We start from the raw sequence: 115,343 nt of genomic DNA, 5'->3' as shown, positions 1-115,343 counted from the left end.
GCTGCGATCTTTTGCTTGTGCGTGCAAATACACATCTGAACACAAAAGGTTGAACGCTCGTCGCGACCAAAGGTCAAGTGAACAGGCAGCCCGTTAAGGCTCATTGCGCCGGCTGCCTCGTTTCCCCTGGTCATGAGAGGGCATTCTTTGTCTACATCCAACGAGTTCATCAGCGTTAAAGCCGCCACCGGTATCGAAGGTCTCGACGACATTCTTGACGGTGGACTGTCCCGTGGCCATGTGTTCCTGCTGGAGGGCGAGCCAGGAACCGGCAAGACCACCGTTGCACTGCACTTTCTGTTGGCTGGCGCCCGTGCGGGCGAACGCTTGTTGTACATCACCCTGTCCGAAACCGAGCGCGAACTGCGTCAAGGCGCCCGTTCCCACGGCTGGGAGCTTCCTGAGAACGTCTACATCTTCGAGCTGACCCCGCCGGAAAGCCTGCTCAATGCCGAGCAACAGCAGACGCTGCTGTACTCCTCCGACCTGGAGTTAGGCGAAGCCACCAAGCAGATTTTTGAAGTGGTCGAGCGGGTCAAGCCTACCCGCGTGGTCCTCGACAGCCTGTCGGAGATCCGTTTGCTGGCCCAGAGCTCCCTGCGTTATCGCCGACAGATCCTGGCGATCAAGCACTATTTCGTGCGTTACGACGCCACGGTGCTGCTGCTGGACGACCTGACCACCGAATCCCTCGACAAAACCGTACACAGCGTGGCCCACGGGGTGATTCGCCTGGAGGAGCTGACGCCCAATTACGGCGCCGAACGCCGGCGTATCCGCGTGGTGAAGTACCGGGGACAGAAGTACCGCGGCGGCTTTCATGACTTCACCATCATGGCCGATGGCGTGCACGTGTTCCCCCGGCTGGTCGCCGCCGAACACCGCGGTGCCTACCTGCGGCAGCAGTTGACCAGCGGCATCCGGGAAATGGACGCGCTGCTCGGCGGCGGCATCGAGACCGGGTCCAGCACCTTGATCCTCGGCCCGGCCGGCACCGGCAAATCCCTGATATCGATGGTCTTCGCCGCCGCCGCCGTGGCCCGGGGCGAAAAAGCCGCGCTGTTCATTTTCGACGAAGAGCTGGGCTTGCTCTTCGAACGCATGAAAAACCTGGGCATCGACCTGCAGGCGCTGCAAGACACCGGCAACCTGATGATCGAACAGGTCGATGCGGCCGAACTGTCCCCCGGCGAGTTTTCCCACCGGGTACGGCGCTGCGTGGACCAGGCCGATATCAAGACCGTGGTGATCGACAGTATCAACGGCTATCAGGCGGCCATGCCTGAAGAAAATGCCCTGGTGCTGCACATGCACGAGTTGCTGCTGTACCTCAATCGCAAAGGCGCCGCGACCTTCATGACCGTGGCCCAGCATGGACTGGTCGGCGATATGCAGGCGCCAGTGGACATTACCTACCTGGCCGACACGGTCATCCTGCTGCGCTACTTCGAAGCGCTGGGCAAGGTGCGCCGGGCCATTTCGATCATCAAGAAACGTACCGGCAGCCATGAGTCGACCATCCGTGAATACCGCATCAGCTCGCAGGGCATGACCATCGGCGAACCGCTGGAAGCTTTCCAGGGCGTACTGCGCGGGGTGCCGACCTATCACGGTGCGAGCATGCCCCTGCTCGCGGATGAACACCCGTGATGCTGCAAAAGGCGACATCGGAGCGTGCGATCATCCTCGCGCCGCTGGGTCGCGACAGCCAGATCGCGCTGATGATGCTCAATGAGGCAGGGTTCGACGGCGTCATCAGTCGAAGCCTGCCCGAGCTTTGCAGCGAACTGGAGCAAGGCGCCGGCCTGTTGCTGGTGTCTTCCGAAGCCCTGCTGGGCCATGACCTTGAGCCATTGCTCGGATTGATTGAGCAGCAGCCGGCGTGGTCCGACTTGCCGATCGTCCTGCTCACGCACCATGGCGGCCCGGAACACAACCCGGCCTCGCGTTTCGGCCCGCAACTGGGCAACGTCACTTTTCTCGAGCGGCCCTTTCATCCGGTCACCCTGATCAGCCTGGTGACCACCGCCCTGCGCGGACGCCGACGACAGTACGAAGCCAGGGACCGGCTGATCGATTTGAGTGAAAGCGAACAGCGCCTGCAAACCACCCTGGAAACCCTGGAACAACAGGTTGAAGAGCGCACCGCGCAGTTGCGCCACAACGAGGAAGTGCTGCGCCAGTCGCAGAAAATGGAAGCGGTCGGCCAGCTGACCGGGGGCATCGCCCACGACTTCAACAATATGCTGACCGGCATCATCGGCAGCCTGGAGTTGCTGCGCCGGCGTCTGGCCCGGGGGCGTCTTGAAGACCTGGACAGTCTGATCGACCTCGGCGTGACGTCCGCCAACCGCGCGGCGGGCCTGACGCACCGCCTGCTGGCGTTTTCCCGCCGCCAGTCGCTGGACTCCAAACCCGTGGAGATGAACGCGCTGGTGGTGTCCATGGGCGAACTGTTGCAACGCAGCATCGACGAAAGCATTCGCCTGGACATGCAATTATGCGAGCAATTGTGGGTGGCCGAGGCCGATCCCAACCAACTGGAAAGCGCCCTGCTCAACCTGGTGATCAATGCCCGCGACGCCATGCCCGATGGCGGCCGCCTGGTGGTGAGCACCTCCAACCGGCATCTGGACGCCGACTTCACCGACCTGCAAAGCAATCTCGATCCGGGCGATTACGTGGTGCTCAGCGTGACCGACAGCGGTTGTGGCATGCCGCAAACCACCATCAACCGCGCGTTCGACCCGTTCTTTACCACCAAGCCCATCGGCCAGGGCACGGGGCTGGGGTTGTCGATGATCTATGGCTTCACCAAGCAATCGGGCGGCCATGTCGCCATCGAGAGCGAAGTTGGCAAAGGCACCACCGTGAGCCTGTACCTGCCGCGTTTCGGCGGCGATGTGCCGCAGGACCTGCCGGTGGACAACCCGCACCCGCTGTTCGCCCGCAACGGCGAAACGGTGCTGATCGTCGAGGATGATCCGGCGGTGCGGGTGCTGGTCAGTTCGGTACTGAGCGAGCTGGGCTACGCCTTTGTCGAGGCCGGCGATGCGGACGGCGCGATGCCGATTCTCGATTCGGGGCAACGCATCGACCTGATGATCAGCGACGTGGGCCTGCCCGGCATGAATGGCCGGCAACTGGCGGAAATCGGCCGGCAATACCGGCCCGGGCTCAAGGTGCTGTTCATCACCGGCTACGCCGAGCACGCGGCGGTGCGCGGTGGCTTCCTGGATTCGGGCATGCAGATGATCACCAAGCCGTTCACCTTCGACCTGTTGACGGCGAAGGTGCGGGAGATGATCCGGATCTGAATGCCCACCAGGAGCGTGGCAACACCCTGTGTAGGAGCTGCCGAGTGCAACGAGGCTGCGATCTATTGATTGTTGAGCAAGATCAAAGGATCGCAGCCTCGTTGCACTCGACAGCGCCTACAGTGCTTGCAACGGTTGTTACGAAAGCAGGTCCTGCATGATGTCCTGCAACACATCCAGGTCGAACGGTTTTTCCAGGATCGGCGCCTTCAGCGTGATCGGGCTGCCGGTCTCGCGGATTTCCTTCGCATAGCCGCTGATGAAAATCACCTTGAGGTCCGGGCGCAGCTTGACCGCGGGTTCGGCGATCTGCACCCCGGAGATACCGCCCGGCAGGCGATAATCGGTAATCAACATATCCAGATGGGGCTTGCTGGCGAGAATCTCGAAGGCCTGTTCGCCGTTTTCCGCCTGTAGCACACGATACCCCTGGCCCGACAGGTAATCGGTCAGCACCATCAGGATCACTGGCTCGTCCTCGACGACGAGGACTACATCTTGTGCATCTTCACTCATGGGAAGCCTTTGTTCGGTCAATAGCTGCTGATACGACCGTGGGGTCGTTCAGAGGTTGCGTTTTTCTGGCTGTTTTCCTACAGCGGCAGACAAACGCGAAACAGGGCGCCTTCGCCAATCCGGCTTTCGACGGTAATGGTGCCGCCATGGGCGGTCACTATCTGTTCGGAAATAAATAACCCCAGGCCCAGTCCGGCGACGGCATGCTTGGCCGACACCCGCTCGAACTGCTGGAAAATCCGTTGCTGGTTTTCTTCGCTGATGCCAATCCCGAAATCGCGCACTTCCACCCGCGCCTCAGCGTTCTCACTGTACACCTTCACCTGAATCGGACTCTTGGCACCGTAGCGCAAGGCGTTGGTCAACAGATTGGAAATTACCTGTTCAATACGGAATTCGTCCCAATTGCCGACTACCGGCTGCTCGGCGTCCAGGGAAACAGAGGCTTCGGCGGCATCGATCTGTGGGGCGAAATTTTGTAACAAGGCACGAACGAGCACCGTCAGGTCGAAGCACGATGGCCGGATCGACAGTTTGCCGGTGCGAATGCGCGACACATCGAGCATGTCTTCGATCAGGCGGATCAGGCTTTTGATCTGCCGTTCGTCGCGGTCGACCATGGCGTGCATTTTGTCGAGGGTAAACGCGGCGGCGTTATCGCGCGCCAGGTGCATCTTGCGCAGCTGGGTTTCGAGAATCAGGCCATTGAGTGGCGTGCGCACCTCGTGGGCGACAATGGACATGAAGTCATCGCGCATGCGCACCGCCTGTTCCAGTTCCCGCTGCGTACTCTGCAACTGCGCCAGCAACGCTTCCTGTTCGCGACGGCTCTGCTCCAGCGCTTCCACCTGCTGTTTCATGGCCTTGCTCTGGCGGTACAGCTCGACGAACACATTGACCTTGCTCTTGACCGCATGGATATCCAGCGGTTTGTGCAGGAAGTCCACGGCGCCACTTTCATAGCCCTTGAACGCATAGTTCAGCTCACGGCCGGCGGCGCTGACGAACACAATGGGAATGTTCTTGGTCTTTTCCGTGCCACGCATCAGCTCGGCCAGTTCAAAGCCATTCATGCCGGGCATCTGCACATCGAGAATGGCCATGGCGAATTCGTGTTGCAGCAGCAGCGACAAGGCTTCGTCGGCCGATTGCGCCTTGAACACGGTACGGTCTTCGCGCTTGATCAGCGCTTCGAGTGCCAACAGATTCTCCGGCAGATCGTCGACGATCAGCAGTTTGGCCTGGATATTACTTAGCATGCGATTCGTTCCAGCTCGACAAGCAAGCGGCCGATGCCGCGGACAGTGAGAATGTGGTCGGGTTGATGAATGTCCAGCGCCGCCTGGGGCATGGTCGCGACCTGGGCCTCGTCCGGGTCCTGCACGACCGTCAATCCGCCATGGCGCTTGACCTGCGCCAGGCCATGGGCGCCATCGCGATTGGCGCCGGTCAGCAGCACCGCGGCCAGTTTCGGGCCATAGGCATCGGCCGCCGATTCGAACAGGTAGTCAATGGCCGGTCGCGAGTAATGCACGCGGTCTTCCAGGCTCAGGGAAAAGCTGCGGTCCAGCTCCACCGACAGGTGATAACCGGGCGCGGCGAAATACAGGGTGCCGGCTTCGATCGGGGTCTTGTCAGTGGCCTCCAGCACCGGCAGGGCTACCCGCCTGCTGAACACTTCAGTCAACTGGCTGCGGCGCTCGTTCGGCAGGTGCAGGACCACGATGATCGGCAACCCGAAGCCTTCGCGCAGCGGCCCGAGAATGCTCAGCAGCGCCTCGACGCCCCCGGCCGAGGCACCGATCACGATCGCTTCTATGGCAGGCAAACCTGTTGCACCGTTCATGATTTGCGGTAGATCCGTTCTTGTTTGACCAACGGTTCGAACTGATTGCCGAAGGACGAAAAATCCGGGGTTTCCTTGCTGCCCAGGACCAGGAAGCCCCGGTGGCACAATGACTCGTGAAACAGTCCGAACGCGCGATCCTGCAAGCTTTTATTAAAGTAAATCAATACGTTACGACACGAAATTAATTGAGTTTCTGAAAATACACTGTCCGTGGCCAGGCTATGGTCGGCGAAGGTCACGTTTTCACACAGTGACTTGTCGAAAATCGCGTAGCCGTAGGCCGCGGTGTAATAGTCGGAAAACGCTCGCTGGCCACCCGCCTGCTGGTAATTAGCAGTGTAGGCGCGCACGTTCTCCATCGAGAAAATCCCTTGCTTGGCCTTTTCCAGCGAGCGCGGATTGATGTCGGTGGCGTAAATGATGGTGCGATCGAGCAGGCCTTCCTCACGCAGCAGGATGGCCATGGAATAGACCTCTTCACCGGTGCTGCAACCGGCAATCCAGATCTTGATCGACGGGTAGGTCTTGAGCAGCGGCACCACTTCCTGGCGAATCGCCAGGAAGTGCGAAGGGTCGCGGAACATCTCGCTGACCGGAATCGTCAGCAATTGCAGCAGCTGCATGAACGCGGTCGGGTCGTGCAGGACCTTTTCCTGCAGCGCCGAAATGGTGTTGCACTCGAACTGGCTCAACGCGTGGCTGACCCGGCGCTTGATGGACGCGCCGGAGTAATCGCGAAAATCGTAGCTGTACTTGAGGTAGATCGCCTCGATCAGCAACCGCAGTTCGATTTCGGTGTTCTTTTCCACTAAAGGCTTTCCACTAGATACGTTCCATTTTCGGTAGCCACACGCGGATCAGCGAAAACAGCCGGTCCAGGTCGATGGGCTTGGCCAGGTAATCGTTGGCGCCCGCTTGCAGGCAGCGCTCCTGATCGTCCTTCATGGCCTTGGCCGTCACCGCAATGATCGGCAGCTTGCGCCAGCGCGGGTCCTTGCGGATTTCCAGGGTGGCTTCGAAGCCGTCCATTTCCGGCATCATCACGTCCATCAACACCAGATCGATGTCTTCGACTTCGTTCAAGCGATCAATCGCCTCACGCCCGTTGCGGCCAATGACCACGACGGCGCCTTTTTGCTCCAGCGCGCTGGTGAGGGCAAAGATATTGCGCACGTCGTCATCCACCAGCAGCACCTTGCGCCCCTCGAACACCTTGTCGCGGCTGCGGGCGGTCTTGAGCATGGTCTGCCGGTCATGGGACAGCCGGGATTCGACTTTGTGCAGAAAAAGTGTGACCTCGTCGAGCAAGCGCTCGGGCGAGCGCGCGCCCTTGATGATGATCGAGCGGGAGTACTTGCGCAGTTCCGCCTCTTCGTCCCGGGTCAGGTTGCGTCCGGTGTAGACGATGACCGGCGGGAACGAGCAGATTTCCTCGGTGGACATGCGCTTGAGCAAGTCACCGCCGAGCATGTCCGGCAGCTTGAGGTCGATGATCATGCAGTCGAAAATCGTCGTGCGCAGCAGGTCTAGGGCTTCCTGGGCGAAGCCGACGGCAGTGATTTCGATGTCATCGTCGCCGATCAACCGGGAAATGCTGTCGCGCTGCAAATCGTCGTCTTCCACCAGCAGCACGCGCTTGACCTTCTGGGTCAGCTTGGCTTCCAGGCGGGCGAACACGTCCTTGAGCTCTTCACGGGTAGTCGGCTTGACCGCATACCCCACGGCCCCCATGTGCATCGCCGCTTCCACCCGGTCCTCGACCGAAATCACATGCACCGGGATGTGCCGGGTCTCGGCGTGTTCCTTCAGGCGTTGCAGCACGGTCAGGCCGGAATGGTCCGGCAGGCGCATGTCCAGCAAAATGGCATCGGGCAGGAATTGCCGGGCCAGGTCGTAGCCTTCGTCGGCACCGTGGGCCACCAGGCACTGATAACCCAGCTCATGGGCCAGGTCGAAGAGGATGTGCGCAAAGTTCGCCTCGTCTTCCACCACCAGGATGCAGCGGGTGGTAAAGGGCGCCTTGGCGCGGTCATCGTTGAAACGCGGAATATCGACGTCGGCGATCAATGGCTTCAATTGGGTAGTCACGACGCTCGGCGCTGGCACTGCTGGCGGCGCCCGCAGCGGTTCAACGCGCACTTCATCCGACTCGACGTACTCTTGCGGCAACACCAGGGTAAACACACTGCCCTGCCCCGGTGTGCTTGTCACATTGATGGAACCGCCGAGCAGCGCCGCCAGGTCGCGGGAAATCGACAGGCCCAGCCCGGTGCCGCCGTAACGGCGATTGGTGGTGCCGTCGGCCTGGCGGAAGGCTTCGAAAATGCTGTCCTGCTGGTCTTCGGCAATGCCGATCCCGGAATCGCGGACGATGAAGGCAATGCCGTCGTTTGGCGCCGTGGCCACGCTGAGGCTGACCGTGCCTTTTTCGGTGAATTTCACCGCGTTGGACAGCAGGTTCTTGATCACCTGCTCCAGGCGCTGGCGGTCGGTGAACAGCATGGCCGGCGAGCCGTCCTGCAAATCGACATGGAACTGCAACTGTTTATCCGCCGCCAGCGGCTCGAACATCCCGCGCAGGCCGTCCACCAGCCGCGCCACGCTGGTGTTTTCCGGGCGGATTTCCAGCTTGCCGGCCTCGACCTTGGAAATGTCGAGGATGTCGTTGATCAGGTTGAGCAGGTCGTTGCCGGCGGAATAGATCGACTCGGCAAACTTGACCTGTTCGGCGCTGAGGTTTTCCTGGGGGTTTTCCGCGAGCAACTTGGCCAGGATCAGCGAACTGTTCAACGGCGTGCGCAGTTCGTGGGACATGTTGGCGAGGAATTCCGACTTGTACTTGCTTGAGCGCTGCAACTCATCGGCGCGCTCTTCGAGCTGGGCCTGGGCCTGATTGAGTTCAGTGTTCTTGAGGTCCATGGCGTCGCGCTGCTCGGCGAGGATCTCGGCCTGTTCGGCCAGTTGCTCGTTGGTCTGCTCAAGCTCCACCTGCTGGGTTTCCAGGTGGGCCTGGGATTCCTTGAGAATCCGCGACTGCTCTTCGAGCTCTTCGTTGGCGGTCTTGAGTTCTTCCTGCTGCACCTGCAGCTCTTCATTGAGTTGCTGGGTTTCCGCCAGCACTTCCTGCAAGCGCTGGCGATAACGCGCAGCCTCGATGGAGGTGCCGATGTTGCCGGCGATCAGTTCGAGCAACTCGATGTCACGCTCGTCCAGCGGGCGCAGGAAGCCCAGCTCGATAACGCCGTTGACCCGGTCGTCGTCGCTGGTCGGCACCACCAGCACGCTGCACGGCAACCCTTCGCCGAGCCCGGAGCTGACCTTGAAGTAGTCGCCCGGCACGCTGTCCAGGCGAATCAGCCGCGCCTGCTGCGCGACCTGGCCGACGATACCCTCTTCGTTATAGATCTGTTGATCCAGCGCTTCCTGTTCACGGGAGAAGCCGTAAGACGCCACGCGGCGCAGGCCACCGTGTTCCTCGCGGACATAAATGGCCGCCACTGCGCTGCCCAGGTACTGCGCACAGAATTGCAAAATATTGCGGCCCAGCAGATTCAGCGACAGCTGCCCCAGCACTTGCTCGGCCAGCTCGGTCTGGCCGTTGCGCAGCCAGGCCTGGCGCTCAAGCCGGGTGGCACTGGCCTGTTGCGCGGCCAGGTTGCTGGCGTAGTTTTGCGACAGATTCAGCAGGTCGCGGCGCCCGATGTAAGCGAGCAACCCGCTGATCGCGGCGATGAACACCAGATAAAGGGCGATGCTCCAGACAGTGGTGCGACGCACTTCTTCGTTGCGCGTGGCGCGCAACTGCTGCTCCATGTCGATCACGTCTTCGAATTGCCGGCGGATCTCGTCCGTCAGGCGCTTGCCCTTGCCGGCCCGCACCGCGCCGCGGTAGTCACCGCTGGCTCGCTGCAAATCGATCATGGTTTGCGCGTAGCTGGCCCACTCGCCCTGCAAGGCCTGCAACCGGTGCAAGCGATCAGTCTGCACCGGGTTGTCGGCGGTCAGTTCGAGCAGCGTGTTGAGCACGACTTCGATGCGCGGCTTGGCCGTTTCGTAGGGTTCGAGGAACTTGTCGTCGCCACTGAGCAGGAAACCGCGCATGCCGGTTTCCAGGTCGACCGTCAGCTTGACCGCTTCATTGGTGTTATTGATCACCCGGTCCGTGTGCTCGACCCACTGGATCGTCGACAGCAGATACAGGATCAGCGAAACGAAAAAAACCGCACTGATGGCGCCAACGCCCAACGGCAGGCTGATGTTGCGGCTCAGGAGTTTACGGAATCGTTGCTCATCAACCGAAGACACGGAGGTCATAATCAAGCCTTGTTGAACGGGTGAAAAACAAGGAGTTTGCCCCAAAACCGACGCATTGATCCAATTTTCTCACGCGTTTCGGCTCTTAGTCCTACATTCGCCTGCTCTGAAGCCTACGGAGCGGTTATCCTTTCCTTATTCTTTTTATAGCGCACCGGGAACTTGTCGGGATCCGCCACTTACTCATGCAGTAGGGTCGGCGATATCGATCGACCGACCACCGCTCATCCATTGTCGAGAAACCCACTATGCCTGCCACCGCCTCCATCATCCTCGTCGTCGAAGACGATTCCATTGTGCGCATGCTGATTGTCGATGTGCTGGAGGAACTGGAGTTCAACGTACTGGAAGCCGATGGCAGCGAGCAGGCACTGGAATTCCTCAAGGACGAGAACCAGCTCATCGACCTGATGATGACCGATGTCGGCCTGCCGATCATGGACGGACGCGAACTGGCCACCCTGGCGCGCTCACTGCGCCCCCAACTGCCGATCCTGTTCGCCAGCGGCTATGCCGAAAGCATTGAGGTGCCCGAGGGCATGCATGTGATTGGAAAACCGTTTTCCATTGATCAATTGCGGGACAAGGTCAAAAGCATCCTCGAGTGAGAAGCTCCGCAGCGTCAGTCACCTGAACGCTCGACAGTAAACCCATGATATTCAGTGCCAGGTCGCCTGCCGGTACCCCGCGACACTGGCCTGATTATATTGACCTGTTCAGGCATGTTTACTGCTCACGTCTCGATAGGCTCCTGCAAGCCAGTATTGAACATTGTCCCGGTCAATTCGCTCGCTTTTTGCAAACATCCCTCTCAATGTTTCTATTTTCGGCGGTTAATTGCCAAATCGCAGCAACGCCTGACCACGTAATAAAAAGCACAACATATCATCTCGCCAATTGAACATTATTACACCTAGTCTTCTTTTCGCACTTATTCGCCTTGAGCTTACTTGTCAAATCATCAGAAAAGGACTTACAGATGAACACCAGCCAATACGACCACCGCAAACCATCGACCATTGAAACCTTGCAAGCCGATATACAAAGCCTACTGGACAACAATAAATCAGAAAAACTATTAGTTATCGCAGGACTCCAAAGATACTTGGCCGACCCACCCGACACCAATGCAGAATTTGTACTGTCCAACCTGATCGTTTCAAGCACCCACGAAAGTTCGCTACAGATGGCTCATCGAGCAGGCCAATCCAGACTGAATGCACTGTTGCAAAGTACCGAATTCCTGAGCCTGAATGAGCTTTCTCATCTACCCGACACCGCTGAATATGTCTGTGACTCAAAGAAGAACATGCATGTATGGGTGGAGGACACCCCCATGCAAATTGACGATCTTCTTACGGAAAACGAAATTCTCAACCAACACCTGGATGAACTCAGCGGTTATGCAGACGAGGCTGGCGGATATATTTCCAGCGCTGGCGACATCAATGTCGAGCAGTGGCTACGATTCTATGGACACCCCTTACCCTCTACGGTCCAGCATCTACAAAACTTCCTTGACCTTATCAAACTCGACCACCTGGCGTTATCTGTAACGGAGAACAGGTTCGAACTGCTCAAAGACCCGGGCCTCTACCCCACAGAACTTTCCCCAGCACAGCGCCAGCAAATACAGGCCCTAACCCATTCATTTGGCTCACGCAATACCGGTCATCTACTTGATCGTTTGGTCGAAGAAGTCATTGGCACAGCGATTGATTCACTGAGATTCTCCCCCCTACAACACATCAATACTCTGCTGAACAGTGTTAATGGGAACATCTGGGCGAAGGGCTACCTTGAAGCCCTGGGATGGTACGGCACTCGGTCGGGAGAAACGCCATCCCCCGACGATCTCCAACTGCTGCTCATGACAGCTATCCTGCTAAACCTTGATCCTGAAACCAGTGTGCTCGAAAGCAAGAGCGATGTATTAGGCTATGAACTTTACAAGCCTGAAAGATTGGAGTTAACCCCCGCTCGAATTTTATTAGAACTGGAACAGCACCTTATTGCCAAACAAGTCATCAGCGTAAATTCAGCGCCCTTGGCCGCCTACATCCTGATCGCCAACGTAGCGCCGGAATTCCTGGTTCAAAAAATCCCGGAAGAACTGACTATAGGTTCGCCCCTATGGGTAGTTCACAGTCTGGCGGTTGCCAAAATCGAGTCTATCGCACCAGGTTCGTCGGGCAACATGACCTACGAACAGGTTCAGTCATATGCCGGCATCGGGGCCTTTGACGAGCACACCGAGCAATTATTCGGTTTGACTGTGATTACCCCAATACTGAATTGGGCCGCCTTGAATGGCCTTATCCCCTACAGCGCGACAGGCGAATACTCGGGCGAGCAATTTACATCGGCCCAGGCCTATTACATCGAGTACACCGAGGCGTTGGAGCAATGCAGCAATGCAATGAATTCCCAACTACCCATCCGGGAAGAAACGGCGCTAAACGAGCTTAAAAGAGTCATTCCAGATGAGCAGTACCTGACCCGGAAAGTGTTCGTCCACTATCACCATCGCGACCCAATATCAATTCATGAAATATTCATGTCTGGAGATCTTATCGAGGAAGGATTGACAGGAAACACGTTATCAACGGCTGTGACCACAAACCATGACCTGAGCATGCTTGACCTGATCAAGCGTCACTTGCATGAACTTCAGAACATCGAAAACTTGTATAAATCGGAATTTGACGACTACTTCAAAAATCTGCGGGCAGGTACTGGCACATTATTGAAGCTTGCCATATCGAAAATGCCTGCACGTGACCGAATCCGTATCGAGTACGGCCAACTCAGTTTCTATACCGTACGAAAAAAATTCTCCGACGCGGCAACCCACGAAACGCAACGGCTCAGAGATAAACACAGGGGGCGTTATGGCATCATCCTCTGTGCCAAATACAAATCGGAGCTTTATTACTACGAACTGTTTACATTGCAAGCCGAATGCTACAGTCGCCCAGACTTGCGTTCCGTTTTCGGTGCAACTGCAATCGAATATTTTGAACCCACAGAGTCCGCTGAGAAGGACGAAAAACAGTGGCAAACACAGGCCCTTGACTGGCCGCTCGATATCAATGCGTACCTCAACGGAACCAAACCGGTTAAAAATGTAACCCATAAAGTAGTGGTCGAGAAACTATGGGAGTCCTATGAGGCCGAGCGCCTCGCACCCGCCACCAGAAGCGCACTGGAAATTTTCTTTTCGCAGACCATCCAAACCTTAGTAGACAACCTCATTAAATATTCGCCCCCCGCGACCTATGACGAACTCTACAATGCAGGCTATGGCGTTGCGCCCATTGAAGCGGCAAAAAAGAACAGTCAGGAAAATGTGGACCTTATTCTCAATCTGGTCATTCCATTCAGAAGTTGCATTGCAGATCTGACTTCGGGTGACCCTTCCCGTAGAAACTCAGGGATAGTGGGCTGCACACTGGACGCATTGGCAGTGGTTGGATCGGTAGCGGGGGTTGCAACAAAGTTCGCCAGCATTGCCCTGAAATCCGGCAGCCTTCTGACCAAATCCCTGAAACTGGCCAGAGTGACGGCTAGTTTTGCCTTGAGCCTGGTCAATCCACTGGATGGTGTTCCAGACCTCCTGAAAAAAGGTGGGTCTCTGACCAAAAAATGCGCATTACTCATCACGGGACGAGGCTTGAAAACCTCTGGCAAAGCCACACGACAACTGCGCAACGCCGGCGGAACACTCGATGCCTTTAATGCGGCGAAGTCATTGAGCTGTACGGACGTTAAAATTGCGGATCTGGTCGTTGCGGGTGAACTCTCCGATGCAACTCAAGTACTCATCATGAAGCGAGGGGTCGACTGGTATCAGCTGTCGCTGAATAACCACAAGGCACGAGGGGCGAAAATAACCCACTTCCAGCCAATTGTGTAAAACGGGAGTCCTTGACAGGCATAGCCTCAAACTGTCGAAGATTTCTCCGGGCGGCGCGCTGGAACAGTTCGCCGCTCGTTGGCCCGACGGCCAAACGCCCGCCCCCCGCCTGTGATTTAATGCGCCCGTTTTTCCCAGCCTTCCGTCCGCTCCAAGGAATTTGCGTCATGAATCAACCCCACTCCACCAAAGTCCTGGTCATAGGCTACGTCTGGCCAGAACCGCGATCCTCGGCGGCCAGTGGGCATGTGATGCAAATCCTCGAGGCGTTCCTGCAACAAGGCTGGGACATCACCTTCAGCAGCCCGGCCGGCTTCGGCGAGCAGCGTGCCGACCTGACGGCCCTGGGCATTCGCGAAGTGCCGATCGAGCTGAACAACAGCAGTTTCGACAGGTTCATCACGGAACTGGCCCCTGACATCGTGTTGTTCGATCAATTCATGATGGAAGAACAGTTCGGCTGGCGGGTCGAGAAGCATTGCCCCGAAGCGTTGCGTGTGCTCGAAAGTTGCGACCTGCAAAGCCTGCGACAGGAACGGCACCAACGCCTCAAGGAGCGCTTGAAGGCCAGTGATGACAACAATGACTTTGCCGGGCTGTTCGCACCGGCAATGCGCGAAGAATTTGAACACATGGCCGATTCCGACCTGGCCAAACGGGAAATCGCCGCGTTTTATCGTTGCGACTTGACGCTGATGGTTTCCGACGTGGAAATCGAGTTGCTGGTCGAGCAGTTCAAAATGCCGCGCGACCTGCTGCACTGGTGTCCGCTGATGGTCGATCTGCCTACGACGGCTCCCGTGCCGTTCGAAGACCGCGCTCACTTTCTGCATATCGGCAACTTTCGCCATGCGCCGAACTGGGACGCGGTGCTCTGGTTGAAAACCACGATCTGGCCGCTGATCCGCGCGCAACTGCCGGGTGCGCAACTGCACATCTATGGCGCTTACACACCGCCCAAGGCGACAGCCCTGCATAACCCGGCGCAGGGTTTTCATGTGATGAACTGGGCGGAGGACGCCTTGCAGGTGATGTCCGCCGCACGGGTGTGCATGGCGCCCCTGCGTTTCGGCGCGGGGGTCAAAGGCAAGATTGTCGATGCGATGCGCTGTGGCACGCCCAATGTCACCACACCGGTTGGCGCGGAAGCGATGCATGGCGAGGAGCCCTGGCCGGGGGCGATCACCCAGACCGCCCGTGCGTTCGCCGACAACGCGGTGCAACTGCATCAAGACAAGAATCGATGGCTGAATGCCCAGGCCCAGGGGCTACAACTGTTGGCCAAGCGTTACCAGCAAGCCATACATGGCCCGGCCTTGATCGCCCGGATCGAACAGTGCCTGCAACATCTGCCAGCGATCAGAAGGGATAACTTCACCGGCAGCATGTTGCGCCATCACCACCACAAGAGCACGCAATACATGTCGCAATGGATCGAGGCGAAAAACCGCCCGTAGGAGCGGGATCACTCGGCTGGCGTTGATGGGGCGGAACGAGGCATGATCAGGCGGCGATAACAACAAAAGCGCCCTGACATGAACCGTACCGCCAGAGTCACCGACCCTTCCTACGAATTGATGGACGACCACAACGGGTTATCCATCATCTATCGCCAGCATGGCTTCCCCTGCCCCCTGGTGCGCTGGCACTTCCACAAGGAATACGAACTGCACCTGATCGTCGCCAGCTCCGGCAAGGTATTTATCGGCGACTACATCGGTAACTTCTACCCCGAAACCCTGTTCCTCACCGGCCCCAACCTGCCCCACAACTGGATCAGCCAGGTGGCTGAAGACGAGGTGGTGGCCAAGCGCGACATGCTGGTCAACTTCACCGACGAGTTGTTCGACAGTGGCTACCAGGTGTTCACCGAACTCAAGACCCTGGCGCCGTTGCTGGAGCGTGCGCAATACGGCATCGAGTTTCGCAGCAAGCACACCATTCGCAAGGCGATGGAATTGATGCAGCGCATCGCCGACACCCAGGGCGTGACCCGGCTCGGGCACTTTTTCATCCTGCTGGAGTTGTTGGCGGCCTGCGACGATTACCAGTTGCTCTCCGGCGCAACGACCTCGCAACTGGCGGACGAGCACAACATCGACCGCACCAACCGGGCGGTGGATTACATTTTCGCCCACTACGCCCGGGACCTGACGCTGGAGGAAGTCGCCGAGCACCTGGGCATGAAGGCGACCTACTTCAGCCGGGTGTTCAAGCAGGCCACGGGGCGCACCTTCATCGAATTCGTCAATCGCCTGCGTATCAGCAAGTCCTGCGAGTTGCTGGCCGATGGCGACAAACCGGTGACCGATGTGTGCTTCGAGTCGGGCTTCAACAACATTTCCAACTTCAACCGACGCTTCCAGCAGCTCAAGGGCATGACGCCGTCGCATTATCGGCGGTTGGTGGTGCAGCGGCTGACCGAGCAGAACCTGGGTTAAACACCATCAAATGTGGGAGCGGGCTTGCTCGCGAACAGGCCGTGTCAGTCAATACAGGTATCAACTGACACACCGTCTTCGCGAGCAAGCCCTCTCCCACCCGTGCTGCATTTGCAGCCTGAAACCTGTACGGATTCGAAGTCGCACCATCGCTGAAAACCCCTTCCCTGCGTTTCCCCTTACAAACTCCAGTGCAAAAAAGTATCAATCCAAGTGTGATGGATGATTTGTCTCGTCCTCGATTGAAGGCTGTAATCAGCGCAGATTCTTCCTGCATGCGGAAGACACAAAAACAATAACTGTCCTTCTGTATCCCTGCGGGTGCAGAAAAGGAGTGCACGATGCAACCTTCTGTAAAAGCTCTGCTTGCCCTCACCTGCATGACCCTCAGCAGCGTCAGCCTTGGCGCCCAGACCCTGACCATCGCCACCGTCAACAACAGCGACATGATCCGCATGCAAAAGCTCTCGAAAACCTTCGAGGCCGAGCATCCCGAGATCAAGCTCAACTGGGTGGTCCTGGAAGAGAACGTGCTGCGCCAGCGCCTGACCACCGACATTGCCACCCAGGGCGGGCAGTTCGATGTGTTGACCATCGGCATGTACGAAGCCGCACTGTGGGGTGCCAAGGGTTGGCTGGAGCCGATGAAGGATTTGCCGGCCAGCTATGCCCTCGACGATGTGTTCCCGTCGGTGCGTGAAGGCCTGTCGGTCAAGGGTTCGCTGTACGCCCTGCCGTTCTACGCCGAAAGCTCGATCACCTACTACCGCACCGACCTGTTCAAGGACGCCGGCCTGACCATGCCCGAGCGCCCGACCTGGACCCAGATCGGCGAATTCGCCAGCAAACTCACGAACAAGGATAAAGAACAGTACGGCATCTGCCTGCGGGGCAAGGCCGGCTGGGGCGAGAACATGGCATTGATCACCACCGTCGCCAATGCCTATGGCGCGCGCTGGTTCGATGAGAAATGGCAACCGGAATTCAACGGCCCCGAATGGAAAAACACGCTGAATTTCTATGTCGACACCATGAAAAAATCCGGTCCTCCGGGGGCGTCGAGCAACGGTTTCAACGAAAACCTGGCGCTGTTCAACAGCGGCAAATGCGCGATCTGGGTCGATGCCAGCGTCGCCGGCTCGTTCGTCACCGACAAGACCCAGAGCAAGGTCAGCGATCACGTCGGCTTCACCTACGCGCCCCATGAAACCACCGACAAAGGCTCCGCCTGGTTGTACTCCTGGGCATTGGCGATTCCGACCAGCTCCAAGGCCAAGGACGCGGCAAAAACCTTCAGCGCCTGGGCGACCTCCAGGGAGTACGGCGAACTGGTCGCCAAGACCGACGGCATCGCCAACGTGCCGCCAGGCACCCGGGCCTCGACCTACAGCGAGGCGTACATGAGCGCGGCGCCGTTCGCCAGGGTCACGCTGGAGTCGCTCAAGGCGGCGGACCCGAGCAAGCCAGGCGCGCGTCCGGTGCCGTACATCGGCATCCAGCTGGTGACCATTCCCGAGTTCCAGGCGGTGGGCACCCAGGTCGGCAAACTGTTCTCGGCGGCCCTGATCGGCCAGACCACGGTCGACCAGGCCCTGGCCGCGGCCCAGCAAACCACCGAGCGCGAAATGAAGCGTGCGGGTTATCCCAAGTAACCCTTAGCCTCACCGCTCTCGCCTTATGTGGGAGCGGGCTTGCTCGCGAAAACGGTTAATCAGTGACCCATGCATTGGCTGACACGACGCCTTCGCGAGCAAGCCCGCTCCCACATGGGATCTTCTCAGGTCTGTATGACTCGGTTCTGAATGCCATGACTACTTCAACTGCCAAAGCTCACATGGACATCCCCCAACCGCAGCGTAAAAGCCGGTTGGCCAATCCTGGTTGGTTCCTGGTCAGCCCATCGGTGGCGCTGCTGCTGTTGTGGATGATCGTGCCGCTGGGCATGACCCTGTACTTTTCGATGATCCGCTACAACCTGCTCTACCCCGGCGAAAACGAGTTCGTGGGGCTGGAGAACTTCAGCTACTTCCTGACCGACTCCGGTTTCATGCCCGGGGCCACCAACACCCTGTTGCTGGTGGGCAGCGTGCTGTTGATCAGTGTGGTGCTGGGGGTATTGATCAGCGCGCTGCTGGAGGCCAGTGAGTTTTTCGGTCGCGGCATCGTGCGGGTCATGCTGATCTCGCCGTTCTTCATCATGCCCACCGTCGGCGCGCTGATCTGGAAGAACCTGATTTTCCATCCGGTGTCGGGGATCCTCGCCTACGTCTGGAAACTGTTCGGCGCGCAGCCGGTGGACTGGCTGGCGCACTACCCGTTGCTGTCGATCATCATCATTGTTTCCTGGCAATGGCTGCCCTTCGCGATCCTGATCCTGATGACCGCCATGCAGTCCCTCGACCAGGAACAGAAAGAAGCCGCGCGCCTGGACGGTGCCGGGCCCATCGCGATCTTCTGGCACCTGACGCTGCCGCACCTGGCGCGTCCGATTGCGGTGGTGGTGATGATCGAAACCATCTTCCTGCTCTCGGTGTTCGCCGAAATCTTCACCACCACCAATGGCGGCCCCGGCTACGCCTCGACCAACCTCGCCTACCTGATCTACAACCAGGCGCTGGTGCAGTTCGATGTCGGCATGGCTTCCGCGGGCGGCTTGATTGCGGTGGTGATTGCCAACATCGCGGCCATCGTCCTGGTGCGGATGATCGGCAAAAACCTGACTGACAAAGCCTGAGGCCCGCGCCATGACCCTTCAACAATCCCGTCGCCTGCAAAGCCTGCTGCTGGGCACCCTGGCCTGGGCCATCGCGATCCTGATCTTCTTCCCGATCTTCTGGATGGTGCTGACCAGCTTCAAGACCGAAATCGACGCGTTCGCCACGCCGCCGCAGTTCATATTCACCCCGACCCTGGAGAACTACCTGCACATCAACGAGCGCAGTGACTACTTCAGTTTTGCCTGGAACTCGGTGGTCATCTCGTTCAGCGCCACCGCCCTGTGCCTGCTGATCGCGGTGCCGGCGGCCTACTCCATGGCCTTCTACGAAACCCAGCGCACCAAGGGCACGCTGCTGTGGATGCTCTCGACCAAGATGCTGCCGCCGGTGGGCGTGCTGATGCCGATCTACCTGCTGGCCAAGAGTTTCGGCCTGCTCGACACACGCATCGCGCTGATCGTCATCTACACGCTGATCAACCTGCCGATCGTGGTCTGGATGATTTACACCTACTTCAAGGACATCCCCAAGGACATCCTCGAAGCCGCCCGCCTGGACGGCGCCACCCTGGCGCAGGAGATGCTCCGGGTGCTGCTGCCGATCGCCAAGGGTGGCCTGGCGTCCACCGTGCTGCTGTCGCTGATCCTGTGCTGGAACGAAGCGTTCTGGTCGCTGAACCTGACCTCGTCCAAAGCCGCGCCGCTGACCGCCTTGATCGCCTCGTATTCGAGTCCCGAAGGATTGTTCTGGGCCAAATTGTCGGCGGTCTCGACCCTGGCCTGCGCGCCGATCCTGATCTTTGGCTGGATCAGCCAGAAGCAACTGGTGCGTGGCCTTTCGTTTGGTGCCGTGAAATGAATAGCGTTTTATTTCCCTGTGGGAGCGGGCTTGCTCGCGAAAGCGGTGTGCCAGTCAATGTTGATGTCGACTGACACACCGCATTCGCGAGCAAGCCCGCTCCCAGAGGGTGCAGCACCGTTTCCGGCAGCCCGGTTCAATTGAATAAAAACAAGTGGAGGCCCATCACCATGGCCAACCTGAAAATCAAGAATCTGCAAAAAGGCTTCGAAGGCTTTTCCATCATCAAGGGCATCGACCTTGAGGTGAACGACAAGGAATTCGTGGTCTTCGTCGGCCCGTCGGGCTGCGGCAAGTCCACCCTGCTGCGCCTGATCGCCGGCCTGGAAGAAGTCAGTGGCGGCACCATCGAGCTCGATGGCCGCGACATCACCGAAGTCAGTCCGGCCAAGCGCGACCTGGCGATGGTGTTCCAGACCTACGCCCTGTACCCGCACATGAGCGTGCGCAAGAACATGTCGTTTGCCCTCGACCTGGCGGGCGTATCCAAGGCCGAAGTCGAGAAGAAAGTCGGTGAAGCGGCACGCATCCTCGAACTGGGGCCGATGCTGGAGCGCAAACCCAAACAGCTGTCCGGTGGCCAGCGCCAGCGGGTGGCGATCGGCCGGGCCATCGTGCGCAATCCGAAGATTTTCCTGTTCGACGAACCGCTGTCCAACCTCGACGCCGCGCTGCGGGTGCAGATGCGCCTGGAACTGCTGCGCCTGCACAAGGAGCTGAAGGCGACGATGATCTACGTGACCCACGATCAGGTCGAAGCCATGACCATGGCCGACAAGGTGGTGGTGCTCAATGGCGGCAAAATCGAGCAGGTCGGCTCGCCACTGGACCTGTATCACCAACCGGCCAATCTGTTCGTCGCGGGTTTTCTCGGCACGCCGAAGATGGGCTTCCTCAAGGGCACCGTCACTCGGCTCGACAGCCAGGGTTGTGAAGTGCAACTGGACGCCGGTACGCGCATCAGCCTGCCGCTCAGCGGCGCCAGCCTGAGTGTCGGCGGTGCCGTCACCCTGGGCATTCGCCCGGAACACCTGGAACTGGCCAAGCCGGGCGACTGCACCTTGCAGGTCACCGCCGATGTCAGCGAGCGCCTGGGCAGCGACACCTTCTGCCACGTGCGCACCGCTTCCGGTGAAGCCCTGACCATGCGTGTGCGCGGCGACCTCGCCAGCCGTTACGGCGAAACCCTGAGCCTGCACCTGGATGCCGAACACTGCCATTTATTCGATGCCGACGGCGTGGCGCTGACCCGCCCGTTGCGCGCTGCCGCCTGACCTTTCGAGTGCTTGTGATGAAACTGAACAAACAAAACCTCAACCGCCTCGCCCCCGAGGTGGTCCTGCCCGCCTACGCCCTGAGCGACACCCGCCAGGGCATCGCCCACATCGGCGTCGGCGGGTTCCATCGCGCCCACCAGGCGTATTACACCGACGCGTTGATGAACCTGGGCGAAGGCCTCGACTGGGCCATCTGCGGCGTGGGCCTGCGTGCCGAAGACCGTCGCGCCCATGACGACCTCAAAGGCCAGGACTGCCTGTTCACCCTGTTCGAACTGGGCGACAGCGACGACACCGAAGTGCGGGTCATCGGCGCGATCCGCGACATGCTGCTCGCCGAAGACGGTGCGCAAGCGCTGATCGACAAACTCGCCGACCCGCAGATCCGCATTGTCTCGCTGACCATCACCGAAGGTGGCTACTGCATCGATGACAGCAATGGCGAGTTCATGGCCCACCTGCCACAGATCCAGCACGACCTGGCCAACCCGGATGCGCCGAAAACCGTGTTCGGCTTTCTCTGCGCCGCGCTGGCCAAACGCCGCGCGGCGGGGACGCCCGCCTTCACCTTGATGTCCTGCGATAACCTGCCGCACAACGGCGCCGTCACCCGCAAGGCGTTGCTGGCCTTCGCCGCGCTGCTCGATGGCGATCTGCGGGACTGGATCGCGCGCCACGTCAGCTTCCCCAATGCCATGGTCGACCGCATCACGCCGATGACCAGCACCGAACATCGCCTGCAACTGGCCGACCAGCATGGCGTGGATGATGCCTGGCCGGTGGTGTGCGAACCGTTCGTGCAATGGGTCCTGGAAGACAAGTTCGTCAATGGGCGCCCGGCCTGGGAAAAGGTCGGTGTGCAATTCACCGACGACGTCACGCCTTACGAAGAGATGAAGATCAAGTTGCTCAACGGCAGCCACCTGGCCCTGACGTACCTGGGTTTTCTGAAGGGCTATCGCTTCGTCCACGAAACCATGAACGACCCGCTGTTCGTGCGCTACATGCGTGCCTACATGGACCTGGACGTGACCCCGCAACTGTCGCCGGTGCCGGGCATCGACCTGAGCGACTACAAAGACACCCTGGTCGCGCGCTTCTCCAACCAGGCGATAGCCGATCAACTGGAGCGGGTGTGTTCGGACGGCTCGTCGAAGTTTCCCAAGTTCACCGTTCCCACGATCAACCGCTTGATTGCCGATGGCCGGGAAACCAAGCGTGCGGCGCTGGTCGTGGCCGCGTGGGCCTTGTATCTGAAGGGCGTGGATGAAAATGGCGATACCTACTCGATCCCCGACCCGCGTGCGGCGTTCTGTCAGGCGCTGGTGGCGGAAGATGGATTGATCAGCCAGCGGTTGCTGGGTGTCGAGGAGATTTTTGGCACGGCGATACCGCGCTCGGCGGAGTTTGTGGCGGCGTTCGAGTGGTGCTGCAACAGTTTGCGCGAAGTCGGCGTGACGCGGACGCTGGAGCGGGTGCTGGCCTGAGCTCAGCAATGAATGCACTTGCGTCTTCGCGAGCAAGCCCGCTCCCACTTTTGAACGCATTCCAATGTGGGGGCGGCAGTGCGACGATTCGACTTGCTCGCGAATGGCTTCACCGAGATTGATCCGAGATACCAAGGACTTACCATGGCAACCCAACAACTCTTCCTCGGCATCGACTGTGGCACCCAGGGCACCAAAGCCCTTGTCCTCGATGCCCTGAGCGGCCAGGTCCTGGGCCAGGGTGCCGCGACCCACAAGATGATCAGCGGCGCCAATGGCCGTCGTGAACAAGACACCGCGCAATGGCGGGACGCGTTCACCCTCGCCACCCGCCGCGCCTTGCTGGCGGCCGGCGTCGATGGCCAGGACATTCTCGGCATTGGCGTCTCAGGCCAACAGCATGGCCTGGTGTTGCTCGACGATCAGGGCCAGGTCTTGCGCCCGGCCAAGCTCTGGTGCGACACCGAAACCACCGCGCAAAACGATCGACTGCTGCAACACCTGGGCGGCGAGCACGGTTCGCTGGAACGCCTCGGCGTGGTCATCGCACCGGGCTACACGGTATCCAAGCTGTTGTGGACGAAAGAGCAGCACCCGGAGATCTTTTCCCGAATCGCCCGCATCCTGCTGCCCCACGACTACCTCAACTTCTGGCTCACCGGCCGCAGTTGCAGCGAGTACGGCGATGCATCGGGCACCGGTTATTTCAATGTGCGCAGCCGTCAGTGGGATGTGCAGTTGCTACGCCACATCGACTCCACCGGCCGCCTGCAAGCGGCGCTGCCGCAACTGATCGACGCCCACGCGGTGGTCGGCACCGTGCTGCCGGACATCGCCGAACGCTTGGGCATCAACCCGCAAGCGTGGGTTGCCAGCGGCGGTGGCGACAACATGATGGGCGCCATCGGCACCGGCAACATCCAGCCCGGCGCGATCACCATGAGCCTCGGTTCGTCCGGCACGGTGTGCGCCTATGCCGACTCGCCGGCAGTCAGCGCCGATGCCGCCGTCGCCACCTTCTGTTCGTCCACCGGCGGCTGGCTGCCGCTGATCTGCACCATGAACCTGACCAATGCCACGGGAGCGATCCGGGAGCTGTTCGAGCTGGACATCGAGTGTTTCAACGCGCTCGTGGCCCAGGCCCCTATCGGTGCCGAAGGCGTGTCCATGCTGCCGTTCCTCAATGGCGAGCGCGTCCCCGCCCTGCCCCACGCCACCGGCAGCCTGCACGGCTTGACCCTGACCAACCTGACCCGGGCCAACCTGTGCCGCGCGGTGGTCGAGGGGACGACCTTCGGTTTGCGCCATGGGCTGGACCTGCTACGCCACAATGGCTTACAAAGCCTGCGCATCTGCCTGATTGGCGGCGGTTCGAAAAGCCAGGTGTGGCGGCAGATCGTCGCCGACATCATGGACGCGCCGGTGATTTGCCCCGAACAAAGCGAAGCCGCCGCCCTTGGCGCAGCGATTCAGGCGGCGTGGTGCACGTCCCGGGCAAACGGGCAGGAAGACTCCCTGGCCAGCCTGTGCGAGCGTTGCGTGAAACTCGACATGGCCAGCCAAACCTTGCCGATCGCAGAGCATGTGGCGGCCTCGCAACAGGCCTATGAACGCTATCGACAGCATGTCGCAACCCTTTGAAGAGTGAACAACTATGTACCTGGTGTGTGGCGAAGCGCTGTTCGATTTTTTCAGTGAAAACGACCCCAGCGGTCTGGCTTCAAAAGTGAATTTCAAGGCCATTGCCGGTGGCTCGCCGTTCAATGTCGCCGTGGGCCTGCGACGTTTGGGCGTGGACGCGGCGCTGTTCGCCGGGTTGTCCACCGACCACCTGGGCCGGCGCCTGCTGCAAGTGCTGCAGGACGAGGGCGTGCGCACCGACTATCTGCTGGAGGTCGCCGCGCCCACGACCCTGGCGATGGTCGCGGTCGGCGCCAATGGCTCGCCGCAGTACAGTTTCCGTGGCGAAGGCTGCGCCGACCGGCAGTTGACGCTGGAGCACCTGCCGACGCTCGGGCCACAAGTACGCGGTCTGCACATCGGCTCGTACTCGCTGGTGGTGCAACCGATTGCCGACACCTTGCTGGCGTTGGTCCGCCGGGAAAGCGGCCAGCGCCTGATCAGCCTCGATCCGAATGTGCGGCTCAATCCTCAACCGGACATCGAGTTGTGGCGTTCGCGGATTGCCACGCTGGTCGAGCATGCGGACCTGATCAAGGTCAGCGATGAGGATTTGAGCCTGCTGTATCCCGGGCAGGATCCTGCGCGAGTGATTGGTGGCTGGCTGGAGCAGCGTTGTCAGCTGGTGTTGCTGACCCGTGGCGGTGAAGGCGCGACGGTGTTCAGTCGGGCTCATGGTTCGTGGTCGGTGCCGGCGTGTGCGGTGCAGATTGCCGATACCGTGGGGGCCGGGGATACGTTTCAGGCGGCGCTGATTGCCTGGTTGACCGAGCAGCAGATGGATTCGGTCGAGGGGTTGCAGCGCCTGGAGCGTGAGCAGATTGATGCGATGGTGCGGTTTGCGGTTCGGGCAGCGGCGTTGACCTGCGGCAAGACCGGGCCGGATTTGCCGTATCGGCAGCAGTTGAATCTTCGCTGAATGTCAGGACTTCTTCGCGAGCAAGCCCGCTCCCACATTTGAAATGCATTCCAGTGTGGGAGCGGGCTTGCTCGCGAAGGCGGCGTGTCTGCCACCACGAATCCAATGCTTACAGCACCGAGAAGTTGTAGCTGATGATCAACCGGGTCTCATCCACGTCCCGGGCATATTTCTCGTAGTTGGTGCGGTAGGTCGCGTTGCGCAGCCGCAGGCTGACATCCTTGAACGTTCCACTCTGCACCACGTACTTGAGTTCGCTGTCGCGTTCCCATTCCTTGCCTTCCTGATCGCTGCCCGGCACCTTGATGTGATCGCCGTTCACATAGCGGGTCAGGAATGTCAGGCCGTTGAGGCCGATGGCCTTGAAGTCATAGTCGTAACGCAACTGCCAGGAGCGCTCTTGCGCGGCGGCGAAGTCGTTGACCTGCACGTAGTTGACCAGATACGGGTTGGTGCCATCCAGGTACGGCATCGAGTTGTCGCCGTTCATGCGCTGCCAGCCGGCGCTGAAGGTATGACCGCTGATGGCGTAGGCGAGCATCCCGCTCAGGGCACGGTTGTCGATGGACCCGGCACGGGCGTCGCCGCTGTCGGCACTCTTGAGCAAGCGCAGATCGGCCTTGAGCACGCCGCCGCCCAGTGGCTGGTTGGCCAGCAAACCAAGGAAGTGCTGGCGGTAGATGTCTTCCAGTTCGGCGTAGTGATACTGCCCGGTCAGCCGTTCATTGATCTTGTAGTCAAAGCCGTACATATCGAAGTGATCGGCGGTGATGTTGCAGGCATAGCGCTTGTTCTTGCAGTGCACGCGGATGTCCTGGGCATCGGTGGAATCCCGGGCGGTGTACTTGTCCAGGCGCGCGGCCATGAACGACAAGTCCTTGATCTCCCTGGAGATGAGCATGGCGCCGTTGAACATTGTCGGCAGCAGGCGACCGTCGTTGTATTTGAGCAGCGGCACATCCGGTAACAGCGCGCCGTACTTCAACACGCTTTGCGAGACCCGGACCTTGGCCGTCAGCCCCAGCTTGGCGTATTGGTCTGCCGAACCCCGGGGGTTTTCCCCACTGGATGGCAGCAACCCGCTGTTGCTGCTGTCGGGGCTTGAGTCCAGCTTGAAACCGAGCATGCCCAAAGCATCGACGCCGAAGCCGACCGTGCCCTCGGTGTAGCCCGATTGCAGGTTGAGAATGAAGCCCTGGGCCGATTCCTCACGCTTGGAAGCGCCCTGTTCGGTGGCCGTGTGCCCGTCACGAAAATCGCGATTGAAATACACCGTGCGCGACTCGACAGTCGCCCGGGTGTCATCGATAAAACCGCTCGCCTGGACCGGCCCGATAAAACCGGCGCACAGGACTAAAGCGCCGAAGCCCAATGACTGGCGCGCGGTGATCAAGGTAAAGGGGGGACGCATGAAAAACTCCAACAGTGCTGCGCTTGCACTTGGGCGAACGCAGCCAAAAATAGCCTTCACCCGGAACCGTGACCGGCCGGGGAAGTGAACACGCGGGGGTGAGTGACAATGATGGCAGAAGGCTGGTTTGCGCTGCAGACGACTTTAGTCTGAACCACATCGCGCCTGCAGCGGGCCGCCGGACGGTAGTGGCAAAGCGACAGGTGGCGTCAACCAATCCTTGATTGCGCAGTCCAACGCGTACTGGACCGCACGCCCTCAGAGTCCTCTGACGCCCAGTGCGGCTGGTTCGACGACACGTCGAGCTAACTTTTGCCTGCACTGGAGAACGCCCCATGAACTCGCGCGCCCTGCTCGTTTCCGCTGTCTTCGTCTGTGCCCCGTTTGCCGTGATGGCACAGACCACTGACAACACCGCCACTGACGCCATCCCCTCCTACCACTACGGCATGCCCTTGCATGTAGGCAAGATCATCGCCTTGTCCGAACCCGATACCCTGGACTGCAAAGTGGTCACGGCGAAGATGCAATACATCGATGAGCAGTCGGGCCAACCGGCGGAACTCGCCTATCGGAAACTGTCAGACGCCTGCACGTATCAAAACTGACGGAAAAGTCTGAAATAACACCTTGCGGTATTCGGGTGAGGGTTCTGACGCTATGCTCTAGCGCCTTCCCTCACTGCCGCAAGGATTAGCCATGCAGTTATCGTTCAGGACGCTGTCAACGTTCACCGCCGCATTGTGTTTTCTATTGGCCTTGGCCTGGGGCCTGGCCCCTGAATGGATGCTGGCCACCTGGGATATCGAATACTCCCTGGCATCGGGCCTGCTTGCACGCCGCATGGCGGTGTTGTTCCTCGCACTGGGGGTGATGTTCTATCTGGTTCGCCATCAAGCGCCCTGCGTGGCCCGCAGTGCATTGAGCAACGGCTTCATGATCGGTTGTTGGGGTTTGGCGATGCTTGGCTTCGGCGAATGGCTCAACGGCCATGCCGGCCCGGGCATCCTGCTGGCGGTGGGAGTGGAACTGGCGCTGGGCCTGGCGTTTTTCCAGACCCGGCGCGTGTCGGTGGAACTCGAGACCGCAGGTTAAAGCGCTTTGCGGATCCCTTGGGTATGAGCAGGTTCTACGTAGTGTTGCTCAAGATCGGTACGCAATTCGGCGATCAGGTCGTTGATTTCCCGACAACCATTGAGTCGTTGGGCATTGATCCCCGTCTTCAGTAGCTCAAGCTGATCGGTTTCCCCATCGGCGTACACTTTTACGGTCATGGACATGTCAGGCGACAGCGTGCATTGGCAGCGTTTCGGCAGGAAACTGCTTTCAATGATATTGCGAAGTTCCAGGGCAGAAAGAAACATGGCGAACCTCTCCTTTTATGAGACTGCCAATCAACCATCGACACTGACTCATTTGAAATCCCGGCCAGCTCAAGAACAGCTACAGCATAAAACATGCCTGTAATCTCGCTGTGCAGTTCATCGGTAAATCAAGGGTTTGTTCGAATGGACAGTGAAAACTGTCGTGCACTTTGCAAAAAACGCCCCCGGCAGCCCTGCGAATTGCACGCCGCGACAACGCATTTGCGTTTGCCGCTGCCGGCGTCAAAAATAGATTGCAGCCGATCCAGTATCCGCTGACCCCTCACATTCGCAAGGAGGCATCATGGGTTCTCTGACCTGTAGCACCACCGTCGGGCTGATTGTTGCCGCACTGTCGGGCGTCGCGCACGCGGCAACACTCGAAGACGTCGCGCCGTTCCCGAAAGCCGACAGCGGCTTCACCCGTCAGGTCATACACCTGGCCCCGCAAACCCGGGAAGACGACTTCCAGGTCGAGATCCTCGCGGGCAAAACCTTGAGCGTCGACTGCAACCGTCAGCGCCTGGGTGGCATCCTTGAAGAGAAAAACCTCGAAGGCTGGGGTTATCCCTTCTACCGCCTGGAAAAAGTCATCGGCCCGATGAGCACGCAAATGGCCTGCCCTGACGGCAAGCGCCGACAGGATTTCGTACCGGTGGTGGGTGACGGCTTCATGCTGCGCTACAACAGCAAGCTGCCGATCGTGCTCTACGCGCCCGAAGACGTCGAAGTGCGCTACCGGATCTGGTCGGCGTCGAGCAAGGTCGACAAAGCCGTTTCCGAGTAATCGCTTCACCCAGGCGCAGCGGACGTTCACAGGTCCGCCGCCTTCAAGCCGGTGCGTCGCTCAACGCGGCGCGCTCGGCCACATGCCGCAAGCTGTCGAAATTGATGTTGGCGCCGGAGTCGATGGCCACGAACGTCTGCCCGCGAACACCGGCTCGCGCCACGTACTTCTTGATCCCGGCCACCGCCAAAGCACCGGAAGGCTCGGTGATCGAGCGGGTATCGTCGTAGATGTTCCTGATTGCGCTGCACAATTGATCGTTGCTGACGGTCAGCACCTCATCGACGCAAAACCGGCACACGTCGAAGCCGTGGGCGCCGATCTGGGCGACCGCCACGCCATCGGCAAAGGTGCCCACCGCTGGCAGTACCACGCGCTCGTCGGCATCCAGCGCTGCCTGCAAACAGGCGGAATGTTCAGACTCGACACCGATGATGCGCACCTCGGGGCGCAGGTATTTGACGTACGCCGCAATACCGGCGATCAAGCCGCCACCGCCCACCGGGACGAAGATCGCGTCCAGCGCCCCCTGATGCTGGCGCAGGATCTCCATGGCGACAGTGCCCTGCCCGGCGATCACATCCGGATCGTCAAAAGGCGAAACAAAGGTCTTGCCGGTTTGCTGTGCCAGGTCCAGCGCATGGGCCAGGGCGAACGGAAAGCTCTCGCCATGCAGCAGTGCCTCGGCGCCACGCGTGCGCACGCCCTCTACCTTCAACGCCGGTGTGGTGGCGGGCATGACAATCGTCGCGTCGATGCCCAGTTCCCGCGCGGCCAGCGCCACGCCCTGGGCATGGTTGCCGGCCGACGCGGTGATCACGCCCCGGGCTTTTTGCGCAGCGCCAAGGTTCACCAGTTTGTTGTAGGCGCCACGGATCTTGAAGGAAAACGTCGGCTGCAGGTCTTCGCGCTTGAGCAGGATCCGGTTACCCAGCGCTTCGGACAACGCAGGCGCCGGTTGCAGCGGTGTCCGCACCGCCAGTTCGTAGACCGGCGCGGCGAGGATTTTCTTGACGTAATGCTCAAGCAGGGCGTGTTGGGCGGTAGTACTGCTCATGGTCGTCTCCGGTGGTACAGCGTCCGTGCAGGCACTGTGAGGGTCAAAACCCGAGAGACAGAAAATGAAAACCCGCCTCTAGGGCGGGTTGGGTGCTGCAGTCGTGAGCTAGCCCGCCAAATGAGGAATGGCGGTAATAATGCTTGGCTGGCAGCGCAATACGGTGGAAGTCATGCCTGGAAATTAGCCGGGTGCCGAAGGCAAGTCAATGGCCAATTGATACTGGTCGCGGTACGCTGGCCATCCTGCTCATTGTCCCAAGGAAGGAAACATGAAGTCTGTCGCCCTGCCCCTCATTGCCCTGATTGCCTTCGCCGGCTACACCCTTTCGGTGATGCTCCAGGCCGAACAGTCGCTGATCGATTTCGGCATCAGCCTGATGTCCCGCCCGGATACCGCGCAAGTGGTGATCGACCTGTACTTGCTGGCGACGCTGGCGGGTATCTGGATGTACCGGGATGCGCGCCAGCGTGGCGGCTCGGCCTGGTCTGTGGTGCCTTACTGGCTGCTGACGGCGGTTTTTGTGTCGGTTGGGCCGTTGTTGTACCTGGTGGTACGCGGACTGCAGGATCGGAAGAGGTCGGGGGCTGAGACTCAACAGATCTGATCCGCAAATTGTGTTGAGTTTGAAATCGCTTTCGCGAGCAAGCCCGCTCCCACATTTGACCGTGTTCTCAGGAGCTACCCGGTCTAATGTGGGAGCGGGCTTGCTCGCGAAAGCGGCAGGACAGCCATCCGATTCATTTCGCCAGGCGCTTGAGCCCAAGCACCATCACCCCTGCCCCCAGCATCATCGCGGTCAAGAACAGTGGATACGACACCCACCACGGCGTGCCCGCCGTCATCATGCTGAATTCCGACATGCCGCCAATGCTCGCAATCAGGTTCAACGGCAAGAACACCACGTTGATCAGCGTCAACTTGCGCAGCAGGTTGTTCATGCTGTTGTTCATCAGGTTGCCCCGCGCGTCGATCAGCCCGGAAAACACCGTCGAGTAGATTTCCGCCTGCTTGTAGCACTGGTTGTTCTCGATGATCAGGTCGTCGATCTGGCCGATGGCATGGGCGTCGAAGTGTTCCTTTTGCGCATGATTGCGCAGTCGGGTCAGGACCGCGCCGTTGCTGTGGATCGCGTTGATGTAATAGATCAGGCTTTCGCTGAGGTTGAACATCTGGATCAGGTGCTGGTTCTGCATCGAGGCATTGAATTTCTGCTGCAACTCCCGCGCGACCAGCTTGATGACCTTCAGGTGGCCCAGGTAGTGATGGATGTTGTTGAACAACAGGTCGAGCAATACATCCTGCGGCGAGTTCAGCGCCTTGCCCCTGCCCAGGCCACTGAGCGGGGCGTCGTCGGTCGCAATCACCAGCAGGCGATCCGGGCAAAACAGCAGGCCACAGGACGACACTTCGAACGACAGGCTGCCCGCGCCCGAGTAGTTTTCCGGGCGTTTCCAGATCAGGAACAGGTTGTCGGGATGGAACTCGATACGTGACACCTCGTCGGGGTCCAGTGCCGAAGCGAGGGCATGTTCATCGAGTTTGAAGTGACTGTGCAGCAAATCCCGCTCGGCGGCATCGGGGTTGCTGAACAGCATGACGTCGGCGTCCAGGCGCTCGACGGCGTGCAATGCGCCGTGAGCCAGTTCGAAGCTCTTGATCATGGGCCGTTCACCAGGCCTGGCCACGGCGCTTGAGTTCCAGGCGGCGGACGAACTCTTCCAGCACCAGCGAATACAGATCGTCCTGCAGGTAGGCGTCTTCGATGCCGGCGTCCATGTTCGGGTTGTCGTTGACCTCTATCACCACCACGTTGTCGCCGGACTGCTTGAGGTCGACCCCATAGAGGCCGTCGCCGATCAGGTTGGCGGTTTTCACCGCCAGTTCCACCACCGCCCGTGGCGCTTCGTGCACCGCCAGGGTCCGGCATTCACCGTTGACGTCCTGGCCCTTGGCCTTGTGGTTGTAGATCTGCCAATGGCCCTTGGACATGAAGTATTGGCAGGCAAAGATCGGCTTGCGATTGAGCACGCCGATGCGCCAGTCGTACTCGGTGTAGAAGAATTCCTGTGCCAGCAACAGCACCGAGTGTTCGAACAGCTCGGCGGTGGCGTCGAGCAGGGCCTGCTGGCTTTCGACCTTGATCACCCCCTGGGAAAAGCAGCCGTCAGGGATCTTCAGCACCAGCGGAAAACCCAGGCGCTCGCCCACCCGTTCGAAGTCTTCCGGTCGTTCCTTGTAGAGGATTTCGGTGGCGGGCATACCCAGTTGATGACTCTTGAGCAGGTCCGTCAGGTAGACCTTGTTGGTGCAACGCAGAATCGACGTCGGGTCGTCCATCACCACCAGTCCCTCGCTTTCGGCTTTCTTGGCGAAACGGTACGTGTGGTTATCAACGCTGGTGGTTTCGCGGATCAACAAGCCGTCGTACTCGGCAATCCGCGCGTAGTCCTTGCGCTCGATCAGTTCGACGTCGATGCCCAGCGTCCTGCCGACCCTGACGAAGTTTTCCAGCGCCCTGGCATTGGACGGCGGCAAGGCTTCCTGCGGATCGTGCAGGATGGCCAGGTCGTAACGGGCCAGCCGGCGAGAGCGTGGCAGGCGCCAGATCTTGCGACTGAAACTGTCCAGGGAAAGGGCAAACTGATCTTCCTGGTCTTCGCGCAACTTATGCAACGCACCGGACTTTATACCTTCGATGTGCCAGCCATTGGTTCGACGAAACTCAACTAACAAGATCGGGCAAGCGAATACTTCAAACAACTGCCGGGCCAAATCCTGCAAGGGTTCTATATTGGTTTTGCCAAAATAAAGCGTCAGGGTAAACCCTTCGGTATCACTGTAAGCATGATGACTGAGGGCTTTTTCCAGGGCTTTATCCAAATCATCCAGCGCCAAACCGTAAAGGGACTTGCGCGTCAGCTCACTGATGGTTTTCACCGACGGAATAACCTTGTGCCCACGGGCTTCGGCCAGCAGCGAGCAGTAGTAACCGTGCCCGAGGTACTTGTAGCTGCGGCACAGGTTGATCACCTGAACCCTTTTTCCCTGCTCATGGTCGCGGGTTTGCTCCAGGTATTCCTGGGCCGTGACAATGTCTTCGCTGGGGAAGTAAGACGCCCAGTCTTCCTTGCGTTCGACGATGATAATCAACTGGCTGGAAGTTCTGTTCGAGTCATTTAAATAAGTTGCTGCCGGCAAAGTTTGCTCGGATACTTCGCGCCAATGACCTTGTACCGCTGACATAGTGATCGATCCGTTGGAGAACAAGACCTTTCCTATTAAGCACGAACTTTTTCGAAAGTCCCGTTTCGTTACGCAACTTTTACGGCGGTCATATGAATACGCTTTTTCGTTTGGCGGTACTGGAAGATTTGCCCGCGCTGTTGGCACTTGAAGAACAATGCTTCACCACCGATCGGCTCAACAGTCGCAGCTTTCAATGGATGATCAATCGCGCCCACGGGCAGCTGCTGGTGGCCGAACGCGGCGGGCACCTGCTGGGTTATGCCGTGGTGCTGTTCCACCGGGGTACGTCGCTGGCGCGCTTGTATTCCATCGCCATCGCGAACCAGGCCCGGGGCAATGGATTGGGCAAGCAGTTACTCGATCGCGTTGAAGCCTGCGCCATTGAGCACGATTGCGCTTATCTGCGTCTGGAGGTGCGTATCGATAATCCGGGGGCGATTGCCCTGTATGAGCGCAACGGTTATCGACGCTTTGCAGTGATTCACGACTATTACCAGGACCACGCCGATGCGTTGCGCCTGGAAAAGCGCATTCTCCAGCACCGCGACTCGCGCAACATTCAAGTGCCTTACTACCCGCAGACCACTGATTTCACCTGCGGCCCGGCGTGCCTGTTGATGGCCATGGGCGCGCTGCAACAGGGCCGCTCGCCGCAGCGTCGCGAAGAACTGCAGATCTGGCGCGAAGCGACCACCGTGTTCATGACGTCCGGCCACGGCGGTTGCAGCCCCCAGGGCCTGGCATTGGCCGCCTGGCGCCGCGGGTTTCGGGTGCGGCTGCAACTGAGCAGGGTCGGGCCGTTGTTTCTTGACGGGGTGCGGGACGCGCATAAAAAAGACGTCATGCGCCTGGTGCACGATGAGTTCACCGCGCAATTGCTTGAGAGCGATGTCGAGCAGGAGATCGGCGGGCCCCTGGAGCTGCCGCACCTGCTGGCACATGGCGGCCAGCCGCTGGTGCTGATCAGCAGCTATCGCCTGACCCGCTCCAAATCACCGCACTGGGTGATCGTTACCGATTGCGACGACGAGTTTGTCTATCTGCACGATCCCGATGTGGATCACAGCCAGCATCGTCAGGCCATGGACTGCCAGCATCTGCCGGTCAGCCATGGGGAGTTCGAGAAGATGTGCAGTTTCGGGCGGGACAAGCTGCGGGCGGCGGTGGTTCTGTATGGATCAGGCTAGGCACTCGCTTCTATCGTGATTCTTCCGGCGCCTTCGCGAGCAAGCCCGCTCCCACATTCGACCCTATTTCCATGATGGTACTCGGTCGATGTGGGAGCGGGCTTACTCGCGAAGGCAGCGTTTGAGTTTCACTTCAGTCCAACTTTATACAAGGCTCCATCCTCTTCATCGGTCAACACGTACAAATAGCCATCCGGCCCCTGCCGCACGTCGCGGATGCGCTTGTTCAGTTCACCCAGCAAACGCTCTTCATGGACGACCCTGTCACCGTCGAATTGCAGGCGGATCAGTTCCTGAGTCACCAGCGCGCCAATGAACGCATTGTGCTGCCAGGCCTTGAAACGATCCCCGTCGTAGAACGCCATGCCACTCAGCCCTGGGGATTTTTCCCAGACATGGCGGGGCCCGACGGTGCCTTCGGCGGTCTTGCCATTGGCTTCGGGAATCGGCTGGCCGGAATAGTTGATGCCGTGGGTAGCCAGCGGCCAACCGTAATTCTTGCCGCGTTCAATGATGTTGACCTCGTCACCGCCTCGGGGCCCGTGCTCGTTTTCCCACAGCGTGCCGTTCCACGGGTTGAGCGCCGCGCCTTGCGGATTACGGACGCCGTAGGCCCAGATCTCCGGACGCACCCCGGACTGACCGACAAACGGATTGTCGTCCGGCACTTTGCCGTCCGGGTAAATCCGCACGATCTTGCCTTGCAGTTTGTCGAGGTCCTGGGCGGTCGGCCGGTCGTTGTTTTCACCCAGGGTGATGAACAGATAGCCGTTGCGGTCAAACACCAGTCGCGAACCGAAATGGTTGCCGACCGAGAGTTTGGGCTCCTGGCGGAAAATCACCGTGAAATTCTTCAGGGTCGTCAGGTCTTCGGACAATTGCCCGCGACCGACGGCCGTGCCGGCCTTGCCACCCTGGCCGCCCCCCTCGGCGTACGACAGATAGAGCGTGCGGTCCTGCTTGAAGTCCGGGGACAACGCGACATCCAGCAAACCGCCCTGCCCTTTGGCCCAGACCTTGGGCACGCCGCCGATGGGCGCGGAGAGCTTGCCGTCAACGCTGACCACCCGCAGGTTGCCGGGTCGCTCGGTCACAAGCATGCCCTTGCGGTCGGGCAGAAACGCCAGGGCCCACGGATGGTCCAGGCCGTTGACGATCGACGTGACCTCCAGCGTGCCCTGTTCGCTGTTCATTTCCTGGGCCGGTGCCGCCTGGACAGGCAGCGTGGCGGTCATCAATGCACTGGCACAGACCGTTGCCAGCAGCGGTTTCAAGAGGGTTGGACGCAACATGCACGATTCCTTTTGTCATGCGAATGGCCGGCAGGACCGCTGCCTTGCCGCTCAACGATTGCTGTTGTTTCGAGGGGGTGGATTGGGGATGAATTTGGGTGGGCTGCCGGGCGCTGTTCCTTGCGGATAGCGATTGCCGATGCCGCCGTTGTCGAGGGTCGGCGGTCGCGGTACCGGCACGGTGTTCGGGCCCCGAATGGCCGGGGCGCCGGGTTGCGTGCCTTGCATGCTGTTGGGGTTGGCCCGGTGAATCGGACTGTTGTAGGGATTGTTGTTCCCGCTGTTCGGCAGGTTCTGCGCCTGGACCTGTTGGCCGAGAGCGCCGCTCAAGGCCAGCAGGATGAGGCCGGGGATGCATCGGTTCATGGGGTGCCTCTTCATGGCAAGCCTTGCGACATACGCGTTTACAAGGTCTTCGATAGCACGCTACGCCCAGGGTTCGGATTTGTTAACCAAAACCTCCAGGGGGAGATGTAACACGAAGTGATAGACCGCCGCAGGCCGCTGAAACTTTTGCGCGAGGCCGCGGGTCACCTGAACATCACTTTCGAGTAAACGACCATGGCGCGGGCAATCTGGAAAGGTGCGATCAGTTTCGGGCTGGTACATATTCCCGTCGCGCTGGTCTCGGCGACCTCGTCGCAAGGCGTGGATTTCGACTGGCTCGACAGCCGCAGCATGGACCCGGTGGGCTACAAGCGCGTGAACAAGGTCACGGGCAAGGAAGTCACCAAGGAACACATCGTCAAGGGCGTCGCTTACGAAAAAGGCCGCTACGTGGTGCTCAGCGAAGAGGAAATCCGCTCGGCGCATCCGCTGTCGACCCAGACCATCGACATCTTTTCCTTTGTCGAGCGCGAGCAGATCCCCTTGCAGAACATCGACACGCCGTACTACCTGGCGCCGGATAAACGCGGCGGCAAGGTCTATGCGTTGCTGCGCGAGACCCTGACCAAGACCAACAAGGTCGCCCTGGCCCGCGTGGTGCTGCATACCCGGCAATACCTGGCGGCCTTGATGCCGCTGGAGTCCGCCCTGGTGCTGGTGAAACTGCGCTGGCCGGCGGAGGTGCGCGGCCTGGATGAACTGGCGCTGGGCCCGGACGTGACCAAGGCCGACCTGGCCAAGGGTGAACTGGACATGGCCAAAAGGCTGGTGCAGGACATGAGCGCCGACTGGTCGCCAGATGATTATCGGGATGAATTCGAAGACAAGATCATGGCGCTGGTAGAGCGCAAGGCCCATGAAGGCAAGATCGAGGATGTGGAGACGGACACCGGGGAAGAGGCGCGCAAGACGGCGGATGTCATCGACTTGACCGAATTGCTCAAGCGTAGTTTGGGGGGCAAGGGGGCCGGTAAGCCTGAGGCCAAGCCCAAGGCGGCGAGTAAGCCCGCGCCCAGAAAAAAAGTCAGTAAGTGATGTGTTGAATGTTGCGGCTTATTCGCGGGCAAGCCCGCTCCCAAAGGGTCTGCGCAGACCTGTGGGAGCGGGCTTGCCCGCGAAGGCGTCCTCAAATCAGGATGAAGATCGCCAGCAAACCACCAAAGATCGCCCACTTTTCCAGGTAATAGAGCTTGCGATTGCGTTTTTTCAGCTCTTTGCCACGCAGGCGAATCTTGTAGATCCTGCCGAACAGACGATTGATGCCCCCGGTCTTGTCGCCCGCCTCGTTCGGCGCGCCGGCCGCCGACATCACATTGCGGCTGAACCAGCGATTGAATGCTGCCGCCCAGCGGTACTTCATCGGACGCTCGACATCGCAGAACAGAATGATGCGGTTCTGCTGGGTGGTGTTTTCGGCGTAGTGAATGAAGGTTTCGTCAAACATCACCGCTTCGCCATCGCGCCAGTGGTAGTTCTCGCCATCGACGTTGATATAGCAACCGGCATCGTTGGGCGTGACCAGGCCCAGGTGATAGCGGTAGGAACCGGCGTACGGGTCGCGGTGACGCACCAGTTTGGAACCCGGAGGCAGTTCGGCGAACATCGCCGCCTTGATCGAGCCGATGCTCTGCACCAGTTCGGTGGTGCGCGGGCAGAGTTTCATCGCCGAGGGGTGGCTGTCGCCGTACCACTTGAGGTAGAAGCGCTTCCAGCCAGTCTTGAAAAATGAGTTGAAGCCCACATCGTCGTATTGGTTCGAGCGCTTGATCTCGCCGGCCTGCAGCAGGCTCTGGCCTTCGGCGCGGATCTCCTCCCAGTGCGCCTGCAACGGGCTCAAGTCAGGAAAATCCGCCGGATTGAGGTAGGGCTTGTTGGGGATTTTCGAGAACAGATAGAGGAAGCAATTGATCGGCGCAAGAAAGGTCGAGTGATCGCTCAGCTGGCGGCCCAGTTTATGGCGCACGCGACCGCGCAGGTGAACGTACGCGATGGATACAACGTAGATAGCGGCAATGATGAGTTTCACGGAAATCGTCACACGTCAGAAGTGAACAAACTGCGCCCCCTGCCGGCCAGCGGCCTGTGGGTCTTGAGCAGCGTCTGAAATCGGAACAGCGGTGCCGGTGGCCATCCTTGAGCCGTGCCGATTATCGGCATCAGGTGAAAGATGGCATTTTAGCCAGCGTCTGTAACCAAATGTTAGCCTTCTACTGTGAAAATCTGTCCACTGGTGCCGCCAAACTGTCCCTGCGGCCTTATTGCCCTATCGTTTAAAGAGCCAGACCAGTACAATCGCCGCCAAACTTTACGCGCCCCCCCAGGTTGATGACGGGTATCACTCCGGCCTCAGCGCACTTCGACTCGGCCGCAACCCTGGCTTCTCTGATTGCTTCGCAGGAAAAACCTTTGATCTCTACAGCTAACATCACGATGCAGTTCGGCGCCAAGCCGCTTTTCGAAAACGTTTCGGTCAAGTTCGGCGCGGGCAACCGCTACGGCCTGATCGGCGCCAACGGCTGCGGCAAGTCGACCTTCATGAAAATCCTCGGTAGCGACCTCGATCCGTCCGGCGGCCAGGTTATGCTCGAGCCGAACGTGCGCCTGGGTAAATTGCGCCAGGATCAGTTCGCCTACGAAGAATTCACCGTGATCGACACCGTGATCATGGGTCACGAGGAGCTGTGGAAGGTCAAGGCCGAACGCGACCGCATCTACTCGCTGCCGGAAATGACCGAAGAAGACGGCATGGCCGTGGCCGAGCTGGAAACCGAGTTCGCCGAAATGGACGGCTACACCGCCGAATCCCGTGCCGGCGAGCTGTTGCTGGGCCTGGGTATCGGCATCGAGCAGCACTTCGGCCCGATGAGCGAAGTGTCCCCGGGCTGGAAACTGCGTGTATTGCTGGCTCAGGCGCTGTTTTCCGATCCTGAAGTGCTGTTGCTCGACGAACCGACCAACCACCTGGACATCAACACCATCCGCTGGCTGGAAAACGTGCTGACCCAGCGCTCCAGCCTGATGATCATCATCTCCCACGACCGTCACTTCCTGAACAGCGTGTGCACCCACATGGCTGACCTGGATTACGGCGAACTGCGCCTGTTCCCGGGCAACTACGACGAGTACATGACCGTGGCGACCCAGTCCCGCGAGCAGTTGCTGTCGGACAACGCCAAGAAGAAAGCGCAGATCTCGGAACTGCAATCGTTCGTCAGCCGCTTCTCGGCCAACGCCTCGAAAGCCAAGCAGGCAACCTCCCGCGCCAAGGCGATCGACAAGATCCAGCTGGCCGAGGTCAAGCCTTCGAGCCGCGTGAGCCCGTTCATCCGTTTCGAGCAGAACAAAAAGCTGCACCGTCAGGCGGTCATCGTCGAGCGCATGGCCAAAGGCTTCGACGGCAAGGAACTGTTCAAGGACTTCAGCTTCCAGGTTGAAGCGGGCGAGCGCGTAGCGATCATCGGCCCGAACGGCATTGGTAAAACCACCCTGCTGCGCACCCTGGTCAACGAACTGACCCCGGATGCCGGCAGCGTGAAGTGGACCGACGCGGCGGAGCTGGGCTACTACGCCCAGGACCACGCCCATGACTTCGAAGACGATGTCAGCCTGTTCGACTGGATGGGCCAATGGACCCAGGGCGAGCAGATGATTCGCGGCACCCTGGGCCGGATGCTGTTCTCCAACGACGAGATCCTCAAGTCGGTCAAGGTCATTTCCGGTGGTGAGCAAGGTCGCATGCTGTTCGGCAAGCTGATCCTGCAAAAGCCGAACGTGCTGGTGATGGACGAACCGACCAACCACCTGGACATGGAATCCATCGAGTCGCTCAACCTGGCGCTGGAAAACTACCCGGGCACGCTGATCTTCGTCAGCCACGACCGCGAGTTCGTGTCGTCTCTCGCTACCCGCATCATCGAGCTGAGCCCGAATGGCGTGACCGACTTCAGCGGCACCTATGACGATTACCTGCGTAGCCAGGGTGTGGTGTTTTAAGACCACCTCGCCGCATTTGTAGGAGCGAGCCTGCTCGCGATGGACGTCAACGATTACGCGTGCAACCTGAATGAACGCGTTATCCCGACGTTTTTCGCGAGCAGGCTCGCTCCTACAGTAAGGCTACAATCGAAAGATAGTTAGCCTGCTTTCTTTTATCCCGGCGCCGCGCCATGATGCAGTTCTCCCACCGCCGCCCGCGAACGAGCCCTCATGTCTGCGCAGCAACAGCCACCGCAAAGCTCCATGGCGATCACCCTGCAGATCGTTTCCATCGTTTTCTATACCTTTATTGCCTTCCTCTGCATCGGCCTGCCGATAGCGGTGTTGCCGGGCTATGTCCATGAACAGTTGGGGTTCAGTGCGGTCATCGCCGGGCTGACCATCGGCTCGCAATACCTCGCGACACTGCTCAGCCGGCCCATGGCCGGGCGGATGTCCGACACCATCGGCACCAAGCGCGCGATCGTCTACGGCCTGGCGGGTATTGTGCTGAGCGGCGCACTGACGCTGCTGTCGACCCTGCTGCAGGGCCTGCCGGTGGTGAGTTTGCTGATCCTGATCGCCGGTCGATTGCTGCTCGGGATCGCCCAGGGCCTGATCGGGGTCGGCACCATCAGCTGGTGCATGGGCCAGGTGGGTGCCGAACACACCGCGCGTTCGATTTCCTGGAACGGCATCGCGTCCTATGGCGCCATTGCCATCGGCGCGCCGCTGGGCGTGGTGATGGTCGATCAACTGGGCTTCGCCAGCCTCGGGATCGCCCTGTCGGTGCTGGCCGCCGTGGCACTGGTGTTGATCCGCAACAAACCTTCGGTACCGGTGGTGCGCGGTGAACGCCTGCCCTTTTGGGCGGTGTTCGGGCGCATTGCGCCTTTCGGGGCAAGCCTGAGCCTGGCGTCCATTGGCTACGGCACCCTCACCACCTTTATTACCCTGTATTACCTCAACCGCGGCTGGAGCGGCGCGGCGTATTGCCTGACGGTGTTCGGCGTGTGCTTCATTCTGGCGCGGCTGCTGTTCATTTCCAGCATCAGCCGCTTCGGCGGGTTCAGCTCGGCCATTGCCTGCATGACCCTCGAAACCGTCGGCCTGGGCTTGCTGTGGCTCGCGCCGTCGACGGGGTACGCCTTGATCGGCGCCGGCCTGACCGGCTTCGGCCTGTCGCTGGTGTATCCGGCGCTCGGCGTCGAGGCGATCAAGCAGGTGCCCAACGCTAGCCGTGGCGCGGGGTTGAGTGCTTATGCGGTGTTTTTCGATTTGGCGCTGGCGATTGCCGGGCCGTTGATGGGCGCCGTGGCTTTGAACCTGGGGTATTCGTGGATTTTCTTCTGTGCGGCGCTGTTGTCGGTGGGTGCGCTGGGGTTGACCTTGCTGCTCAAGCGCCGGGCCATGGCTTGATAGCCCCGTAGGAGCTGCCGAAGGCTGCGATCTTTTGACCTTGCCTTATCAAGCAAAAACAACAGATCGCAGCCTTCGGCAGCTCCTACCAGGGGCGAAGCCCTATTGATCGGCGGTCTGCATCCCGGCCCGGGTCGCTTTGCCCAGGGTATGGGCAAAGAACCGCCCGGCTTCGGAGATCAGGTTGCGGTGAATGTCTTCACGGTCGACGCCATCGGCATCGGTGCACAAGGCCGGCATGATGACGATTTGCTCGTCGTTGCACGGCGCCATGAACACAAAGTGCCCTGCCCCGGCCAACAGCTTGAAGTCCGGCGCCACAGGCAGTTTGCGCGCCAGTGCGGCGGCGTTCTTGTCAAACGGCACCAGCTTGTCGCCATCACCGCTGTAGAGCAGCACCGGGACATGCACGTCCGCCAGGGTATGGCGACCGAACTTCAGGCTCAGCGGCGCCATCAGCATCAGGGCATGGACCCGCGGATCGGCCACCGGCTGCAAATCATCACGATCGACGATCAGTTCGCCCTGGGTGTTGCAGGCATCGCGGTCGTCCGGGCGTTCCTGACAGTAACGGCGCAAGCGGTCGAGATCCGGCGTCGCTCCGGACAGTATCAGTGCCGTTTCCCCACCCGCCGAATAACCGATGACCCCGACCTGATCGGCATTGACGAACGGCGCCAGCATGCGGTCGCCCAGGGTCGCGGTAATGGCTTCGGAAATCTGGATCGGCCGCCCATAAAGGTTGCTCAAGGTGCCGAGACGGCTGTGGTCCCTGGAGTTGTCGCCGGGGTGAATCACCGCCACCACCACAAACCCCTTGCGCGCCAGGGACGTGGCCAGGTCATGCAGGGCCAGCGGGGTGCCGGTGTTGCCATGGGACAGCATCAGCATGGGAAAGCGGCCCATGGCGACTTTCGTGTCTTCGCCGGCCTCGACGGTGTAGCCCTCCAGCTTGCTGGAATGCTCTTTGTCGCTGGAAGGATAGAAAGCGATGGCCCGCATCGGTTGCAAGTCGAGCGGGTCGAGGAAGCTCATCTCGTGGTAGCCGACGCTCCAGTGAGGATGGGGCGCAGGGGCGGCGTGCACCGGATTCAGGCTGCTGAACAGGCAAATCAGTAAGGTTGCACAAAGACGCATCATGGGATGCCCCACCTTGTTACCGGATCGAAGACGTTTCCCCTCGACTGCATAACCCGGGCCACCATTTTACAAAACTTGTAATGGCCAGAAACAAAAAACTCCGTACCTGACCCTTGCGTGATCAGAATACAGAGTTTTTTGGGTATTGACTGCGTCGTTTGACGACTTTACGCAAGCCTTACGCGGCGGCGAACAATTGCTCGCTGATTTGCGCCTGGGCATCGCTCATGGCCTTAGTGCGCACTTCGTCACCGTAAGCCAGGCCGTGGGCGCGGACGAATTCGATGTCGGTGATGCCGATGAAGCCGAACAGCACCTTCAAGTACTCTTCGTGGGCAACGCCGGTTGCCTGGCCGGCGTGCAGACCGCCGGAAGTCGACACGATCACCACTTTCTTGCCGCCGCACAGGCCTTCAGGGCCGGCTTCGGTGTAACGGAAGGTCTGACCGGCCACCGCGATGCGGTCGATCCAGGCTTTCAATTGGGTCGGGATGGTGAAGTTGTACATCGGTGCTGCAATCACCACTGCATCGGCGGCGAGGAACTCGGCCAGGGTCGTGGCGCTCAAGTCGGCTTCGTGCTGTTGGGCGGCGTCGCGCAATTCAGCGGTCGTGCCGGCGGCCACCAGGGTGGTCGAAGAGAAGTGGCTGATGGCATCGGCGGCCAGGTCGCGGTAGGTCACCACGGCGGTCGGCTCGGCGGTTTGCCAGGCTTTGACCACTTCGCTGCTCAGCAGGCGGGATGCCGAGTTGTCACCAAGAATGCTCGAATCGATATGCAGCAGTTTCATGTGGGATCTCCAGGTGAGGATCGCCGCCAGGGCGATCTGATGGGAACAATCCTACAGGCGAAACCAATAGCTGATTAGACTGCAACAATGCGATAGTTTGTCCCACTGATAGAACGATTGAGAGCACGCTCATGCAAGACCTTAACGACCTCTATTACTTCGCCAAAGTCGTGGAGGCCGGCGGCTTCGCGGCGGCCGGGCGTTTGCTGGGGATTCCCAAGTCGCGATTGTCGCGTCGCATCGCCGAACTGGAAGAGCGCCTGGGTGCGCGCTTGCTGCAACGCACCACCCGCCAGCTCAAGCTGACGGCCGTGGGCGAGCGCTACCTGCGGCACTGCCAGGCCATGTTACTGGAGGCGGAAATGGCCGACGAAGCCGTGGCCAGCATGTCGAGCGAGCCGCGCGGGCGGTTGCGGGTGTCCTCCCCTGTCGGCCTGGCCCACGAAATGCTGCCCGGGGTGATCAGCAACTTCCTGGAGAAGTACCCGCAAGTGCAACTGGAGGTGATGCTGGTCAATCGCCGCGTCGATCTGGTGACCGAGGGCGTCGACGTCGCCCTGCGCGTGCGCGAACCGGGCGATGAAGACCCGTTGCTGGTGACCCGCCGTCTGCGTCAGGCGCAGATGCTGGTGGTGGCCAGCCCCGCGTTCCTGCACGGCCAGCACATCCATCATCCGGACGACCTGAAAAGCCTGCCGGTACTGGGCGCCCTGGAACCCGATCGCATGGTCCACATCCGCCTCGTCGATGGCCAGGGCAAACACTACGATCTGTCCCTGGAGGCACGCCTGGGCATCGACGATTTCATCGTGCGCAAGACCTGCGCCCTCGCCGGCCAGGGCTTCACGACGCTACCCATGATGTATTGCGAGCAGGAATTGGCCAACGGCTCGCTCGTGCAATTGTTGCCCGAATGGTCGCTGCCCGGGGGCTGGCTGCAAGCGGTGTATCCGCATCGACGCGGCGTGATGCCTGCCGTGCGCGCCTGGCTCGACCATCTGATCGAAACATTCAATGCCTGCGGGGATCGTTTGATATGAAGGCCGGACGTATGAGTGAAACCGAGGTGGCCGCGTTTTGCCTGGCGCTGCCCGGTGCACGGGAAGACTACAAGTGGGGTGGCGTGCGGGTGTTCTCGGTGGCCGGGAACAAGATGTTCGCCTTGCAGAACCTGCGGGGCGACTCTTTGGCGTTCAAGGTCGACAAGGATCTGTTTCTCGGTCACTGCGACCGTCCGGGCATTCACCCGGCGCCTTATCTGGCGCGGGCCCAGTGGATCATCATGGCGACCCCCTACCCGCTCGGCGCCCGGGAGCTGCAAGGTTTGTTGCAGCGCTCCCATCAACTGGTGGTCAGCAAGTTGCCCAAGCGTACGCAAGTCGGGTTGTTGTTGTAGGAGGCATCGTCAGAACCAGGCCAGCAGGTTCGCCCCCAGGAACAGCATGTCGATCCAGAACACCTGGTGCAGCAGCACGATCAGCCAGAACAGCAGTTGAAACGAAACCTTGCGCGTCTTGTGCCGAAACACCTGCTGTGCCAGCAAGGCGCCCGGCCAGCCGCCGGCGAACTCCAGCGCGTGCAGGACGTTTTCCGGGGTGCGCCAATGGTCGGCGCGCGCCTTGCGCTTGTCGCGCCAGTACAACAGGAACGCCAGTACACTGACGATGCCGTAGGCCGCCAGGGGAATCAGCGACACCCCTCGCAGCCACAACGACAGCGAACCGAACAACGGCAGCGCGCACAGCAGTCCAAATACCAACAGCTTCAAGCGAAGGTGGCGGATATCTCCCCCGGAGTTGCGCCCGGGGTTGTTGCGCGCACTGGCATCGTTCATGGCTTGACGGCGGTCCAGTCGACCCAGCCAAACAGCCAGGTCGCCAGGATGAGCAGGCCGAACGCAATGCGATACCAGGCGAACACCGCGTAGCTGTGGCTGGCGATGAACTTGAGCAAGCCCTTGACCGCAATCATCGCGAAGATGAAGGCCGTGACGAAGCCGACCGCGAACACCGGAAAATCGGACGGCACGAACAGCTCGCGGTATTTGTAGCCCGAGTAGACCGCTGCGCCGACCATGGTCGGCATGGCCAGGAAGAACGAGAACTCGGTGGCGGTCTTGCGCGACAGCCCGAACAACAGGCCGCCGATGATCGTTGCACCGGAGCGCGAAGTCCCCGGAATCATCGCCAGGCATTGGGCGAAGCCCACCTTCAGGGCATCTTTCCAGTTGATGTCATCCACCGTTTCGGCATGCACCTCGTGTTGCCGCTGTTCGGCCCACAACATGACGATGCCGCCCACGACCAGCGCCGTCGCCACCGTGATCGCGTTGAACAGGTAGTGGTGAATCAGGTCGGCGAAAATCACCCCCAGGACCACGGCCGGCAAAAACGCAATCAGCAGGTTGGCGGTAAAACGCCGCGCGCTGGGCTGGGTCGGCAAGCCGACGACCACGTCGAAAATCTTGCGGCGAAACTCCCACACCACCGCCAGGATCGCCCCCAGCTGGATAATGATGTTGAAAGCCATGGCGCGCTCGCCACCGAATTCCAACAGGTCAGCGACCACAATCTGGTGCCCGGTACTGGAAATGGGCAAAAACTCCGTCAACCCCTCTACAACCCCAAGAATCAATGCCTGAAAGGCAGTCCAAAGATCCATCAATCCCCCAAAGGCTCTGCATCGAAACAGGCCCCGTTAGTATTTTTCAAAACGTTCAGCGTAGTCGAAAACTCGCGCGCACAAGATACCCGCCAGCCACGGAAAACTCCGTGAAACTTTAATTTGTATTCAGGTTTTTCCGCGCGGGGCCGAAATCCTATCAGACAAGCCTGAATAGCGCTGCCGCGTTATCGGGCCCGGCAGGATGCTGGCGAGCATTAAATACAAAAACAAGAAATGGGAGCATCGCGTTATGAACAGCTTGCGCAATATGTCGATCAGCCGGCGTTTGTGGCTCATCTTGATCGTGGCCGTCATGATGCTGCTGACCCTGGGCCTGCTGATGCTCAAGCAGATCCACGACGACCTGCTGCACGCCAAGGTGCAGAAAACCCAACACGTCGTGCAGACCGCCAGTGGCATCCTCGGTTATTACCACGACCTGGAGATCGCCGGCACCCTCAGCCGTGACGCGGCGCAGAAGCAGGCCATGACGGCGGTTCGCGGCTTGCGTTACGACCAGAACGATTACTTCTGGATCAATGACCTGACCCCCGTGATGGTCATGCACCCGGCCAACCCGAAACTCGACGGTCAAAACCTCTCGGCGATCCGCGACCCGGACGGGTTTCAGGTGTTCAACGAAATGGTCGCCGTCGCCAAATCCAAAGGCGCCGGTGTCGTCAACTATCGCTGGCCGAAGCCGGGTGCCGACGCCCCGGTCGAAAAGACCTCCTACGTGAAACTGTTCGAACCCTGGGGCTGGGTGATCGGTTCGGGCGTCTACATCGATGACATGCAGGCCGAGTTCTATGGCCAGGTCTGGAAAGCATCCTCCATCGGCCTGGCCATTGCCCTGGTCATGGGGCTGCTGGTATTCGTGATTGCCCGCAGCATCGCCCAGCCCCTGCGCGAGACCGTGAACGCCATGGCCAACATTGCCAGCGGCGAGAGCGACCTGACCCGCAGCCTCGATACCCATGGCCAGGATGAAGTGACGCAACTGGCGCGTCACTTCAACGCCTTCACCGCCAAACTGCGACTGGTCATCGGTGAGCTCCAGGTGTCCGCCAGCGCGCTCGGCCAGTCCTCCAGCGAACTGGGCAACGACGCCACCCAGGCCCAGCAGCGCAGTCAACAACAGTCGCAACAGATGGAACTGGTGGCCACGGCTATTAATGAAGTGACCTATGGCGTGCAGGACGTGGCGAAGAACGCCGAACAAGCCGCCAGCGAAATGCGCGATGCCGAGGCGCAGGCGCAGCAGGGCCAAATCAATATCGACGGCAGCCTGAAGCAGATCGATACGCTGTCGGGCACCATCGACCAGGCCGTGGACGTGATCCGCACGCTGGCTGCCGAAAGCACCCAGATCGGCAGTGTGCTGGAAGTGATCCGTTCCATTGCCGAGCAGACCAATCTGCTGGCCCTCAACGCCGCGATCGAGGCGGCACGGGCCGGTGAACAAGGCCGCGGCTTTGCGGTGGTGGCCGATGAAGTGCGCCTGCTGGCCCAGCGCACCCAGAAGTCCACGGCAGAAATTCAGTCGATGATCGAACGTCTGCAGAACCACTCCGAGGCAGCGGTCAAGGTCATTGGCGACAGCAGCCGGGCCTCGCAACTCACCATTGAACAGGCCGGCCTGGCCGGAGCCAGCCTGGATGCCATCAGCCAGGCATTGCGCAACCTCAATGGGCTCAATACATCGATCGCCAGCGCGACCCTGCAACAGGCGCATGTGGTCGAGGACATCAACCAGAATGTCACCCAGGCCGCCGGGCTCTCCCACAGCACCGCATTGGCAGCGGAACAGTCCAGCGCGGCGAGCCTGCGGCTCAAGGGGCTGAGTGAGCAGTTGAACGGATTGCTCAAACAGTTCCGCGTTTAATCAATGCAGGAGCGAGCGCTGCTCGCTCCTGCAGGGTATGGCGTACACCTTGCCTGAGGGTACAATCCGCCCCCTCTTCGATTTCTCCAAGGAACCCCCATGTCCGGGCTTGAACTGTTGGCCGCCATCCTCGGCGTCATTGCCGTCTGGTTGACCGTCAAACAGAACCCCTGGTGCTGGCCGATCGGCCTGGTCATGGTGCTGATCTACAGCTGGATCTTCTTCGAAGTGAAGCTGTATTCGGACATGCTGTTGCAGGTGATCTACGCCGCGTTGCAGCTTTATGGCTGGTGGCAGTGGACCCGCGCGGGCCAGGCCCATCAGGGGCGCGAGGTCAGCCGGCTGGACGCACAGGCGGTGGCGTCAGGGCTGGCCCTGGGCGCGATCGGCAGCCTGTTGCTGGGCGCCGGCATGGCGCACTGGACCGACGCCGCCCAGCCCTGGCTCGACGCAGCCCTCACGGCCTTCAGCCTGGTCGCACAATGGTGGATGGCGCAAAAACGCCTGCAGTGCTGGCCGCTGTGGATTGTCCTGGACTGTGTTTTCGTCGGCCTGTTCCTGTACAAGTCGATGTACCTGACAGCCGCCCTGTATGGCCTGTTCACCCTGCTGGCCATTCAAGGCTGGCGAACATGGCGCAGCGATCCGGTGCTGTGCCGATGAAGGTTCTGGTCCTGGCGGGGCCGGAATCGAGCGGCAAAAGCTGGCTATCGAACGAGATATACGCCAATTTTGGCGGCATATTGGTCGATGAGTACGTTCGGCATTTCATCGACAGCAAAGCGCGTGAAACCCGCTATGATGACATTTCTTCCATAGCACATGGCCAGCTGGCTTGGGAGGATGAGGCACGCGCCAGGCAACCTTCACTGTTGATTCTCGATACTCACCTGTTGAGCAATATCCTGTGGAGTCGCACGTTATTTGGTGATTGCCCGAGGTGGATCGAGCAAGCCTTGCTGGCCCGGCACTACGATCTGCATTTGTTGCTGAGCCCTGACACCGTGGCCTGGCATGACGACGGTCAACGTTGCCAACCGCAATTGGCGCAACGCCAGGCGTTTTTCCAGGCCAGCCGCCAGTGGCTTGACCTGCACCGCCAGCCCTACCAGGTGTTGGACGGTGACTGGCAACAGCGAAAGGACGCGGCATTCGAGGCTGTGACACGCTTGCTCAACGCCTGACAGGGAGCACCTTTGCTGGCAAATATGTCCATTCCTGAAACACTCCCCCCTGCGCAAACCCGCGAGCTAAGGCGCTTCGGACCATTCAACCCAAAAATGTTAAGCCACTGATACAACCTGCCTGGCGAGCCCCCTGACGAGCACTGCTGCCCGTCTGGACCGCGGTTTTGAGCGACCCTGTCTCAGTGGCGTTACAAAATTTTTTGACCTGCGCGACAATAAAAAACCAACCCACTGATTTTCAAAGGAAATCAAAAATCGGCACACCTTCTGCTTTGTCCCTTGTATCGCTGATAAGGGCCAGCGTACCAATACAGAAGGAATTGCCGCCGTGGGGACATTCAATAAAAATTTTTATACCCTCCTGCTGATCGGATGCGCACTGGGCTCAACCGTATGCCTGCCAGTTCAGGCCGAAAACGGCATCATCGTCATCCTGCGTGATGTCCAGACGCGCAACGCCACGCGTGCGCCGGTCATTCCCGACCCGAATCCCACCACCGCCAATGCCAACCCGTCCAACTATGTCCTCGGGGCAACGAACGAGTTGAGCGACGGCGACTTTGCCAATGTCGCCAGTGGCGCGGGTATCTCCAGCCTGGTCAACCAGGGCACCAACAACAACCTGACCGGCAACATCACCAACCAGACCCAACTTTCCAACCTCCCTGCCGGACGTTCGGGAAACTCGGGCAACGGTATTGCCAACATGGTCAATTCAAACGTCCAGCGCGGAATGGGCGCTCTGAATATCCTGACCGGAGACCGTTAAGATGAATCGTACGCTGCTGATGATCGCCATGTTTTGCAGTGCATCGACCTTTGCCCAATCTCCCGTCACCAATAACGCCGACATCGACAACTCGGGCATGCAGTACCAGGGCAACCTCGCGGTCAACCAGGCGGCGGGCGATCTGCAGCAGCAGGCCAACGCCCGGGCCATCGCCAGTGGCACCCACGCTGTAGCCACCACACAGATTCGACAACGGTTACGTACGCAGGTCGACCCCGGGATTGATGCGAGCGCGAGCATTGGCGGCGCGTCCTTCAGCCGTGGCAACGGCGCACTGGGCGTCAACCAGAGTTCAGGCGCCAGTAACCAGCAAGCCAACGCACTGCGTATCAACATCAGTACGCAGCCGCAAAGTATCGACGACAGCGTCCTCATGCAACAGAACGTGGCGCTGCTCAACAACTCCGATCCAACCGACTCTGCACCAGGCTATCGCCAGGTCACTACCAGTGACCAGGCCTTCACCGGTAGCCGCGGGGTGATTCAGTTGAATCAGAGCGCCGGGGTGGGAAACCGCATGGCTAACACCCTGAGCGTACGGGTCGTGGATTGACCCAAAAGGTAATAACAACACTTAACCTAAAATAAGTACGGAGAATCACCATGAAACCTTCGATGGCATTAAAGCCTCTGGTTTTCGCAATTGCTGCGGTCATGGCTGTTGCTGTACAAGCTGCAAACGAAAGGGGCGGCCATGGGAATGGCCACAACAACAATGGTCACCATAATGGCAACCAGCACACTCCTCCACCTACAAAGATCCCTGTTTACGCGACTGCCAATGCTTGGGATAACCAAAGCAGTACCAACAACCGCATCCGTAACGAAGGGACTCAAAACGAAGCAGAGATGAGCAGCTCTGCCACTGGCACCAGCGGCAACGTGGGCGTCAACGTGGCGGCAGGCGCAGGCAACCAACAAGACAACGCGGCTGCCATCGCCAATGCTGCCTCAGACTCCAGTCTGGATAACAGCTTCGTGTTCGGCACTGCCTCCGCTACTGCTAGCGTGCGGCAGTACAGCAACAACAACCGGGTCGACAACTACGGCAGCACCAACTCGGCCAATATGAGCGGATCGGGTAACAGCGGTAGCGGCAACATGGGGATCAACATTGCTGGCGGCGACCTGAACCAGCAGAAAAACACCATGGCCATTGCCAATACCAATGCGCCACTTGGTAATGCAACAGCCACCGCTTCTGCCGATCAAAACGGCCCTGGCCTTGTTGTGAACAACAACGCCGATCGTACTTATCGCGTGGATACACTGACCGTCACCAAATCGGCCAGCGGCAGTTCCAACTACGATAAGACTGTCTCGGCCAGCGGAAGCAAAAGCTCTTCCTCCAGCTTCGAAGTCAGTGGATCGAAAAGCTTTGATGCAAGCGGCTCTAGCAACTGGGAAAAAGCAGGTTCCTCCAGTGCTTCTCTGACCGCTTCGCTGGACGCTACGCTGGAAGCGGCGGCTGATGCATCCAGGACTGTTAGTTGGGATTATGGCCGTCACAACAACGGCGAACGTACTGATTCCTCCGAAGCCAACCTGAACGCATCGCTCAATGCGACCCTTGATATCGATGTTGAAAAATCGTACGAAAAATCCGGCAGCAAGTCGTTCGATAAATCGTTCGAATCCTCGTTCGAAAAATCGGGCAGCAAGTCGCACGAGTCTGAGTACGACAAAACCAAAACCTACAGTGAGAGCAGTTCGTTTGATCTGAGTAACACCTACTCTTATCAAGTGCTGACTCCTACTGGCTGGGCCAACCCTGTGACCAACACTGCAACCCTGAGCGGTTCGGTGAATGGCGGCAGCGGCAACCTGGGCGTCAACGTAGCGGCCGGTGTGGGCAACCAACAAAGCAACTCGTTGGCCATCTCCAACAACTCGTTCTAACGGCTGTCTCTGGGAGGCCCCCGCAAGGGGGCCTTTTTCAACACTTCCAGGGGGCGTCCCACCATGCGCATTATCGCCTTGGCATTCCTGCTTTGCGTGGCCAGTGTGATCGAGGCTGCACAGTTGCCGCTTTCCATCCTTCCGGGTGGCGCGGTGGTGTACAAGCCGATCCAGAGTGTGCGCGAGCGTAAGTTTGCCGACCTGGTGCAGCAGAAAACCGATTTCAGTTGCGGCGCGGCTGCGCTGGCAACCGTATTGCGTCAGGCCTATTGGCTGGACGTCAATGAAGAACAGATCATCGAAGGGATGCTGGCACATTCCGATCAGGATCTCGTCCGCGTCCAGGGCTTCTCCATGCTCGACATGAAACGCTATGTCGAAAGTATCGGCATGCGAGCCCGTGGTTATCGGGTTGCGACGGAAACGTTGAACGACATCAAGATTCCGGTTGTGGTGCTCATGGATATCCGTGGGTACAAACATTTCGTGGTCATGCAAAGGGTCCATAACGGCTGGGTGTACATCGGAGATCCGGTACTCGGCCATAAACGCTTCAAGGTCGAAGACTTTGTCAAAGGCTGGAACGGCATCATCTTTGCCGTCATCGGCCAGGGCTACGACAAGAACAATGCGCTGCTCGACCCGCCTATGCCCCTGACCGCCAGGAACCGCGTCAACGCGTTCAGCCCGGTGCAAGACGCAGAGTTGATGGACTTCGGATTTATCCAAAGCGACTTCTTCTAATAACAAGGGAGCATGACGCTCCGGGAGCATCTCATGAAGACTCCAACCTGGCTGGTCGTTGTTTGCATGACCGCCAGCCTGCCGATTCAAGCACAGAGTTTCAAACCCATCGAACTGAAGGATCAGGAATTGGCGACCCTGCGAGGCCGTTTCGTCATGCCGGGCCGCATTATCAGCTTCGGCATTGCCATGACCAGCACCTGGGAAAATGCCAAAGGTGAAGTGATCGGGGCAACGTCCTCGATGCAAATCCAGCAATCGACCATCAAGCCACAGTTCTATGTGTCGATGATCGACAACGATAAAGGTTCTCGCTCCTCGCGTTCGCAAGGCGCGGCCACTGGCACCGGCACCGTCACCGGCGGGAGCGGCCTCAATACCACCGAAGGCGTCACCCAAGTCGTGCGTGCGGCGGGCGACAACAACACGGCCTACAACAACGTTGATATCAACGTCAGCAAGGCTAACCAGGCGCCGGCAATACGACAGGAAGGTCAGGCATTGACCTCGGGTTCGACGCTGAGCGGCGCCAACGGCGCCGGCTCGATGAGCATTTCCTCGACGGGTACGGGTGTGCAACTCAACATCGTGGCCAACAACAACCAAGGCAATACCGTACAACGCCTGGCCCAGGGTGGGCTGATGCAGAACACGACATTGCTAGGCAGCAGCAACCAGGTCCGCAACCTCACGTCCTTCAATGTCGTGCTGCGTGACAACGTGACGGCACCCGGGTCTTACAGCGGCAACCTGGACCAGCTCAAAGGTCTTCGCAATAACGGATTCTGATCTACGCTCAGTCTCATCAGAAGTAGTCAGAAGGGACGGCTAACCCATGCACCGATCGTTAACGTTCAGAGCTATCGTTTGTTTAAGTAGCCTGGCCCCGGCAACAATGCTCTACGCGGCAGCGGATCCCCAGGTTGAAGCACTAAAACAAGAACTCATGGAGTTGAAACAGCGTTACGAAGCACAGCAGAACGCACTGATGGTACTCGAACAACGCGTTCGCCAAGTTGAAGAAACACCCGCCACACCGGCTCCCAAACGCCTGACCAAATCCCCTGCTGAAACGCCCAAGGGAGGTCAGGCGGTGGCCGCCGGTGCCCCCGGAACCACCGGCAGTTCATACGGGCAGTCGCTCAAGGATGACTCGGAACCGGCACAGAGCGTGTCCAACCTGTACGACGAAGCCAGTGGGTTCTTCGGCGGCGGCAAGTTCAGCGTCGAAACCGGCCTGACCTACACCCACTACGATACCCGTGCACTGACCCTCAACGGCTTCCTCGCACTGGACTCGATTTTTCTCGGCAACATCAACCTCGACCGCATCAAGGCCGACAACTGGACACTGGACCTGACCGCTCGCTACAACCTGGCGCAGCGCTGGCAGTTCGACATTAACGTGCCCGTGGTCTATCGCGAATCGACGTACTCCTCCGGTGGCGCCGGCGGCGCAGGACCAGTGACGTCGGACGCTACCGTCACCCGCGACCCGACCATTGGCGACGTCAACGTGGGCGTTGCCTACAAATTCCTCGATGAGTCGGTCAACCTGCCCGACGCGGTCGCTACCTTGCGCGTCAAGGCGCCGACCGGCAAGGACCCTTACGGCATCAAGCTGGTCAATGACCCTGGCAACGATAACCTCTCGGTGCCCGAGGACTTGCCGACCGGCAATGGCGTCTGGTCGATCACCCCGGGTCTCTCGCTGGTGAAGACTTTCGACCCGGCAGTGCTGTTCGGCAGTCTGTCCTATACCTACAACATGGAGGACTCTTTCAGCGACATCAGCCCTCAGGTCGGCTCCAAGGTCAAAGGCGACGTGAAGCTGGGCGACTCGTGGCAAGTCGGCGCCGGTATTGCATTCGCCTTGAACGAGAAGATGAGTATGTCGTTCTCCTTTACCGACCAGTTCGCCCGCAAGAGCAAGATCAAACCGGACGGTGGCGATTGGCAATCGATCTCCAACAGCGATTACAACGCCGCCAACTTCAACATCGGCATGACCCTGGCCGCCACCGACAACCTGACGATCGTGCCCAACCTGGCCATCGGCCTGACCGAAGACTCGCCTGACTTTTCCTTCAGCCTGAAATTCCCGTACTACTTCTGATCCGCCACCCACAAAAAACCCGCTGCGATGCAAACCGCAGCGGGTTTTTTACTCCTGTAGGAGCGAGCCTGCTCGCGATGGATTTGAGGACGCCGCGGGGTTTCAGGTTTCCCGTGTCATCGTTAACGACCATCGCGAGCAGGCTCACTCCTACAAAAGAGTGGTTTTAACGAATCTGATGCTTGTGCAACAACCGGTAGAAGGTAGGCCGGGAGATCCCCAGCACCTTGGCGGCAATGCTCAAATTATCGCTGTGGCGGTTCAGCACATCGCACAACGCCTGGCGTTCGGCCCGGTGCTTGTACTCTTCCAGCGTGCCCATCGGCGGGGCAATGCTCTGATGACTGATCAGCCCCAGGTCTCGCGCTTCGATCTGCCGGCCTTCAGCCAGTACCAAACCGCGACGTACCCGGTTGGCCAGCTCGCGAACGTTGCCCGGCCAGTCATGCTTGCCCATGGCAATCAAGGCGTCTTCGCTGAAGCTGCGCGGACGACGGCCGGTTTCATGGCTGTAGAAATGGGAAAAGTGGTTGGCCAGCATCGACAGGTCGCCATTGCGCTCACGCAGGGGCGAGGTCGCGACCTGCAACACGTTCAGGCGATAGTACAAATCTTCGCGAAAACGTTTTTTCTCGATCGCGGCTTCGAGGTCGACATGGGTCGCGGCCAACACCCGTACATCCACGGGAATCGGCTGACTGCCACCCACCCGTTCGATGTGTTTTTCCTGGAGGAAACGCAACAGATTGGCCTGCAGTTCCAGGGGCAGATCACCAATCTCGTCGAGAAAGAGTGTGCCGCCGTTGGCCGCTTCGATGCGCCCCACCTTGCGTTGGTGAGCGCCGGTGAAGGCACCCTTCTCGTGACCAAACAGTTCGGACTGGATCAGGTGCTCGGGAATCGCGCCGCAATTGATCGCCACGAAGGATTTACTGTGACGCTGGGACTGTCGGTGCAGCGTGCGGGCCACCAGTTCTTTGCCTGTTCCGCTTTCGCCGCGAATCAACACCGGCGACTCGGTGGGTGCCAGCTTGCTCAATAACTTGCGCAATTCGCGTATGGGCTTGCTGTCGCCCAGCAGTTCGTGCTCGGGCTGATCGATATGGACCGTGCCCTGCCCGCGCAGGCGCGCCATGCCAAAGGCCCGGCCCAGTGTGACCTGGACCCGGGACACGTCGAACGGCAAGGTATGGAAGTCGAAAAACCATTCACAGACGAAGTCCCCGACATTCTGCAGGCGCAGCACTTCCTGGTTGAGCACGGCGATCCACTCGGTGCCGCTGCGGCTGATCAGTTCCTTGACGGCATCCGGGCGCTCCAGGTGAAAAGGCTGCAGGCGCAACAGGCCCACATCACAGGATCGGTCGGCGGCGTTTTCCAGCGAACAGCTGTCAACATCCCAACCCACGGAGCGTAATCCCGGCAATACACGACGGCAGTCGTCACAGGGATCAACCACTAATAGACGTCGCAAGGCAGGCGCTTCGCTCATGATGATTCCTTGGCGCCAAATTATAGGAAATTTTATTAAAAACAGTCATTTGGCGGACCTGGCTGTAACATTAGCAAGAATTTGACGGGGCCTTGTATCGTTTGACTATAGCGTTGCCATGTAAATAGTTATAAGAAAGGGCATTGTTAGTTACCTAACGACTCTTACCTTTCAATCAGCTTTCAAAACATGGCCTTACGACAGGCATTTGAAAGAAAGCTGAAATTTCTTTTGTTAATGTGTGACCCGAACCCCGGTTGCGGGCATCAGTACAAGTAACTGCCGAACGGTAAGCCCAACTGTCGGCACATCACTTGATTGGGCCTATTGAGAGAACATCCTATGAACGCCCCGCTCCGTATCAACGAAGCTCTTTTGATTGCCGACCGCGCATTCAAGCCTTTCCAATGCGTGGCCTGGGCGCCACAGGACGGCAACGGCGAACTCAGCCTGACTGTCATCGACCGCACCAACAACAGTATAGGCCGCCAGCAGATCCCGAGCAGCGCCTACACCGACCCGCAACAGCTTGAGCGCCTGCTTGAACAGGCCCGCGAAGCGTTGAGCAAGGAAGGCTACACACTGCAATCGTGGTCGATGCCGCACTGATCTTTTTGCGGATTACTCCGGAGTAATCCGCACCCTTCCCCTGTCGTTAGTTGTTGTGGTTTTTAACGGCTCATTGAACTTTCGATACAGCTAACTTGAACTTGTACAAGCCTGAATTCTTTGCAGGCTTGGCAATGGTTCGAAAAGACACTGTTGTGGCACACAACGACGCACCACCTGTTAGTTCTGTCAGTTGTGCATCCCGGCATTCAGGGATTGAATGTTCTTCTTATATAGTCGCCATCCCCACTTCTGGACCAGGACGACTCGCAAGGAGACGCGTGCATGTCAACCCAGTCCGTTTTGAGCTTCCCGACCCCTTTCACTCGCCACGGGACACTCGACCCCACCTTCGCCACCCACGGCAAAACCCAGGTGTACTTCGCCAGCAGCCTCTCCAGCATCACCAATGGCGTCGCCATTGATTCGCACGGCCGCCTGCTGGTAGCGGCGAAGGTGGGAATGGCGGGTGGCAGCCGCTTTGGCCTGGCTCGCCTGCTGGCGGATGGCTCGGCAGATCTCTCGTTCGGCAATCAAGGCAGCGTCATCGGGCAATTCGAGCCGGGCTTCGAAGCCATGGCCGGCAAGGTTCACGTGCTGCCCGACGGGCACATTCTGCTCACCGGCCTGCACTATGAAAATGCCCATCGCACCCTCCCCGCTGTCGCGCTGTTCGATCCGCAAGGGCGTCCCGCGCAGCGGTTTGGCGACAATGGGCGGTGTGTCGTGCGCTTGCCCGGCAACTTGTCCCACGGGGTTCGCGACGCCTGGTTGCCGCCCGGGGTGCCAGGGGCCGAAGCCTGTGACGCCGGGGTCCAGGCAGACGGTCGAATCGTGCTGATCGCCAATCATCATTTCGAACTGGCCGATCATGCCGGCATGCTCATCCGGCTGGACACTGACGGCACGCTGGACAGCACCTTCAATGGCCGCGGGTTCGTGGTCGTCAGGCACTTGCTGATGAACACTTGGCTCAACTGCGTGCGGGTGCAACACGACGGCCGGATCCTGGTGGGCGGCTCGATCAACTTCCCGGAGGAAGGCTTGCTGGCCCGTTATAACGCCGATGGCACCCTCGACGATCGTTTTGCCGTGGATGGCTTCATGACCTTCAAGGCCCAGGGGCAAAGTGCCCATGTCAGCCAGATCGTCCAGCAGGACAACGGCGACTTGCAGTGTTTCGGCAGCAGCCGTGATCCGATGCGCTGCCTGTCCCTGAAACTCCACGGCAACGGGCGCCCGGTCATGCATTGCCATGGCGGACAAGCCCGGTTGCTCGACATCGGCCGCAGCGGCTGCCAGTGGACCGCGGCCCAGACGCAAGCAGACGGCAGCGTGGTCACGGTCGGCGCAACCATTGGCGGCGTCGAGGCCGACTTTATCCTGGGTCGCTACCTGACTGACGGACAACTCGATCATGCACTTGGCGACGGTGAAGGGTGGATTCGCACGCGACTGGGTCGCAGTCTCGATACCGCCACTTCAGTGGTCGTCCAGGCCGATGGAAATATAGTGGTGGGGGGTTATTCGCTGGACGGAAACTATCACGCGGTGGTTGCACGCTATTTGGCCTGATTCAACTTGTTATAACTGCGCTTGATCTTCGCTTTCGCTTACGGCAACTTGCGCGCTTCTTAAAACAAGGAGTAGCCGATGTCCGGTTCCATGGCCCAGGCGTTCGCGCATAACTTTCTCGGCAACTCACCGCGCTGGTACAAGATCTGTATTGTCGGTTTTCTGGTACTCAATGCCCTGGTGCTGTGGACCGTCGGTCCCGTCGCGGCAGGTTGGCTGCTGGTGCTGGAATTCATTTTCACCCTGGCCATGGCCCTCAAGTGCTATCCGCTGATGCCCGGCGGCCTGTTGCTGGTCGAAGCGCTGTTGCTGAAAATGACCACGCCCCAGGCGCTGTATGACGAACTGGTGCACAACTTTCCGGTGATTCTGCTGCTGATGTTCATGGTGGCCGGCATCTACTTCATGAAAGACCTGCTGCTGTTTCTATTCTCGCGCCTGCTGCTGGGCGTGCGCTCCAAGGCCATGCTGGCGTTGATGTTCTGCTTTTTGTCGGCGTTTCTGTCGGCATTTCTCGATGCCTTGACCGTGACTGCGGTGATCATCAGTGCCGCCGTCGGCTTTTACTCGGTGTATCACCGTGTGGCCTCGGGCAGCGATCCACGACAGGACAGCGCGTTCAGCGATGACCAGCACCTGACCAAGCTCCATCACGAAGACCTCGATCAATTTCGTGCCTTCCTGCGCAGCCTGCTGATGCACGGTGCCGTGGGTACCGCGCTGGGTGGCGTCTGTACGCTGGTGGGCGAGCCACAAAACCTGTTGATCGGCCATGAAATGGGCTGGCACTTCGCCGAATTCTTCCTGAAAATCGCCCCGGTTTCGCTGCCGGTCCTGGTGGCGGGCCTGGTGACGTGTGTGCTGCTGGAGAAACTGCGCTGGTTTGGCTACGGCAACCTGCTGCCGGACAACGTGCGCGCCGTGCTCGGCGAATACGCCGCCCAGGACAACGCCGAACGGACCGCACGCCAGCGGGCAGCGCTGATCGTCCAGGGGCTGGCGGCGCTGGTGCTGATTGCCGGGCTGGCCTTTCATGTGGCGGAGGTGGGTTTGATCGGCTTGATGGTGATTGTGCTGATCACGGCCTTCACCGGGATCACCGACGAACACCGTCTCGGCGCCGCATTCAAGGACGCGATGCCGTTCACCGCCCTGCTGGTTGTGTTTTTTGCCGTGGTGGCGGTGATCCACGACCAGCAACTGTTCACGCCGCTGATCCAGTGGGTACTGGCCCTGCCGACCGATCAGCAACCGGGCATGCTGTTCATTGCCAACGGCCTGCTCTCGGCCATCAGCGACAACGTGTTCGTGGCGACGATCTACATCACCGAAGTGAAACAGGCCTTCCTGTCCGGGCACATGAGTCGCGAGCACTTCGAGACGCTGGCCATCGCCATCAACACCGGCACCAACCTGCCGAGCGTGGCCACGCCCAACGGCCAGGCCGCGTTCCTGTTTTTGCTGACCTCGGCGATTGCCCCGCTGATCCGCCTGTCCTACGGGCGCATGGTGTGGATGGCGCTGCCGTATACGGTGGTGATGGGGGTGCTGGGCTGGTACGCGGTCAGTTACTGGCTGTAAAGACAAACCCAATGTGGCAGCGGGCTTGTTCGCGAAGACGGTGTGTCAGGCAACATTTTCGTCGACTGATACATCGCTTTCGCGAGCAAGCCCGCTCCCACAGGGTTTTTATGTGTGGTTGGTGGAATCAACCCAGTCCATGCCAGACCCGTCCATCGCGAGCCAATAACGCTTCGGCAGCCTCTGGCCCGTTTTCGCCGGCGGCGTAGCCCTGCACCGTGGCGTCCTCCTGCCAGGCATCGAGGAACGGTTGCACCGCGCGCCAGCCGTTCTCGATGTTGTCGGCACGCTGGAACAGGGTCTGATCGCCGGTCAGGCAATCGTAGATCAGGGTTTCGTAGCCGGTGGACGGCTGCATTTCGAAGAAATCCTTGTAGGCGAAACCGAGTTCGATGTTGTCCATCTTCAGGGCCTGGCCCGGCCGTTTGGCCAGCAGATCGAACCACATGCCTTCATTGGGCTGGATCTGGATCCGCAGGTAGGTGGGCGCCAGCTCATCCACCTCGGTATCGCGGAACTGCGCATAAGGCGCCGGCTTGAAGCAGATGACAATCTCGGTGTCCCGCACGCTCATGCGCTTGCCGGTGCGCAGGTAGAACGGCACGCCGACCCAGCGCCAGTTGTCGATCATCACCTTGAGGGCCACGTAGGTTTCGGTGTTGCTGTCCGGTGCGACCCGCTCTTCCTGACGATAACCCGGCAGGGTTTTGCCATCGACTTCACCGGCCGTGTACTGACCGCGCACCGAATTGGCCCGGGCCTCTTCGACCGACCAGGGACGAATCGCGCCCACCACCTTTGCCTTCTCGCCACGAACCGCATCGGCGCCGAAAGCGGCCGGTGGCTCCATGGCCACCATCGCCAGCAACTGGAACAGGTGATTGGGCACCATGTCCCGCAGGGCGCCGGTGTTTTCATAGAAACTGCCACGGGTTTCGACGCCGACGGTTTCGGCGGCGGTGATCTGCACGTGGTCGATGTAGTGATTGTTCCAGAACGCTTCGAACAGGCTGTTGGAAAACCGGCTGATCAGGATGTTCTGCACGGTCTCCTTGCCCAGGTAATGATCGATGCGGTAGATCTGCTTTTCCGACATGACCTTGAGCAAGCAGGCGTTCAAGGCTTCAGCCGTTGGCAGGTCGGAACCGAAGGGCTTTTCGATCACCACCCGCCGGAACGCCTCGGGGCTCTCTTCGAGCAAACCGGAAGCGCCGAGGCGACGGACCACTTCACTGAAAAATCGCGGCGCGGTGGCCAGGTAGAACACCGCATTGCCGGTGCCGCTGTCGGCGATTTTCGCCGCCAGCGCTTGATAAGTGCTGTCGTCCAGGAAATCGCCCTGGACGTAGCTGATGTTCTTCGCGAGTTGGGCCCACAACTCCGGGTCAAGGGATTGATCGCCCTTGCCGACTTTGCTGGCCACCTCGCTGCGAATGAAGTCTTCGAGTTTTTTCGCGAAGCCCTCATCGCTGATGGCGTTGTGGTCTACGCCGACGATCCGCAGTCCATCCCCGAGCAAACCGTCGCGCTTGAGGTTGTACAGCGCCGGCATCAGCAGGCGCTTCACCAGATCGCCATGGGCGCCGAACAGAAACAAAGTGGTCGGTGGCGCCGGTTCAGTCTTGGATTTCCTGCGGATCGCATGGGTCATTTTTTAGGTGTCTCCACATGGCCGCCGAAGCCGAAGCGCTGGGCCGAAAGAATCTTGTCGCCAAAGCTGCCCTGGCCACGGGAACGATAGCGGGAGAACAGCGAGTTCGACAGCACCGGTACCGGCACCGCTTGTTCCATCGCGGCTTCGATGGTCCATTGACCTTCACCGCTGTCCGCTACCGAACCGGAGAATCCGTCGAGATCCTTATCACTGGCCAGGGCGTCGGCCGTCAGGTCGAGCAACCACGACGAGACCACACTGCCACGACGCCAGACTTCAGCGATATCAGCCACGTTCAAGTCGAAGCGCTGGTCTTCCGGCAGGCGGTCACTGGCCTTGGTCTTGAGGATGTCGAAGCCCTCGGCGAAGGCCTGCATCATTCCGTACTCGATGCCGTTGTGGATCATCTTGACGAAGTGCCCTGCACCGGCGGGACCGGCATGGATGTAACCGCGCTCGGCACGGTCGTCATCGGACTTGCGGTCCCTGGTACGCGGGATGTCGCCCATGCCCGGGGCCAGGCTGGCGAACAGCGGGTCAAGACGAGTCACGGTCCCGGCATCGCCGCCGATCATCATGCAGTAGCCGCGTTCCAGGCCCCAGACGCCGCCGGAGGTGCCGACGTCGATGTAGTGCAGGCCTTTTTCCGAGAGGGTCTTGGCCCGGCGGATGTCGTCCTTATAAAAGGTGTTGCCGCCGTCGATGATGGTATCGCCGGCTTCGAGCAAGGTGCTCAGGGTGGCGATGGTGTCTTCGGTCGGTGCGCCTGCCGGCAGCATGACCCACACCGCTCGCGGTTTGGCCAGGCCAGCGACCAGGGCGGGCAAATCGGCGACGCCAGTGGCGCCCTCTTCGGCCAGGGCCTCGACGAAGGCGGTATTGCGGTCGTACACAACGGTGGTGTGCCCGTTGAGCATCAGGCGCCGCGCAATATTGCCGCCCATGCGGCCCAGTCCAATAATCCCGAGTTGCATGTGCTGATGCTCCCTACTACAAATAAATGTGTGTCAAAGGTTATAGCCCAACGCGACTAATGTGGGTTAGTCCAGAGCGCTGGCATGAAGTTTCCGGGCATTGTGCCCGATCCAGACAGATAACGTCGGGAATCACTGCCAAGACACAGCGACAATGAAAAATAAAAAAGTTCCCTTCACGGGCAAAAGAAATCAAAATTGGCGCCGATAGTAATTCTGGCTCCGATGTCGGGGCAGATTTACAGTTGAGACACGCCATTTGCGAGGTGAGCAATGGGCACAGTACACACCGCACTGCCAGTACAAACCCTTTATGTCACAATCCGTCGCGACGAATTGCGCCAGTTGAAAGACGAACGCGACCAGTTGAAGCAAGAGCTGGCGCAGCTGCGCCTGATGATCCACGGCCAGCAACCTTTACCCGTGACCCGCCGCGCGCCCCACGCCTGAATCCCTCGCTTGTATCGGAAGCGGCACTGTCCCGCTTCCGCTCCGCCCTCGCCTTTCACCCAGCCGCAACTCACGAAGTTTTCACATCGAATTGCTGATACTCCGGTTCATTGTTGCCGCATGTTACATGCGCGCCCCCCGTTCGTCGGCGCCTTATAGCCTGGCGGTGGATGTGATCTTTGGCTGGAGCATCGAATGGCTTGGTTCAAACGCAGCGAAACGTCTGCGAAAGGTTTCGATTGGGCAGGTTTTCTCTGGCTGTTCCTGTTCTTTTGGTATTTCTCGGGCATCACTCAACTGCTGATCCAGTTGACCGGCACGTCCGGTTTCGCCGGATTCCGCCAGGCTTTTGTGATGAGCGCCGTCTGGCTGGCGCCGATGTTGCTGTTCCCCAAGCAGACACGTGTCTTGGCCGCACTGATCGGCGTGGTGCTGTGGGCCTGCTCCATGGCCAGCCTGGGATACTTCTTCATCTATCAGCAGGAATTTTCGCAAAGCGTCATTTTCATCATGTTCGAGTCGAACGTGTCGGAAGCCGGCGAGTACATGACGCAATATTTCGCCTGGTGGATGGTGGTGGCGTTCCTCGCCCACACCGCATTCGCCTGCTTCCTCTGGACCCGTTTGCGCCCGGTGTACCTGCCCCGTGGCCAGGCCCTGGTGGCGGCGACCGCTATTGTGGTGGCGGTGGTCGGTTACCCGTTGCTCAAGCAAACCCTGCGCACCGGCAATTTCGCCGACGGTTTCGAGAAGTTCGAAACGCGAATCGAGCCCGCGGTGCCATGGCAGATGGCCGTGGCTTATCACCGTTACCTGGATACCCTGGCCGGCATGCAGGACATGCTCGACAGCGCCAGCAAGATCCCGCCATTGCACAACCTCAAGGATTCGATGGCCAACCAGCCGGCGACCCTGGTGCTGGTGATCGGCGAGTCCACTAACCGCCAGCGCATGAGCCTCTACGGCTATCCACGGCAAACCACGCCGGAGCTGGACAAGCTCAAGGATCAACTGGCGGTCTTCGACAACGTCATCACGCCGCGCCCCTACACCATCGAGGCGTTGCAGCAGGTGCTGACCTTCGCCGACGAAGACAACCCGGACCTGTACCTGTCGACGCCGTCGCTGGTCAGCATGATGAAGCAGGCGGGCTACAAGACCTTCTGGATCACTAACCAGCAGACCATGACCAAGCGCAACACCATGCTCACGACTTTCTCCCAGCAGGCCGACGAGCAGGTGTACCTGAACAACAACCGCAACCAGAACGCCGCCCAGTACGACGGCGATGTGATCGAGCCGTTCAACAAGGCCCTGGCCGACGCGGCGCCGCGCAAGTTGATCGTGGTGCATTTGCTCGGCACCCACATGAGCTACCAGTACCGCTACCCTGCGACCTTCGACAAGTTCAAGGACCGCAATGGCGTGCCGGCCGGGGTAAACGACGCGCAGTTGCCGACCTACAACAGCTACGACAACGCGGTGCTGTACAACGATTTCGTGGTATCGAGCCTGATCAAGGATTACGCCAAGTCTGATCCGAACGGCTTCCTGCTGTACCTCTCGGACCACGGCGAAGACGTGTTCGATTCCGCGGGTCATGACACCCTGGGCCGCAACGAGAGCAAACCGACGGCGCCGATGTACACCATTCCGTTCATGGCCTGGGCCTCGCCGAAATGGCGCGAAACCCACGACTGGAGCTTTGCCGGCGACCTGGGCCGGCCGTACAGCAGCTCGCACCTGATCCACACCTGGGCGGACCTGGCAGGCCTGAGCTTCGATGAACTCGACCACAGCAAGAGCCTGGTCAGCGACAGCTTCAAGCCGCGCCCCTTGATGATCGGCAACCCGTATTTGCGTGAGCAGCGGCCCTTGATCGACTTCAGCCTGATCAAGCCCAAGGTGAAGCCGGACACGGCGGGAGTCGTGTCGAAGTAACGGTTCCAACACCATCAAAACCTGTGGGAGCGGGCTTGCTCGCGAAAGCGCAGTGTCAGTCGACCAATAGGGGCCTGACACCCCGCTTTCGCGAGCAAGCCCGCTCCCACAGGAGATCCTGGCGCCAATATTAATAATTATTCTCGTTTGGCCCTAAATTCCTCCCCCCTCCTTCGTCTTTGAACAAACGGATTTTTTCAACGACGACAAGGAGTCGGCTGCGATGTTCGCGCCTATCACCCGTTCCATGACTTTTACCCTCGGCCTGTGCGGTGCCGCATTGAGCCCGGATCTGCTGGCCGAAACCGACCCTGAAACAGCGACACCGGGGCCCACCCTCATGCTCGGCGCCACCCAGGTGAACGCCCAGTCCTTGGGCAGCACCACGGAAAATACCGACGCCTACACCACCGGCTCCATGAGCACGGCCACCCGCCTGAACCTGTCGATCAAGGACACCCCGCAATCGGTGTCGGTGGTCACGCGCCAGCAAATGGACGACTTCAAGCTCGGCACCCTGTCCGAGGCCATGAGCCAGACCACCGGCATTGTGGTCCAGCACAACGACTCGGACCGGGTCAGTTATTCCTCGCGCGGCTACTCGATCAACAACTTCCAGGTCGATGGCATGTTGAATACCTTCAGCTACATGAAGTCCGATTCCGACACCATCATTTATGACCGCATCGAAGTGGTGCGCGGCGCCACGGGCTTGACCACCGGTGCCGGTGATCCGTCGGCCACCATCAACATGGTGCGCAAACGGCCCACTTCGCAGTGGGAAGCCAGGACCGGCGTCAGTGGCGGCAGTTATGACGATTACTACAGCTACCTCGACGTCGGCGGCCCGCTGGCCTTCGACGGACGCCTGCGCGGACGCGGCGTGGTGGCCTATCGCGACAGCGATTCGTACCGCGACAAGTACCAGCAGCAACGCGAAGTCGGCTACGGGGTGCTGGAAGCAGACCTGACCGACGACACCCTGCTGGCCGTGGGTTACGACTATCAGAACAAACACGTCCAGGGCACGTCCTGGGGCACCGTGCCTTACTGGAATTCCGATGGCAGCAAGGCCCACCTCGGGCGCTCGACCAACATGGCCACGTCCTGGAGTTCCTGGCCGCTCAAGGACAAGACCGCCTTCGCCAACCTCGATCAGCAACTGGGCGGCGGATGGCAACTCAAGGCGGCGTACACCCATCGCGAAAGTGACACCGACGGCAAGATCTACTACGGCGGTGGCGGGTTCCCGAACGCGGATCGCAGCGGCATGGTCGCCAACGTCAGTCATATGATCGGCACCCAGAAAATGCAGGCCTATGACTTCAACGTCTCGGGCCCCTACTCGCTGTTCGGCCGGGATCATGAACTGATGGTGGGGTATGGCGAGGCCGAGCGCCGCGAGGATTCGCCCTACACGGTCGACGGCCCGCGAGCGGCGAATTACGAAAACATCCCCGACTGGAAATACATGGGCGATATCGGCAAGTTCCCCGACACCGTCACCGGCCTGACCGGCTCGAAAGACTCTACCCGGCAGAAGGCCGGTTACCTGGCGACGCGCCTGAACCTCACCCATCAACTGCACGCCGTGCTCGGCAGCCGCTACGGCAGCTGGAAGACCTCGACCACCACCAACAGCTACGACGACAACCTGCAACTGAGCGGCGTCGACCACAGCAGCCAGCAACAGAACGACATGTGGACGCCCTACGCCGGGCTGCTGTACGACCTGACCCCGCAATACACGGTCTATGTCAGCTACACCGACATTTTCAAACCGCAGACCAACCGCGACAGCAGCCGCCAGTACCTCGAACCGGTGGTCGGCAGCAACTATGAGCTAGGCCTCAAGGGCAGTTTGCTGGAAGAGCGACTGAACCTGGCGACCGCGCTGTTCTGGAGCAAGCAGGACAACGTCGCCGAGCTTGACGACTCGGTGCCGCCGGACCCGGTCACCGGTGAGGAGTTCTTCAAGTCCAGCGGCAAGGGCAACAAGGTGCAAGGTTTCGAGGCCGAGCTGTCCGGCGAGGTCATGGCGGGCTGGAACATGAGCGCCGGTTATACCTACACCCACTCGGTCGACGGCGAAAAACAGCGCATCAACACGGTCCAGCCGTTGAACATGTTCCGCTTCTCCACGGCCTATCACTTGCCCGGGGAGTGGCAGGCGCTGACAGTGGGTGCCGCGGTGAACTGGCAGAGCGACGTCTACCGAGGCGCCAATCGGCCAGTCGGGCGCCGCGCCAATGGCAGCCTGATCACCGAACGCACGGACATCCGCCAGGCGGCCTACACCGTGGTCAACCTGATGTCGCGCTATGAATTCGACCGGCACCTGTCGGCGTCGCTGAACGTCAACAACCTGTTCGACAAGAAGTATTACGACAACGTCGGGTTTTACAACGGTGTGTACTGGGGAGACCCGCGCACGGTGACCCTGAGCCTGGACTGGAAGCTTTAAGCGATGTTAATTCCCAAATAACAGAATCGGCGGATAATGAGCTTTCGACTTTGATCCATTGATTCACTGACTCATGGACGAAAGGCATCCGACATCTGTAAGTGGGAGGCACACCATGAAACGTACTACGCTGATCCTCGCCGTCCTCATGACGTTAGGTTCCACCGCCGCCTTCGCCGAAGGCGGGGCTGAACGCATGAGGTACTACTACGAAACCCTGCGCTACAACCAACAACTGGCACAGGGCAACATCACGCAAAGCCAGGCTCTGGAACTGCGGGTTCCGGACGATCAAACCGCACAAATGACCGAAACCTACAGACCGAAATGATTGTTACACCTCTGGCTGCTTGCTCTATCAGTCAGAGAGATCCGTTGGGCGTCCTGATGGACGCCCTTTTTTTTGCCTGGATCAAAGTGGCTTGATCCAGAACATCATCCGCCCGTGCGCCGGATCGAATTCGCCCGGGGCAAAGCCGAACTTGCTGTAAGACGCCTGCGCCACCGCGTTGCCTTCCAGCACCTCCAGGGTGATTTTGCAGCAGCCGCGCTGACGGGCAATTTCCTCGACCTTCTGCAGCATCCGCTGGCTCAAGCCCAGCCCGCGAAACTTCGGCACCACCGCTACGTCGTGCACATTGACCAATGGCCGGCAGGCAAAGGTCGAGAACCCCTCGAAGCAATTGACCAGACCGGCCGGCTCACCACCGACAAAGGCCAGCACGCTGAATGCGTGGGGTCGCTTGGCCAGCTCACCCGGCAATTGTTCCAGCACATCCGCGGGCAAGGCGTGCCCGCCGCCCATCGGGTCCTGGGCGTAACTGTTGAGCACCAGGCCAATCGCCTCGGCGTGCACCGGATTGGTGTAGCTGGCCTGAAGTACCAGTATTTCTGCGGAATCCATTTCCATCCTCGATCACGTTCAATAGCCCCCAGTGCGCACTACGCCCTGTAAGGCCCGGTGACGATATCGCGAGCGCGGGTGGAAAATCAAAAGATCGCAGCCTGCGGCAGCTCCTACAGCAAATTCACGTATACCCGTAGGAGCTGCCGCAGGCTGCGATCTCTTGATGTTAGTGCCCCCAGATCAACGCCTCAGTCCAGCCCAACTCGGCAAAATCCTCCGCCCGCAAATGCGACTCGCCCACACAGAAAAACTCGTCCAGCTGCGGCGGTTTCACCGACGTGCCACTGAGCATGGCGTGGACCTGGCCACGGTGATGGAGCTGGTGCTCGAACAGATGGGACAGCAGGCGTAAACGGCTGTCGTGTTGCGGCGTATCCCGGGCGATGGTCACGACCTTGCCCAGCTCGGCGTCGCGCATCTGCTCGCAATAGGCGATCAGGCGCCGGTCGACCTGAGCCTGCTCATGCCGCAGATCCGGGCCCTGGGTGAACGGCTCGTCGTCCTTGAAAAACACATGGCAATCGGGATGCGGATCATCGCCGCGCAATTCGCGCTCCAGGGCATCCACATAAAACCAGTCGCAAGTCAGGATGTGATTGAGGGTTGCGCGAATACCGGGAAAGAAACTGACCCGAGGCGCCGACAGCTCCTGCGCAGTCAATTGGCACCAGGCTTTGGCCAGCCGGTGATTGGCCCAGGCGTTCTGGTAAGCCATGGTCAGCAAATGGTGCGACAGGGGCTGATTCATGCTGATTGCTCCTCAAACTCATGCCTGGGCGAATCGCTCCAGCTGCATCTCCTGCAAGCGACTGAGGGTGCGGCGGAACGGGAACTCCAGGTAGCCCTCGGTATAGAGCGAATCCATCGGCACCTGCGCTTCGAGGTACAGCGGCACCTTGCGGTCGTAGCATTCGTCGACCAGGGCGATGAAACGCCGCACGCCGTCGTCATGCACCGACAGCTGCGGCAGCTCGCGATCCCCCGCGTCCACCCGCACCGCACCGTCCTCGGTGCCACGGGCGATGCGCCCGGCACGTTTCTGTGCGCTCAGGTTGGGGACATCACTTAACAGGATAGCGCTGTAGGTGTCGCACAGGGCCATGAAATCCATGGCGGAAAACGGCTGCTCGCACAGATCGGCGTATCGACACCAGAGCACGCTTTTGCTCGCCTGCACCACGTCCAGCGAACGGTAACCGACCTTGACCGGTTCGCGCGATACCGCCTGGCCCACCGTCAGCAGCGTGAACACGTCCTCCAGTGCGCAGGGTTGTCCCGCTGCTGCCACCCAGTAACGTTGCAGGCCCTGCCCCGGATGCAGGCGATGATCTTCGCCGCCGTCCACCGCGATCACCTGCATGTGCTGTTTGATTGCCGTGATCGCGGGCAGGAAGCGGTCGCGGTTGAAGCCATCGGCGTACAACTGGTCCGGCGGCAGATTGGAGGTGCAGACCACCACCACGCCCTGTTCGAACATCACCTGGAACAAGCGCCCGAGAATGATCGCGTCACCGATATCATTGACGAACAACTCGTCAAAGCACAGCACCCGCACTTCCTCGCTCAGTTCACGCGCCAGGGCCTTCAGCGGGTCGGCCGTGCCGGTGAGCTGGAACGAGCGCTGATGCACCCAGCCCATGAAGTGATGAAAGTGTTGACGCCGCGCGGGAACCCGCAGATGTTGGTGGAACTGGTCCATCAACCAGGTCTTCCCCCGCCCCACCGGGCCCCAGAGGTACACGCCCATGATCGGCGTGCGCCCCTCATGCAACGCTTCATGGCACTTTTGCAACGCCCAGACGGCGTGTTCCTGAGCTTCGTCCTGGACGAAACCCTTTTGTTCGATGGCGTGCTGCCAGGCGCTGAGGGGAGAGTCGACATTCATGCGCGGCAGTATAGGCCCGCATCGAATCCTCCGGTCGGCCGATTTTCAACGAAGTGCCTTGACGATATATATGATTGGCATCATATTTAATAGATGACGAATAGCATTTATTAATAACACCACCGTTTCTTCAGGAGTCATCCCATGCATTACAAAGTGTTCGGCCGTAAAACCGGCCTGCGGGTTTCCGAACTGGCGTTGGGTGCCGGCAACTTTGGCACCGGTTGGGGCCACGGCGCCGAGCGAGACGAGGCCAAGGGCATTTTCGATGGCTACCTGGAAGCGGGCGGCAACTTCATCGACACCGCCAACGGCTATCAGGGCGGCCAATCGGAAGCCATGCTCAGCGAGTTCATCGCCGCCGAGCGCGATCACCTGGTCATCGCCAGCAAATACACCCTGGGGACTACACCGGCGGCCGGCATTTCCCACACCGGCAACAACCGCAAGAACATGGTGCGCGCCGTGGAGGAAAGCCTGAAACGGCTGAAGACCGATCACCTCGATCTGTTCTGGGCGCACATGAGCGATGGCGTTACGCCAATGGAAGAAATCCTGCGCGGCTTCGACGATCTGGTACGGGCCGGCAAAATCCATTACGCCGGGCTGTCGAATTTCCCGGCGTGGCGCATCGCCCGTGCCGACCTGTTGGCCGAAGTACGTGGCTTCGCCCCGATTGCCGCGATCCAGGTCGAGTACAGCCTGGCCGAGCGCACCGCGGAACGCGAGCAACTGCCGATGGCCGAAGCACTGGGCCTGGCCGCAACCTTGTGGTCGCCCTTGGGTGGCGGCTTCCTCACCGGCAAATACCGCAACAGCGAGGGCGACAACCGCGCCACTAAACTCGGCATGCTGGTCCACGCCGAGAAAAGCGCCCGCGAAACCGCCCTGCTCGACACCCTGCTGGCCGTCGCCGCGGAACTGGCAAGCAGCCCGACCCACGTGGCCATTGCCTGGCTGCGCGAACAGGCCAGGCGCTCCACCACCACGCTGATACCGATTCTGGGCTCACGGACCCGTGAACAACTGGATGCGACCCTGGGGGCGTTGAACGTGCAGTTGACGGCGGAGCAACTGGCGCGGCTCGATGGCGTCAGCGACGTGGCCAAGGGTGTGCCCCATGAATCGATCAGCGGTTCGTTTGCGCGGTTCAGCGGTGGCGTAACCCTGGACTTGCCAAAAATCCCGGTCGCCTGACGTTGACCAACATGTGGGAGCGGGCTTGCTCGCGAAGGGGCCGTATCAGTCAATACCTATGTCGACTGACACAGCGCTTTCGCGAGCAAGCCCGCTCCCACATTTGGACGGCGTACTACCTGTCGACCTTATGCCTGGCCGCATACAAACACAGCATCTCCATCGCCAGCGTCGCCGCCGCCAGTGACGTGATGTCCGCGCTATCGTAGGCAGGCGCCACCTCCACCACGTCCATGCCCACCAGGTTGATCCCGCGCAGTCCGCCGAGGATTTCCAGCGCCTGCACCGTGCTCAATCCCCCACACACCGGCGTTCCGGTGCCCGGGGCGAAAGCCGGGTCGAGGCAGTCGATGTCGAACGTCAGGTACACCGGGTGGTCACCGACCCGTGCGCGAATTGCCTCGACAATCGCATCCACCCCGCGCCGATGGACCTGTCGCGCGTCCAGCACGGCAAACCCCTGGTGATCGTCGTTGGTGGTGCGCAGGCCGATCTGCACCGAGCGCGACGGATCGACCAGCCCCTCCTTGGCCGCATGCCAGAACATGGTGCCGTGGTCGATACGCTTGCCCTCCTCGTCCGGCCAGGTGTCGCTGTGGGCGTCGAAGTGGATCAAGGACAGCGGGCCGTGCTGGCGCGCATGGGCCTTGAGCAGCGGATAGGTGATGAAATGATCGCCGCCGAAGGTCAACATCGCGCTGCCCGCGTTGAGGATGTGTTCGGCGTGGGCCTCGATGCATTCCGGGGTCGACTGTGGCGAGCCGTAATCGAAGTCGCAATCGCCGAAGTCCACCACCGCCAGATGATCGAACGGGTCGAAGGTCCAGGGCCAGTGGCGTTCCCAGGCAATCCCGGTGGAGGCAGCGCGTATCCCCCTGGGTCCGAAGCGTGCGCCAGGGCGGTTGCTGGTGGCGGTGTCGAACGGCACGCCGCTGACCGCCACGTCGACACCGCGCAAGTCGCGGCTGTAGCGACGGCGCATGAAACTGGTGATGCCGGCGTAGGTGCTTTCGGCGGCGGTGCCATACAGGCTGTCGCGGGTGATGGCCTGATCGTTTTGCATCGGGACGTCCATCTCGGGTTCCTTATTATTGGCGGCTACGGAAAGCGGTCCACACGCGGGTGCGCTGGCGCATGTCCTTGAGGCTCATGCTGCGGTCGGCGTACAGCCGCCCGCGCACATCGGCGGGCGGGTAGATGTCCGGGTCGGTGCGCACCGCCTCATCGACCAGCGGTGTCGCGGCCTGGTTGGCGGTGGCAAAGAACAGGGTGTTGGTCAGCGCGGCCACGGATTCGGGACGCAGCATGAATTCGATGAACTGGCGCGCGGCTTGCGGGTGCGGCGCGTCCTTGGGGATCGCCAGGTTGTCCTGCCAGACCAGGGTGCCTTCCCTGGGAATCCGGTAGGCAATTTCATAGGGTTTATTGGCCTTGCGTGCCTGATCGGCGGCCATGCTCGCGTCACCGTTGTAAGCCAGTGCCAGGCAGACACTGCCGTTGGCCAGGTCGTTGATCTGCCGGCCGCTGGCCACGTACAGCACCGAAGGTTGCAACTGGTGCAACAAGGCCTGGGCCGCTTCGAGATCGTCCTTTTGGGTGCTGTAGGGATCTTTGCCCAGGTAGTGCAACGCCAGGCCGATCACTTCCTGGGGCGAGTCAATGATCGCGATACCGCAGTCCTTGAGCTGGCTGGCGTATTCGGGCTTGAACAGCAGGTCGAGGCTGTTGAGCGGCACATCCGGCAAGCGCTTTTGCACCGCCTCGACATTCATCCCCAGCCCCAGGGTGCCCCAGGTATAGGGCACGCCGTATTGATTGCCGGGGTCGACCGCCGCCAGTTTCTCCAGCAGGTCCGGGTCCAGGTTGGCGTAGCCTTTGAGGCCCTCATGGGGAATGGCCTTTAACGCGCCTGCCGCCAGGCCACGGGCCAGTACGCTGGATGACGGCACCACCACGTCATAGCCGCTGCCACCGGTGAGCAGCTTGGTTTCCAGCACCTCCGGCGCATCGAAGGTGTCGTAGCGCACATGAATGCCGGTTTCCTGTTCGAAACGCTGCAAGGTTTCAGGCGCGACGTAATCGGCCCAACTGTAGAGATTGACCACCTTGTCCTCGGCCTGGGCCGCCGCGGCCATGGCAAGGAACAGCGCGGGTAAACACATCTTGAATGGGGAATTCATGACGAACACCTGACCGGAAGAAGTGGTTGCAGCGTGCGCCGTCGGATACATTAGTGAAATATCAAGATTATTAACCTGACATTATCCAGGAGTAATGTTTAATGCTCGGTCAACTCCACGACCTCGACCTGCATCTGTTGCGCCTGTTTGTCAGCGTGGTGGAGTGCGGTGGCTTCAGCGCGGCGCAGGGTGAACTGGGCTTGAGCCAGTCGAGCATCAGCCAGCAAATGGCCAGGCTGGAAACCCGCCTCGGCTACCGGTTGTGCAGCCGTGGCAAGGGCGGGTTCAGGATTACCCCCAAGGGCGAGCAATTACTCAGCGCCACCCGTGGGCTGTTCGAGTCCATCGAAGCGTTCCGCCATCAATCCAACGGCGTGGCCGGACGCCTGATCGGTGAAGTGCGCCTGGGCTTGTCCGAAGCGCTGGACCAGTCGGTGCTGCAACGGGTGGCAGGGGCGATCCGGCGTTTTCGCGAGCGCGACGAGTCGGTGCGCATCGAGCTGATGAGCGCGATGCCCGGCGAAATGGAGCGCTTGCTGCTGCAACAGCGGCTGGATCTGGCCGTCGGTTACTTCTCGCAAGTGCAAAGCGCCTTTGATTATCGGCAACTGTTCAGCGAAACCCAGCACTTGTACTGCGCCGCCGGCCATCCGTTGTTCGACGATGACGCACCGGATGATCACGCGCTGCAAGCCTGCGACCGGGTCGATCACCCCTACCGCTTCCTGCGCAGCGACGAGCCGTTTCAGGGAAAACTGTGCTCGGCGCGCGCGGAGCAGGTCGAAGGCACCCTGGCCTTCATTCTGTCCGGCAAACACATTGGCTATCTGCCCGAGCACTTTGCCCGGGCCTGGGAGGACAAGGGGTTGCTGCGGGTGGTGCGTCGCCAGGGCATGAGTTTCGAGGTGGCGTTTCACCTGGCCCGCCATCGGGCGCAGGTGCCGGGGGATGCGCAGAAGGCGTTCGAAGAGGACTTACTGGCGGCGTTTGCCTGAAGCCTGCGGTTTCCTTGCCACCAATGAACCCTGTGGGAGCGGGCTTGCTCGCGAAGGCGATGTGTCAGTCGACACTTTATTGCCTGACACTGCGCCCTCGCGAGCAAGCCCGCTCCCACAGAGGGAATGTGGTGGATGCGGGGTCCATCGCTCGCCACAAAAGGGTGTTTCTGGCATCCTGCGCCTCCATTTTCTGACCCGGCCCGCCTCCTGGCTCGCACATCACCATGACCGCCTCTGAAAAACCCCCGGCCCCGCGCCACAATGACCTGATCTACGGCCTCGACGACCGTCCGCACCTGACCGCCACCGTGTTCGCCGCCCTGCAACATGTGCTCGCCAGTTTCGTCGGGATCATCACCCCGACGCTGATCATGGGCAGCGCCCTGGGCCTGCAAAGCGAAATCCCCTACCTGATCAGCATGGCGCTGTTCGTCTCGGGCCTGGGCACTTTCGTGCAAGCGCGGCGATTCGGGCCGGTCGGTTCCGGCCTGCTGTGCCTGCAAGGCACCAGTTTCTCGTTCATCAGCGTGATCCTCAGTGCCGGTTTCATGGTCAAGGCCCGGGGTGGCGGCACCGATGAGATCCTCTCGACGATCTTCGGCGTGTGTTTTTTCGCCGCCTTCATCGAGGTGGTGTTGAGCCAGTTCATCGGCAAGCTGCGCATGCTGATCACCCCCGTGGTGACCGGCACCATCATCACGCTCATGGGCCTGTCTTTGATCAAGGTCGCCATGACCGACATTGCCGGCGGTTTCGGTGCCACCGACCTCGGCGCGGCCGGCCACCTGGGCCTGGCGGCACTGGTACTCGGGACCATCGTCGTCTTGAACCGGGTGGACGTGCCGTTCCTGCGCCTCGGGGCGATCGTCATCGGCCTGACATTGGGCTACGTCGTCGCCTGGCTGCTGGGGCACGTCGATTTCGCCAGCCTGCCCGCCGTCCCGCTGATGAGCGTTCCGGTGCCGTTCAAATACGGCTTCTCCTTCGATTGGGTGGCGTTCGTGCCGGTGGCGGTGATTTTCCTGGTGTCGCCACTGGAAGCGGCGGGCGACCTGACCGCCAACTCGATGATTTCCCGGCAACCGGTCAAAGGCCCGGTCTACATTCGGCGGATCAAGTCCGGGTTGCTGGCCGACGGCCTCAACTCGGCGATGGCCGCCGTGTTCAACAGCATGCCGATGGTGACCTTCGCCCAGAACAACGGGGTGATCCAGCTGACCGGCGTCGCCAGCCGCTACGTGGCGTTTTTCATTGCCGGCCTGTTGGTCCTGCTCGGGCTGTTCCCGATGATCGGCGCGGTGCTGCAATTGATGCCCAAGCCGGTGCTCGGCGGCGCCGAGCTGGTGATGTTCGGCACCGTGGCCGTGGCCGGTATCAAGATCCTCGCCGAAGCCGGCCTGCACCGTCGCAACATGCTGATCGTGGCGATTTCCATCGGCATGGGCCTGGGTGTGGCGGCCGTGCCAGAGGTTTTGCGTGAGCTGCCCAAGGCGCTGCACAACATTTTCGAGTCGCCGATCACCGTCGGCGCGCTGTGCGCGATCGTTTTGAATATCTTCCTGCCCGAGGAATTCATCGAGCTGGAAGAAGACGATTTCGATCCGGAAGCCTCGATCCTGCAGGTCATGGAAAACCCGGATGTCCCGGCCAAGGGTGAACCCGTCACGCCGCCAGGTGTCGCACAGATGAACCGCTAGACAAATGCTCAAGGGCTGAGCCGCTGGCGGTTCAGCCCTTTTGCTTACGAGTGTACGTCCATGCGCAACTTCCCCGGGTTCATCCTTTCTCTTTTGCTGCTCACCCTGAGCGCCTGTGCCGTTTACCCCAACAACGACCCGCTGAACATCAACGTGGTCGGCCTCCAACCGCTGCAAAGCCAGGACATGGAAGTACGGTTTGCCGTGAAGATTCGCGTGCAGAACCCCAATGGCACCAACATCAACTACAACGGCGTGGCGCTGGATCTTGATATCAACGGCCAGCCCTTTGCTTCCGGGGTCAGTAACGAGTCCGGTTCGCTCGCGGGTTATTCCGAAACCGTGTTGAGCGTGCCGGTCAGCGTCTCGGCGTTTTCCGTGCTGCGCCAGACCTTCGGCCTGAGCCAGGTGCAAACCCTGAACAACATGCCTTACGTGCTGCGCGGCAAACTGGCGGGAGGGTTGTTCGGCACCCGGCGATTCGTCGATAGTGGCAAGCTCAGCCTGCCGGAGCCCACGTCCGGCAATCGTTAAGTCCGCTCCAGGGAGCTGCAAAGAACATGGATGCCACCCCCCTCCTTCACACCGAACGCTTGATCCTGCGCCCGCTGGAATTGGCCGACGCCGAAGCCATCCAGCAACAATTCCCGCACTGGGAGGTGGTGCGTTACCTGAACGCCCTGGTGCCATGGCCGTATCCCGCCGACGGTGCCCTGACCTACCTGCGCGACATCGCCCTGCCGGCGATTGCCCGTGGCGATGAATGGCATTGGTCGATTCGCCTGAAATCGGCGCCCGGGCAATTGATCGGCAACATCAGCCTGATGAACGAGCAGGACAATAACCGTGGCTTCTGGCTCGGTCCGCAGTGGCAGGGCCGGGGCTTGATGACCGAAGCCAGCGAAGCCGTGACCCGGTACTGGTTCGAGACCCTCGGGCGTGACGTGCTGCGCGTGCCAAAAGCGGCACCGAACGCCGGATCGCGCAAACTGTCGGAACGTACCGGCATGCGCTTGATTCGGACCGATGAGGGCCAATTTGTCGGTGGGCGATTTGCCAGCGAGGTCTGGGAAATCACCCGGGATGAGTGGCTTCGCCTACGATGAAAGACTTTGTGGGAGCGGGCTTGCTCGCGAAGACGGCGTGTCAGGCAACATGGATGTCGACTGATACAACGCCTTCGCGAGCAAGCCCGCTCCCACAGGGTTATGCGTTGAAACGCACGCCCGGTCTGGCCCGCTCATCCACGCTCAACTCGAACACATCCGGCCGCGCATAGTGACCGACCACGTCGAAGTCATAGCGGGCGCGGATCAAGTCGTCGGTGTCGATTTGCGCCGTGAGCAGACCGGCCTCACCGCGCAACGGCCCGGCCAGGATGTCGCCCATCGGCCCCACGATCAAGCTGCCGCCGGCTATCAACGGACGATCCGCCGGCCAGTTGGCGACCTCCTGGCCCAAAGCCTGCGGCGAATCCTGCACCTGGCAGGCACTGACCACGAAGCAGCGGCCCTCATGGGCGATGTGACGCATGCTGACCTGCCACATTTCACGCTCGTCCACGGTCGGCGCGCACCACACCTCCACGCCTTTGGCATACATCGCCGTGCGCAGCAGCGGCATCATGTTTTCCCAGCACACCACCGCGCCAATCCGCCCGACCTGGCTGTCGATCACCGGCAAGGTCGAGCCATCGCCCTTGCCCCAGATCAGCCGCTCCGTGCCGGTCGGCATCAATTTACGGTGCTTGCCCACCAGCCCCGCCTGCGGATCGAAATACAGCGCGGTGCAGTGCAACGTGCTCCCTGCGCGCTCAATCACACCGATCACTAAGTTGGCCCCGGTACGCGCCGACAGCCCCGCCAGCGCGTCGGTTTCCGCACCGGGCACATCGATGGCATTGGCAAAATAGCGGGCAAAGGCTTCGCGGCCTTCCGGCAGCCGGTAACCCAGTTGCGTGCCGAACGCCTCGCCTTTCGGATAGCCGCCCAGCAGCGCCTCGGGCATCACCACCAGGGCGGCGCGCGATTCAATGATTGCGTTTTCCCAGGACAGAATCAGTTCCAGGGTGTCGGCCTTGCCGCCGGGCAAGGCGCCGATTTGCAGTGCGGCAACAATGGATTTTGGCATCACGACAGCTCCGTTGGCATCAGGTGTTGCTCATTCTCGAACGCCACGGGATCATGAATAAAGCCCCATTCACTGCTGAATGATATGAACACCATGAATATCGCCGATATCGATCTCAACCTGCTCAAGGTCTTCGAAGCGCTCCACGAGGAGTCCAGCGCCAGCCGTGCCGCACTGCGCCTGGGCGTGACGCAGTCGGCCGTCAGCGCGGCGTTGCGCCGGCTGCGCGAGGTGTATGGCGATCAGTTGTTTGTGCGCACCGGCCGCGGCCTGGCGCCCACCCTCAAGGCCAATCAACTCAAGCCGGTGGTCAGCGATGCGTTGAACAAATGCCGCCAGAGCCTGGCGATGGTCGACCCCGGTGCCCACCATTACGACGGACGCTCCGTGACCCTGGGCATGTCCGATGATTTCGAGATTGCCTTCGGTCGGCGACTGATCGAGGCAGTCGCCCGCAGCACCCCGAAACTGCGTCTGATCTTTCGGCAGACCCACAGCCAGATCGTCGCCCAGGCGCTGATGGAGCGCAGCATCGACCTGGCCATTACCGCCGGCGGATTTGCCGAACGCCTGCTCAGTCGCCAGGTGTTGGGTGAAGGCGATTACGCCTGTCTGGCCGACCCGCTCAGCCTGGCCGCTGGGCAGCACGGCATCAGCCTTGAGGAGTTTGTGGCGCGCGAACACATCCTGGTGTCATCGGGGGGATTTATCGGCATCACCGACGAGGGGCTGGCGGCACTGGGGTTGAGCCGGCGGGTCTGTGCCTCGACCACGCATTTTGCGGCATTGCCTTACCTGCTCAAGGGCAGCCGGGCGGTGGCAACCATTCCCGCCCATGCGGCACGCAGCATCGCGGCGCTCAGCGGTCTGGCGCTGCTGCCCTGCCCGTTGGCGTTGCCGCGCTACCCGATCGAACTGGGCTGGCGCACCAGCACCCAGCTCGACCCGGTGGTGGTGAAGGTACGCGAGGCGATTGTCGCGTGTTTTGCGTAACCGTTACTTGTTGGCCGCCATCAGGCGATTGACTTCACTGCGCACCATGTTCGAGAACTCTGGCGGCGACATGCCATCCAGTTCGGCGCGGACCCACTCCGCCCATTTGCCCTTGCGCTTGGCGCGTTCGCCAAACAGCCGGGCCGCTTCGCCCTTGGCTTTGCCCAGGTTGTTTTGCCAGAGTTCGAACAGACGGGATTTTTCATCTTCCAGCGCCGCGCGCTCGGCAAGGGATTTGTCGGCCAGGTTGAAGCTCATGGGAATGTCCTGCTGCGTAAAATAGGCGACATCTTACACTGTAGGACGAAACGTCCTGCGCTGGATTTTCATCGGGATCGCGGCGGCACGCAAAATCGCTGCAACTTTTTCAATCCCGGCGCACTCCATTGTTCACTGTCACTTACCTGCAAGGAGTACTTCAATGGCCCGCAAAACCGCCATGCAAGCCGCCGAAGATCAAATCAAGGACCAGGCCTTCAGCGAACTTCAGTTGCTGATCGAAGAGTCGGAAAAATTGCTCAAGAGCAGCGCCTCACTGGTGGGTGAGGAAGCAGAGACACTGCGTGGGCAAATCGCCCTGAAACTCCAGCAGGCCAAGGACTCGGTGACCAGCGTGCGCGATCGGACGCTGCCTGCGGTCGAGGCCACCGAAACCTACATTGGCGGTCATCCTTGGCAAACCGTTGCGGTGTCGGCGGGTTTCGGGCTGGTAGTGGGTTTGTTGCTGGCCCGGCGCTGAACATAAAATCAAACGCGGTACCTGTGGGAGCGGGCTTGCTCGCGAAGAGGGCGTATCAGGCAATATGGATGTCGACTGATACAACATCTTCGCGAGCAAGCCCGCTCCCACACTGGATTGCGTTTAACTGACGCCCGCCAACTCCCGCAGATTCGCCAGCGTCTGCGCCTCCAGCTCGATACCGTTGGCTTGCGACTTGCCACGTTGACGATGACGGCGATCCCCCGGCAACCGCTTGAGTCCCACCCCGTGCATCTGTCGCACCAGTTCCTGGCTGCGTTCGGCGAAGCTCTGCCCGGCGGCCTTGCTCGGGTCGATGACGATCAGCAATTGGCCGGTCCACGGAGTCTTGGCGCCGGGGTGGTTTTTCCAGTCGAACTCGAACGAAAAGTTGCCCCCGGTCAACGCGGCGGCCAACAGCTCCACCATCATCGACAGCGCCGAGCCCTTGTGCCCGCCGAATGGCAACAGCGCACCGCCTTCGAGAATCGCTTTCGGGTCCTGGGTCGGCTGACCGAGGCCATCCACGCCCATGCCCGGTGGCAAACGCTCGCCCTTGCGTGCGGCAATCTGCACGTCGCCATGGGCAATGGCGCTGGTGGCCAGGTCGAACACGATCGGCTCGCCGTCGGCACGCGGTGCGGCAAACGCAATAGGGTTGGTGCCGAACAGCGGTCGATCGGCGCCGTGCGGCACCACGCAGGTCATGCTGTTGACCACGCTGAGCGCCACCAGCCCCTCATAGGCGAAGGGCTCGACATCCGGCCACAAGGCAGCGAAATGGTGGGAGTTGCGGATGGCGAGCACCGCGATGCCGGCGCTGCGCGCCTTTTCCACCAGCAGGGCCCGGGCCGCCGCGAGCGCCGGTTGCGCAAAGCCGTTGCCGGCATCGACCCGTACGAAGCCCGACGCCACGTCCTCGACCACCGGCACGGCCTTGCCATTCACCCAGCCGCTTTGCAACGTCGAAACATAACCAGGGATGCGAAACACCCCGTGACTGTGCGCGCCGTCGCGTTCGGCGCCGGCGCAGTTTTCGGCCAGCACCCGGGCGACATCGGCAGAGGTGCCATGACGCAGGAATATCTTCTCAAGCAATGCTGTCAGCTCAGCGAGGGACAGGTTTTGCGAGACAACAGCAGACACATCATCGAGTGGTGCGGACATCTGAAGCTCCAGACTAATTATTGGAGGGAACAACAGCGTTTGTAGACCGCCGATTAACAACGCTCGGCGAGCGACCTGTCAACCCTTCGATAGGGCCTGTTTGCATGAGCATCGGCCACCCGTGCTCTAACTATCTACCACCTGCGACTTGGCGACGGATTTTAGTCTCGAACCTCAACCTAACGCCGCTTTGAGCGGCGCCCCGAGTGAGATTCGACGATGTCTACACCTACCCCTCCCCTGTATTTCCCGCAGGCCCGGCACGCACCCGGGCAATGGCCTGACCTGGGCAAGGCCCACGGGCTGACGCAAAAGGATTTCCAATGGATCCGCCACGTGCAATGGGCCACCGATGCGTTACGCGGTCAGCAAACCCCACCGATGCGCGCCGAGTCCATCCTGCTTGCCACGGGAGCCCTGGCCCTGCCCCTGGCGGGCAGTTTTGTATTGAGCGCACTGCCCGATGACAACGGCGAGATTCTCTACACCCCTTACGCGGGCATTAAAAAATTCGCCGACCGCACGACGTTATCCGCGCACTTGAAAAGCCAGCTGGACAACGCGGACGAAGACGATGACTTGCTGGCCTTCATGTCATTGGCCGCGCGCAAGGCCCTGGCCGAAGCCAGCGACATCCGGGTGACCTTCCAGACCATCGACGGCGACATTTTCGACGATCAACGCACCGTGATCGAACACAACCTGCGCAGTAACGATCAGGCCATGGTCGACGAACTGCAAAAACTGCCGACGCTCGACGCGCTGCTCGACAGCGTGCTCGAAGCGCTGCTGAAAGCCGATTTCCCCGGGCTGGATCAGCGTCGGACCCAGGTCGGTTTTTATGCCGAAACAGCCACTCCTGCCGACGCACAGCCTGCAACGGCTCGACGCTGGATCAACTCCCTGTCCCTGAGGGACGCGGTGCTGGCGTATTACCGCCACCAACGATGGCCGCTGGGCCAGCCTGAGTTTTCTCATCCGCAAAGGGCGTCGCAGCCGGCTGACCAGCAACGCTGGGAAACGGCGCTCAAGCGCGCGGCGGATGAACTGATCAGCCAACTGTCCACGCAACTGCACCGCTACTGGAACGAAGCGAGCGTCGACGGCGCCACGCGCCGGGCATTCTTTGCCCGGGCCCTGGGCGAAAAGGCCCGGGCCGACCTGCTGCTCAAGCGTGAAGCCGAAACCATCACCCCGGAACACAGCAGCGCCCTGCACACCTTGATCAAGCCGATCACCGACAGCGCCTCCACGCTGACCCTCGAAACCGTGCGCCTGTGGGAGTACGAGCCCAACTTCGTGGAGCTCGCCGGTTCGCTGATGATCAGCCAGGACAGCGCCCATGCCTTCCTTTACACCCCCGCCGTTGGCTTTCAGGTGCTGAAGGACTATCAGGACCTCAAAGCCACCCTGCAGAACAAATCCACAGTGGCCGGGCACGACGATGAACTCTATGACCTCATGAGCCTGGAGGAACGCCAGCGCTTCATCGGTTTCCATGAGCCGCAGGTGTCCGGCGCCGTGATCAGCGGCGCGGTATTCCCGGCGCTTTTTGAAGCGATCATCAGTAAACAGCTGCAAAACCTGGACTATGCCTTTCAGGTGTTCCGCCACAGTGACGGCGCGGTGAACATCCAGGCCTACTTCGACAAGGCGCTGGACATCCGTGCACTGATCAACGCGCAACAGCCGACACTGGATACCAAGGATCGCTGGAGCACCCGGATTATATTGGCGGGCGAACAACCCTCGCTGGTGCTGGGGGACACGGTGGACACTCACGCGAAGTCGTTTCACTCGGTCGACGCTGCAGTCCGAAGCGAATTTACCGGGCAACCACTGGCCACTCTCGCGCAACAACGGGCATACCTGGAGGACATGAAACCGCGACTGTCCCACGCCCTTTCCGTCGGCGTGCGTGGCGAAGCCACCCTGCGGGAGCTGGGTGGCACGCTGCGCAATGCCGATTGGCACATTGTCGATACGGTCTTCAATCCGGACCGGCCAGACCGAAAAAGTCGCCCGGCGATCCGGGGGTTCCACCCGGATGCCTTCTCCCTGGTCCTTGAGTGTTCGGGTGAAAAGGACGTGATGCCCTTGGCCAATTGCGTCCTGCTGACCGAGCGTGGGGGCCTCGACGTCCAGCATTCCGGGCGCGCAATCCTGTGGACACCCGCAGCGGGACTGGAAGTGTTCAAGAACGTCGCCAGCGCACGGCAACAGCTGAACCTGCGCCTGCTCGATGCCGATAAATGCCTGGGGCTGCTGGAGAACCTCACCCCCGCCCAGCACAAGTTCCACCGACGCTATTCGCTCCATTCGTTGCGACTGATCGAGGGCAATATTTTGCAGGCCCTGGCACAGTCCGGCATTGACCTCTTCCTGGCACGTTGCGAGCGCGTGTACGACTCGACGCTAGCGTCCCCCAAAAAACACACGGCGCTCCAGGCGTTGACCCAAATCCCCATCGACATCAACTTGCCCAGGGCCACCTTGATCGCGAAGGCCATGAGCCAACGGCAATCCCTCCCCGCCTGGCTCGGTATGGCCCCTGTCAAAGAGCAGCAATTTCATCTCGAGTTGCTGGAGCAATACCTCAACAGTGTCACTGACGACACGGACTACCTGCACGGCATAAAACCACTGAAAGACTACGCCCGCGAAACCTTGAAGACGCTGCTCAACAGCCAATTTGCCGAAGCCCTGCTGAACCCCGACGACATTGAGATCACCCCCAATCTGTCCCTGGCAGGCCCCGCCCAATCCTTGACCGACTTTGCCTTGAACCATATCAACGTGGCCCAGGGCACAAGCTTCAAGGTTGCCTCAAAAACCAGCAAACCGTTACCTGCAACCCTCGACCCATCCGCAATCAAACGACTGCTGTCGTCGCTGGACATTCAGACAAGCTTCACAAAACTCGTGACGGACGCCCTGGTGACAGACAGCACCCAGGCGGTGCCGCGCTGGAATCGTTTTGTGCAACAAGTACCGTGGCAACTCCTGCATCACGCCCACGAGTTGAAGCTGCAACAACGCCTGTCCGACGGTGCCTTCGACCTGATTCGACAGGTATTGGATATGCCGGACGCCGTGGCCCGGGCTGCGGTTGAGGGCGCCCACGCCATCGTTCGACCGTTGCAACTGATCAAGACAGCCGGCGCCACTGCTGTCGCGGCGCAGGGTCTGTATTTGATCGGCCCGGGGCCAGGACAGGAGGGCCCACAAGTGTTGTATGCGCCTTACCGTAGCGGTGCGGCATTCACCGAATTCGACAATGACGCCGGCGTGGTCGCGGCGCTCAACACGCCCGGACCCTTGCAGGAATGGCTGCTGCGGCGCGTGCCGGACAATGAACGCGCGGCCTTGCGCAGCCTCTATCAGTCCACGGTCGGGCAAGTGAGTAAAATCAGCCTCGGAGCCAATGTCATAGGCGGCCATTTGCTGACCCATTTGTTCAACGACAACACCGTCCTGCTGCCGCGGATGCTCGCCAGTCAAGCCGATACCAACGGGTTTATGGAGTGGGAAACGGTCAAGCATCTATTCACCGCCGGCATCAAACTGATTCCGGGCGTGTTGCCCGGCAAACTCGCCTGCGGCAGGTTTCTCTGGCAAGCCTTCGAAGACTTTAAAGACTCGGCCGAAGCGCTGCAGGATCAGCACTGGAAAAAAGCACTGCGCGATTTCATCGACGGTGCAGCACAGATGATCACACTGGGCAGATTGTCCCTGGAAGACCAGGTCGAAACCACAGTGACAACCCCGCCCCCCGCTGCGCCGGTCGCGACGCCCGTGGCCGCGCTGCCATGGTCGCAGGTGGATACCACCGCACCGTCGCGCACCCTGCTGCGGCACTTCGAAACCTCGACCGTGCAGTTGAAGGACCTGCTAAAAGACAACAGCGACGGAACGTACCTGGACACCAACAGCCAGCGTCAATACGCCCCCATTGCAGGCAAGGTGTACCCCGTGAAAAAAACCGGGGCCGTATGGCGGATGATCAAAGACCGGCAGGAAGGGCCCGGACTGCTGGAGACGGCCGACAGGCAATTGGTCATTGATCCGGACATCCATACCGTGCACTACGGAAAAAACCTGTCGAAAATGCACAACCGGTTTGTCGCCAGCCACGAAGCACGACGGGTGTTGAACATACAGGCGCGAGGCATGGCCGACATTCGGGAAAAATTCCCCAACGAGGCCCACCAGATTGTGAGGGCTCTCGATATGGCGCGCTATTACGCCTTCAACAGCCTGCATAACCTTGCCTTGCTCAGGTCTTTTGTCCCAGGCACGCGGCTGGAAACCTTTTTCAAAGCCTTCTTCGATGTCGACGACGTCGATGCCGACCTGCTCGACAAAGTCAAGGCGGTCATCGTGCCTGTCTGCAATGCGCTGGTGGACCCTGAAAATGACTTGCTCAGCGGTCATCGACTGATCTTGGGTTCAACCAAGCACCAGGCAGCCGACGTGGGTGCCTTCGTCAATGCCGCCGATCCAGACAAGCGCGTGCACATCACCGACAGGTTTTTTAACCAGCAACTGGAACGGTATAACAACCATTTGACCCAACCCTTTGAGATCGACGCCCACGGCCAGGCCGCCACGCTGATCCACGAGTTGGTCCATCAGGTTGCAGATGCACTGGATTTTGCCTACCTCGAGTCAAGGCGTCCGTTCAGCGATCTTATCGAGACGGTCACTGGACCTGGACAGGCACTTAAACGAGACCAGATCGAGTTCCAGCGTAATGCGCTGTCGCTGAGCACCCCAAGGGAGGAGTTGTTTGCCCGCTGGAGCGCCAGTTCGAAGAAATGGATCAGCTTCGAATCGCTGACAAACGTTTATGACGAAGCAGAGGCGATTCTTGACATCACCGACTGCCCAACCATGGATCAAGCTCGAGATGCCTTCCTGAGCCAGCAAAATGCAGAGCCTCGTATCAAAATCATCTTACGCAATGCCGATTCGGTATCGCGCCTGATATGCGAAATGGGTCGACAACTGGACCGGCCGCCACTGGCACCCTGAAGAGAAAAGTGCGCAGAACCAGGGTTCTGCGCAGCCTTCATCCCGGTCTGAACGCCGCTTCACACCCAGCAATATGTACCGCACCCCCGCCATGGGCTGCCCGTAGTGTCCTCGCTCCCATCCCCGCGATCACCGCTGGATCGCGCACTTCGAGGACCTGCCATGATGGCTACCGAACTTCCCTATTTCTTTGACGAAGCGCTGCTTGCGTCAAAAGCCAAACAGCCAGGCGAACGCGAGAAAGCGCTGAATTTCACCCTGGATGACCTCAACTGGCTGAACACTGTTTACCTCGCCACACAAGACGCGCGCCAAGCCGACGCCAGGCCGATGCATGCCTGGCAGTTGTTACTGACGCCGGCAGGCAGGCCGGGCATTGCATTGGCCGGCGCGTTTGTCATGAGCCGTCCGGACGATGGCGAGGCCATGCTCTACACACCGTGGAAAGGCCTGATCAAATTCGCTGACATAAACGACCTGTTAATCAAACTCAAGGCATGGCTCAAAGAGGACATCGGCAAGCGCGAGCTCTTGCGTTTTCTTTCCATCGAACAGCGCAGCGCGCTGTCGGCCGACACCGCGCCGGGCATTTCCACGCAAGCCATCGTGGGGGCCGTGTTCGAACAGCAGATGCTGACCCTGGAGCGCAACGCGGCACAGAACATCACGACCATGATCGGCGAACTGGTCAAGATGCCGACGCTACAAACGATGCTTGACGAAACGCTCAAGCATGCATTGTTCAAAGCCTTCCCCAAACTGGACCAACGCCTGACCCGGTTTGTCAGAACCGGTTCAACCGACGCTGAACACACGCTTCCCTCTCTGTCACTGAGCGACACTCTGCTGCATGTCTATCTGACCAACGACTGGCCAACAGGCGGTTCCAGGGTCTTTTCCAATCCCGTGCACGGCGTGAGCAGCGACGACGATAACCAGGCATGGGAAGGTGCGGTCAAAGAGATCGCGCAAAGTTTTACCCCTCACCTGCGAAGCCTGGTCGAGACTTTCTGGAATACGCCCATGGACCATGGGCAGCCACGCTCGGCGTTTTTTGCCGAATGCATGCGCGACACCTTTCACCTGAAACTGTTGCAGCAGCGTCAGCAGAACGTTTTAACGACACAGGAATACCTGCGACTGATGAAGGTCAGTCTCGCACCTGGCGCCACTGATCCGCTTCGTATCGAAAAAGTGCGTATCAGCGCGCCCCTCAGGCATTACGCCGACCTTGCCAGCAGCTTGATGATCGGCAACGCCGATACCCTCGGCTATCTGTACACGCAGTCCAGAGGCATTGAAGCCACGAGCGACCTGCCGGCGGTCAAAAAGATCGTGCTGCAGATGCTCAACAGCGAAGGGCATGAAGACACCCTCCTCAACTTTACGTCGCTGGACGAGCGCCGCACCCTTCTTTCAATCGAGCCGGATGAACGTGAGATCAGCGGTGTTCCCATCGTCGGTTCGGTCTTCGAGCAATTGATGGCAGACATTCAGCAAAAGCAACTTCATAACCTGAGCCATGCCTTGCGTCGCTATCGTGAAAGTGAAGGCACGCTGGCGCCGCATGCCTTGATCGACAACGCACTGGATGTCCGCGCACTGATTGATGACCGGCTATTGGCCGCCAACGCAGAGGGGCGCTGGAGTCCCCATGTGGACCTGCGCTGGAGTGCGCAACCGGCTACCGTACGCGGCGAATCGGCCAAGGCGCAACTGGCACTGCTCTCCACCCTGGAACGGGCACTGGAACAGAGCCTTGAAAAGCACCCTGCGATCCCCGCCACGACCACCACCTTCGCCGACGCGCAACGGATCGTCGATTCGTCGCTGCAAACGTTGCAATCGTCCTTCACGCATATCTTTGCCACGGCGTTGCGCAGCGAACTGAAATTGAGAACAGCCGCCCGCACCCTGGGCCCCACGGAACAGGCCATCATCAACAGCGTGCTCGACACACCGGTGCGGCTGCAGCGTGCCGCCGTGAACGGCTTCCTGCCGGACATATTTTCCCTGGCATTGAAGACGGGTAATTCAACGAACCTGATGAAGCTCGCCAGTTGTTTTGTGCTGACAGAGCGCGGTGGCCTGGACCCGAACCATTCGGGCAAGGCCATCGCCTGGACCCCGGCACTGGGGTTTGAAGCGTTCCCGTCCTTGACACCCTTGTTGACTGAGTTCCAAAGACGCCTTAACGATCAGGACGCACGCTCCGTCCTTCTGGAAAACCTCGAACGTGGCGAGCGACTGGCTGCAAACACTTACACCCTGGCCCCCTTGCAACGCATCGACGGGCATTTTCTCGATCTGATACACAAACCCTATGTGCAACTGGATCAGTCGAGCGTCACTGCCGCGCTGGGTTCGAAGCTCCCGCAAGCGACGCTGACCAGCCTGCTGAACCTGGTGGCGCTGCGCCTACCGAAGACGGGATTGCGCCGTGCAGCGGATATTGCCCTGTCACTGACCACCCAGCAAAGACTGCCGGCATGGCTGGCCAAGGCCTCCCACAAAGATCTGGTATTGCATGCCGAACTGCTTCAGCAGTACCTCAATAACGTCAGTGAGGACAAGGACTACCTCACAGGTGTTCGCTCCCTGGCACGCACGGCTCACCATGAACTGCAAAAGCAACTCAAGGCGGATACCTTCGACCTTGATCCGGACAAGATCCAGGTCAAACCACGCCGGATGCTCGCGGCACGCCCGCAAACCCTGACCGACTTTGCATTGATCCATCTCAAGGACCTGGATCAGGTTCGATTCGACCTGGTGAGCCTGGATACCACGCCGATTCCCAAGGCGATGAACGAGGCCTATATCAAGAGCCTGATCCGAAACCTGAAACCTGGCCATCATCACCAGTCGATACTCAACGCAGCGTTTGCCGATACCGCCCCCCAGGCCGCGGAACGCAAGGAGTGTTTTTACGCCCAACTGCCCTGGCAACTGATGCATTACGCCCACAGCGAAAAACTTCAGGAACGCCTCAGTCAAACCGGGTTCGATCTGATTCGCCAAATCATGGACATGCCTGATGCCACCGCCCGAGCCGCCATCAACGAGGCGAATGCAATTATTCGCCCTCTCGAACTCACGGGTATCAAGAGCGGGCACGCGATCAAGGTGCCAGGCACCTGGTTGATTGGGGAAAAGGACAATGCCGCCGGGCCACAGGTGCTTATTGCGCCGTGCAGCCCGACACATGGGGTAAAGGAGTATGACGGCGAAAACTTGCTGGTAAGTGAACTGAAGGTCCGGGGCGCCCTGCAAGACTGGGTGCTCAACAGCTTGCCGGCGGCTGATCGCACTCTGTGCAAGGCGCGGTTGACGTCCACGGACAATACGTCCGGCACCTTCAGCCTGGCATCCAATCCAGTCAGGGGAAACCTTTTCAGGCAGCTGTTCAATGAAAATGCCTCATTGCTCGGGCGCCTGCTGGATAGCCAGTCTGACAACGAAAAACAGAGCGATTGGGAAGCCATCAAGCATGTACTGGGCGAAGACCTGGATCAGGCCACCTCATTCTTCATGGGCAAGCTGAAGTATCCGGTCACCGTGTGGCGCAGCTACCGGGATTTCAAGGAATCGGCCGAAGATCTTCAATTACACAAATGGGGGCCGGCGATCGAGGCATTTATCAACGCGATTGCGCAACTCGCCAACTTGCGAAAATCGATGCAAACCGGGACGACGGTGGTTTCGGCTTCCAGCGAGCACAGCGCAGAAACACCCGAAAGCCCGATCAAATGGCAAGACATTAACCTCACGGCACCCGATCGCGCGCGCTTGAAGCGTCACGAAAGCACGGATACCGACCTGGGTTCGTTGACCCTGGACTCGACGCTGGGGCTCTACACCCACCCCACTACAAAAAAACACTACGGCCCGGTCGAAGGCAGAGTCTATCCAGTGGTAAAGAGCGGCACTCGCTGGCGCATTTGCGACGACAAAAAACAGGGCCCCTACCTGCGTCAGAACCCAGCGAAGCAATGGACGCTGGATCGCCAGGCACCGCTTGCCCGATTCGGCATGCTCAACCGGATAGAGACCGCTGTTACGGCCTGGGGGGGCATGAACGTCGAAGCCAGTGGATTGCCCCAAATCCGGTTACTGTTTCCGCAAAAGGCGCGCTTGATTGATGAAGCACTGGACCTGGCGACCCACTATGTCTGGAACAGTGTTCGAAACCTGCAACTCCTCAATGCTAATAGCAGTCGGCATACTCCGGTGCATGGGATCATCACGGACTTTTTGGGTGTGTCGACCGCCCTGCCCGAGCATGTGACGATGATTGAACAAGTCGTCAGCGACATGTTTGCCGGATTGCTTGACCCCAGCCTCAGGCATCCCAATTCCAGGCGTTTTGCGGTCGGAAGGCTCGTCGAGGGAAGAGATGACACGTTCGCCTTTACCGTCGATCGGGACGAAAGGCGCCGAATCTATCTGGCAGAAAAATTCTTTTTCCCCAATTTCGACCACTACCGCAACTACCTGTCAGACCCTGCCTTTGCGATCAGGCCCCACTCTCGCGCATCGACGTTGATCCATGAGCTTTCGCACATCCTCCTCAAGACCCTGGACCTGGCTTATCTCGACACCAGCAGACCCTTCGCCGAACTGATAGAAACAACGACACTGCGTGCCGTGCAGCTCAAGAATGAATTGACCGACCTGCAGCGCTGCGCACTGTCGATTCATACTCCCCTGTCGGAACTGTTCAGCATCCATGATCCTGATACCGATACCTGGGTGGATTGGGACAGAAGTTCTGATGACTACGCTGGCGAGCTAAACACGCATGTCCTGAAACTAACGGGTAAGACCACCCTGAAAGATGCCCGCGACAGCTTCATTAATGACCCGACGATCAGACTGAAGGTGCAACTGAGCAATGCCGACAGCGTGACCTGGCTCATCACGCACCTTGGACGCCAATTACACACCAACACCCCTTGATCCAGCATAAAACCGTGGATGTCAGCAGCCTTTGCGTAACCCATCCCAAACAACCGAAGGCCGCGCCTCTTATGAGGTGCGGCCTTCTTCCATCGTCAAACCTCCATGACTTTACTGCACGACCACCTTCGCGGCCTGCTCATCCTGTTCGCGAATTGTCTGCGCCTGGTAGTTCGGATCCGACGTGATCTGCTGCTCGGTGAAGGGCAGCACGCCCAACTGCTTCTTCGAGAACGCCAGGGTCTGGTCATTGGCGTACTTCGAGGCCGGGTCGCTGGAGAGCGAGAACGCCAGCAGCCCCCTGGCCTGCGGGCCCTTGTCATCGAAGGTCACCACTTGCAGGTAGCTGGTGCCGCTGACCACTTCGCGCTTGCCATCGGTCCGGGGCACACTTTGGATCGCGTTGTAGACCCCCAGCGAGCCCGGCCCGCCGTGGATCGGTGTCTGCTGGCCACCGCTGCTGACCACCTGGATATCGCCCCAGCGGCTGTCCGCCTTGACCCCTGACGCCTTGACCTGCTCGACCGACGCCAGCATCGCCTGGCGCAACGCCTGCGCCACTGGCGGCCGATCGACCGCCAGGCCTCGCGGGGTATGTTGCGGGTCTTGCGGATCGAACGCCACGCGCCACACATCCGGGACCTGTTCCAGAGGCTCCATGACATTCTGGAAATGCACGAAACCCAGGCCGCTGTCGAGGTTAGCCTTGCGATCCCAGGCCTTGAGGCTGGCACACAACGGCGCGAGGGTTTTCGCATCAGCGCCCAGATCGTCGGCGCAGAATTGCAACAGGTCCGGCATGACTTGCGCGGCCTGATAGACCTGGTCGTCCATCACCATCTGTTGCAGATCCGCGGCCTTGAGCGGGCCGGACTTGGCCAGCGTGCCCAGGCGATCCAGGGCGAAACGCGCGCGCAGGCCCAGCGGCTGGCTGTCCTGGCTGATCAACGGGGAAAAACCGGCCAGCGGTTGTGCCGGATTGGCCATCCACGCCGAATCGTTGGCGTGCTGCACAAAATCCTTGCGCAACAGTTGCGGCAATTGGTCCGCCGCGAAGATCCCCTTTTGCGCCGCGCGCGGGTCGATGCCCCAGGCGCAGGCGCTGTTGGAACCGTCGAGCACGATCATCTGCAAGCCGATGCGCGGGTCACTGCACTGCGCCAGCTTGTCGGCACTGACGTTGGGCACCACCGACAGGTTCATGTACAGGGTTTGCCCCTGGTCGTCCGCGGCCAGGGTATTGACCCACGGGATGCCCTGGATCTTGTGGACCGAGTCCTGAAAATCCTTGAGGTTGCCGGCACGGTTCATGGCGTACCACTGCTGCAATACCCGGTCGTTATCGAGGTTGGCGTCGCGCAGGCTGTAGGCGAACTGGTTGTCCCAATCGAGCTTGCCCGGCCATTGCACGATCGGGCCGAATGGCGAGCTGTAGATCACGTGGGATAGCGCCTTGACCGATCCGTCCGGCTGCTTCACGTCGACTGTCAGCGTTTGCTTGTCCAGGGGCAAGGATTGGCCGTCGAGCAGGTAACGGGTCGAATCCTTGGGGTCCAGTTGCAGGCGGTACAGAGTGAAATGTTTGGATGAGTCGACGGTGTGGGTCCAGGCCAGGTGCTGATTGAACCCGATGTTGATCATCGGCAGGCCGGGCAGCGCGGCGCCCATGACGTCGAGTTTGCCGGGAATGGTCAGGTGCATTTGATAGAAACGCATGCCGCCGACCCATGGGAAATGCGGATTGGCCAGCAACATGCCACGACCGTTAAAGGAGCGCTCGCTGCCGACCGCCACGGCATTACTGCCACGGTCGAGGGCAAAACGCTGCAGGCGCATATCAGCTACCTGGAACGCGCTCTGTTGACCGGTGTTCCCGGCCACGGCGGCTGGCGGTGTGGCCCCCGCCAGCGCTTCGGCAAACTGCCCCACCCCCCCTTCCACCAGCAGGCGCCGGGTCAACTTCACCAGATCCCCGGCGGTGATTTCCCGCACCCAGTCGCCCTGGCACTGCGGCGGCAACCCTTGCGCCCGACGCTCTGTCAGGGCGCGGTTGAAGCCAGCCACATAGCCGTCGATCAGCTCGCGCACTTCAGGGGGCTGCGCCTGCCAGAACCCGGCGACCGCCTGCGGAGTGTTCAGCCAGGTGAAAAACAGGTCGCTGACGAGGTTCTCGCGCTCTTCGACCGTGAACTGGTCCGGCCCGAAAATCCGTGACCGTTGACCGTTCACCGTGGCGATCTCATTGGCCAGCAAACACAGGTTATCCTGAGCGTAGGCATAGCCGATTCCGTAACCAAGCCCCCGCTCGTCTTCGGCACGAATATGCGGCACGCCGAAACTGGTCCGGCGGATATCGGCACTGGCCTGCTCAGGCTGACTGCGCGCATTCGCCGCAAGACTCAGCCCCACCAATACACCCGCCAGGCTCAACCTGGTCAACTGGCTGGAAATATTCACACTCGCTCCTGATCGAAAATCGATGGTCACGGCCCTGCGTACGGGCAGGCGCTGCGCATCCTTTCAAGGACGAAGCAAAGAAAAAAAATTTAGGTTGTTGGACCGCGATTTAGAGGCTTCTGACGGACTGCCGACGCCATGACGACGAAATTTCTACATTTAAGTCTTCATGATTTGCGTCGTTCATACGTCTTGTTATGTAAGAGCGCCCATTTTTCCTGATCAGGCTCTGAAAAGGAGTTTTTGCAATGTACAACTCGCAACTGCCAACGGACGGTAGCAACGCGCCAAAGGGCAATTCCATTGGGGTCGGTGTTTTCGACCAGCGTACCGAGCGCCACGGTAATGAGCGGATTCGCTTCCTGCTCAAAAGCTTTGGCCTGCGAACCAGTCTGATTCGACTCAAGGTCATCGACGCCCTGCTCGACGCTGCCGAACACGATCGCAGCCTGGGGGTGCGGGGCGTGCACGCTCATTTGCTGGAGCTGGATATTCCGCTGTCGTTCCTCAGTGTGCGCGAAGTGTTGAAGCGCCTGTGCAGCGAAGGCGTGATCGTGCTCAACGCCGACAAAAGCTACAGCCTGGACCCACGGGCCACGGCCGTTCTGCACCATCACTGACGGGCCTGTCTTCCCTGTAGGAGCTGCCGAAGGCTGCGATCTTTTGATCTTGCTTTAATACAAGATCAAAAGATCGCAGCCTCGTTTGCACTCGACAGCTCCTACACAGCTCCCGCGCAGGTAGCGGGAGCGCCATCAATCGTCAGGGCTTGACCTTGCGCCGCATCACGCCATTGATGACCACCACGATCACCGCCACGCCAATGGCGATGTACTGGAACAGTTTTTCGCTGATGACGCCGATGTTCTGCAAATACGACAGGCCAAACATGATCCCCAGCACCACGAGGGCGATCAGAAGGGAATATTTCAAACGTTGCGACTGGGTCATTAGCCTTTCCTGAACTTAAGCCTGAAACTGAAAAAATGTATCCGCTTTGTATCCGGATGCATGCCAAACCCCTACCGTTTCTCGGGGATGGGGCGCAGCAAACAGGGTCACATGTTACAGCCGATGAAGCGTTTTGGCTTCATAGCGGCGATAACCATGAGGATTTTCAAATGTTGCGTCGAATCACACTGCTGATTCCCCTGCTGGCCCTGCTGTCCCTGAGTGGTTGCATCGTTTTCCCCCACGGTGGCTGGCACCATGATCATCATTACGACGACCGGGGCGGACCGGGTTATTACCCACATCGTTGATACACCCACCCAGCCAACACCCTGAGCGCCTGATCCGGCGCTCAGCGGCCAACCTGACAATTTCGTCATGTCCCGCTCATCTGCCTGACAGCCCTGGTCCGGGATCATACGACTGCCAGCTTGTAGTAATTAGAAACACTCCTTGAAGGTCTGGCCGGGAAAACCGGTCAGAATGCGTTTTTTCGCCCGCAATCCGAGACATATTCCGACATGCGAACCTCTCTTCGTCTGACTGCCTTGAGTGCCCTGCTCATTTCCTCGATGGCCCAGGCCGCCGACCTGATCCCCATCGAAGTCCACCGCGACGCCAACTGTGGCTGCTGCAAGAAGTGGATCAGCCACCTGGAAGCCAACGGTTTCAAGGTCGAGGATCATGTCGAAGCCAACATGAGCGAGTTCAAGCAACAGCACGGCGTGCCACCGCGCCTGGCGTCCTGCCATACCGGCCTGATCAATGGCAAATTCGTCGAAGGCCATGTGCCAGCCGAGCAGGTACTGGCGCTGAGCAAACGCGATGACCTGTTGGGCGTGGCCGCCCCCGGCATGCCCATGGGTTCGCCCGGCATGGAAATGGACGGTATGAGCGATGCCTATCAAGTGATCGGCCTGAAAAAGGACGGCACGGACCTGGTCGTGGCGGACTACCCCGCCCATTGATTTTCGGCGCCTACCTCGGCTTGTTCGTGGCGGCCTTCGGCGCCGCGACCCTGCTGCCCCTGCAATCGGAGGCCGTGCTGGTCGGGCTGCTGCTCAGCGACAAGTACTGGCTAGGGTCGCTGCTGGCGGTGGCGACGCTGGGCAATGTCCTCGGCTCGCTGGTGAACTGGTGGCTGGGGCGCGGCATCGAACGCTTCCGGGACCGGCGCTGGTTCCCGGTCAGCGAAGCGCATCTGGAAAAAGCCCGAATCCACTATCAACGCTACGGACACTGGTCGCTGCTGCTCAGCTGGCTGCCGGTGATCGGCGATCCGCTGACACTGGTGGCCGGCGTGATGCGCGAGCCGCTGGGGCGGTTCCTGCTGATCGTGACCCTGGCCAAGGGTGCCCGTTATGGCGTGTTAGCCCTGGCCACGCTGGGCTGGATGGGTTGAACCAACCGCGGTGGCGATTGCCTGTTTAATGTCGCCCTAATCATGCCGGTCCAGCATCGGCAGATTTTCAACGGAGTTCACCCATGCCCTTGACCCTCACCCGCTGGCTGCCCGGCCTGCTGTTGACCGCCGCCCTGCCCGTCATCGCTGCCGAAGGCCCGGAGTACGGGCCGCAGCTGGAAGGCTTCGAGTATCCCTACACCGTCAAGCACTTCGCCTTCGAGTCCCAGGGCAAATCCCTGCAAATGGGCTACATGGACGTCGCCGCCCATGGCAAGGCCAACGGCCGCAGCGTGGTACTGATGCACGGCAAGAATTTTTGCGGCGCGACCTGGGACACCTCGATAAAAGCGCTCAGCGACGCCGGCTACCGGGTCATCGCTCCCGACCAGATCGGTTTCTGTACATCGAGCAAGCCTGATCACTACCAGTACAGCTTCCAGCAACTGGCGGCTAACACCCAGCAATTGCTCAAGGCCCTCGGCATCCAGAAGGCCACCCTGCTGGGCCACTCCACCGGCGGCATGCTCGCCACCCGCTACGCCCTGCAGTACCCCGAACAGGTCGATCAACTGGCGTTGGTCAACCCCATCGGCCTGGAAGACTGGAAGGCCCTCGGCGTGCCTTATCGCACGGTCGATCAATGGTACGCGCGCGAACTCAAGCTCAGCGCCGACGGCATCCGCGCCTACGAACGCAATACCTATTACGGCGGGCGCTGGAAGCCTGAGTTCGATCGCTGGGTGGACATGCTCGCCGGCCTCAATAAAGGCCCGGGGCATACGCAAGTCGCGTGGAATTCGGCGTTGATCTACGACATGATCTTCACCCAGCCGGTGTACTACGAATTCCACAACCTGAAGATGCCGACCCTGTTGCTGATCGGCACGTCCGATACCACGGCCATCGGCAGCGATATCGCCTCCCCCGAGGTCAAGGCGAAGCTGGGTCACTACGACGTGCTCGGTAAACAAGTGGCCAAACTGATTGCGCAATCGACCCTGGTGGAATTCCCCGGCATGGGCCACGCGCCGCAAATGGAAGAACCGGCGCAGTTTCACAAGGCGTTGCTTGACTGGCTGAACAAAACCAATCCCGTGCGTGAATGAGGTAAGGCTGATGGCGGTGCAGATTGCAGTGATTGACGATTGGCAGGATGTGGCCCGTGACGTGGTCGACTGGTCGTCGCTGGACGACATCGGGCAAGTGAACTTCATCCACGACTACCCCGCCGACAACGCAGCGTTGGCAGAACGCCTGGCCGGGTTCGACGTGATTTGCGTCATGCGAGAGCGCACCCGCTTCGACGAAGACCTGCTACGGCGCTTGCCCAGGCTCAAGCTGCTGGTGACCGGCGGCATGCGCAACGCCGCCCTCGACTTCAAGGCCGCCGCCGAGCTGGGCATCCAGGTGTGCGGCACCGACAGCTACAAGCATGCCGCGCCGGAACTGACCTGGGCCCTGATCATGGCCGCCACCCGCAACCTGGTGGCCGAAGCCAATGCCTTGCGCGCCGGTCAGTGGCAACAAGGCCTGGGCGGCGACCTGCATGGCAAGACCCTGGCGATCCTCGGCCTGGGCAGCATCGGCCAGCGTGTCGCCCAGTTCGGCCAGGTGTTCGGCATGCGTGTGATCGCCTGGAGTGAAAACCTCACGGCAGAACGCGCCGGGGAAGTGGGCGTGACCTATGTCAGCAAGCAGGAACTGTTCGAGCAGGCCGATGTGTTGTCGGTGCACCTGGTCCTCAGCGACCGCTCCCGAGGGCTGGTGAACGCCGAGGCGCTGGGCTGGATGAAGCCCACTGCGCTGCTGGTCAACACCGCGCGCGGGCCGATTGTCGATGAAGCGGCGCTGATCAAGGCTTTGCAGAAACAGCGTCTGGCGGGGGCGGCACTGGATGTGTTCGATGTCGAGCCGTTGTCGGCCCATCATCCGTTCAGGACGCTGGAGAATGTACTGGCCACGCCCCATGTGGGGTATGTGAGCCAGCAGAATTACCAGCTGTTTTTCTCGCAGATGATCGAGGACATTCGGGCTTGGTCCGCCGGGGAGCCGATCCGGCTGCTGAACTGATACCGCGTTATCGTTCTTCGCGAGCAAGCCCGCTCCCACATTGGATCTGTGTTGCACACAAAACCGGTGTTCAATGGAGATCCAATGTGGGAGCGGGCTTGCTCGCGAAAAGGCCCTCACGAACACCACACCACGCAAAATCATGCACCGCAATGGTGCAAACCAACTGTTCACCCACGCACACCGATGTGACAGTTCTGCTTCTTTTTCATTCGTTTTCACAAAAAAACCTGCCCTTCGTCGGTGCGTTCGCCCCTCTATCCGGCACGTCCGTACCTCTTTGAACCGATTGTCGAACAATTTTGCCATTCGGGCTTTACCGCTCTAAGTTCTGGTCTAGGCTCACTTTCGCGAGGCAAAACCGGTCGGTCACAAAGCGGAAAAATAATCGAAACTTTCGCTATTGGTGATCGGTCGACTGAAAGGTAAGTGCGTTGCGACTGGTGCAATCCTTGCAATGGCTACTCCACCCATTCTGCTTCAGCGCATTGGGCAGCGCCTGCCACTGATGTGCAGCGCTTTTGCGCCCGGCCACAGGACGTGGTCATGAAACACCGTTTGCCAGAGCTAAGAATTAGATCAACAACACGGGAGATTCATATGATAAGTGCGGCTTTAGATGTTCAGGGAGAACGTGCTCATCAGCATGTCGGCGAATCGAGCGCCGTCAGTGCTCCCACTGCCCAGTCGATCAGCGTGACCGGCACCAGAACGCTGACACCAGTGGCCCATCAGAATCCCAACCGGAAAAAAGTGTTGTTCGTGACCTCGGAGATCGCCGACCTGGTGAAAACCGGCGGCCTGGGTGACGTTTCCGCCGCCCTGCCCCGGGCCATGACCCATCTGCACGATGTGCGAGTGTTGATCCCCGGCTATCCGCAGGTGCTGCACAGCGAAAACCCGATCCACATCATCGGTGAACTGGGCGGGCATGCCGCGCTGCCACCGTGCAAGATCGGGCGCATGGACATGCCCGATGGCCTGGTCATTTACGTGTTGATCTGCCCTGAACTCTACGAGCGCGAAGGTTCGCCCTACGGCGCCAACAATGGCCGCGACTGGCCCGACAACCATATTCGCTTCGCCCGCCTGGGCCTGGCGGCCGCCGACATCGCCGCCAACCTGGCACAAATCCACTGGTGCCCGGACCTGGTGCACGCCCACGACTGGCCGGCCGGCCTGGCACCCGCCTACATGCACTGGCGCGGGCAGCGCACGCCGACCCTGTTCACCATCCATAACCTGGCGTACCAGGGTGTCACCAGCCTGGGGTCCTGCCCTGAACTGGGCATCCCCCATCACGCGCTGCAACAGGAAGGCATGGAGTTCTACGGCAAGATGTCGTTCCTCAAGGCCGGCATGGCCTATTCGAGCCACATCACCACGGTCAGCGCGACCTACGCCCAGGAAATCACCACCCCTGCCTTTGGCTGCGGCCTGGACGGCTTCCTCGCCGCCAAGACCCAGCAAGGCCTGCTCAGCGGCATTCCCAACGGCATCGACGAAAGCTGGGACGCCGCCACCGACGCGCACCTGTTCCGTCCTTTCAGCATTGGCGACTGGGAAGGCAAGGCGGTCAATGCCGACCACGTGCGCCAGCTGTTCGGCCTGGAAGACTCGCAAGGCCCGCTGTTTGCCGTGGTCTCGCGCCTGGTCTACCAGAAAGGCCTGGACCTGACCGAAGCGGTCTCCGAATACATCGTCAAATCCGGCGGGCAAATCGCGATCATCGGTCGCGGCGAGCCGGAGGAAGAACAAGCCATGCGCGAACTGGCCCTGCGTTTCCCCGGGCAGATCGGTGTGCGCATCGGCTTCAATGAAACCGACGCCCGCCGCATGTTCGCCGGCAGCGATTTCCTGCTGATGCCTTCGCGTTATGAACCTTGCGGCCTGAGCCAGATGTACGCCCAGCGCTTCGGTTCGTTGCCGGTGGCGCGCAATACCGGCGGTCTGGCCGACACCATCGAAAACGGCGTGACCGGTTTCCTGTTCGACGAATCGACGGTTGAGAGCTATCAGGAAGCGCTGAGCCGCGCCTTCAAGGTATTCGCCTTCCCGGAACTGCTGAACGCCATGCGCTGCCGGGCGATGACGCAACCTTTCAACTGGTGCCAGGCGGTCGAACCCTACGCCGAACTCTATGAACAACTGGTGGCCAAAGCACTGGGGAAATCGCACAAACAGTAAAGAGGCTTTCAAGATGCCGTTACGGACCCTTGAGACCTGGCCCCACGGCGCAATCATGCTGGACGCGGAACACACGCAATTTGCGTTGTGGGCGCCAGATGCGTTCTACGTCAGTGTCGAACTGGAAAATGGACAGTCCTTGCCGTTGTTGCCTCAGGCTGACGGCTGGTTCGTGATCAACACCCGCTGCCCGGCGGGCACGCTCTACCGATTCAACATCGACGGAGAGCTGGAGGTGCCCGACCCGGCCTCCCGTGCCCAGGCCGGAGGCATCGACCAGCCCAGCGTGGTGGTCGACCCCCACGCCTACCCGTGGCAACACAGCCACTGGCTGGGGCGACCGTGGAACCAGGCGGTCATTTACGAGCTGCACGTCGGTGCGCTCGGCGGTTTCCAGGCCGTCGAGCAGCATCTGACACGCCTGGTCGAGCTGGGCATTACCGCCATCGAACTGATGCCCATCGCGCAGTTCCCCGGTGAACGCAATTGGGGCTACGACGGGGTGCTGCACTACGCGCCCCAGGCGTCCTATGGTTCACCCGAACAGCTCAAGCACCTGATCGACACCGCCCACGGCCATGGCCTGGCGGTGATCCTCGACGTGGTCTACAACCACTTCGGCCCCGATGGCAATTACCTGCATCGGTACGCCAAGGGTTTCTTCAACGAAGACAAACACACACCCTGGGGAGCGGCGATCGATTTCCGCCGGCGCGAGGTGCGCGATTTTTTCATCGACAATGCCTTGATGTGGTTGCTGGAGTACCGCTTCGACGGCTTGCGCTTGGATGCCGTGCATGCCATCGAAAGCCCGGATTTTCTCCAGGACATGGCGCAAAGGATTCGCCAGCAGACCGATCCGGCGCGGCACGTGTGGCTGATGCTGGAAAACGAACACAACCAGGCCAGCCTGCTGGAGCAAGGCTATGACGCGCAATGGAATGACGACGGCCATAACGCCCTGCACGTGCTGTTGACCGGCGAAACCGATGCCTATTACGCCGACTTTGCGCACAACCCCACCGAACAACTGGCCCGCTGCCTGAACCAGGGCTTCGTGTTTCAAGGCCACCTCAACCGCCATGGCCAGCCACGCGGCGAATCCAGCGGACATCTGCCGCCCAGCGCGTTCGTCCTGTTTTTGCAAAACCACGACCAGATCGGCAACCGCGCCTTTGGCGAACGCCTGAACCAACTGGCGCCTCCCGACGCCTTGACAGCCGCCACCGCGCTGTTGCTGCTGTCACCGATGATTCCGCTGATGTTCATGGGGGACGAGTGTGGCGCCGAGCAGCCGTTCCTGTTTTTCACCAGCCACCACGGTGAGCTGGCGCGCCTGGTGCGCGAGGGCCGGCGCAACGAGTTTGCCGCGTTCAGCGCCTTCGCCGACCCCAATAAACGTGAACAGATTCCCGACCCGAATGCGCCCCGGACGTTCGAGGCGTCACGGCCCCGGCTGACCGCGAGCGAATCATCGAGCACCCACGACCTGTACCGGCACCTGTTGCAGATTCGCCATCGGCACATCATCCCGCGCTTGCCCGGCGCCCAGGCATTGAATGCCGAAGTGCTGGCCGACGGCGCGGTATCGGCGCGCTGGCTGCTCGGCGATGGCAGCCTGCTGCGCATTGACCTGAACCTCGGCGACACACCGGTGGTCCACACCCCACAGGCCGACGCGATTGTGCTGTTCGAGCACCCCGCGCAATCTGCCGACCTGCTGGACCGGGGCACGCTTGCCCCGTATTGCGCGATCGTCACCCTCAAGGCCGCGGCCCCTTTGCTACCCCCGGATGGAGAGCGTCTATGAGTGATGCGCAGCTTGAAATACTGGCGAGCCGTGCCGGCCTGGCCGTCGACTGGATCGACGCCAACGGCCGCCCGCAAAAAGTCGCCCCCGCTGTCTTGCGCAATGTCCTGACCGGCCTCGGTCACCCGGCTGGCAGCGCCCAGGAAATCGACGCCAGCCTGCTCGAATTGCTGCAGGTGCAACAGACCCGCCACCTGCCGCCCCTGATCACCGCCGACGTCGGTGTCGGCCTCAACCTGGCGCACTACTTCGAGCCGCTGACGCCGTGCGAGATTCACCTCGAAGACGGTGCACGACTCCACCTCAAGCTGGACGCCGAGGCGACATTGCCGGGGCTGATTCCGGTCGGTTACCAGCACGTCAGCATCGATGGCCAGAGCTTCACCCTGGCCGTGGCGCCCGAGCGCTGCTACAGCGTGGGGGATGCGGTCGAAAACCCGACGCCGCGTGCCTGGGGCCTGAGCGTGCAGCTGTATGCCTTGCGCCGTGCCGGCGATGGCGGTTTCGGCGACACCCAGGCCCTGGAGGATCTGGCCCGGGTCGCGGGTGAGCGAGGCGCCGAAGCGCTGGCGATCAGCCCGCTGCACGCCATGTTCGCCAGTGACACCCAGCGTTACAGCCCCTACTCGCCCTCCAGTCGCTTGTTCCTTAACAGCCTGTATTGCGCGCCGGGGGCGATCCTCGGCGAGCGTGCGCTGCGCGCGGCCATCGATGCCACCGGCCTGGCCGCCGAACTCCAGCAGCTTGAAGAACGGCCGCTGATCGACTGGCCCACCGCCGCCGACGCCAAGCATCGGTTGTTGCAAGCGCTCTACGAAGGCTTCGTGCAGGGTGAGCATCCGTTGCATGCCGACTTCAGCAGCTTCCGCCATGCCGGCGGCGAAGCCCTGGAAAACCACTGCCGTTTCGAAGCCCTGCAGGAGGCCCGGGCCGCCCAGGGAGAAAACCTCGACTGGCGGCAATGGCCCGAGCAATGGCGCAACCCGCGCAGCGCCGCCCTCGCTGAATTTGCCGAAGAAAATGCCGGGCGCATCGGCTTCTTTGCTTTCTGCCAGTGGCTGATCACCCGCTGCCTGGAACGCGCGCAAGCTGCCGCCCGCAGCAGCGGCATGGGCATTGGCCTGATCGCCGACCTGGCCGTCGGTGCCGATGGCGGCGGCAGCCAGGCCTGGAGCCGCCAGGATGAATTGCTGGCCTCGCTCACGGTCGGCGCACCACCGGATATTCTTAATCGCAGCGGACAGGGCTGGGGGATTTCCGCGTTCTCCCCCGAAGGCCTGGTGCGCAACGGCTTTCGGGCCTTCATCGAAATGCTGCGCGCCAATTTCGCCCACGCCGGGGGCCTGCGCATCGATCACGTCATGGGCCTGCAACGCCTGTGGGTAATCCCCAACGGCGCACCGCCTGCCGATGGCGCTTATCTCTACTACCCGGTCGACGACCTGCTGCGCCTGCTGACCCTCGAATCCCATCGCCATCAGGCCATCGTGCTGGGCGAAGACCTGGGCACCGTGCCGGACGGCCTGCGGGAAAAACTCATCGCCCGCTCGATGCTCGGCATGCGGGTGTTGCTGTTTGAACAGGACAACACCCACTTCAAGCCAATTCTCGACTGGCCGGACAACGCCCTGGCGACCACCAGCACCCACGACTTGCCGACCCTCAACGGCTGGTGGCATGGCCGCGACATCGACTGGAATGCCCGCCTGGGCCTGATCGATGCCAACACTGAAATCGAGTGGCGCCACCATCGCGAGCGGGAGCGCGAAGGGTTGCGTCGCACCTTGAGCCAGGACCCGCAGAATTTTCGCGAAGAGTCCCATGAAACCGATCAGATCCTCGATGCCAGCGTGCGTTTCCTCGGCCATACCCGCGCGCCGCTGGTGTTGCTGCCGCTGGAAGATGCCCTGGGCATCGAACAGCAGGCCAACCTGCCCGGCACCATCGACACGCACCCCAACTGGTCGCGACGGCTGCCCGGCGACAGCGAAGCCCTGCTCGACAACCCGGACGCCGCCCGGCGCCTGGAGTTGCTCGCCTGCGCGCGGCTCCAGGCGGCCGAGCGTGATCAATGACTCAACAGCCAGCGCCAACCCTGCGCGCCACCCTGCGCCTGCAATTTCATAAAGGCTTCACCCTCGACGATGCAGTGCCGCTGGTGCCGTACTTCGCCCGCCTGGGCATCAGCCATGTCTATGCCTCGCCGCTGCTGAGCGCCCGCGCCGGCTCGATGCATGGCTACGACGTGGTGGACCCGACCACGGTCAACCCGGAGCTGGGCGGTGAACCCGCCTTGCGGCGACTGGTCAGCGCATTGCGCGGCCAGCACATGGGGCTGATCCTCGACATCGTGTCCAATCACATGGCCGTCGGCGGCAACGACAATCCCTGGTGGCTGGACTTGCTGGAATGGGGCCGGCTGAGCCCTTACGGCGAGTTCTTCGATATCCAGTGGCATTCGCCCGATCCGTTGATGGAAGGCCAGTTGTTGTTGCCGTTCCTCGGCAGCGACTACGGCATCGCGCTGCAGGACGGCACCCTGTCCCTGCGCTTCGATGCGCGCCAGGGTGCGTTTTTTGTCGAGCACTACGATCATCGCTTCCCCATCTGCCCCAGCCATTACGGCGAACTGCTCAAGTCGGATGCCGAGCCGCTCAAATCATTGGCGGAGCGCTTCAGCACCTTGAGTTATCAGAGCGATGCCCACCGTCTGGCCAGACCGCTTAAAGATGAATTGCACGCATTGGCCCGCGAACCGGCCCTGGCCAAGGCCATCGAAAACAACCTGAAACGTTACGACACCTTTACCCCGGATGGTTTCCAGCGGTTGCACAATCTGCTGGAGCGCCAGAGCTATCGGCTGGCCAGTTGGCGCACCGCCGCGGACGATATCAACTGGCGGCGTTTTTTCGATGTCAACGAACTGGGCGGGCTGCGGGTTGAACGTCCCGCGGTGTTTGAGGCGACCCATGCGAAAATCTTCCAGCTGGTCGCCGAAGGCCTGGTCGACGGCCTGCGCATCGACCACATCGACGGCCTCGCCGACCCTCGGGGTTACTGCCGCAAGCTGCGGCGGCGCATCGACCGCCTGGCGCCGGGCCGGCACTTGCCGATCTATGTCGAGAAGATCCTCGGCGAAGGTGAAACCCTGCACCGCGACTGGTCGGTGGACGGCACCACCGGCTACGAATTCATGAACCAGGTGTCGCTGTTGCAGCACGATCCCCAGGGCGAACAGACCCTGGGCGAACTCTGGCAGCGGCACAGCGAACGCCCGGCCGACTTCCGCCAGGAAGCACAGTTGGCCCGCCAGCAGATCCTCAACGGTTCCCTCGCCGGGGATTTCGAAAGCGTCGCCCAGGCCCTGCTGCAAGTGGCCCGGGATGACCTGATGACCCGCGACCTGACCCTCGGCGCGATCCGCCGGGCGTTGCAGGAGCTGATCGTGCATTTCCCGGTGTACCGCACCTACATCAGCCCCCTGGGGCGTTCAGCCCAGGATGAGGTGTTTTTTCGCCAGGCCATGGACGGCGCCCGGCAAACCCTCGGCGAAGCCGACTGGCCGGTGCTCGATTGCCTGGCCGGCTGGCTGGGCGGCGAGCCCTGGCGCCAGCGCCCGGCGGGACGCGCGCGCAAGCGGCTCAAGCATGCCTGCGTGCGGTTCCAGCAGCTGACTTCGCCGGCAGCGGCCAAGGCCGTGGAAGACACCGCGTTCTATCGTTCGGCGGTGCTGCTGTCGCGCAATGACGTGGGTTTCAGCACCGAGCAATTCAGCGCGCCGGTGGCCGACTTCCATGCCGCGTGCGCCCAGCGCCTGGCCGAGTTCCCCGACAACCTGCTGGCCACCGCCACCCACGATCACAAACGCGGCGAAGACACCCGCGCGCGCCTTGCCGTGTTGAGCGAACGCAGCGCCTGGTATGCCGACCAGATCGGTCTGTGGCGCGCCCTCGCCCGTCCGCTGCGCCATGACGAGCAGACGCCGTCTGCTGGCGACGAGTTGATCCTCTATCAGGCATTGCTCGGCAGCTGGCCGCTGGACCTGGGCCCTGATGATCAGGCCGCTTTTGAGGATTACTTCGAGCGCGTCTGGCAGTGGCAACGCAAAGCCCTGCGCGAAGCCAAGCTGCAAAGCAGCTGGAGTGCGGCCAACGATGCCTATGAACAAGCGAGCGAAGCCTTTCTCCAGCGCCTGCTGCTGACGCCCGACGGCGAGCTGCTGCGCTCGGCCCTGGGCAAAGCCGCGCACGCCATCGCCGCCCCCGGCGCACTCAACGGATTGGCGCAAACCTTGCTGCGCATGACGGTGCCAGGGGTGCCGGATCTCTATCAGGGCAATGATTTCTGGGACTTCACGCTAGTCGATCCGGACAACCGTCGGCCGGTAGATTACACCCGCCGCCAACAGGCCTTGCAGCCAACAACGGAGGGGGCCGACCTGCTGGCGAACTGGCGTGACGGACGTATCAAGCAAGCCTTGGTTGCCGGGGCCCTGAACCGGCGTGTCGAACACACTGAGCTGTTTCGACGGGGGACCTACCAGCCTCTGGAAGTGCTCGGCAGCCAGGCGCATCGGGTACTGGGGTTTGTTCGCGAGCACGGGGGTAAACGGGCGATCGTGATCGTGCCGATTCGCTGTGCATCGCTGCTGGAAAACAGTGCCGTGCCGCAGGTGGGCGCGCCGCAGTGGGGCGATACGCGGGTCCGGTTGCCGTTTACGGCCGCCGAGGAAAATCTGAAGGGACTTTTTTCGAGCACCGCAGTCACAAAACACAAGGAGCTGTTTATCAGCGCCGCGCTGGGGGACTTCCCGGTCAATCTCTTTATCCAAACTACCGACACTTGAGTTGATTCAGGAGCATTGCGATGAGTATCGACGATAAACGCATCCGCGAGTTTGCCTATCAGATCTGGGAGTCCGAAGGAAAACCCGAAGGCCAGGAAGCACGGCACTGGGAGATGGCCCGCAAGCTGGCCGATGCCGAAGCGCTGGCGCCGAAAAAGGCACCGAAAGCGGCGGGCAGCAAGACCGCAGCCAGCAAACCGGTCGTCAGTAAAGCGCTGAACGGCAAGGCTGGCGAGCCAAAAGCCAAAGCCAAGGCAAAGCCCGCCGCCGCTTCCAAAGTGATTCCACCGGGCGAGAAGCCCGCAGAGAAAAAGCCTCGCGCGGCGCGCAAACCACCTGCGGTCTGACGCTTTACACGATTGACCTGAATCACTGCGTGGCGGGCTTGCTCGCCACCACGGGCTCGCTCGCCCAGAGAAACTCCCTGTGGGAGCGGGCTTGCTCGCGAAGGGGCCATCAGCTTCAACATCTATGTCGACTGACACCCCGCCTTCGCGAGCAGGCTCGCTCCCACAGTTATCCCATTTGCAGGAGCACCTATGACCCGTCCAAAGAAAGACACGCCGACACCTCAAGAACCGTCGCGTATCCGTGAGGGCCTGCCCTTTCCATTGGGTGCCACCTGGGACGGCCTGGGGGTCAATTTCGCCTTGTTTTCCGCCAACGCCACCCGCGTCGAACTGTGCATTTTCGACGATGCCGGTGAAGTGGAAATCGAACGCATCGAATTGCCTGAATACACCGACGAGATCTACCACGGCTACCTGCCCGATGCGCACCCGGGACTCATCTACGGCTACCGCGTGTACGGCCCGTACGACCCGGCCAACGGCCACCGCTTCAATCACAACAAACTGCTGATCGACCCCTACGCCAAACAACTGGTGGGCAAGCTGAAATGGTCGGAGGCGTTGTTCGGCTACACCATCGGCCACCCAGACGCCGACCTCAGTTTCGATGAGCGCGACAGCGCGCCCTTTGTGCCCAAATGCAAGGTCATCGACCCGGCGCACACCTGGGGCCACGACCATCGGGTCAGTGTGCCGTGGGACAAAACCATCATTTACGAGACCCACGTACGCGGCATCAGCATGCGTCACCCCGCCGTCCCCGAGAACGTGCGCGGCACGTTCGCCGGGTTGATGGTCGATGACGTGCTGGAGCACATCCGCAAGCTCGGCGTCTCCACCGTGGAATTGCTGCCGATCCATGCCTTCGTCAACGACCAGCACCTGCTGCACAAGGGCATGACCAATTACTGGGGCTACAACAGCATCGCGTTTTTCGCCCCCGACCCGCGCTACCTGGCCAGCGGCAAGATCGCCGAGTTCAAGGAGATGGTCGCGCACCTGCACGAAGCCAATCTGGAAGTGATTCTTGACGTGGTCTACAACCACACCGCCGAGGGCAACGAACAAGGCCCGACCCTGTCCATGCGCGGCATCGACAACGCCTCGTACTACCGCTTGATGCCCGACGACAAACGCTTCTACATCAACGATTCCGGCACCGGCAACACCCTGGACCTGAGCCACCCGTGCGTGCTGCAGATGGTCACCGACTCCCTGCGCTACTGGGCCTCGGAAATGCACGTGGACGGCTTCCGCTTTGACCTGGCGACCATTCTGGGGCGTTACCACGATGGTTTCGACGAGCGTCACAGTTTCCTCGTCGCCTGTCGCCAGGACCCGGTACTGCGTCAGGTGAAACTGATTGCCGAACCCTGGGACTGCGGTCCCGGCGGCTACCAGGTCGGCAACTTCCCGCCCGGCTGGGTGGAATGGAACGACAAGTTCCGCGACACCGTGCGCGCCTTCTGGAAAGGCGACGACGGGCAAATCGCCGATTTCGCCAGCCGCATGACCGCCTCCGGCGAGATGTTCAATCAGCGCGGTCGGCGTCCCTATGCTTCGGTGAACTTCATCACCGCCCATGACGGCTTTACCCTCAACGACCTGGTGTCATACAACGACAAGCACAACGAAGCCAACGACGAGAACAACCAGGACGGCAGCAACAACAACCTGTCGTGGAACCACGGCGTCGAAGGCCCTACAGACGATCCCGAGATCAACGCCCTGCGCCACCGGCAGATGCGCAACTTCTTCGCCACGTTGCTATTGGCCCAAGGCACACCGATGCTGGTGGCCGGCGACGAATTCGCCCGCACCCAGGACGGCAACAACAATGCCTATTGCCAGGACAGCGAGATCGGCTGGGTCAACTGGGACCTCAGCGAAGACGGCAAGGCCCTGCTCAAGTTCGTCAAGCGCCTGATCAAACTGCGCCTGGCCTACCCGATCCTGCGTCGCGGGCGTTTCCTGGTGGGCAATTACAACGAGGACATCGGCGTCAAGGACGTCACCTGGCTGGCGGCGGACGGCAGCGAGATGACCACCGAGCATTGGCACGATGCGCACAACCGCTGCCTGGGCATGCTCCTTGACGGGCGCGCCCAGGAAACCGGCATCCGCCGCAAAGGCGCCGACGCCACGCTGCTGCTGGTGGTCAACGCCCACCACGACATCGTCAACTTCCTGTTGCCGCAAGTGCCGGATGGCGGTTTCTGGACCTGCATGATCGACACCAATCAACCGTCGATCCGTGGCCAGGAGCGCTTCGAATTCGGCCGCGAATACTCGGTCACCGGCCGCTCGCTGCTGCTGTTCGAACTGCAGCACGAGGAGGAGGACTGAACGGTGACGGGTGTGGCCCGGTGAATAAACTCACCGTTCGGAACATCGGGGCGACGAATAGCGTTAGATGAGCAATACTCTGCACGCGGCGATTCCAGGGTTCGGAACGCCGCGCATTGCTATCAACGAGAACAAGGACGTTGCCATGAAACCGGTCTCCCTGCTCGACAACAGCCCGCTGGCACAAATCTGGAACAACGCTCCACAGCTGGACAATATCCCGGTCATCGGCACTCAATCCCTGGTTCCAGCCGGCGCCCGCGCCGTGGTCATTGCCCCGCATCCGGGCGATGAAGTGCTGATGTGCGGCGGCCTGCTGCAATTGCTCAGCGCCCTGGGGCACCCCTTGCAATTGATCTCGATAACGGATGGCAGCGCCAGCCATCCGGGCTCGCAGCAATGGTCGGAAAAACGCCTCAGCGTGTTTCGCGCCCAGGAAAGCGTCGAAGCCTTGCGTCGGCTGGGGTTGCCGATGCACAGCCTGAAGTGGATTCGCGGCGGTTTCACCGACAATGCCCTGGCCGAGCATCAGCTGGAACTGACGCAGTTCATCACCCGCTACCTGCGGCCCGGCGACGTGGTGTTCAGCACCTGGTCCGAAGACGGCAACAGCGACCATGATGCCGTGGGCCGTGCCAGCGCCAACGCCGCGACCATCGCCGGCGCTGTCTTCAACGAAATGCCGGTACGGGCCTGGCACTGGCCGACCCGCGATCGCGGCCTCATCCCCTGGCATCGCGCCCGCAAGCTGCGCCTGGACACCTGGACAGTCGCACGCAAAAGCCATGCGACCCATGCCTATGCCAGCCAGCTGGACGGCGAACCGGCCATCGGTCTGGCCCCGCTGTTGCCACGGGTGCTGCTGGAGCGGATGCGGCTACCCTATGAAATCGTTTTCGTCTGAACCCCACCCACCTTCAATTGTGGGAACGAACAGGCTCGCTCCTACAGGGGGCGGGATACTCCAGACGGAACTGCCCGCTCCGACATCAGTCGCATACATAAGTCAGCCTTGATTCAGAGGAGTGAAAGTGACCAGTACTTCCAAGCCGCAGAAGGTCGAATCAGTGCCGTTGGCCACACCCCCGGCCATCCATCGACTGCGTGTGCTGACCGTCAATACCCACAAGGGATTCACCGCCCTCAACCGACGGTTCATCCTGCCGGAGCTGCGTGAAGCGGTGCGCAGTACGTCGGCGGACCTGGTGTTTCTGCAGGAAGTGGTAGGCGAACACGATCGCCACTCTTCGCGCTACAACGATTGGCCAACGACCTCGCAATATGAATTCCTCGCGGACAGCATGTGGAGCGATTTCGCCTACGGCCGCAATGCGGTCTACCCCGATGGTCATCACGGCAACGCGCTGCTGTCCAAGTACCCGATTCGCGAATACCGCAACCTCGACGTGTCCATCACCGGCCCGGAACGTCGCGGCTTGCTGCATTGCGTCCTGGACGTCCCGGGCCACGCCGAGGTCCATGCGATCTGCGTTCATCTGAGCCTGCTGGAAAGCCACCGCCAACTTCAATTGCAGTTGCTCTGCCAGCTGCTCGAATCCCTGCCCGACACGGCACCGGTAATCATTGCCGGCGACTTCAACGACTGGCAGTTGCAAGGCAACGCCGCCCTCGCCCGCCGCGACTACCTGCACGAAGCCTTCGAACGCCATCACGGCCGTCCCGCCAAGACTTATCCGGCGCGATTTCCGCTGTTGCGCCTGGACCGTGTTTACCTGCGCAACGCCACCAGCCATGAACCGAAAATTCTCGGGACCAAGCCCTGGACGCACCTGTCGGATCATTTGCCGCTGGCCGTTGAAGTCCACCTCTGAGCCGCTTGCCGACCCGGCAAAAGGCCTTCACCACTGAAAGCTTAAACGTTTAACCTGTTACTTTTGACAGTAGCGACAGCCTAAAACTGCTGATACGTTGCACTCGTCCCTGCAGCCGAATGCATGGACGTGCGACTCATAGTGGCCGTCGTTGCTGAAGTTTTCGTTTCCGGGTATCTGCTGTCCCGCTGCTGTCTCGCAACCTGCGCTGCCGAGGGCGACTGAAGCCTTGCCATTTTTGACACGTGGCCACTCAGTCGCCGACCCACACGCGGAGACGAGCATGAAGTTTGCCTGCGATTTTCCCAAGTACAGCGCCTGCGCCGTTTCGATCTGGTTATGCGCCGGCTGGCCGCAACCTGTGCAAGCTGCCTGCACCCTTACCCCCACGGCCGGCAACGATAACTTCACCTGTGACAGCGCCAGCAACGGACCGCTGACTGATCTTGCGGGCAACAACACCCTGACCTTTCCCGCCGGTGGTACTGGCTCGATCAATGGCAACGTCCGATTCGGCGCCGGCAGCGATACCGTCAACATGGACTCCGGCAGCATTGCCGGCACGCTCGATCAAGGGGATGGGTCCGATACGCTCACTATCAGCGCCGGGCAGATCACCGGGGCGGTCCTGCAAGGAAACGGCGTCGACAATTTCACCCTGCGTGGCGGCAGCATTCAGTCGCTGGCCCAGGGTGACAGCCGCGACTTTTTCCTGATGACCGGTGGCAGAATCATCGGTGCTTTCGAGGACGGCGATACCGCCCGGATGACTGGAGGCCGGATCGGTCGGGTCGATATGAAACTCGATAACAACCTGTTCGACATCTCCGGCGGCGAGGTCGATGGCAACGTGGTAACCGGCTTCGGCACTGACACCATCATTGTGTCCGGCGGCAAGATTGGCGGCTTCATCAGTGTCAGCGGGGGCGACGACAGCGTCACCGTGACCGGTGGCGAGGTCGTCGGCGAGATTCGTACCAGCGTCGGCAACGACACCTTTGTCTGGGACGGCGGTGGCATCCTGCACTCCGCCATCCTGATGGAAGGTGGCGATGACAATGCCACCCTGCGCAATCTCAATGAGAGCATCCTGGCCCAGACCCCGAGCCTCAACGGGGGCGCGGGCAACGATGTACTGACCTTCGATCAGACCACCACCGCCGGGGCCGGCCGTTACCTCAATTGGGAAACGGTCAATCTGAACAAGGGCTCGCGGCTCGATCTGGCCGATAATTTCATACTGGGCGACAGCGCCAGCGGCACCGGCGTGTTCAATATCGATGGCAGCAGCATCCTGACATCCACACAAGGCAGCATCACGCCCTTCACCGCCGGCCAGCGAGCCACGTTGAACAATGCCGGGATCATCGACCTCGCCAGCGGCAACACCCGCACCAGCGACACGCTGACCGTGCAGGGCAATTACGCTGGCAGCGGCGGCCAATTGAGTGTGCAAAGCGTGCTCGGTGATGACAGTTCGCCCAGCGACAAACTGGTGGTGATTGACGGAACCTTGACCGGCACCACCGCGATCAGTGTCAGCAACCTCAATGGCACTGGCGCCGAAACCTTGCAAAACGGCATCCAGGTGGTCGAGGCCAGAGGCGCGGCCGTCAGCGACAACGGCGCGTTTGCGCTCAAGGCCCCGGTGGAGGCCGGCGCCTTTCAATACGCGCTGTACAAGGGCGGCGTCACCCCGGGCAGCGAAAACAGCTGGTACTTGCGTTCGGCCGTCGTGGCACCGCCCCTGGTGGCGGTGACCGTGGCCAACCCCGACCCGGCGCTGCCGCCCGTGGTGCAACTGGTACCGCTGGTGGCGACGCCGGTAGCGGCTGCCGGCAGCCCGCCACTGCCCACGCCCGAGCCCGGTGCCGCGCCGATTACGTTGTACCGTCAGGAAGTGCCGGTCTGGTCCGTCTTGACCCCCGCCGCTGCACAACTGGCCCTGACCGCCCTCGGCACCTTCCATGATCGCCAGGGTGACCAGCGTCTGTTGAGCGAAACCGGTGCCTTCGGCGCAGGCTGGGGCCGGGTCTATGGCAAGGACTTCGACCAGACCTGGTCCGGCACCGTCACGCCACGGCTCGACGGCTCGCTCAAAGGCTTCCAGGTGGGCAACGATCTTTACGCCTCGCAAACCGCTGGCGGGCACACCCAGCGCAGCGGCTTCTTCGTCGGCCACAGCCGCTTGAAAGGCGATGTCGACGGTTTCAACCAAGGCTTCCAAGGCAAGCGCGCCGGCAAGGTCGAACTGGAAGGCGACAGTCTTGGCGCCTACTGGACCCTGACCGACCCCAGGGGCGGGTACGTCGATACGGTGGCGATGTACACCTGGCTCGACGGTGACAGCCATTCCGATCGCGGCCTCAAAATCGATAACCACGGTCACGCCCTGACCCTGTCGGCGGAGGCCGGTTATCCGTTGGCGCTGGCGGGCAACTGGGTAATCGAACCCCAGGCGCAAGTCATTCACCAGCAGGTCAGGCTCGACAGCCAGGACGACGGCATTTCCCGGGTGTCGTTCGATTCCGACCCGGCCTGGACCGGGCGTCTCGGTGCGCGAGTCAAGGGCCGCTACGCCCTCGCCGGCCTGCCGCTGGAACCCTGGCTGCGGGCTAACCTCTGGCAGACTTTTTCGGGCACCGACACCGTCACCTTTGCCGGGAGCACCGATATCGACACTGAACAAAAGAGCGCGTGGGCCGATCTCGGCCTCGGCGCCAACCTGACGCTCGCCCCTGGGGTCAGTGTGTATGCCAGTGCCGATTACAGCAGTAATATCGACAGCAATCAGCAGCGTGGAACGGCCGGCAACCTAGGCATCAGAATCAGCTGGTGATACCGAGCAAAGGCTCTAGCCCGTGACTTTTTTGACGATTTTTCCAATAAACAAGAACTTAGAGAGGTGTCGTAAATCAGTCACTTACAAGCTCCAAAATAACCCTACCACTTATCGGCCATTTTCTTGACGCAGGGGCGACGGTCCTCTTGACTTCACGTTACTACCCCCGGCAGTAACTATCAGGGGCAAGCCCCCAAGACACCCGCGCAATCGGGCGGCCGCCGGCTTGCCCCCCTACATTCGGTCGCCCCTCATTCGGGGTAGGAGAGACGCCAAGGCAAGTACGGTACGCGTTCGCAAGGTAGCCCCCCATGAAAACTTCACTCACCCAACAAGAGATCAAAGTCACCTTTTGCACTGTCTCGAGTTCACTCCTGCTGTGCTCCTCCATGGAAGTGCAGGCTTCACCGGCCGAAGAAGAAACAACGCCCTGGTATCGCCAGGACGTTCCGGTGCTTAGCCTGTCCGCCAGCGCCATTGCCTACCCTGGTCGTTTCAGCCCTGCCCCTGATCTGCGAAGTAGCCACTTCACCACCGAAGACGCGACACCCTACGCCTGGGACCAGGTCTATGGCCAAGCCTCACGCCAGGCGCAAACCGACGCCCTGAGCCAGGGCTTTTCCAACCCCGGTTCCGGCGAACTCAAAGGCCCGGCGATCCTCACCCTGCAAAGCAACAGCGGCCATACCCAGCGGGTCGGCCTGATCGGCGGCACCAGCCAGTTCCAGGGCAACAACAATGGCGTGCTGATCAACCGCGGCATGTCCGACCCCCACACCGACACCCTCAACCTGCAAGGCCAAAGCCTCGGCGCCTACTACAGCCTGACCGGCCCACAGGGCTGGCACGTCGACCTGTCGGCCAGCGGTGGCCGCGTCAACGGTTTCAGCCGTAACGAACAGGGTGCCCGGCAAATCACCGAAGGCAGCGCGGTCACGCTGTCGGTCGAAGGGGGTTTTCCGATTGGCATCAGCGAAAACTGGGTAG

General features: G+C 60.5%; 94 protein-coding genes and 1 pseudogene (1 of these 95 running past the window's edge). 65 read left to right on the top strand and 30 right to left on the bottom strand.

Annotation, left to right across the window (positions count from 1 at the left end; translation table 11 throughout):
* Window positions 1–147 precede the first annotated feature (147 nt).
* Window positions 148–1,650 (top strand): ATPase domain-containing protein, encoded by a 1,503-nt coding sequence (locus F8N66_RS04785; protein WP_150769076.1) that lies wholly within the window; start codon window positions 148–150, stop codon window positions 1,648–1,650.
* Entirely contained in the window at window positions 1,650–3,317 is a 1,668-nt protein-coding gene (locus F8N66_RS04780; protein ID WP_412070719.1) for an ATP-binding protein, read from the top strand. The genes F8N66_RS04785 and F8N66_RS04780 overlap by 1 nt, the downstream gene beginning before the upstream one ends.
* A 138-nt stretch (window positions 3,318–3,455) precedes the next feature.
* Here the strand turns inward: F8N66_RS04780 and F8N66_RS04775 are convergent, their stop codons facing one another.
* From F8N66_RS04775 to F8N66_RS04755, 5 genes are all read right to left on the bottom strand, one after another.
* A complete protein-coding gene (locus F8N66_RS04775; protein WP_110963035.1) occupies window positions 3,456–3,833 on the bottom strand; it encodes a response regulator in 378 nt (125 codons plus the stop codon).
* Window positions 3,834–3,910: 77 nt separating this feature from the next.
* Window positions 3,911–5,092, bottom strand: coding sequence for a hybrid sensor histidine kinase/response regulator (locus tag F8N66_RS04770; protein WP_150769074.1), 1,182 nt, complete (start codon window positions 5,090–5,092; stop codon window positions 3,911–3,913).
* Complete coding sequence (locus tag F8N66_RS04765; protein ID WP_150769073.1) at window positions 5,086–5,679, bottom strand: chemotaxis protein CheB; 594 nt, start codon at window positions 5,677–5,679, stop codon at window positions 5,086–5,088. Before F8N66_RS04765 ends, F8N66_RS04770 begins: the two co-directional genes overlap by 7 nt.
* Complete coding sequence (locus F8N66_RS04760) at window positions 5,676–6,491, bottom strand: CheR family methyltransferase (protein WP_150769072.1); 816 nt, start codon at window positions 6,489–6,491, stop codon at window positions 5,676–5,678. The genes F8N66_RS04765 and F8N66_RS04760 overlap by 4 nt, the downstream gene beginning before the upstream one ends.
* 13 nt (window positions 6,492–6,504) lie before the next feature.
* Window positions 6,505–9,996, bottom strand: a complete 3,492-nt coding sequence (locus F8N66_RS04755; RefSeq protein ID WP_150769071.1) for a response regulator — start codon at window positions 9,994–9,996, stop codon at window positions 6,505–6,507.
* A 248-nt stretch (window positions 9,997–10,244) separates the two neighbouring features.
* On the opposite strand from F8N66_RS04755, the gene F8N66_RS04750 reads away from it, so the two are divergent.
* The 11 genes from F8N66_RS04750 to F8N66_RS04690 all read left to right on the top strand — a co-directional run bounded on the left by F8N66_RS04750 (window position 10,245) and on the right by F8N66_RS04690 (window position 25,291).
* Window positions 10,245–10,604 (top strand): response regulator, encoded by a 360-nt coding sequence (locus tag F8N66_RS04750; RefSeq protein ID WP_150769070.1) that lies wholly within the window; start codon window positions 10,245–10,247, stop codon window positions 10,602–10,604.
* Between the two features lie 371 nt (window positions 10,605–10,975).
* A complete protein-coding gene (locus F8N66_RS04745) occupies window positions 10,976–13,912 on the top strand; it encodes a hypothetical protein (RefSeq protein ID WP_150769069.1) in 2,937 nt (978 codons plus the stop codon).
* Between the two features lie 167 nt (window positions 13,913–14,079).
* Window positions 14,080–15,369, top strand: a complete 1,290-nt coding sequence (locus tag F8N66_RS04740; protein WP_150769068.1) for a glycosyltransferase — start codon at window positions 14,080–14,082, stop codon at window positions 15,367–15,369.
* 78 nt (window positions 15,370–15,447) lie between these two features.
* Complete coding sequence (locus F8N66_RS04735; RefSeq protein ID WP_150769067.1) at window positions 15,448–16,353, top strand: AraC family transcriptional regulator; 906 nt, start codon at window positions 15,448–15,450, stop codon at window positions 16,351–16,353.
* Window positions 16,354–16,694: 341 nt separating this feature from the next.
* A complete protein-coding gene (locus tag F8N66_RS04725) occupies window positions 16,695–18,005 on the top strand; it encodes an ABC transporter substrate-binding protein (RefSeq protein WP_150769065.1) in 1,311 nt (436 codons plus the stop codon).
* Between the two features lie 182 nt (window positions 18,006–18,187).
* Window positions 18,188–19,087 carry a carbohydrate ABC transporter permease gene (locus F8N66_RS04720; RefSeq protein ID WP_224790443.1) on the top strand — a complete coding sequence of 300 codons (900 nt, stop codon included), beginning with the start codon at window positions 18,188–18,190 and terminating at the stop codon, window positions 19,085–19,087.
* Window positions 19,088–19,097: 10 nt separating this feature from the next.
* Window positions 19,098–19,928: a carbohydrate ABC transporter permease gene (locus F8N66_RS04715; RefSeq protein ID WP_150769063.1), complete on the top strand. Its 831-nt coding sequence runs from the start codon at window positions 19,098–19,100 to the stop codon at window positions 19,926–19,928.
* A gap of 170 nt (window positions 19,929–20,098) precedes the next feature.
* Entirely contained in the window at window positions 20,099–21,202 is a 1,104-nt protein-coding gene (locus F8N66_RS04705) for an ABC transporter ATP-binding protein (RefSeq protein ID WP_150769062.1), read from the top strand.
* A 17-nt stretch (window positions 21,203–21,219) separates the two neighbouring features.
* Entirely contained in the window at window positions 21,220–22,692 is a 1,473-nt protein-coding gene (locus tag F8N66_RS04700; protein WP_150769061.1) for a mannitol dehydrogenase family protein, read from the top strand.
* A gap of 144 nt (window positions 22,693–22,836) precedes the next feature.
* Window positions 22,837–24,333 (top strand): xylulokinase, encoded by a 1,497-nt coding sequence (gene xylB, locus F8N66_RS04695; RefSeq protein ID WP_150769060.1) that lies wholly within the window; start codon window positions 22,837–22,839, stop codon window positions 24,331–24,333.
* 13 nt (window positions 24,334–24,346) lie between these two features.
* Window positions 24,347–25,291, top strand: coding sequence for a carbohydrate kinase family protein (locus F8N66_RS04690; RefSeq protein WP_150769059.1), 945 nt, complete (start codon window positions 24,347–24,349; stop codon window positions 25,289–25,291).
* A 109-nt stretch (window positions 25,292–25,400) separates the two neighbouring features.
* On the opposite strand, the gene F8N66_RS04685 is transcribed toward F8N66_RS04690, so the two are convergent.
* Window positions 25,401–26,702, bottom strand: a complete 1,302-nt coding sequence (locus tag F8N66_RS04685; RefSeq protein WP_150769058.1) for an OprD family porin — start codon at window positions 26,700–26,702, stop codon at window positions 25,401–25,403.
* Between the two features lie 335 nt (window positions 26,703–27,037).
* Here F8N66_RS04685 and F8N66_RS04680 point away from each other — a divergent pair, with 335 nt between their 5' ends.
* Both F8N66_RS04680 and F8N66_RS04675 read left to right on the top strand, forming a co-directional pair.
* A complete protein-coding gene (locus F8N66_RS04680) occupies window positions 27,038–27,310 on the top strand; it encodes a DUF2790 domain-containing protein (RefSeq protein ID WP_150769057.1) in 273 nt (90 codons plus the stop codon).
* 91 nt (window positions 27,311–27,401) lie between these two features.
* Window positions 27,402–27,797, top strand: a complete 396-nt coding sequence (locus tag F8N66_RS04675; protein WP_150769056.1) for a hypothetical protein — start codon at window positions 27,402–27,404, stop codon at window positions 27,795–27,797.
* On the opposite strand, the gene F8N66_RS04670 is transcribed toward F8N66_RS04675, so the two are convergent.
* Window positions 27,794–28,066: a DUF1652 domain-containing protein gene (locus F8N66_RS04670; RefSeq protein ID WP_150769055.1), complete on the bottom strand. Its 273-nt coding sequence runs from the start codon at window positions 28,064–28,066 to the stop codon at window positions 27,794–27,796. The two genes, F8N66_RS04675 and F8N66_RS04670, sit on opposite strands and share 4 nt — an antisense overlap.
* A gap of 304 nt (window positions 28,067–28,370) precedes the next feature.
* Here F8N66_RS04670 and eco point away from each other — a divergent pair, with 304 nt between their 5' ends.
* Window positions 28,371–28,853, top strand: coding sequence for a serine protease inhibitor ecotin (gene eco / locus F8N66_RS04665; RefSeq protein ID WP_150769054.1), 483 nt, complete (start codon window positions 28,371–28,373; stop codon window positions 28,851–28,853).
* 43 nt (window positions 28,854–28,896) lie between these two features.
* Here the strand turns inward: eco and ilvA are convergent, their stop codons facing one another.
* Window positions 28,897–29,910, bottom strand: coding sequence for a threonine ammonia-lyase, biosynthetic (ilvA, locus tag F8N66_RS04660; RefSeq protein ID WP_150769053.1), 1,014 nt, complete (start codon window positions 29,908–29,910; stop codon window positions 28,897–28,899).
* Window positions 29,911–30,181: 271 nt separating this feature from the next.
* Between ilvA and F8N66_RS04655 the strand changes: the two genes are divergently transcribed.
* Entirely contained in the window at window positions 30,182–30,517 is a 336-nt protein-coding gene (locus F8N66_RS04655) for a DUF2834 domain-containing protein (RefSeq protein ID WP_150769052.1), read from the top strand.
* Between the two features lie 133 nt (window positions 30,518–30,650).
* Here F8N66_RS04655 and F8N66_RS04650 read toward each other — a convergent pair whose 3' ends face one another.
* Both F8N66_RS04650 and F8N66_RS04645 read right to left on the bottom strand, forming a co-directional pair.
* Window positions 30,651–31,574: a magnesium transporter CorA family protein gene (locus F8N66_RS04650; protein WP_150769051.1), complete on the bottom strand. Its 924-nt coding sequence runs from the start codon at window positions 31,572–31,574 to the stop codon at window positions 30,651–30,653.
* A 7-nt stretch (window positions 31,575–31,581) separates the two neighbouring features.
* Complete coding sequence (locus tag F8N66_RS04645) at window positions 31,582–33,156, bottom strand: RimK family protein (RefSeq protein WP_150769050.1); 1,575 nt, start codon at window positions 33,154–33,156, stop codon at window positions 31,582–31,584.
* 92 nt (window positions 33,157–33,248) lie between these two features.
* Between F8N66_RS04645 and F8N66_RS04640 the strand changes: the two genes are divergently transcribed.
* Window positions 33,249–34,346, top strand: a complete 1,098-nt coding sequence (locus F8N66_RS04640; RefSeq protein WP_150769049.1) for a GNAT family N-acetyltransferase/peptidase C39 family protein — start codon at window positions 33,249–33,251, stop codon at window positions 34,344–34,346.
* A 128-nt stretch (window positions 34,347–34,474) separates the two neighbouring features.
* On the opposite strand, the gene F8N66_RS04635 is transcribed toward F8N66_RS04640, so the two are convergent.
* Window positions 34,475–35,638, bottom strand: a complete 1,164-nt coding sequence (locus F8N66_RS04635; RefSeq protein ID WP_150769048.1) for a PQQ-dependent sugar dehydrogenase — start codon at window positions 35,636–35,638, stop codon at window positions 34,475–34,477.
* 51 nt (window positions 35,639–35,689) lie between these two features.
* Window positions 35,690–36,004, bottom strand: coding sequence for a hypothetical protein (locus F8N66_RS04630; protein WP_150769047.1), 315 nt, complete (start codon window positions 36,002–36,004; stop codon window positions 35,690–35,692).
* A 195-nt stretch (window positions 36,005–36,199) separates the two neighbouring features.
* Here F8N66_RS04630 and F8N66_RS04625 point away from each other — a divergent pair, with 195 nt between their 5' ends.
* Complete coding sequence (locus F8N66_RS04625) at window positions 36,200–37,060, top strand: Ku protein (RefSeq protein WP_150769046.1); 861 nt, start codon at window positions 36,200–36,202, stop codon at window positions 37,058–37,060.
* A 91-nt stretch (window positions 37,061–37,151) separates the two neighbouring features.
* On the opposite strand, the gene lpxO is transcribed toward F8N66_RS04625, so the two are convergent.
* Window positions 37,152–38,051 carry a lipid A hydroxylase LpxO gene (gene lpxO / locus F8N66_RS04620; protein WP_150769045.1) on the bottom strand — a complete coding sequence of 300 codons (900 nt, stop codon included), beginning with the start codon at window positions 38,049–38,051 and terminating at the stop codon, window positions 37,152–37,154.
* Window positions 38,052–38,431: 380 nt separating this feature from the next.
* Between lpxO and F8N66_RS04615 the strand changes: the two genes are divergently transcribed.
* Both F8N66_RS04615 and F8N66_RS04610 read left to right on the top strand, forming a co-directional pair.
* Window positions 38,432–40,018, top strand: a complete 1,587-nt coding sequence (locus F8N66_RS04615; RefSeq protein WP_150769044.1) for an ABC-F family ATPase — start codon at window positions 38,432–38,434, stop codon at window positions 40,016–40,018.
* 213 nt (window positions 40,019–40,231) lie between these two features.
* Window positions 40,232–41,419, top strand: a complete 1,188-nt coding sequence (locus F8N66_RS04610) for an MFS transporter (protein ID WP_150769043.1) — start codon at window positions 40,232–40,234, stop codon at window positions 41,417–41,419.
* 102 nt (window positions 41,420–41,521) lie between these two features.
* Here F8N66_RS04610 and F8N66_RS04605 read toward each other — a convergent pair whose 3' ends face one another.
* Both F8N66_RS04605 and F8N66_RS04600 read right to left on the bottom strand, forming a co-directional pair.
* Window positions 41,522–42,559 carry an alpha/beta hydrolase family protein gene (locus F8N66_RS04605; RefSeq protein WP_150769042.1) on the bottom strand — a complete coding sequence of 346 codons (1,038 nt, stop codon included), beginning with the start codon at window positions 42,557–42,559 and terminating at the stop codon, window positions 41,522–41,524.
* Window positions 42,560–42,737: 178 nt separating this feature from the next.
* Window positions 42,738–43,349 carry an FMN-dependent NADH-azoreductase gene (locus F8N66_RS04600; RefSeq protein WP_150769041.1) on the bottom strand — a complete coding sequence of 204 codons (612 nt, stop codon included), beginning with the start codon at window positions 43,347–43,349 and terminating at the stop codon, window positions 42,738–42,740.
* 131 nt (window positions 43,350–43,480) lie between these two features.
* Between F8N66_RS04600 and F8N66_RS04595 the strand changes: the two genes are divergently transcribed.
* A complete protein-coding gene (locus F8N66_RS04595; protein WP_150769040.1) occupies window positions 43,481–44,389 on the top strand; it encodes a LysR substrate-binding domain-containing protein in 909 nt (302 codons plus the stop codon).
* The gene (locus F8N66_RS04590) at window positions 44,386–44,745 is read left to right on the top strand and encodes an MmcQ/YjbR family DNA-binding protein (RefSeq protein WP_150769039.1); all 360 of its coding nucleotides are present in this window, start codon (window positions 44,386–44,388) and stop codon (window positions 44,743–44,745) included. Before F8N66_RS04595 ends, F8N66_RS04590 begins: the two co-directional genes overlap by 4 nt.
* Before the next feature lie 9 nt (window positions 44,746–44,754).
* Here F8N66_RS04590 and F8N66_RS04585 read toward each other — a convergent pair whose 3' ends face one another.
* A complete protein-coding gene (locus tag F8N66_RS04585) occupies window positions 44,755–45,183 on the bottom strand; it encodes a DUF1294 domain-containing protein (RefSeq protein ID WP_150769038.1) in 429 nt (142 codons plus the stop codon).
* Window positions 45,180–46,010 (bottom strand): undecaprenyl-diphosphate phosphatase, encoded by an 831-nt coding sequence (locus F8N66_RS04580; protein WP_150769037.1) that lies wholly within the window; start codon window positions 46,008–46,010, stop codon window positions 45,180–45,182. The genes F8N66_RS04585 and F8N66_RS04580 overlap by 4 nt, the downstream gene beginning before the upstream one ends.
* A 205-nt stretch (window positions 46,011–46,215) precedes the next feature.
* Between F8N66_RS04580 and F8N66_RS32065 the strand changes: the two are divergent.
* The 10 genes and pseudogenes from F8N66_RS32065 to F8N66_RS04535 all read left to right on the top strand — a co-directional run.
* A pseudogene (locus F8N66_RS32065) lies at window positions 46,216–46,992 on the top strand (cache domain-containing protein); the annotation flags it as partial.
* A gap of 171 nt (window positions 46,993–47,163) precedes the next feature.
* On the top strand, window positions 47,164–47,898 hold the full coding sequence (locus F8N66_RS32060; protein ID WP_412070718.1) for a methyl-accepting chemotaxis protein: 735 nt from the start codon (window positions 47,164–47,166) through the stop codon (window positions 47,896–47,898).
* Between the two features lie 99 nt (window positions 47,899–47,997).
* Complete coding sequence (gene pnuC, locus F8N66_RS04570) at window positions 47,998–48,561, top strand: nicotinamide riboside transporter PnuC (protein ID WP_150769035.1); 564 nt, start codon at window positions 47,998–48,000, stop codon at window positions 48,559–48,561.
* Window positions 48,558–49,082 (top strand): AAA family ATPase, encoded by a 525-nt coding sequence (locus F8N66_RS04565; RefSeq protein WP_150769226.1) that lies wholly within the window; start codon window positions 48,558–48,560, stop codon window positions 49,080–49,082. The genes pnuC and F8N66_RS04565 overlap by 4 nt, the downstream gene beginning before the upstream one ends.
* A 331-nt stretch (window positions 49,083–49,413) precedes the next feature.
* The gene (locus F8N66_RS04560) at window positions 49,414–49,854 is read left to right on the top strand and encodes a hypothetical protein (protein ID WP_150769034.1); all 441 of its coding nucleotides are present in this window, start codon (window positions 49,414–49,416) and stop codon (window positions 49,852–49,854) included.
* A 1-nt stretch (window position 49,855) separates the two neighbouring features.
* Window positions 49,856–50,428, top strand: a complete 573-nt coding sequence (locus tag F8N66_RS04555) for an adhesin (RefSeq protein ID WP_150769033.1) — start codon at window positions 49,856–49,858, stop codon at window positions 50,426–50,428.
* Window positions 50,429–50,478: 50 nt separating this feature from the next.
* Complete coding sequence (locus tag F8N66_RS04550; protein ID WP_150769032.1) at window positions 50,479–51,774, top strand: heme utilization protein; 1,296 nt, start codon at window positions 50,479–50,481, stop codon at window positions 51,772–51,774.
* 63 nt (window positions 51,775–51,837) lie between these two features.
* Entirely contained in the window at window positions 51,838–52,518 is a 681-nt protein-coding gene (locus tag F8N66_RS04545; protein ID WP_150769031.1) for a C39 family peptidase, read from the top strand.
* Between the two features lie 33 nt (window positions 52,519–52,551).
* A complete protein-coding gene (locus F8N66_RS04540) occupies window positions 52,552–53,307 on the top strand; it encodes a hypothetical protein (protein WP_150769030.1) in 756 nt (251 codons plus the stop codon).
* A 46-nt stretch (window positions 53,308–53,353) separates the two neighbouring features.
* Entirely contained in the window at window positions 53,354–54,634 is a 1,281-nt protein-coding gene (locus F8N66_RS04535) for a transporter (protein ID WP_150769029.1), read from the top strand.
* Window positions 54,635–54,800: 166 nt separating this feature from the next.
* Here F8N66_RS04535 and F8N66_RS04530 read toward each other — a convergent pair whose 3' ends face one another.
* Window positions 54,801–56,126, bottom strand: coding sequence for a sigma-54 dependent transcriptional regulator (locus F8N66_RS04530; RefSeq protein ID WP_150769028.1), 1,326 nt, complete (start codon window positions 56,124–56,126; stop codon window positions 54,801–54,803).
* 342 nt (window positions 56,127–56,468) lie between these two features.
* Here F8N66_RS04530 and F8N66_RS04525 point away from each other — a divergent pair, with 342 nt between their 5' ends.
* The 3 genes from F8N66_RS04525 to nhaB all read left to right on the top strand — a co-directional run bounded on the left by F8N66_RS04525 (window position 56,469) and on the right by nhaB (window position 59,891).
* Complete coding sequence (locus F8N66_RS04525; RefSeq protein ID WP_150769027.1) at window positions 56,469–56,735, top strand: hypothetical protein; 267 nt, start codon at window positions 56,469–56,471, stop codon at window positions 56,733–56,735.
* 285 nt (window positions 56,736–57,020) lie between these two features.
* Window positions 57,021–58,310, top strand: coding sequence for a hypothetical protein (locus tag F8N66_RS04520; protein ID WP_150769026.1), 1,290 nt, complete (start codon window positions 57,021–57,023; stop codon window positions 58,308–58,310).
* A 78-nt stretch (window positions 58,311–58,388) separates the two neighbouring features.
* Window positions 58,389–59,891 carry a sodium/proton antiporter NhaB gene (nhaB, locus tag F8N66_RS04515; RefSeq protein WP_150769025.1) on the top strand — a complete coding sequence of 501 codons (1,503 nt, stop codon included), beginning with the start codon at window positions 58,389–58,391 and terminating at the stop codon, window positions 59,889–59,891.
* A 127-nt stretch (window positions 59,892–60,018) separates the two neighbouring features.
* On the opposite strand, the gene zwf is transcribed toward nhaB, so the two are convergent.
* Together zwf and gnd are read right to left on the bottom strand one after the other, a co-directional pair.
* Complete coding sequence (gene zwf, locus F8N66_RS04510; RefSeq protein WP_150769024.1) at window positions 60,019–61,542, bottom strand: glucose-6-phosphate dehydrogenase; 1,524 nt, start codon at window positions 61,540–61,542, stop codon at window positions 60,019–60,021.
* A complete protein-coding gene (gnd, locus tag F8N66_RS04505) occupies window positions 61,539–62,519 on the bottom strand; it encodes a phosphogluconate dehydrogenase (NAD(+)-dependent, decarboxylating) (RefSeq protein WP_150769023.1) in 981 nt (326 codons plus the stop codon). Before gnd ends, zwf begins: the two co-directional genes overlap by 4 nt.
* A 273-nt stretch (window positions 62,520–62,792) precedes the next feature.
* Here gnd and F8N66_RS31455 point away from each other — a divergent pair, with 273 nt between their 5' ends.
* The 4 genes from F8N66_RS31455 to F8N66_RS04490 all read left to right on the top strand — a co-directional run bounded on the left by F8N66_RS31455 (window position 62,793) and on the right by F8N66_RS04490 (window position 67,705).
* A complete protein-coding gene (locus F8N66_RS31455) occupies window positions 62,793–62,969 on the top strand; it encodes a DUF6026 family protein (RefSeq protein WP_191622897.1) in 177 nt (58 codons plus the stop codon).
* 195 nt (window positions 62,970–63,164) lie between these two features.
* On the top strand, window positions 63,165–64,910 hold the full coding sequence (locus F8N66_RS04500) for a phosphoethanolamine transferase CptA (RefSeq protein WP_150769022.1): 1,746 nt from the start codon (window positions 63,165–63,167) through the stop codon (window positions 64,908–64,910).
* A 223-nt stretch (window positions 64,911–65,133) separates the two neighbouring features.
* Window positions 65,134–67,374 (top strand): TonB-dependent siderophore receptor, encoded by a 2,241-nt coding sequence (locus F8N66_RS04495; protein WP_150769021.1) that lies wholly within the window; start codon window positions 65,134–65,136, stop codon window positions 67,372–67,374.
* A gap of 115 nt (window positions 67,375–67,489) precedes the next feature.
* Window positions 67,490–67,705: a hypothetical protein gene (locus tag F8N66_RS04490; RefSeq protein ID WP_150769020.1), complete on the top strand. Its 216-nt coding sequence runs from the start codon at window positions 67,490–67,492 to the stop codon at window positions 67,703–67,705.
* A gap of 81 nt (window positions 67,706–67,786) precedes the next feature.
* Here the strand turns inward: F8N66_RS04490 and F8N66_RS04485 are convergent, their stop codons facing one another.
* From F8N66_RS04485 to zapE, 3 genes are all read right to left on the bottom strand, one after another.
* Entirely contained in the window at window positions 67,787–68,278 is a 492-nt protein-coding gene (locus F8N66_RS04485) for a GNAT family N-acetyltransferase (RefSeq protein ID WP_150769019.1), read from the bottom strand.
* A 169-nt stretch (window positions 68,279–68,447) separates the two neighbouring features.
* Window positions 68,448–69,029: a DinB family protein gene (locus F8N66_RS04480; RefSeq protein WP_150769018.1), complete on the bottom strand. Its 582-nt coding sequence runs from the start codon at window positions 69,027–69,029 to the stop codon at window positions 68,448–68,450.
* Between the two features lie 18 nt (window positions 69,030–69,047).
* Window positions 69,048–70,166, bottom strand: a complete 1,119-nt coding sequence (zapE, locus tag F8N66_RS04475; protein ID WP_150769017.1) for a cell division protein ZapE — start codon at window positions 70,164–70,166, stop codon at window positions 69,048–69,050.
* Window positions 70,167–70,310: 144 nt separating this feature from the next.
* Here zapE and F8N66_RS04470 point away from each other — a divergent pair, with 144 nt between their 5' ends.
* Entirely contained in the window at window positions 70,311–71,363 is a 1,053-nt protein-coding gene (locus F8N66_RS04470) for an aldo/keto reductase (protein ID WP_150769016.1), read from the top strand.
* Between the two features lie 115 nt (window positions 71,364–71,478).
* Here the strand turns inward: F8N66_RS04470 and speB are convergent, their stop codons facing one another.
* A complete protein-coding gene (gene speB, locus F8N66_RS04460; protein ID WP_150769014.1) occupies window positions 71,479–72,438 on the bottom strand; it encodes an agmatinase in 960 nt (319 codons plus the stop codon).
* Window positions 72,439–72,451: 13 nt separating this feature from the next.
* Window positions 72,452–73,543, bottom strand: a complete 1,092-nt coding sequence (locus F8N66_RS04455; RefSeq protein ID WP_150769013.1) for a polyamine ABC transporter substrate-binding protein — start codon at window positions 73,541–73,543, stop codon at window positions 72,452–72,454.
* Between the two features lie 101 nt (window positions 73,544–73,644).
* Here F8N66_RS04455 and F8N66_RS04450 point away from each other — a divergent pair, with 101 nt between their 5' ends.
* From F8N66_RS04450 to F8N66_RS04435, 4 genes are all read left to right on the top strand, one after another.
* Complete coding sequence (locus F8N66_RS04450; RefSeq protein WP_150769012.1) at window positions 73,645–74,538, top strand: LysR family transcriptional regulator; 894 nt, start codon at window positions 73,645–73,647, stop codon at window positions 74,536–74,538.
* 227 nt (window positions 74,539–74,765) lie between these two features.
* Entirely contained in the window at window positions 74,766–76,238 is a 1,473-nt protein-coding gene (locus F8N66_RS04445; protein ID WP_150769011.1) for a nucleobase:cation symporter-2 family protein, read from the top strand.
* A 60-nt stretch (window positions 76,239–76,298) separates the two neighbouring features.
* Window positions 76,299–76,772 (top strand): LEA type 2 family protein, encoded by a 474-nt coding sequence (locus F8N66_RS04440; RefSeq protein ID WP_150769010.1) that lies wholly within the window; start codon window positions 76,299–76,301, stop codon window positions 76,770–76,772.
* Window positions 76,773–76,798: 26 nt separating this feature from the next.
* Window positions 76,799–77,344, top strand: a complete 546-nt coding sequence (locus tag F8N66_RS04435; RefSeq protein WP_150769009.1) for a GNAT family N-acetyltransferase — start codon at window positions 76,799–76,801, stop codon at window positions 77,342–77,344.
* Window positions 77,345–77,444: 100 nt separating this feature from the next.
* Here the strand turns inward: F8N66_RS04435 and F8N66_RS04425 are convergent, their stop codons facing one another.
* Window positions 77,445–78,368 (bottom strand): carbon-nitrogen hydrolase family protein, encoded by a 924-nt coding sequence (locus F8N66_RS04425; protein WP_150769008.1) that lies wholly within the window; start codon window positions 78,366–78,368, stop codon window positions 77,445–77,447.
* Between the two features lie 84 nt (window positions 78,369–78,452).
* Between F8N66_RS04425 and F8N66_RS04420 the strand changes: the two genes are divergently transcribed.
* Complete coding sequence (locus tag F8N66_RS04420) at window positions 78,453–79,361, top strand: LysR family transcriptional regulator (protein ID WP_150769007.1); 909 nt, start codon at window positions 78,453–78,455, stop codon at window positions 79,359–79,361.
* Between the two features lie 3 nt (window positions 79,362–79,364).
* Here the strand turns inward: F8N66_RS04420 and F8N66_RS04415 are convergent, their stop codons facing one another.
* A complete protein-coding gene (locus F8N66_RS04415) occupies window positions 79,365–79,619 on the bottom strand; it encodes a hypothetical protein (RefSeq protein ID WP_077044866.1) in 255 nt (84 codons plus the stop codon).
* 163 nt (window positions 79,620–79,782) lie between these two features.
* Here F8N66_RS04415 and F8N66_RS04410 point away from each other — a divergent pair, with 163 nt between their 5' ends.
* On the top strand, window positions 79,783–80,100 hold the full coding sequence (locus F8N66_RS04410; RefSeq protein ID WP_150769006.1) for a DUF883 family protein: 318 nt from the start codon (window positions 79,783–79,785) through the stop codon (window positions 80,098–80,100).
* 123 nt (window positions 80,101–80,223) lie between these two features.
* Here the strand turns inward: F8N66_RS04410 and F8N66_RS04400 are convergent, their stop codons facing one another.
* A complete protein-coding gene (locus tag F8N66_RS04400; RefSeq protein ID WP_150769005.1) occupies window positions 80,224–81,267 on the bottom strand; it encodes an Ldh family oxidoreductase in 1,044 nt (347 codons plus the stop codon).
* A gap of 219 nt (window positions 81,268–81,486) precedes the next feature.
* Here F8N66_RS04400 and F8N66_RS04395 point away from each other — a divergent pair, with 219 nt between their 5' ends.
* Both F8N66_RS04395 and F8N66_RS04390 read left to right on the top strand, forming a co-directional pair.
* On the top strand, window positions 81,487–86,301 hold the full coding sequence (locus F8N66_RS04395; protein WP_150769004.1) for a dermonecrotic toxin domain-containing protein: 4,815 nt from the start codon (window positions 81,487–81,489) through the stop codon (window positions 86,299–86,301).
* Window positions 86,302–86,463: 162 nt separating this feature from the next.
* On the top strand, window positions 86,464–91,260 hold the full coding sequence (locus F8N66_RS04390) for a dermonecrotic toxin domain-containing protein (RefSeq protein WP_150769003.1): 4,797 nt from the start codon (window positions 86,464–86,466) through the stop codon (window positions 91,258–91,260).
* 111 nt (window positions 91,261–91,371) lie between these two features.
* Here the strand turns inward: F8N66_RS04390 and F8N66_RS04385 are convergent, their stop codons facing one another.
* Entirely contained in the window at window positions 91,372–93,717 is a 2,346-nt protein-coding gene (locus F8N66_RS04385; RefSeq protein ID WP_150769002.1) for an acylase, read from the bottom strand.
* A 248-nt stretch (window positions 93,718–93,965) separates the two neighbouring features.
* On the opposite strand from F8N66_RS04385, the gene F8N66_RS04380 reads away from it, so the two are divergent.
* A complete protein-coding gene (locus F8N66_RS04380) occupies window positions 93,966–94,337 on the top strand; it encodes a fe2+ zn2+ uptake regulation protein (RefSeq protein WP_150769001.1) in 372 nt (123 codons plus the stop codon).
* 142 nt (window positions 94,338–94,479) lie between these two features.
* On the opposite strand, the gene F8N66_RS04375 is transcribed toward F8N66_RS04380, so the two are convergent.
* The gene (locus F8N66_RS04375; RefSeq protein ID WP_150769000.1) at window positions 94,480–94,668 is read right to left on the bottom strand and encodes a hypothetical protein; all 189 of its coding nucleotides are present in this window, start codon (window positions 94,666–94,668) and stop codon (window positions 94,480–94,482) included.
* Window positions 94,669–94,838: 170 nt separating this feature from the next.
* Between F8N66_RS04375 and F8N66_RS31450 the strand changes: the two genes are divergently transcribed.
* From F8N66_RS31450 to F8N66_RS04305, 15 genes are all read left to right on the top strand, one after another.
* Window positions 94,839–94,979: a hypothetical protein gene (locus F8N66_RS31450; protein ID WP_191622895.1), complete on the top strand. Its 141-nt coding sequence runs from the start codon at window positions 94,839–94,841 to the stop codon at window positions 94,977–94,979.
* Window positions 94,980–95,189: 210 nt separating this feature from the next.
* Window positions 95,190–95,636 carry a DUF411 domain-containing protein gene (locus F8N66_RS04370; RefSeq protein ID WP_150768999.1) on the top strand — a complete coding sequence of 149 codons (447 nt, stop codon included), beginning with the start codon at window positions 95,190–95,192 and terminating at the stop codon, window positions 95,634–95,636.
* Window positions 95,636–96,070 (top strand): YqaA family protein, encoded by a 435-nt coding sequence (locus F8N66_RS04365; RefSeq protein ID WP_150769225.1) that lies wholly within the window; start codon window positions 95,636–95,638, stop codon window positions 96,068–96,070. Before F8N66_RS04370 ends, F8N66_RS04365 begins: the two co-directional genes overlap by 1 nt.
* An 83-nt stretch (window positions 96,071–96,153) precedes the next feature.
* Window positions 96,154–97,179 (top strand): alpha/beta fold hydrolase, encoded by a 1,026-nt coding sequence (locus F8N66_RS04360; protein ID WP_150768998.1) that lies wholly within the window; start codon window positions 96,154–96,156, stop codon window positions 97,177–97,179.
* Window positions 97,180–97,189: 10 nt separating this feature from the next.
* A complete protein-coding gene (locus F8N66_RS04355; RefSeq protein WP_150768997.1) occupies window positions 97,190–98,143 on the top strand; it encodes a D-2-hydroxyacid dehydrogenase family protein in 954 nt (317 codons plus the stop codon).
* A gap of 600 nt (window positions 98,144–98,743) precedes the next feature.
* Window positions 98,744–100,330, top strand: coding sequence for a glycogen synthase GlgA (glgA, locus tag F8N66_RS04350; RefSeq protein WP_150768996.1), 1,587 nt, complete (start codon window positions 98,744–98,746; stop codon window positions 100,328–100,330).
* 13 nt (window positions 100,331–100,343) lie between these two features.
* Window positions 100,344–102,140 (top strand): malto-oligosyltrehalose trehalohydrolase, encoded by a 1,797-nt coding sequence (gene treZ / locus F8N66_RS04345; RefSeq protein WP_150768995.1) that lies wholly within the window; start codon window positions 100,344–100,346, stop codon window positions 102,138–102,140.
* Window positions 102,137–104,215, top strand: a complete 2,079-nt coding sequence (gene malQ / locus F8N66_RS04340; protein ID WP_150768994.1) for a 4-alpha-glucanotransferase — start codon at window positions 102,137–102,139, stop codon at window positions 104,213–104,215. Before treZ ends, malQ begins: the two co-directional genes overlap by 4 nt.
* Window positions 104,212–106,986, top strand: coding sequence for a malto-oligosyltrehalose synthase (locus tag F8N66_RS04335; RefSeq protein ID WP_150768993.1), 2,775 nt, complete (start codon window positions 104,212–104,214; stop codon window positions 106,984–106,986). The genes malQ and F8N66_RS04335 overlap by 4 nt, the downstream gene beginning before the upstream one ends.
* 20 nt (window positions 106,987–107,006) lie before the next feature.
* Window positions 107,007–107,333 carry a DUF2934 domain-containing protein gene (locus F8N66_RS04330; protein WP_150768992.1) on the top strand — a complete coding sequence of 109 codons (327 nt, stop codon included), beginning with the start codon at window positions 107,007–107,009 and terminating at the stop codon, window positions 107,331–107,333.
* A 192-nt stretch (window positions 107,334–107,525) separates the two neighbouring features.
* Window positions 107,526–109,682 (top strand): glycogen debranching protein GlgX, encoded by a 2,157-nt coding sequence (gene glgX / locus F8N66_RS04325; protein WP_150768991.1) that lies wholly within the window; start codon window positions 107,526–107,528, stop codon window positions 109,680–109,682.
* Window positions 109,683–109,827: 145 nt separating this feature from the next.
* Complete coding sequence (locus tag F8N66_RS04320; protein ID WP_150769224.1) at window positions 109,828–110,586, top strand: PIG-L deacetylase family protein; 759 nt, start codon at window positions 109,828–109,830, stop codon at window positions 110,584–110,586.
* A gap of 127 nt (window positions 110,587–110,713) precedes the next feature.
* Window positions 110,714–111,514 (top strand): endonuclease/exonuclease/phosphatase family protein, encoded by an 801-nt coding sequence (locus F8N66_RS04315; protein WP_150768990.1) that lies wholly within the window; start codon window positions 110,714–110,716, stop codon window positions 111,512–111,514.
* A gap of 283 nt (window positions 111,515–111,797) precedes the next feature.
* Window positions 111,798–114,353: an autotransporter outer membrane beta-barrel domain-containing protein gene (locus tag F8N66_RS04310; RefSeq protein ID WP_150768989.1), complete on the top strand. Its 2,556-nt coding sequence runs from the start codon at window positions 111,798–111,800 to the stop codon at window positions 114,351–114,353.
* Between the two features lie 314 nt (window positions 114,354–114,667).
* A protein-coding gene (locus F8N66_RS04305; protein ID WP_150768988.1) for an autotransporter outer membrane beta-barrel domain-containing protein crosses the window boundary here: on the top strand, window positions 114,668–115,343 show its 5' portion. 392 nt of this gene lie beyond the right edge of the window; 676 of the gene's 1,068 nt are visible here — the first part of the coding sequence; its start codon is at window positions 114,668–114,670; the stop codon falls past the right edge of the window.

The organism is Pseudomonas fluorescens, assembly GCF_902498195.1.
GTDB lineage: Bacteria > Pseudomonadota > Gammaproteobacteria > Pseudomonadales > Pseudomonadaceae > Aquipseudomonas > Aquipseudomonas fluorescens_BU.
Note: the sequence above shows the minus strand (reverse complement) of the source record. Positions and strands in the feature narration are given on the sequence as shown.

Bases quoted from the DNA above. Each gene is read 5' to 3' on its own strand.
- F8N66_RS04780 (WP_412070719.1), top strand. From the start codon at position 1,650: ATGCTGCAAAAGGCGACATCGGAGCGTGCGATCATCCTCGCGCCGCTG.
- F8N66_RS04775 (WP_110963035.1), bottom strand. From the start codon at position 3,833: ATGAGTGAAGATGCACAAGATGTAGTCCTCGTCGTCGAGGACGAGCCA.
- F8N66_RS04770 (WP_150769074.1), bottom strand. From the start codon at position 5,092: ATGCTAAGTAATATCCAGGCCAAACTGCTGATCGTCGACGATCTGCCG.
- F8N66_RS04765 (WP_150769073.1), bottom strand. From the start codon at position 5,679: ATGAACGGTGCAACAGGTTTGCCTGCCATAGAAGCGATCGTGATCGGT.
- F8N66_RS04755 (WP_150769071.1), bottom strand. From the start codon at position 9,996: ATGACCTCCGTGTCTTCGGTTGATGAGCAACGATTCCGTAAACTCCTG.
- F8N66_RS04750 (WP_150769070.1), top strand. From the start codon at position 10,245: ATGCCTGCCACCGCCTCCATCATCCTCGTCGTCGAAGACGATTCCATT.
- F8N66_RS04745 (WP_150769069.1), top strand. From the start codon at position 10,976: ATGAACACCAGCCAATACGACCACCGCAAACCATCGACCATTGAAACC.
- F8N66_RS04740 (WP_150769068.1), top strand. From the start codon at position 14,080: ATGAATCAACCCCACTCCACCAAAGTCCTGGTCATAGGCTACGTCTGG.
- F8N66_RS04735 (WP_150769067.1), top strand. From the start codon at position 15,448: ATGAACCGTACCGCCAGAGTCACCGACCCTTCCTACGAATTGATGGAC.
- F8N66_RS04725 (WP_150769065.1), top strand. From the start codon at position 16,695: ATGCAACCTTCTGTAAAAGCTCTGCTTGCCCTCACCTGCATGACCCTC.
- F8N66_RS04720 (WP_224790443.1), top strand. From the start codon at position 18,188: ATGGACATCCCCCAACCGCAGCGTAAAAGCCGGTTGGCCAATCCTGGT.
- F8N66_RS04715 (WP_150769063.1), top strand. From the start codon at position 19,098: ATGACCCTTCAACAATCCCGTCGCCTGCAAAGCCTGCTGCTGGGCACC.
- F8N66_RS04705 (WP_150769062.1), top strand. From the start codon at position 20,099: ATGGCCAACCTGAAAATCAAGAATCTGCAAAAAGGCTTCGAAGGCTTT.
- F8N66_RS04700 (WP_150769061.1), top strand. From the start codon at position 21,220: ATGAAACTGAACAAACAAAACCTCAACCGCCTCGCCCCCGAGGTGGTC.
- xylB (WP_150769060.1), top strand. From the start codon at position 22,837: ATGGCAACCCAACAACTCTTCCTCGGCATCGACTGTGGCACCCAGGGC.
- F8N66_RS04690 (WP_150769059.1), top strand. From the start codon at position 24,347: ATGTACCTGGTGTGTGGCGAAGCGCTGTTCGATTTTTTCAGTGAAAAC.
- F8N66_RS04685 (WP_150769058.1), bottom strand. From the start codon at position 26,702: ATGCGTCCCCCCTTTACCTTGATCACCGCGCGCCAGTCATTGGGCTTC.
- F8N66_RS04680 (WP_150769057.1), top strand. From the start codon at position 27,038: ATGAACTCGCGCGCCCTGCTCGTTTCCGCTGTCTTCGTCTGTGCCCCG.
- F8N66_RS04675 (WP_150769056.1), top strand. From the start codon at position 27,402: ATGCAGTTATCGTTCAGGACGCTGTCAACGTTCACCGCCGCATTGTGT.
- F8N66_RS04670 (WP_150769055.1), bottom strand. From the start codon at position 28,066: ATGTTTCTTTCTGCCCTGGAACTTCGCAATATCATTGAAAGCAGTTTC.
- eco (WP_150769054.1), top strand. From the start codon at position 28,371: ATGGGTTCTCTGACCTGTAGCACCACCGTCGGGCTGATTGTTGCCGCA.
- ilvA (WP_150769053.1), bottom strand. From the start codon at position 29,910: ATGAGCAGTACTACCGCCCAACACGCCCTGCTTGAGCATTACGTCAAG.
- F8N66_RS04655 (WP_150769052.1), top strand. From the start codon at position 30,182: ATGAAGTCTGTCGCCCTGCCCCTCATTGCCCTGATTGCCTTCGCCGGC.
- F8N66_RS04650 (WP_150769051.1), bottom strand. From the start codon at position 31,574: ATGATCAAGAGCTTCGAACTGGCTCACGGCGCATTGCACGCCGTCGAG.
- F8N66_RS04645 (WP_150769050.1), bottom strand. From the start codon at position 33,156: ATGTCAGCGGTACAAGGTCATTGGCGCGAAGTATCCGAGCAAACTTTG.
- F8N66_RS04640 (WP_150769049.1), top strand. From the start codon at position 33,249: ATGAATACGCTTTTTCGTTTGGCGGTACTGGAAGATTTGCCCGCGCTG.
- F8N66_RS04635 (WP_150769048.1), bottom strand. From the start codon at position 35,638: ATGTTGCGTCCAACCCTCTTGAAACCGCTGCTGGCAACGGTCTGTGCC.
- F8N66_RS04630 (WP_150769047.1), bottom strand. From the start codon at position 36,004: ATGAACCGATGCATCCCCGGCCTCATCCTGCTGGCCTTGAGCGGCGCT.
- F8N66_RS04625 (WP_150769046.1), top strand. From the start codon at position 36,200: ATGGCGCGGGCAATCTGGAAAGGTGCGATCAGTTTCGGGCTGGTACAT.
- F8N66_RS04610 (WP_150769043.1), top strand. From the start codon at position 40,232: ATGTCTGCGCAGCAACAGCCACCGCAAAGCTCCATGGCGATCACCCTG.
- F8N66_RS04605 (WP_150769042.1), bottom strand. From the start codon at position 42,559: ATGATGCGTCTTTGTGCAACCTTACTGATTTGCCTGTTCAGCAGCCTG.
- F8N66_RS04600 (WP_150769041.1), bottom strand. From the start codon at position 43,349: ATGAAACTGCTGCATATCGATTCGAGCATTCTTGGTGACAACTCGGCA.
- F8N66_RS04595 (WP_150769040.1), top strand. From the start codon at position 43,481: ATGCAAGACCTTAACGACCTCTATTACTTCGCCAAAGTCGTGGAGGCC.
- F8N66_RS04590 (WP_150769039.1), top strand. From the start codon at position 44,386: ATGAAGGCCGGACGTATGAGTGAAACCGAGGTGGCCGCGTTTTGCCTG.
- F8N66_RS04585 (WP_150769038.1), bottom strand. From the start codon at position 45,183: ATGAACGATGCCAGTGCGCGCAACAACCCCGGGCGCAACTCCGGGGGA.
- F8N66_RS04580 (WP_150769037.1), bottom strand. From the start codon at position 46,010: ATGGATCTTTGGACTGCCTTTCAGGCATTGATTCTTGGGGTTGTAGAG.
- F8N66_RS32060 (WP_412070718.1), top strand. From the start codon at position 47,164: ATGGAACTGGTGGCCACGGCTATTAATGAAGTGACCTATGGCGTGCAG.
- pnuC (WP_150769035.1), top strand. From the start codon at position 47,998: ATGTCCGGGCTTGAACTGTTGGCCGCCATCCTCGGCGTCATTGCCGTC.
- F8N66_RS04565 (WP_150769226.1), top strand. From the start codon at position 48,558: ATGAAGGTTCTGGTCCTGGCGGGGCCGGAATCGAGCGGCAAAAGCTGG.
- F8N66_RS04555 (WP_150769033.1), top strand. From the start codon at position 49,856: ATGAATCGTACGCTGCTGATGATCGCCATGTTTTGCAGTGCATCGACC.
- F8N66_RS04550 (WP_150769032.1), top strand. From the start codon at position 50,479: ATGAAACCTTCGATGGCATTAAAGCCTCTGGTTTTCGCAATTGCTGCG.
- F8N66_RS04545 (WP_150769031.1), top strand. From the start codon at position 51,838: ATGCGCATTATCGCCTTGGCATTCCTGCTTTGCGTGGCCAGTGTGATC.
- F8N66_RS04540 (WP_150769030.1), top strand. From the start codon at position 52,552: ATGAAGACTCCAACCTGGCTGGTCGTTGTTTGCATGACCGCCAGCCTG.
- F8N66_RS04535 (WP_150769029.1), top strand. From the start codon at position 53,354: ATGCACCGATCGTTAACGTTCAGAGCTATCGTTTGTTTAAGTAGCCTG.
- F8N66_RS04530 (WP_150769028.1), bottom strand. From the start codon at position 56,126: ATGAGCGAAGCGCCTGCCTTGCGACGTCTATTAGTGGTTGATCCCTGT.
- F8N66_RS04525 (WP_150769027.1), top strand. From the start codon at position 56,469: ATGAACGCCCCGCTCCGTATCAACGAAGCTCTTTTGATTGCCGACCGC.
- F8N66_RS04520 (WP_150769026.1), top strand. From the start codon at position 57,021: ATGTCAACCCAGTCCGTTTTGAGCTTCCCGACCCCTTTCACTCGCCAC.
- nhaB (WP_150769025.1), top strand. From the start codon at position 58,389: ATGTCCGGTTCCATGGCCCAGGCGTTCGCGCATAACTTTCTCGGCAAC.
- zwf (WP_150769024.1), bottom strand. From the start codon at position 61,542: ATGACCCATGCGATCCGCAGGAAATCCAAGACTGAACCGGCGCCACCG.
- gnd (WP_150769023.1), bottom strand. From the start codon at position 62,519: ATGCAACTCGGGATTATTGGACTGGGCCGCATGGGCGGCAATATTGCG.
- F8N66_RS31455 (WP_191622897.1), top strand. From the start codon at position 62,793: ATGGGCACAGTACACACCGCACTGCCAGTACAAACCCTTTATGTCACA.
- F8N66_RS04500 (WP_150769022.1), top strand. From the start codon at position 63,165: ATGGCTTGGTTCAAACGCAGCGAAACGTCTGCGAAAGGTTTCGATTGG.
- F8N66_RS04495 (WP_150769021.1), top strand. From the start codon at position 65,134: ATGTTCGCGCCTATCACCCGTTCCATGACTTTTACCCTCGGCCTGTGC.
- F8N66_RS04490 (WP_150769020.1), top strand. From the start codon at position 67,490: ATGAAACGTACTACGCTGATCCTCGCCGTCCTCATGACGTTAGGTTCC.
- F8N66_RS04485 (WP_150769019.1), bottom strand. From the start codon at position 68,278: ATGGATTCCGCAGAAATACTGGTACTTCAGGCCAGCTACACCAATCCG.
- F8N66_RS04480 (WP_150769018.1), bottom strand. From the start codon at position 69,029: ATGAATCAGCCCCTGTCGCACCATTTGCTGACCATGGCTTACCAGAAC.
- zapE (WP_150769017.1), bottom strand. From the start codon at position 70,166: ATGAATGTCGACTCTCCCCTCAGCGCCTGGCAGCACGCCATCGAACAA.
- F8N66_RS04470 (WP_150769016.1), top strand. From the start codon at position 70,311: ATGCATTACAAAGTGTTCGGCCGTAAAACCGGCCTGCGGGTTTCCGAA.
- speB (WP_150769014.1), bottom strand. From the start codon at position 72,438: ATGGACGTCCCGATGCAAAACGATCAGGCCATCACCCGCGACAGCCTG.
- F8N66_RS04455 (WP_150769013.1), bottom strand. From the start codon at position 73,543: ATGAATTCCCCATTCAAGATGTGTTTACCCGCGCTGTTCCTTGCCATG.
- F8N66_RS04450 (WP_150769012.1), top strand. From the start codon at position 73,645: ATGCTCGGTCAACTCCACGACCTCGACCTGCATCTGTTGCGCCTGTTT.
- F8N66_RS04445 (WP_150769011.1), top strand. From the start codon at position 74,766: ATGACCGCCTCTGAAAAACCCCCGGCCCCGCGCCACAATGACCTGATC.
- F8N66_RS04440 (WP_150769010.1), top strand. From the start codon at position 76,299: ATGCGCAACTTCCCCGGGTTCATCCTTTCTCTTTTGCTGCTCACCCTG.
- F8N66_RS04435 (WP_150769009.1), top strand. From the start codon at position 76,799: ATGGATGCCACCCCCCTCCTTCACACCGAACGCTTGATCCTGCGCCCG.
- F8N66_RS04425 (WP_150769008.1), bottom strand. From the start codon at position 78,368: ATGCCAAAATCCATTGTTGCCGCACTGCAAATCGGCGCCTTGCCCGGC.
- F8N66_RS04420 (WP_150769007.1), top strand. From the start codon at position 78,453: ATGAACACCATGAATATCGCCGATATCGATCTCAACCTGCTCAAGGTC.
- F8N66_RS04415 (WP_077044866.1), bottom strand. From the start codon at position 79,619: ATGAGCTTCAACCTGGCCGACAAATCCCTTGCCGAGCGCGCGGCGCTG.
- F8N66_RS04410 (WP_150769006.1), top strand. From the start codon at position 79,783: ATGGCCCGCAAAACCGCCATGCAAGCCGCCGAAGATCAAATCAAGGAC.
- F8N66_RS04400 (WP_150769005.1), bottom strand. From the start codon at position 81,267: ATGTCCGCACCACTCGATGATGTGTCTGCTGTTGTCTCGCAAAACCTG.
- F8N66_RS04395 (WP_150769004.1), top strand. From the start codon at position 81,487: ATGTCTACACCTACCCCTCCCCTGTATTTCCCGCAGGCCCGGCACGCA.
- F8N66_RS04390 (WP_150769003.1), top strand. From the start codon at position 86,464: ATGATGGCTACCGAACTTCCCTATTTCTTTGACGAAGCGCTGCTTGCG.
- F8N66_RS04380 (WP_150769001.1), top strand. From the start codon at position 93,966: ATGTACAACTCGCAACTGCCAACGGACGGTAGCAACGCGCCAAAGGGC.
- F8N66_RS04375 (WP_150769000.1), bottom strand. From the start codon at position 94,668: ATGACCCAGTCGCAACGTTTGAAATATTCCCTTCTGATCGCCCTCGTG.
- F8N66_RS31450 (WP_191622895.1), top strand. From the start codon at position 94,839: ATGTTGCGTCGAATCACACTGCTGATTCCCCTGCTGGCCCTGCTGTCC.
- F8N66_RS04370 (WP_150768999.1), top strand. From the start codon at position 95,190: ATGCGAACCTCTCTTCGTCTGACTGCCTTGAGTGCCCTGCTCATTTCC.
- F8N66_RS04360 (WP_150768998.1), top strand. From the start codon at position 96,154: ATGCCCTTGACCCTCACCCGCTGGCTGCCCGGCCTGCTGTTGACCGCC.
- F8N66_RS04355 (WP_150768997.1), top strand. From the start codon at position 97,190: ATGGCGGTGCAGATTGCAGTGATTGACGATTGGCAGGATGTGGCCCGT.
- glgA (WP_150768996.1), top strand. From the start codon at position 98,744: ATGATAAGTGCGGCTTTAGATGTTCAGGGAGAACGTGCTCATCAGCAT.
- treZ (WP_150768995.1), top strand. From the start codon at position 100,344: ATGCCGTTACGGACCCTTGAGACCTGGCCCCACGGCGCAATCATGCTG.
- malQ (WP_150768994.1), top strand. From the start codon at position 102,137: ATGAGTGATGCGCAGCTTGAAATACTGGCGAGCCGTGCCGGCCTGGCC.
- F8N66_RS04335 (WP_150768993.1), top strand. From the start codon at position 104,212: ATGACTCAACAGCCAGCGCCAACCCTGCGCGCCACCCTGCGCCTGCAA.
- F8N66_RS04330 (WP_150768992.1), top strand. From the start codon at position 107,007: ATGAGTATCGACGATAAACGCATCCGCGAGTTTGCCTATCAGATCTGG.
- glgX (WP_150768991.1), top strand. From the start codon at position 107,526: ATGACCCGTCCAAAGAAAGACACGCCGACACCTCAAGAACCGTCGCGT.
- F8N66_RS04320 (WP_150769224.1), top strand. From the start codon at position 109,828: ATGAAACCGGTCTCCCTGCTCGACAACAGCCCGCTGGCACAAATCTGG.
- F8N66_RS04310 (WP_150768989.1), top strand. From the start codon at position 111,798: ATGAAGTTTGCCTGCGATTTTCCCAAGTACAGCGCCTGCGCCGTTTCG.